This window comes from Halobacillus seohaensis, assembly GCF_042663045.1.
Classification (GTDB): Bacteria; Bacillota; Bacilli; order Bacillales; family Halobacillaceae; genus Halobacillus_A; species Halobacillus_A seohaensis.
This window is the reverse complement of record NZ_JBHSZV010000014.1, coordinates 115,344-216,276: the sequence shown is the minus strand read 5'-3', so window position 1 is coordinate 216,276 and position 100,933 is coordinate 115,344. Positions and strand designations below refer to the sequence as shown.

The following is a 100,933-nucleotide window of genomic DNA, read 5'->3' as shown; positions in this document are numbered from 1 at the left end:
GAACTGACTGATCGGTAATATTCGATGGCTCTCCATCTTTCCAAAGATCTAGTTTTTCATAGAGTTTTCGTAAAAGATTCTCATACTCTTTTAGTTCACTATCATTAGCTTCCGGAGCTAGGAATCTATAGAATGTGGTTAGTTTGGATAAGTGCTGTGTAAACGACGTGTACTCGTCTTCAGCCGTTTGATAGACTTGCAAGGGATTAATGACTCCATCGGATCCATCTAGGGCAATTTGTTTTCCACCTAAGGCCTCCGTCAACTCCGCAAACTCTCCTGTTACATCAAACGTTCGCACTTTGTAGCCTTTAATCGCGTTATCTAGCATAATTTTCTTGAGTGTCGTGGATTTCCCTGCGCCCATGGCACCGACCATCACTCCATTAAAGCTTTTTCGCTGCTGATCACGGTGAAACAAATCAAAAACAACATTTCCTCCTGTCAGCGTGGTGCCATAAAAGGTGCCATAGGGATCGTTTAAACTCGTAAAATGGAATGGAAAACCACCGGCTAATCCTAAAGCCGGAATCGGTTGTCCCTCCCGTTTGTTACGATAGGTAGATTGGTCACCATAACTAGATAGAAGCGCTTGCCATTCATACTCCTGTTCATTTAAGAAAATGGATCCTCGAAAGTTTTCATCTTCCAAGGTCGATAAGACTTCTTTCACTTTATCTTCTAATTCAGCTTTCGTTTGAGCGCTAACGTAATGCCGGAGATGCACACGCTTAATGATTTCTCCTTCCTCAGATACTTGGTTATAAAGTTCTCTCAAATCATCGTAATTGTTTTGGGCCTCGATAATCCCAGCGTTATCTTTTTCATTGATGATACGAGAGCTTTGTTCGGCCATGCCTTTGTTTAAGCCATCGCGTACTTTGTACCGATCATCTGATACGATATCCATCGTCGTAATCACATTCTCCATGTTGAAAATGGGTTCTAACCAAAAGTCCGATACGTTCTTCGGAAAAGAATACACATGGACGCATGCTTCATAACCGTCTCCTTTTCGAATGAAGGACTCTTGAAAGTTTAACCCTCCTTGTGGTTGTACATGAGCTAGTAAATACGGATTGTATCCCCTTGCCTTCGTTTTCTCTTCATCTGTTTTTGGTTTTAAAAATGAAAACAACTCCCCTACCCCCTCTTTTCCAATTTAGAATTCTGATTGTGAAGCTTGTACAGCAAATCCAATTTCTTTTCATCGGTTAATTCAATCATGGGTGCAACTCGCCCTAGATATCTTCGACAATTATTGCGGTATTCCGATAACTGTTTAAGACTTGCAGCATAAATATATAAATAAAACTCTCGGTTCGTTCGATGGGTTTCTAAAAATTCCAATTCATGACGTTTTTTTAGTAAAAATTGTTCATATAAAGGGGCTGTATTCTGAGAAATCTTATAATTAACGGCGTCCAATTGCTTTTGCATATCCACCGGGAAATTCATCGAAACGATTTTGATATCATGAGCGTACGATTGAAAGAATTTAGCCATCATCATGATGTCGTATTCTGTTTCCCGGGTAGAAGGTGAATAAATGTCTTTGCTTTGCAGCTGCAACACATCCAAGTACCCCTTATTTTCTTGAAGTTCGAATGAACCATCAGCCGTCATGTCACGAATAGAAAGGATATCTGCCACAGAAGCTTTGGCCATCATCCGTTTTTTCTTACGAGGCTTCGACCCTTTGTGTTTTCTTTTTCGTCTTGTAGATGATTGTTCCTCAAAAAGAGCTTGTTGTGCTTCATGAGCTTCAGAAAACACAGGCCCACTACCTTGGTTTAAAGTCATTTTTAGACGCCCCTTTCTTTTTTTTCCTCCGTGTCCATTGCGCAATAAGTAATCCGGTTCCGAGAGACAGCTAACATCAATGCTTTGGCCATACGCAGTTTCGGATTGGTTTTTGGACGGATCAACCAGGACACCATCAACACAACCCAAAAGATGGCGTAATACCATACCAAAGAGGGATGAACGACATAACGGAAGGTAAAACCAACACCTCCCAGAATTAATACAACAAGTAGGTCTGTAAGGTAAAACAGACGATTGATCTTAAGTTCACTTCCAATTTCAGAAGGGACTTTATAGTGCAAGGTCATCTCTCCTTTCCCAAAACAAAAACGCGAACAAAGTTAAGACCTTCGTTCGCGTTGCTTCCTTTTGCTATTACGGTTTTCAGTAGTATTGCGTGATAAATCGTAGGTCCGTTTGGCACCTTGAACCTTAGGGTTTTGACCCAGAGGATTCTTCGTCCGATCTTTCAGGTATTGCCCGATGGTTCGCTGTTCCGCGCGGTGCTGGTTCGGCATTTGCTCCTGCCCTTCATTTTTAGGAGGTTGGCTATCTCCTTTCAAAGACTGCATCGGGCTCGGCTCTTGCCTTTGTTGTTTCTTTCCTTGATTCATGTCGCTTTTAGTAGGGCTAGGCGATTGTTTGTTTTGTTCTGATCCCTTTGACTTCCCTTTACCTCCAGCCATGCCGGCAACAGCACCAGCAGCACCTGCTCCCGTATTCACCACCGCACTTGTCCCTCCACTAGCTATAGCACCAGCAGCTTTCTTCGCAGGTGGTCCCAGCGTTTTAGAAGCTAGGTAACCTCCCATTGCTACATGCCAAGCATTTTTCAGTCCGGCATCAATACCAAAGAGTTTCTGGACAATGTTCGGTCCATCAATCACAGCTAAACTCCCAGCAATAAGAGCAACTAAATAACCGATACCCTCTAAATTCTCGCCTATGAATGTGGTGTAATACATATACACGCGTAAACTTAGGAAAATCATAATGAGCGAAGCAAATATACTACCGATGTTTTTAATAATCATTTTTAAACGTTGTCCGGTAGATATATCTGCATAAGCCATAATGAGCGCCACAATATGATTAAAGCCCAGTTCAAAACAAAGTTTGGCTATCTTAATGGAGATTAGGACCATTGTAAAAGCCATAACGCCAAGCGTTACGATAGCCGTAAACCAATCAATATGCCAGCGATAATAATTTTCCGGTAAGAAATCAAACATTCCACTTTTGCCTATTTCTACTAATCCTTCCTCTCCATTTGATTCTAACCCTACTTTGTTCATAATAATTCTTTTACCTTGTTCCGATAATTGATCACCGTTTGCTTTCTCAAACTCTCTTGTGATGGTTTCATTAATTGAGATCTTATCAATGTTGGTAGGGGCGACGTGGTGTTGTTCTTCCACACCTGGGGTTTCCCAGTTGTGATCATCATAAATAGCGATATCCGTGATATAGTCCATCATCACTCGGTCGGACGTCGTAAAGGATCCGGTGTCGACCTGAGCCACATCTACTGCATCCCCCGTGAACTCATTGACTTGTCCCATTCCAAAAGTCAAAAGAGAAATAGTCATAATAGAAATGAAAAGGTTCATGGGAATTTCCGCGCGGTTCTTCTCTTTATTAAAGATCAATCGAAATCCAATCATGGCTAATGAAAAAGCTAGCAATACATAGAGTGCCGGTTGAATCGTATCGAGGAAACTTTGGACTGGTTCACTCATAAAGAAATCCGTTAACGTCAACACGTTGTTTACCAAACCCTCTAAGCTATCAACAATCATTTTCAAGAATAATAGAATGCCCCACCCCATAATACGTAAGCCCGATATAAATATGTTGTTAGTTGTCAGTAGATCGGAAAACTGCAATAGTTTTTCTAAAAGCTCTTCATCTGACATGTTCCCCCTCCTTTACATTGAATAACCTACGCAAAGGCCTCTCCTGCTTCCTCTGAATTCATCATCTCTTGTTCCTCTCTTAATCTATCGATCTGTTTACGAATATGGTCATACACTTGTCGACTAATCTCCTGCCCCTCTCCGAGAAGTTGAAGAGTGTACAGAAAAGACTCCAGAAGCTCCTTATTCATTTCTTCCTCACTATGCTCTAGAAGAGGAGCAATTTGCTGCTGAATCATATCAAGGGTACTCCGATCAAAAAATTGCCCCACTTTCTGTTGTTTCCATGTTTCCTTATCAAAGACTGGATTTTTGATAGGCCGTTCCTCCGATGGAAGAGTTTGAGAATCCAGCTTGTTTTCCTTCTTATTTATTGGTTGAGAAACATCTTGAAAGTCCATAACTAGATCTTTTGGATCAATATGGCGATGTGGCGTGTCAATTTCCTCTTCGGTGATAGATCGACTGGTGTCAAAGTCATGATTCAGATACGTATGAGCATATTTCATACTGTGTTTTCCAGTGTTGTAGATGGGAAATGCTCGGATTTTTCGTCCCTTCTTGTCACGACGCATCAATACACGCCGAACCACAGAATCACCTTCCTCCAATTCCTGGAGTTCATTAGCTGTTAGGAGATCCCGCCCCTCTGTGCTCTCCGTCTTGGATTTATCCAGCGAAAAGGTGGAACCCGATCGCGTTTGAGTATTTAACGTTTGTTTGCCTAGCTTAGAAGAAAAATAAGAGGCCGAATCATAATCGGCACTTAATATATAAATTTCATTACCACAGTTTCCACGGATGGTCGCTTGACCGTCTTCCCCATACAAATCTTTCAACTGAGCGTAAGATTGAACGACCAGGTGAAAACGAATGTTTCTTCCGAGACAGACCGTGATTTTATTATCCATATCAGCAATTCCTGGCATGTTCCCGAACTCATCCAACATAAAGACCACTTCACGCAAACATTTCTGCCCTTTGGCAATCGATGCGTTCTTCGATAACACGTAGTACAGCTGACTAACAAAGATCGACGGGATTGCGTGCGTCGAAGTATCATAATCCGGGGTAACCATAAAAAGGGCAATGGGTTTGGTAAAGTAACAAACCCTTTCCACAGTAAGATCACTTAAAAAGTCTGGGGAAGTAGAAAAGTGAAAGTGAATCTCTCCGGATTCTTCATGGACTTCCTTCACTTGAATAAATAATTGACTCCTTTGTTTTTTTTCATGGTATTTCCTTTGGTCTTTCGTTTGTTTCCGGCTTTGTTTCGCAGATAAAGGCTCTTGATCTTGTACAATAGTTAGGGTGTCTCCCTCTTTCAACTTTGAGGAGAAGTTAATGGTCCAGGTGCCACTCTCCCCAGATTGATTCGTTTCCGTAATACCATCAGGAAACGTGACAAATACTTTCGAAAATGGAGTCCCTCGACCTTTGATGGATTGTCCAAAGCCGACTTTTTTCAAATCTAGTGAATTTTTCGCTGTCATCTTGGCTGTTTCACTCATTGTAAATTTCGTTAACCCATTCATGGCCGTCGTAAAAATACTAGATCGTGTATTTCCTTTCGAAAAGTTGCTCGTCGCATACTGCTCTTTGGCGACATGTGATTGAGGCAACTCCTGAAAATACTCATCCAAAGCATTGCACTCTTGTCCCTTTTCATCCACTTCGTTTTTCGTTCCTAGTTCAGACAACATATTGGCGACAGTGTACATGGTGATTTTTTCTTCTGTTCCTTCTGTGATGCTTTTTTCCGTAATCGCAAGAATCATGGCGTTCACGAGAGATTTGGCCGAATCATCCCACATCGGCTCTTTCGCTTGTGGATTGTGATAGAGCATATGGGTAATCGTTTCACACAATGTTTGGGCCGTGGAAAAATCGCCATCTTGATAAGATTGTTTGACAAGCTCTAGTAAATTAAAGCTCATGCTTTGCATTGGATTCATTAAATTGAGAACTTCAACTTCATACCCTCGATTTTCAAGGGTTTCGCGACTGGAAGCGAATAACTCCCCTTTGGGATCATTAATGACTAAAGAAGGCTGCTCCTCAGCACGAGAATAAGCATCGATGGTGGGAATCACATAGGTTTGACCTTTCCCACTTCGCGTTGTACCGATAATCAAATTATTCACGGGCGAAGGATCAATATAAGCTTTATCTCCCTTACGAGCTAATACAGGACCACCCTGACCTTGGTAAGTAAATTTCCGATCAGGGATGGCTTTGTATTGTTGTTGAATTTCCTTGCGTGTTGCGAAACGCTGCGAACCTTTTTCATCCGTTCCAATTTGTTTGTAGTTACTTTGTAGTTTATAGACCATGTGAGCGACACCCAGTAGACCGATAAGAACGACGATGCTATAAAACCACGGATACTCTTTCAATTTAAGATCTGTAAAATAAGATCCTTGAATAACAAAAGGTTCACTAAACTCAGGGAATGTTTGAACCGTATCCCACATAGCAAAAACAACATTCAACATAAATGTGGCTATTAACATCGTCGCCATAAAAAAACAGATGCTTAATGGTATAAGCACCTGCTTTTTAGCGATGATCGTTTTCAAAATGGATCAACTCCCTTAAAAGTCATTTTGTTCTTTCTCTAAGGATTCTTTCTTCTCCTCTAATGAATTGATTTTATTCTGGTCCTTATCGTCTGACTTTTTCTCGGTTTCTATTTGATTATTAAGCTTGGTCAGTCGTAATTCCAGTTCTTCATATTGGTTAATTTCATCATTTAACTCATCACTTTTGGCTTCGCTAGCCATTTTTTTCGCTTCCTCTGTTTGATTGAGCTTTAAATAGGCCCATCCTTTTTCTTTATAGCGTTCTTGCGTCATGGGTACATCTTCCACGTGTAACGCTTTTTCATAATCTTCTTTGTGATACGCCAGTTCAAACGCACCAGATGGACTCGGGTAGGTTTCTTGAAATTTCTCCAGTTCATCGATTCCATGCATTTGCATCACCTGACTAGCTAAGAAGGACACCCCTTCCTTCCCTGATTGATTGACAGCTTCTTCATAGTTTTTTTTCGACACGAGAAAATAAATCAGTGCTCCTTGCTCTGATTCGCTACGTGTTTCTTTTACTTTTAAAGTATCAATCGCTTCACTCATCTCCCCAGTCATAGCCATTTCATATCTATGTTTTATAGTTGTCGCTTCGTTCAGTTCCTGACTTTTCTTTTTCAATGCTTGCGATTGGTTACTCATTATCATAGCTAAAGCAATAGACGTAATGATAGCCACTACACCCAAGCTAACCAGAGAAACCGTGATTATCTTTCCCTGCTTGCTAAACGGCTTCCACCAGTAGAAGCTTTCTGTATCCTCTCTCGATAATTCTGTCAGGTCTATCTGATAAGACGTGGGTGTATGGGACGTTAGTTTTTGTAGGAGAATATCGCGTTCCGTCTCTTGTTGTTGATCTTTCATGGGGATCTGTATAAGCTTCTGACATATATGATCATAGATGTTGGTGGTTTCTTCTGACCCTACAAAATACGTTCCGTTATACAGTTTATCGCCTGTTTCGTTAGAAACCATAAAGTCTAGAGCAACCGTCTCAGTGTTTTTCTTCTTCCATTTCGCGTCCAGATCGGCGGTTTTTTCTACGGCTTCATGAAAAGAGTAAGGACGAAAACTAGTAATTTCTCCATCTACTTTTGAAGTGAATAACACTCTCATTCCTACATCGCTCCTTTAAAAGATCACCTGATTGTCAATGTATTCGGCAATGGCTGTGGCACCCATCAAAACTACAAGACCAACTGCACCACCTATAAACCAAACAATAGAACTTTGACGCCCCCGAACGCCTCCCCATATAAGGTGGTAGGCCCCGATACCAAAGGCAATAGCTGCTGAAATAATACCAAGTAGCTGCATCGCGGTCAGGATAGAAGCTCCTGTTGATTGTAAGTTACTAATCGCAGACAATAAGGCATAATCCGTAAAATTCTTCATCATAAATACGCTCCTTTTAGTAATTGTTGTTACCTTCCTGATTATTCAATCCCTTGTAATGCATGAGAGATTTCATGACAACGTCTTGATTTTCTTGAATGTATTCCTGATGTTTTTCGTGTAGCCAATTATTGTAAGAAAGGTCTTGAATGGTTAAAAGTGTTTGAACAAGATCTTTCGATTGTTTGAGTTCGCGGTTCGTAGATCCCACCTTCTCACCTCCTTCTAAGAAAACTAAACCATAAAAAAAGAAGCGATCTATATAGATCACTTCTTTTACGGTGCTGTCTCATCAATGAATTCTTGGAGTGCTTTTTCCTTTTCATTCTCGGAAGAATGGTCAACACCTCTTAAGGAAACATATTCTGTTAAGGTTCCATGTTTATAAACTCCTAAGGTTTCAAATTGGATATCCTTTAGACCCAAATCCTTTAACTTTAAATCGTTCTCTAGCATTTTAGTTGATTGAGAATTAATTTCTTTCACATTAATAGATTCAATGTTTTCTTCAACAAACTTAATATTGGACTTTCGTTCGGCATCATCTTCGGTGCTGTTAACCAATACGTACGCTGAATCGTTATTCCCAATATATTTTTTCATTTCGTCTGGTGATAAAGACTCGACTTGACCTGTGGCTCCCTGAGTTCCGCAACCTACAAGAATAAAGGCCATAACTAGTCCAGCCAAACCACCAATCCAATGTCTTTTCATCAGACGATTCCCCTCTCAAGTGATTTGTATAACGATTCTAACACCTACTCAAATATAAATCCACATCTTGGAAAGGAAACCTTTTTCTATATAAGATTGTGTTTGGCTAGATACAATCAACCCTATGCAGACCCATTATATTAATCATAGTGTTCTGCAATGCACAACGTTTCTAGCATATACGAAGAACTTTATGTATCTAGGTTTTACTATTAAAAGTTTCATCGGCAATACCCTCACTTCAAATAGAAGAACCATTATTGATACAACGCTTACCCGGTCACTAGATGCGTTTCACGTAACACGCACCGAACGCTCATCGACAGCTAGGAAAGTTCTGTGACCTTTCTTTTCCTAACATAGATATGTAGTTTTCAATGTTCAATAAGTGCTATTTAAGCACGTATTAAAATCGTTATACTTACTTGACGGGTATCAGCTCACTCTTAGGGTTTTTCCGTTTAGCAATGGTTCTAAATCGATAATCCTTTACAGTTCGAATTCGATAATAGATACTGGCAAGTTTTTTAGTAGTTCCATGGCGATCTACCGCCCAAATACCGTGCACATCATATCTTTTTCCTTCAAAGGTTTTTACATTGTCAGCTTGTGAAGAAATATCATAATAAGCAAAGTGCTTTTTATTTGATTTCCCCATATTACTCCCCCCTAGTTTCATGGATCTCCAACCACTCTAAGCTTTAATTGGTCTAATAAAATATCTATAGCTGAGCATTTACCTTCCCGAATAGAAGCCATATCCTCTTCAGAAAGTCTATACCGATGATCAATAGAATCAAGAATATTCTCTCTCGATCTTTTTAGCTTGATCGATAACTCAATGGTTCGAGCTGTATCTTCAATGCTAGGCTGTTTATTTATATTATGCTTTTCTTGCTCTTCACGGTTTTTAAACCATTCCGGCACCACTTCCTGTTTGGAGGGTCCTTTAGAGAATGTACCATTGTTATGGTTTTTATTTTCATATTCAACTTTCTCCGCCTCTGCTTGTTCTATCGTTCGAATTCCTTTGTTTATCCAGGATTTAAGAATACTCTTCACGTATCCCCACGTTGGTTTATTACGATCTAAGGAACGTTTCATAGCTTCCATGATTAATGGATCCCCAAGGTCCTCACTCCATATCACTATTTCTTCTGAGATTTGAGGACGTATAATGCCAAAGTTGTTTTTAAAGAATTGAATGGCGTCCCTATTCATCGGTCCAGAAGTAGTTGTAGTAATAAATTCTTTTACATTCTTAACTTCTTTAAGTTCTTGTTCATTCTTGTATGTGTCTTTTTGCTGTCCTTCCGATGGTAAAGTGGTGTTATTTTGTTGTTTCTCTGTTGTCTCTTTGTTGTCGTATTCTTCCTCATTAGATTGATAGGTTCCCCAATTATCAATGGTTATAACACTATATTTGTTGGTGGGGTGGATGGTAATCACACCATCTTCCTGTAAGATTTTCAGATAATCTCGGATCGTCGATTCATTCATGTTTAGCTCCGTAGCAGCTTTCTTTCTCCCAAATATAAATTCACCTGGTTCCAGCTGAACCTTTTGTCTTCCCACTCTAACTTCCGCTTGTTTATGACTTGATTTTGTTAAGCAGTAAATAAATATCTTTAGCATCTTCTCATTATCAAAAATTTCACTATGAAGGATCTTTCGATGAAGTTTTACCCAACCTTGCATATATACCCCTTCCTTCCACTTTTAGCAAATAACTATCCTCTTGCTCTATCTAGTCACATAGAGTGGCTAATTAAAGGATAGCAACCGATAGTTGTAGTTCAATTCATTAAAAGATAGAGACTCTCGCCCTTGCCTTTCTTCTGACTATATGGCTAGTTAGCATGCCTATAAATGTTACATAAAATCTGTTTCTATCCGTTTGATTTATACCTTCATCAACAGCCTGATCAAATGCTTCGTGTGGTTTCATTGTTCATCCCTCCTATAATGCGGCGATTGCATGATATAAGAACCAATAAGCTCCACCAGCTGACATAACGATCTTTACTTTCTGCCAATCAATCTTCACGTAGCCACTCCACTTTTGCTGCTACAATTCCTTTTTGATTTAAACGTGCTACCAAGTGACTCAACTGATTATTGTTTTGTTTGCGCTCTTGCAACCACTCAAGCTCATTAGATATTTGGATCATGTTGAATGCGGTTTGCTTACAGGCCTCCATATCCCCTTGAGTGAATTCTGCCTGAAGCTTATTCGCTAAATTCCAAAAGCGCCGTGTTTCCTGGGCGGCTTGTTCAATGTCCTGTTTTAAATAGTTATCAAGATTATTCATTTTTTTAATCGCCTCGCTTTCAGTGATATGAGCCATTCTTTAAATAACTTTTTCATTGAGAAATCATATTCCTTACATAACGCTGCTACCAAGTTAATCTGAGAAACTGATGAGTCCAGGATTTCTTTAATGACCTGCTTCACTTCTTCTCTTTCCAGGTCCGAATTTGCCTGTATCGGCTTATGCCATTTCACGTGGTCCAAGTTTTCCAATGCTTCTTGTGTCTCTTGTTCGGCGAAGTACCTCATATGAATGGGATCGTGCTGGATATGGTCGCCATCAAGATAAGGCATGTGCACATATCCAGTTGATTCTTCCCATGTATGAAAATAAAACTCTGGATCATCAAGCGATTCTGAGAAAGCCTTCCTCATTTCGGGTTGATACTTTCTATCTTTTGTTTCTACTTTCGATATCGTTTCTCTGCAATAGTTGGTGTCAAAGGACAGTTCTAGTTGTGTAGTGTCTTGTCTGTTTCTGGCTTTGACCAATTCATTTTCGATGGTCAATTTGGATTAACTCCCTTCGTCACTTTTGATGTCTAGTAATGTGAATGAGTGTATGGATATACTGGCTGTACAGTTAAACGATTGATAGTTTCTTAGGGTCCGCATGTTTCTTGACCCAATCGGTATGGCTGTAGATCCAATCCATTAACAATGTGGTCGGTACTCTTGGATGACCAAACTCTCGGTTTACCGGGAAGTCTTCACGATGGAATAATTCAGCGCATTTCGTTTCACCTATTTGCATGAGCTCCATGAATTGCTTGCGTGTGAGCAGCGGTGGCAGCTGATCTTTGAGTGCATGGCGTTCGATAGCTTTGTCTACGGCATCGTTTACCATCTGTTGGAATAGTTCTTGATCAAATTGAGCTTGGAGCATTAGATCACCCCCCGAATGACTTGTTGTTGATTAGTGCTTTCAATTTCCATTCGCAAGCTCGTATCTGGTTGCCAAAGTTCAATAAATCGAATACCTTCTGCAAACTGCTTTTTGGGTAGTTCACTATAGCGCGGGATTGTGAAATGGTTTTTAAAGTCCCTCCAGAAAGCTGAGAACACTTGCCGGCTCATTTCACTGTAAGCAGGAGCCTTTCTACCACCAATCACTTCCATGATCTTTTTGCTTGCTCTCTTTTTGATTTTGTATTCCTGAGACCCATCAATTCTCATGGTTTCTTCTAAGAAAGTTATTCGTTCATCATGCTGTTCGATTTTTTCGTTATGTTCGATTGATAATTTCATTGAAGCCATTAATTGTTCTTTATCACTTAATACTTTAGGTTGTTGAGCTTCGTAAGAACCTGTTTTTCGTATGGAAGGGAGAACTTCTGATGTCACCCATTTCCTAAAACATTTGGATTCAGGTTTTCGACTATCGAGAATTACATCATAGAGCCCATCTTCATTTATGAAGGTTGCTTGTTGAGTTCTACCTAATGAATCTTGGATGGGGTAATTTGAAATGACGTCATCCTCTAACCTTGTTTTTACTTGCCTTGGATTTCCAAGGTTTAGAATTTCGCATACATCTTTCAACAAGAAGAATAGTTCATTATCTTGTTCGATCACCCTGAGTTGGTGACCATTGAACATTTCAGTTAATTGATTCATGAATTGCCTCCTGTTACCATTATAGAAATTGAGCAATTTCCAATTTAATCTCTTTCTGAGTATTTCTAGCTTTGTCTTCATTGTTCAATTGGTAATAAAAGGAAATTTAACTTCGCTGAGGTTTGCGCAGATATTTTTTGATTTTTGAATTGGAAATTTTGGTGCAACCCCTTGTCAAGACTTTTTTATAAATCGGGAATTAAGTCTTCGTAAGGTACTTGGAAAAACTCTTCTAATCTTATTGATAATTCGAACCCTGGTTTATTACGACCGTTCTCTATACTAGAAATGTACGATAGAGAGACTCCAAGCTCTGCGGCTAATTCGCCTTGGGTAAGTTGACGTTTCTTTCTCTCAGAGATAAGACGCCCTCTTTTCGTCCCTTTAATGTGGCTATATTCCTGGCTTGGGTTTTTCTTTTTTGTTGTCACCTAGATCACCTCCTTAGATCAGTTCTTGTGTATCCAGTAAGTCGAGTAAATCCTGAACTGCATCTTCTTTGGTGTAGTTATCATCTTCTTGGAGGTTCCACACAATCGTTAAGACTTCAGTAGTGATAGTCGAACGATCGAGCAGTTCATTGATGTTCATCATCCGACCTCCTTTTTATTATTTGAATGCGTTGCTTGGCCTCGTGATAAAGGTGAAGCTATTTATACTGAATAATTTTCACTAAAAGGTAGTAATCCGAATAATTCGGAACTTTAAGTTCACTAATTTTTAAGTTGGTTCCCATACAGTAGTCCAACTTTCTAAAACCATTTTTTTCGGCCGTTTCTTTTTCCTCCACGAAAGCGACTTGGTCGAAACTTTCAAGGTTGATAGAAAATTGCATTCTTAGATCATTTCCTTAGGAAATAGCTCTTTTTCTTTAAGCGAAGATTTAATAGCGTCGTACACCACCTGATATTTTTTAAGGTCAAATTCGCTTGAATGAACATTTAAAGTAACGGTCAATTGACTCCTTTCGCTATCAACGGTGTATTTTTCAAAACCAACTATTAAATCGTTTTCTTTGTCCAATCAGACTACCTCCTGTTTATTTATTTCTGTTTTAGCAACGACGTTTCTAAAAAAACTCGAGATTCTACACTTTAATATCTTTGCAAGTAATGGCAGATGCTCTGCGTCGAACTTATAGTCTCCGTCTTCGTATTTCTTATAGGTAGAAGCATTTTTGAAGCCGTTACCATTGTTTAAGGTCCGCATTCTATCAGCCATATCTTGCAAGTTAATACCTAAATCATTCCGTCTGTTCCTGATGAACTCTAGATTTAATGTTTTCATTCCTTCCCTCCTCGTTGCTATTTTAGCAACCCTGTAACCACATAATACATTGCTGTATTAGAAATGTCAACAACTTTTAATTTCTTTTTTAGAAATAACGGTTTTTTCCATTTTAGAAACATGTTATCCTCAAATTGCATGTATAGAAAAGGGTGATTTTTTGACTATAAACAAAAGGATAGTCTATCTTAGAGAGAAAAAAGAATGGAGCCAAAGAGAGCTTGCTCGTAGGATTTCTCTAAACACAAGTGTGATGAACAGAATTGAATCTGGTGATCGGCCTATCAAAGATCACGAACTTGCCAAACTTTCGGAAGTCCTTGATGTATCTTCTGACTACTTACTAGGTAGATCAAATAGCCCCGATCTATCAGAAAATGAAGAATTCGAAGCTTTCAAAAATAACCCTGATTTACAACGCTGGTTCTATGAACTTCCTAAAAGCGATGAAGAAGACCTTGAGCAGCTAAGGGAAATGTGGGAAATTATAAAGAAGAGAAGGAAATCCTCCGATAAAAATGGCGGAAAAAATTTTAAAAGAAAATGAATTATATTATAATGGAATTTAAAATAAAGTCCTTGTCGGGGCTTTTCTTTTCACTAATAAACCGAACATACGTTCCTATTAGGAGGGGTTACATGTATTATTACACAACAAATGTAGAGGATTTTGTAAGAGATATATATTATGGATTAGAAATTGATCATCCTGATCAGCTCATTATTGAGGAAATTGCGAGAAAACTTGATATTTATGTTGTTTATTGGGACAAGGATAGTCAGGTGATAAATTGGGATAATGAAGCCAACATATTTCTTAATAGAGACTTATCCACACGGTCTACATGGCAACAGTTTGCACATGAGCTCTGTCATCCTAAACGCCATGCCGGCAATCAGTCCGTAATGCCACTCGAATTTATTCACTATCAGGAATGGGATGCACATTCTTTCTCCCTTCACTTTTGCATTCCAACATTTATGTTGCTAAAAATGGAACTCCCCTTCAATCGAAGGCATGCTGTTAAACAGGTCGCTGATACATTCAATGTGACAATTCCGTTCGCTTCACAACGTCTTTATAAATACGAAAATCAATGGATAGGCTCATTGAACCATAATATGTACCACGGGTTGTAGTTGATTTGAATTAAGGTAGTTATGAGGAGGTATGTGTGCTATGCGCTGTGAAAAGATTAAATTAAAGTCGGGTCAAATCAGATGGGAGTGTGTTGCTGACGGACCGCGTGACCCTGTAACTGGAAAACGCAATCAAATAACCAGGAGAGCTATAAAACAAAAAGAAGCCAAGAATAAAGTATTAGCTGCCATACTCGACTTAGAGGAAAATGGTTTTGACAATAAAAAAACAAAAAATATAACGTTCGATGAGGCTACTTCTAGATGGTATGAAATGTACCAAGTACTAGGTCACAAAGACAGTACCTTATTAAGGCGCCGGAAGGATGTCCTTGTTCTAAACAGGCATTTAGCAAAACACCCAGTTGCAAAAGTAACTCATTACATGTATCAAAAAGTCATCAATACTCTATTTGCTGACTATTCCAGAAATACAGTTAAAGGCATCCATGGTACAGCTAATCAGATATTTAAGTATGCTAAAAAAAATAAATGGGTTAAAGAAAATCCTGCTACAGGTGCGGAGATCCCAAAAGAGCAAAAAACAGTGGTTGAAATAAAAAAGAACAATATAGAAGAAAAGTTTCTAGATCACGAAGAGTTAGAAGAATTTTTAAATGCAGTAGTCAAACATGGCAAACTTTATGATAAAGAACGGTTTTACACATTGGCGTTCTCCGGTATTCGACCTGGTGAGTTATGTGCTCTGCAAAAGTCAGATCTGCTTTTTGATAAAGAGGTCATAGACATAACAAAAACGCTCTACAACGAAAAAAACAATATGAGGGATTACGTATTAACACCACCCAAAACATATGGATCAGTAAGAGAAGTTCCTATGGAAAAGGTAGTTCTGGACATGCTGCGAAATGTTGTACTAGAGAATGATAAAAGAAAAATGAAGTTGCGCAATTCGAGTATTAATTACTGGAACACGATGGATGAGTATCACGATGAGGATTTCGTATTTGCCCGCAAAAATGGATACCCCTATACGACCATTGCGTTAAACACCAGGATGAATCAATTACTAAAATATACAAACATTACAAAACGTGCGACTCCTCACATTTTCAGACACACACACGTTAGTATGCTGGCAGAAGCTAAAGTAGAGCTTCCCACAATCATGAAAAGGGTCGGGCACGATGACTCAGCAACCACCATGAAAATTTACACGCACGTAACGAATAAAATGAAAAAAGATGCTCCTGTACAAATTTCTAATTTGTACGGGAACATCCTTGAAAGAATACAGTTTTAAAAAATAATGTGAGGGTTTTGTGAGGTTTTCTTAAATCAGGGTGCTGATTCACCCTGAAAACCCCCATATATCAATGGTTTCAAAAAAACTCGAAAGTATTATAGATATCCTTTTTCTTTTAACGAAATAAACTTTCGATCTCCTATCACTAGATGATCTAGCACTTCGATCCCAATGATCTTCCCACATTCATTCAACCTTTTCGTAACTTGAATGTCTTCTTGAGAGGGTGTGGGGTCTCCAGAGGGGTGATTATGAGCACAAATGATAGAAGCAGCTGAACGCTTAACAGCTTCTTTAAATACCTCTCTAGGGTGTACTATCGAGGCATTTAAACTGCCAATAAATATTGTTTGTCTATGAAGCACCTGGTTTTTCGTATTAAGAAACAAACAAATAAAATGTTCCTGTTTCAAATCCCTCATTTCTTCCATTACAAAATCCGCCCCATCCTCAGGACTACGGATGACATACCTTTCTACTGGCTTCATTTGTTGAATTCTTTTACCAAATTCGATAGCAGACAATAATAGAACGGCTTTAGCCGAACCGATCCCCCTAATGGCTATTAGCTCCTCGATCGTAGCGTCTTTCAAAAGCATAATCCCTTCAAAGTGGATAAGCACTCTTTGAGCCAGATCGGTTACTGACTCCTGTCTTGTCCCACTTCCTAGCAAAATCGCTAACAGTTCTTGGTTAGATAACTGAGAAGCACCAAGTTTAAGTAATCGCTCTCGAGGTCGATCCTCTTTTGGTACATCACGAATCATAATGCTTGTAGATGACATTCAGTCGCTTCCTTTCCTTTTAATTCCCCAAGTATGAGGTATTTATAGTCTATAGAATAATATTGATTCTATAGACTCAGTATCTTTGGAATACTAAAGGAAGAAGCTATGGAAATATTCTATTATTAGGCTATAATATTTCTATTATTGGCTATCTACCTAACTCCCTTCTTGAAAAATTATGTTATTTCTTCATTGATTCTAAGGCCTGAGCGAAAGCTAACCAACTTAAACCATTTTCTGTTTCACTTACCCAGTCTTTAAGAGCTTGACTAAATCCCTCATCATTCCCTTCTATTTCAGACCATGATTGTAGCATTTGATCTCTTTCTTCCATAGGAACAGTGTGGAGAGTGTGTTTCTCCAAATGATTGATTACACTTTTCACAATAGAAGATTGAGATTCTATGACAGCTATTTTCCCACTTTCAACTTCCCACGTTTTTAAGTATGTTGGAACTTCCATTTCTGACAATTCATCAACCAACACATTCACTGTTGATTCCTTATCCTCACTTCCAGATAACAAATAGTACTGTTCATTTTGTAGCCAAATAATAGATGGCAATGACTGCTCTGAAAGCTTGTCCTTCCATTCATTAGCTGTTTCTTCATTCGTATAAACACCACTCTGGACAACTTTTGCTTCTAAACTCGGAAGATCAATAGATATCTTTGAAGCTTCCGTCGTTTGAATCTGATCCCCTGACACCGATTGCGTTGGAGCAGCCTCCTCTGTTACTGAAACGAACAATTTCAATAAAACAAATCCAAGGGCTAAGCTTACGAATAATGCCGTCATAATAGATAAACTTACATATTTAAATGACGATTGCGAAAGTTTTTTACGTATAGTAGGGATTTTGTTGAATTTAGAGTAGGACGTTTGTTCATGAGTCTTTTGTAGCTTGTTTAATTGAGTGGCAGCTTGTTGCTCTTTTGCCTTAACGATCTCTTCCTGGCTATCATTTTTATTATATGAGATTTTAATTTTATTTTTTTCATCCATCTGTTATCACTCCCTCACTATTTTCTTCAATCTAACACAAGCATTATAAAAATGACGTTGGATTTTGTCATGACGTTTTCGACAATATAAAAAAACGAAAGACTATCCTAGGATTAGTCTTTCGTCTCAAATGGGTTATTTTTATTTGATTTCCTTTGGTAATTATATGTTGATTGTTCATCTTTTAAACTAGATAGTTCTGGATAATAAAATACAGAAAACTCTATAAAATAATTATGGATATTCTCTCCATAGCCTTCTACTTGTTCATCATCAAAGATTATAGAATTAACACCCACGAGTCGCTCATGATTAGATAATTGATCGAGGAATAGTAAAAAATCATCAAAACTTTTCGAAAACAGCTCTACTTCAAAATTAAGGGTTTGCACTCCTTCTGGCAAGGTCCCTATTGAACGAATTACTTCTTCATTATTGTTTTCTGCTTCTCCGTAATTTTCAGGAGATGCGGATCGGATGTTATTTATCACACTTTGAGAAACACTTTCAGCCCTCTCAAGCGCAGTCAATACTTGATCTGTGGATTTCGTCACAGGTAGCTCAGTAATCAACGTCCGGAGGGAGGGCGAAGGGTCCTCTTCTTGATTTTGCATTGAATAGAGTACTTCTTTCTCTGTCACTAATGTCTGCTGAAGTGTAGCTATTTCCTGTTGTGAGTCACCTATAAATATCGTGTGAAATAAAAAACAAAGGCCTACTAAAGATGAGATGGAAATAATACTCATCCCTATATATAAATTCCGCTGTTTAATCATCCTTATCACCCTCCTCTTCCGGAGAATACTGACGATTAACAACAACTGAAAATGAAGCTAAATAACGTGGTCGAAATTCAAATTGATTTAACCCTTCTTCTGGAGATTCTGTGAACACATCGCGCAGCTCAACGTCTTCAATAAACTCCTCCGCAAGAAGAGCATCTGTATAGGTAGCTGTTTTTTGTAACGAATCAAAGCGCACCTCAATTTCAATCGTTTGATTCACTTGATAACTATAGTTCTCTATGTAACCTCTCTCAGGTAATAGCACTATCATTCTCTCAAGAATAGGAATCGTAGGAAACAAGGTATCTTCAACTGAATTTCTCGCTTCTCGAAGTTCCTTCACTTTACCTTCTGATTCTGTAATATGATTACCTTCAGTAACAGCTTGTTCTTCTCTTATTTCTTTAATTTGTTCTTGAGTCAATTTCTGCTCACTACTTATTTGACGGGATTCAAACCAAAAGAAAAACAACAGAATGAGAGCAATAAGTAAAGTCACTCCCACGATTAACCATGGAGTTAGATTTCGCTTTTCTTTTTCTTCAATTAAATTAATGTCTACGATCATAGCAAACACTCCATAATTCAATACGAACCTTTAAAGGATAATCCAACAACATCGGCAAAACGATTAGGCAAAGAATCTATTTCTAATTGATCAAGCTCGACAGTTTCCACAAGAAGTGAAAATCTAGAATTCATCGTTTCAAATAATTCGCTCCTGTAAGTCCAATCACCGGTTAGTAGTACTTTTGAAATTTCCGCCTTCCCTTCTTTAACTGAGAACTTATAAAAATTCATAATGCGAGACATTTCTTCTAATTGATCGGAGACATACCCTTGTATAGTTGAATGAGTCCCACGCCACTCTAACCACCTTTCGGAATCATTACTAGTAACCTTCCATGATTGATGATCTAAATTTGATTTCATCTGACGAGAAAATTGCGGAATTCCCTTATTAAACACGGTCAGGACAATTCCGTCTATATTCCACTCAACAATCAAAATATGCTCCTCATCAGGTACTTTTTTATAGGATTCATACAAACGATAAACAGAAAAAGACGTTAATTCCGCCACTTCAGGCTTAAGCTTTACTTCGTTAAAACTATCTTTCAACTGGTTTAATCGTTCTTCTGGATAAGCGACAAATAACACGTTCTTTTCTCCATTATATTCGCCCAAATTCGCATGGTCAAAAACAGGATTTTCATACGGGAGGTGAATGCTCTCTCCTAACTGCGAGTATAAATAGCCTTTCACCTCATCCCATTCAACTTGTTCAGGTACCTTTTGATGACGAATGATGACAGACGAATCAGGCACAGCAAAGTACAAAATTTTCGTTTTTAAACGATGATGGTTTAAAATATCTTCAATTTGCATCTCAAACCGACGGCTATCTTGGATTACCCCTTCAACAATCAAATCTCGAGGCAGAATACTTTCTCCAAATGCTACAATACTGTTTTTGTCAAAAGGTTTAGAAATCACATAACGTATTGCATGATTTTTTACCACCATATGTAATCTGTGTTTACTAGATTTTAACTTAAACATTACTTCACCTCCGAGGCTAAAAGAAACTGGTGACATACCACTTAATTAAAACTGGTCCATAATAGAGAGACAGGATTCCTCCCGTCACGATAAAAGGACCAAAAGGAATTGGCTTTTTCCTTGTAATGATCCCTAAACCTAGTAGCGTAATGCTAACAACCGCACCTATTAAGCTAGCGAGGAAAAATGTAACGAGTAATAACTTTGTACCCAAGGCTAAGCCGATAACTGCAAAAAGCTTCATATCGCCACCACCCATACCTCCACGGCTGACGATAATGATTAATGCCGTCCCTATTAATCCAACCATGGCACCGACTACCGAGCCCCACCATGGTTCTAGCGGAACGATCACTCTATAAATGATGAAAATCACCGTAAAAAAAATCAAAACTTTATTAGGAATAATCATATAGCGCAAGTCACTGACGACAATTATATGGAACATGGATAACAATAGTAAAGCAAGGATGAGGTGGAGATCGAATCCAAACCTCCAGTAGCTAAAAGCAAATGCGAGCCCACTGAGAATTTCCATTGAAGGGTAAATCGAAGAGATTCTTTGATGGCAATGACGGCATAGGCCTTTTTGAATAAAAAAAGACAGCACGGGGATTAATTCATACCAACTTAATGTGTGATGGCAATTGGGGCAATAGGATCGTTCTTGTTTAAATAGTTCGCCGTTAGGTACACGCAAGCCGACGACATTGTAAAAAGATCCAAGTGTGACACCTAATAGGTAAAAATAAAGGGTGAGTAGTGTAGTCATTTTTCGCTCCTTATTAATTACTGAAGAGCCCCCTTTAAGGAGGGGGCTCTTCAGTAATTCACTTCACATTACTTTAATTTCCAACTTTTCCTCGGTTTAAATCTTCACTTTTAATAAAATCAGGATTATTACTATTACCACTTGATCCAATATCATAGTTATCATTTCCAGCATCTAAATAAACGCTGTAAGACATACTTCCAGAATCTGCTTTAGTTACTTCCACTCCACCTGATTCATACGAATTACCGTCTGGATCTTTTAAATCTGAAGACAAATATCCGTCACCTATTAAACTATAAGTTTCATTACCGTCATCCTTAAGATCAATAGTTACAGAAGCATTGTCTCCCGTTGGAATGTTTTCTGATGTCACTAACAACCTAGAGGCCTCAATCATTTGCTCCGCATTCGCAACCGTCGCATCCTTTTTCGAGTTCTCAATCACGTTCCCTATCGATGGTACAGCAATCGCTGCAATAATTCCGAGAATTACAATAACCGCCAAAAGCTCAACTAACGTAAAACCTTTTTGATTCTTTAGACTTTTCTTCCATGTGATGAACATACCTTTTCCCCTTTACTAAATAAAAATTCCAGACAACCGTAATGATTATCCGGTCGGTTGCACTACTTGCTCCCAGTTCTCTAAGTGCCCAATTACAGAGTACTGTTCATCACATCCGATATAAGACTAATAAACTACTTCTATATTACTAAGATACCACATTATTTATTATAATAAACACCTCATTTTGTGTCGAATTATTGAATTTGTTCAAAAACAGAAAACATTGGAATTGCAATTGCTGCAACAATCCCGCCAACGACAATAGCTAACATGACAATCATCAACGGTTCAATTAACATCTTGATACGATCTGTACTATGATCAATTTCTTGTTCATAAAAATCTGCTGCTTTACTCAACATATGATCTAATGCCCCTGTCTTTTCTCCCACAATAATCATTTGAGTGACAAGACTCGGAAAGGCCCAATGATGAAGTAATGGATTGGCCATAGATTCGCCTTTTTCAAGGGAATCCCTCGCCCGTTTTAAGCCTTCTTCAATTACTTTGTTCTCTACTATACGCTCAGTAATTTGCACGGATTGTAGAACCGGTACAGAGCTATTAAACAATGAACTTAAAGTTCGTGTCATTCTAGAGAGAGCGGCTTTCTGAACAAGCTTACCGAAAAGAGGGAGTTTCATCTTGCCATAATCCACATAGTAGGCAAAGGTAGGATTTTGCATCCCTACTCGAAATCCTAGCCATATGGGGAGAGGAATGATAAAAAACAGCCACCAGAAGCTTCCAAAAAAATCTCCTACATTTAATATAAAACTCGTAATTGGTGGAATATCACTGCCTAACGTTGTGAACATATTCGCAAATCTTGGCACAACAAAACTTAGCATAAATATTACGATTAAGAGAGCAATAACTCCAACCACCATCGGATAGGATAGAGCGGAAAGTATTTTCTGTTTTAGCTCATGCTGTTTTTCATAATAACTAGCCATACGATGAAGAATTTCATCCAGATTTCCTCCGGCTTCCCCCGCTCTTACCATATTGATAAAAAGAACAGGGAATATTTTCCGGTGCTTCTCGGCTGCATCTGAATACGCATGACCCGCTTCTAATTCCTCAGCAATATCGTTAAGTGCTTTTTTTAAGGGACGGCTGTTTGTTTGTTCTAGTAAGATATACGTAGCTTCTAACAAGGAAACTCCTGCTTCAATTAATGTTTCAAATTGGCGGAGATACAATACAAAATCTTTGCTTTTCACTTTATTACTAAGATGAATTTCCTTATATAAAAGTCCCTCAAGTTCAGTAATTCGGGCTACAAACACTCCCGAGTCCCTTAAATCCTGAATTGCTTGCTGTCGGCTATCAGCTTTCACACGACCTTGCTTTTGAGCTCCTTTACGATTTCGTCCTTCGTATTTAAAATAAGCCATCTAACCTCACTCCTGAACAAAGGGGATTACTGAGTCTTTTGCGATCTCACCCGTCTCTAGTAAATGACGGAGAGACATATCCATGGTATGCATACCCTCTGCTTTGGAGGTTTGCATAACATTTTGTATTTGATGAATTTTTTCATTGCGGATTAAATTTTTGACAGCCGGAGTATTCATTAAGATTTCCGTCGCAGCTACTCTTCCTTGCCGATCCTTCGTTTGAAAAAGACGCTGTGAAATAATTGATTGCAATACTGTCGCTAACTGAATGCGAACTTGTGGCTGCTGCTCAGGTGGGAATACATCAATGATACGATCCATCGTAGCCGCTGCTCCCGTTGTATGTAAGGTTCCAAGTACAAGATGACCTGTTTCTGCTGCAGTAATTGCTGTTGATATCGTTTCAAGGTCCCGCATTTCGCCCACTAGAATAACGTCCGGATCTTGTCGCAAGCAGGATCGCAAACCGCTCGCAAAGTTTTGAGTGTCAAAACCAATCTCTCGCTGGTCGATAATACAGTGATGATGAGTATGCAAATATTCGATAGGGTCCTCTAAAGTAATAATATGTCGGCGCATATTATGATTCATATAATCAATCATCGCTGCTAATGTCGTGCTTTTTCCGCTTCCTGTAGGTCCGGTAACAAGAACCAACCCTTGAGAAACGCCCGCTATCTTCTTTAGGATGTCAGGCATCGATATTTCTCCAAGAGACGGAACTTCTTTGGGAACTATTCGGATCGCCAAAGAAATACATCCCCTCTGATGATAAGCATTAATACGAAATCTTGACAGACCTTGAATACCATACGAAAAATCAAGTTCTCCTTTTTCTTTAAATTGCTCCCATAGTTCATCTGATAATATCGCCTGGGCCATTTCCTCAATGTCCTTAGGGGTAAGTACATCTTTACCATATTGTTTGAGTTCTCCGTGTAGCCGAAAGACTGGAGGTACACCTACAGTTAAATGGATATCAGAAGCTTCTAGCTTATAAGCCCCCTTAAGTAATTGTTCAAAACGTTCTACCATCCGTATTCCCCCTACTAAGTTAGTGCTACTCTCATCACTTCATCCATTGTAGTAAGACCTTTCTTAACCTTGAGCAATCCATCATCAATTAAAAAAATCATTCCGTTTTTCCATGCATAGTCTTTAATTTGAGCTATTGATTGATAACTCATCATCATTTGTCGAATATCGTCATCAACGACAAGGATCTCATGGATAGCCATCCTGCCTTGGTATCCTGTATGCTGACAGTTCGAACATCCTTCACCTTTATAAATTTCCTCAATCGTTAAGCCACGTTTCTCAAATTGTTCGAGTTCCATGTCAGTAGGTTCATATACTTTTTTGCAATTTTGACAAATTTTTCGTACGAGGCGTTGAGCTACGATTCCTGATAAAGAGGAAACAACTAAATATGGCTCTACATCCATGTCAAACAACCGCGGAATGGTAGCAATCGCACTATTAGTATGGAGTGTTGATAAGACAAGATGACCAGTTAAAGATGCACGAACAGCTATTTCAGCCGTTTCAGAATCACGAATTTCTCCTACCATGACGATGTCCGGATCCTGACGCAAGACGGATCGTAATCCTTTTGAAAAAGAAAGACCTACTGCACTCTTCACTTGAACTTGATTAATTCCTTCAATTTGATATTCAACAGGATCCTCGATCGTTATAATGTTTTGCTTATCTGTATTCAAGTAGTTAAGAGAAGCATATAAAGTGGAAGACTTTCCTGAACCTGTTGGTCCTGTCATTAAAATAAGTCCGGAAGGCTGTTCGATCATTTTTAAATATCTTTTGTAATTTATTTTATTAAATCCCAGTTCTGATAGTTTGTTTAAAACGCTTCCTAAATCTAATACTCGTATGACGATCTTCTCTCCAAACACAGTGGGTAAGGTTGATATTCTTAAGTCTACAGGCACAGAATTGACATTCGTTTTGATTCTTCCATCTTGAGGAAGCCGACTTTCAGTTATATTTAGATTAGCCATAATCTTCACACGAGCAATCAGTGAGTTTTGGATTGATTTAGTGAGTGTTTTTTCAGTCCGCAGCAGTCCGTCAACTCGATAACGGATCAACACTTTTGTTTCCTGGGGATCAATATGGATATCACTGGCCTTCAACTGAACACCCACCTCCATGATTTGATCAACGAGACGGATTGCTGGTGATTCTTCATCATTATCCTCTATGTTTTCTTCCACATCACGCATATTATAGTATTTATTAATGTTCTGTAAGATTTCATCCTTTGTCGCAATAACTGGAGCTATTTGAAGCCCTGTAGAAATCTGCAAATCATCGATCGTATAATAATCCATTGGATCGTTCATGGCAATCGTCAATTGATTATGATCTTTTTTTAAAGGCATAACGATATTGCGCATGGCAAATTCTTTTTCCACTAGGTTAAGCAACGTTGTATCAACCGGATAGCGGTATAAAGAAACATGTGGAATCCCAAGTTGGAATTCTAATACTTCAATTAACTGTTGCTCTGAAATTAAGCCCCTCTCTAACAAAGCATCACCTAATTTTTGCTTTTCTTTCTTTACTTGCATAGTTTCCTTAATTTCTTGTTCTGATATTAATTTTTCCTCTTTTAAAATGTCTCCAAGTCTTTTTCTATCCAAACCGTTTCCCCCCATTTGTTACTTACGGTCAACTACTTCTCCTTCATCTTCCCAAATATAATTCTCTCCTTCTCCCTCGGTTTCTAAGTCATCCGTATTTGTATTTCCTTCGTCATCTGAAGATCGAGATTGTTCATCTTTCTCGTTATCCTGAGTGACTCCTTCAGTATCTTGTGTCTTCTTATCAATACTTCTCACTATTTTCCGATCTGTAGGTGGGTAATAATCCTCTATGAGTTCCATTATGTTACCTTCTCGATTTTCACGAATCAAAGTTACAGCAAGACCATCACTTCCCAATTGTTTAACCTCTACCTCTTCACCAACTAAGAGAGGTGAATAATGAACAATTGTTCTTGGTTCTACTCGCTGCCCATAGTCCGCGCAACTTCTAACTTCAGAATCTAATGGGTATCCTCGAATTTCTACTTCTAATTCACTACTATGAATTGAAAAAACAACTTCATAGGTCGTTTGGTTAGGGTTGCGTGCTATAAAATCACGATCTTTCCGTGAATCAACACTCGCTTCTCTCCCTAATTCAGCAAAGGCAGGGAGCGTTTGACTAATATGACGTTCTTCAATTTCAAAATTTGTGTCTAAGAGACTACTATAAATAACAGTTGCTATCCTATGTAAATTTGACTCGTCTACAGGTAGTGCTACAGAATCCATTGTATCTAAAACCGATATTCTTTCTCCTGCATTTATAGTAATCTTACCTACTTCTTTGGTGTATTTAGTAAACCACTCAACATCTTTGACCTCAACTGAATCTGTAGAAATCGATTCATATAAATCCTCAACTCCAGAAGGAACAAAAGAATAAATCGAATAACGTAAAGATTGATCAGGAAGTCTAGCAGCATCTGCTTCAATTTTAGTTATGAATTTATCCAATTGTACTTGTTCAGCTAAATTTGAAGGTAATTGCTCCTTAAGATCCTCAAAATATATTGAATTCAGATCGATTACAATCGGTATATTGTCTCCCTCGACAATACCGTTTAGAGACTCTTCAATTGATATAGTAACAAACTCCTCTTGGAAACTTAACGTTTTACCAGGAAGTTTCACCTCTACTGGATATTCCTTTTTCCATTGATCAAATCGGTTTCGCAACTTTTTCCCGGCCTCTTCCCGATTCAATTGAGCTATATCTACTCCCGCCACTTTTGTTCCTTCATCAAACCTATTTTGTTCTCCAGAAACTATGTTCCAGCCCATAGGCCCTATGTATGTTATAGTCAACATAAAAGTGACCATACCCGTTAAAACCATTAAGCTTTTCCATTGAATCAAACGTCATCTCTCCTATCTTGAGACATGGAATCTACTTCGACTTCTGATATCTCATAATCTTCTATATGAACACCACGATCTTTGTTTTCCTCGTTCTCATTCTTTGATTCCTTTGACTTTCCCTCTTCTTCCTCAGCTAATATGTACTCTAGACGACCTTCTAAATTATTTTGTGCCGGTTCACTTGACTTTTGATGGTGCTTATCTTCTGAAGAGGCGACTCGTGAAGCTAACCATGCTTCATCTTCCAACTCATCTTCCAACTTCTTCTCTATTTGTGGAAAGGAAGACTCGATAGATTTTTCATCTTCTGTTTTGTCCACCTTCAGTTCCACTTGCTCCCTTTGACCTTCGGCTGGCAATTCAGCCTCTTCTGTTGCTGCTTGTTCTAAAGGAAGCTGCGGATATTCCTTGTTTTTTTCAACAACTTTCGATTGGATAAGAATATATGAAAGTAAAATAAGACCTATGGTGACTACAATTGTCACCCATAAAGGGAACGTCATATTTGAGAAAATAACGAAAATCGTAATACTTACAGCTGTAAAAAACAGCAGTAGGGTACTTTTTCTTGACAATCCAAAATCTTTTAAGTAAATAAATAAAAGCACTATAAGGATTGAAACAAAGAAAAAAACATACTCCATGAGACCACCTCCTTATCGCTGTCTACGATTCTATACAGCGAAGTTCATGATTGTTGTAAACCATAAGGTCCGTTCCTTGAATTTTGTTCGCTTTCTGTTCTTGTATATATAGATTTCCATGAATAATGAGTTTTGCTTTGTTATTTAAATGTAAACCTCCATCCCTAACAATCAAATCTCCAAATACTTCTAACTCTTCCCCATTCTTCACTTGTAAACCGTGTTCAAAAACCGCATTTCCACTTATTGTAGTGTTTACATTATTAGTCGTTTTTGCTATCCCTGAACTAAACAATGTATCCCCTTGATAAGAAGATCGCAAACCGGCATCCTCTGATCTGTCAAAACTATCAAAGTTTAAATGTTCTAGAAAAGTATAATAATTCACAACCCTATTCTCTATATGTATATTATTTTTTTCACAGGCTACTCTCTCTACTGGTGAACCTGATGTATTAATCGTTAGAGTTCCCTGGATTACTTCCTCCACGTCACCAGACACCCCAACACTTTCATAGCTAATGTTGTTCGCATCACTTTTGCTATCGAGAATACGCACGGTATATTCTGTATGTGAAACAGCATCATCCATGACAATAGTTCGTTCATTATTCCAATGCTCTTGAATATTTTCTTTTAACGGTTGATCATTTGTTTCCCTGTTTAATTTTTTAACGCTCGCTTCAAAGTACTCCTGACCCATGATCGCCAAATTTTCCGCCTGCACATACTGTTGTGATTTATTAACCTGTTGATTAGTAGAAGTTAACTGAAAACCCAGAGCCGTAAAGAGAACACCCATAACAATAATGGTTAAAAGCACAAGGCCGAGTGCAGCTCCACTCTCATTTTTGAGTTGTTTCATGAGGTGGCCTCCTCTCGTACATAATGATAAGTTTCCGTGACAAGAGATAATTCACCACTAGTTAGACTCCGATATACTTCTACGTTAATCCGAACGACCAACCCTTTTTCTTCAACGCTTTGACATAGGTTCACTTCTAGGTCATAGGTTTGATTTTGTGAAGATGTGTAATATAATCGATTTGAGTTATCTGTATCAAAATGACCATTTATAGAGGCCAAAGAACTAATATCCACGGATTGTTGAGTTTCCGACTGTGAACAAGAAGCAGTCCACTGATTCAAAATCTCTTCTGAAGTACTTACATAATACCCGACCTCTTCTGCAATATTGGTAGCATCCAGTTCCGTTTCAACACGATTGGAAGAGGCTGCATAATTTAAAAAAACAGCTAAGAAAACCGTTGTTACTAATCCTAGTAACGTAATGGCTGCTAGCACTTCAATTAAAGTAAATCCTTTATCCTTAAACATATCATCACCACTACTTCTTACTAGTTAGGAGAAAAATTGTGCGACGTTATCGTCTGCTAAACGAAAAGGGAATCACACTGGTCGAGCTACTTGCTGCACTTGCTTTGTTAGGAATGATTACAGCAATTGCTGGTAGCCTGTTTTCGCAAACAATGAATTCATCATCGACTGTCGAAGACCAAATCAACTTAAAACAGAAAACGAATCAAATACTTTCTCATTTAAGGGAACAGACAAAACAAGAGCCTGTAGAAATTTGTTATAAAAATGATCAGGTTATTTATGTGAATGGTGAAAATCTACTAGGCTCTGAACACGTATTTATTAGTCAATTATACATTGAAAACGGGCAAAATTCATTATCTAAGTCGTCTGAATGTTTAACTACGACAACCAAAAGTCCTATAAACATTGATATAACAGTCGACACGAAAGGACAAAATTCTTCGGATTATCAAACATCTACTATTATTATTCCCAGACCTAAAAGTGATCTTGTACTAGATGAGAATCAACAACAAGATTTTTTTAGTGATAGTAAAGAATTTAAAAATTTAGACCCTATTCACCATCAACCTTATCAAAAAGGTATCCCATCACAAATTAAGTGTAGTTTTGATGAAAACACTAAAATTTCTGAAGAACGGGTCCATGCTCCTACATGGGGAACTGAATGCGCCCAAACTACATTTTCCTTAAGTGTGTGGTATCCCTATAATTTAACATTGAATAGCGGAGGCTCGCCCGTGGAGCTTAGCGTCCAGAAAAATTTGTATGTTGATAAAAAAACTACTTTAATTGGCGATGCAACAATAGAAGTACGTGGAGATGCTTTATTTGAAAACACAGTTACTCTAAAGGGTAATTCTACTATGTCTGCGAACAATCTATATTTTAAAAACGGTGGAGTTATCCAGGAAAATACTTCTTTACAATCTAAAGGGAGTATGCGAATTGATGAAACCTTAACTCTAATGGGGGATGCCGAAATTTCAGCCGATGGAAATTTATTCATTGATGGACCTATTGAAATGCACAATGACACTTATATCTCTTCTAAAAAGGATATAATTATTAGTAACAATGTTGGTCTTTCGTGGAGCACTGGAACAATTTGTGCAGAAGGAGAGATTATAGGCCAAGGATATGTAGAAAGTAATATAAACCTACTGTCTAATCAAGGGGTTGGAGGGTGTTCTTCCCCATAAAAACAAGCGGCTGAATGAACGATTCATTCAGCCGCTTGTTTTAACTTTTCATAACTTGCCACTCGATCACGTCCTTGTCGTTTTGCGCCAATATACATCGCACGATCAGCCTGCCGAGTAAGTTCTAATAAATCTTCGCAATGTTCGGGGTAGGAAGCCACACCAAAACTAGCGGTTACGTCTATGTTCTGCGGCTGATTATCACTTAAGATATGTTCATAGCTCACATATGATTTATGATTAACTGACTGTCTTATTTCCTCTGCTATAGTTACTGCTTCTTGACTAGAATAGCCTGGTAGTATGACAGCAAATTCTTCTCCGCCATATCGAGCGACAACACCACGTTCTGCTATTACAGCTTCTAATCGTCTGGCTAACTGACAAAGAATTTCATTTCCCGCTTTATGGCCAAAGTAATCATTCACCGATTTAAAGTGATCTATATCTAATAAGATTTGTGATACTGGTTGATTCCCTTTGTTATTTCGCCAGTCATCAGCAATGGATTGTAAATAATCTTCAAAATAACGATAATTATACAATGAGGTTAATGGGCAGCGTTCATTCTCTATTTTCGTTTTTTCGTAATATTTAGCATTATCAATAGCTACTGCTAAATAATTACTCAAAATATTTAATATCATATATTGATACTTATAAAATGCTTTGTGTCTCGTTGCATAGATCGTAATAACTCCAACGATTTTACTTTGTCGTGTAACCGGTAGGGACAAAACGCTTTCGACATTCTCAGGTGTATCGGGGTTAATTAAATGCTTCCACTTTTTCTTGCTATTGTAATGTTTTCCTTTACCAGTCTTCCATGTATCCCCACTAATACTCTGGTCTTCAATTAAATCGATCTCGGGAAGTTCAGTTTGATAAACACGATCATAAAAACGTATTAACTTCATGGAATGATTAGAAGTCACATCAAATATATACATATAATCTATAGGTAATAACTTTGTTACTCTATTAACAAACACATCTAATACATCTTGGACTCCTAAGCTACCCGTAAGCTCATGTCCAATATCACCTGTTTTCTGTAAGTAGCGGTTTACCTGGCTTGTCTTATAGAATTGCCTCAGAGTAATTGAAATCAACACGAATGGAATTCCAATTAAGTAAATAGCAGAAGATCCTATCTTAGTATAAACAAAGTAGAGTATAAACCCGATCGGGGCAATGCATAAGGTCGTAAGTAATTCCCAAATCATACCCTGATCAATCATTTTTTTACGTTTTCGTCCATAGAGGTATTGACTTAAAAACTGAAGAAAGATTTGGTTCACCACTATTTGACCGATTACATAGGCAAATACCGGAATAACGTCGCTCCCAGAGTTGAGTGCTTGACTTCCGTGTTCTCCCCCAAGCGCATTATAAAGAGAAGCAGTTAAAATCGATATAACGAGAAACATCACCATATTAAGCGGAACACGAAAAAAGTCAGCCTTACCAATTCTAAGCTTTACCATTAAGAAAATAATAGCTACTTGAAAAACGATAATCTCTACAAGTAATCCAAAATACAAAAAAGCAGCAAAACTAACTCCATTTGTTAAAAATACAGGATAATTTCCCATTAACAATGGAAATAGTGCAACAATTGAGGCTAGTATAATAAAACTAGTGATATCTATTTGATAATCCCTAAGAGAAAGCGATGTATGATTGTAAACTATACAAATCGCTAACGGCCAAATGGCTAGCCAAACACCATAAATGGCCAACTTTTTTCGCCTTGAAATCAACAGATCTCCACCCCCTCTTAAGAATTATAACTGGAATATTCAAACAATTATAATAATAGCACAGCCCTTCTTTTTATTCAAAAAATTTCCTAATATCAGAAATAAAGTAAAGGGAACCAGAAATAACCAATACATCTTCCTCTGTCATTTTTTTTGATATTTCTAGTAAGGCTTGTTTATAATCACTTTCGTAATAGCTCGGTTGAATCATGGATAACCCGTATAAATCTTTGGCCAGCAAAGCTTTTGGGAAAGTGAACTGTGTAAACCATGCCTCTTTTACGAGAGGTTGTAAGGTATGAAGCATTTTTGTAACAGGTTTCCCTTCAACAGCTGCATATAATAGATATATAGACTTGCCAGGAAAATACCGTTTAATAGTATCAAGTAACGCTAGAGTTCCCTCTTCATTATGGGCGCCATCCAAAATGACACGAGGCCGGGACTGAACAGTTTCAAATCTGGCTGGCCAAGTGGTCTTCTCTATCGCTTCTGAATAAAAACTTTTTTGAATCAAAAAGCCAGACCTTCGCAAGTGTTCAATTGTAGCTATGGCTAAAGATGCGTTAGCTACTTGGTGTGTACCTTTCATTTGTGACAAGAGACGAGGAGAGCAATAATTTCCCATTTGGAACTCAAACTCTTCTCCTTTTTCAGAGGTCCTTAGGTAAGTGGTTGAAAAGTCAAAGTCTGCCCTGTAAAGTGGAGCATTTTTTCGTTTGGCCTCTTCCTCAATAACGTCCATCGCTTCCTTTTGTTTAACACATGTAAATATCGGCGTATCCTTTTTTATAATGCCAGCCTTCTCAGAAGCTATATCTTCGTATGTATCTCCGAGCATTGCCATATGATCTTTTCCTATATTTGTTATTACTGATGCCAATGGTTGAATGACATTAGTGGAGTCATAACGCCCGCCAATCCCAGTCTCAAAAATAGCAAAATCTACATTCTTATTTGAGAAGTGAATGATAGACATAACTGTAATGACCTCAAATTCTGTGGGCTCCCCCCATTCAGTTTTTGCGAGTTTCTCAGCAAGAGGTTTTACGATTCCAACAAGATCTGCTAACTCATAGTCAGAGATTGCTTCCCCGTTAATGCTCATTCTTTCATTAAAACGAATAATATAAGGTGACGTAAATGTTCCTACAGAATAACCTTGAGTTTGTAGTAAACTTCTTAAAAAAGAAACTGTTGAACCTTTTCCATTGGTTCCAGCAATGTGTATGGAATTAAGTTTAGTTTCTGGATTGGATAGCCTGTCCATCATCCATTCCATTCTCTTTAAACCAGGCTTGATTTTAAATTTTTCTCTTGAGTGAATCCACTTTATAGCATCCTCATAATTCATAAGTTCGTCCCTCGCTTCATAAATAGTTAACCCATTATAAAATAGGAGAGTATTCATAAGAATACCCTCCTATTATTTATGCTTTTAATTCCTTCATTCTCGCTTCTACTTTTGCACGCTTATCCAAGTAATCATTTTCTTTTTTTCGTTCTTCTTCAACAACATGCTCTGGGGCTTTGCTAACAAATCCTTCATTGGATAGTTTCTTCTGAACCCGATTGACTTCATTATCCCACTTTTCCCGTTCTTTTTCCAGACGCTTAATTTCATCATCAATATTAATTAAACCGGAAAGAGGCAAGTAAAGTTCTGCCCCTGTAACTACTGCAGACATGGCTTTTTCTGGAACTTGAAGTTCCGTTGCTATCGATAGCTCACTTGGATTACAGAAGCGCTCAAGATAACTACGATTTTTTTCAAGTTCCGCAACTACTTGATCATCTTTTCCTTGTACCATCAATTGAATTTCTTTTGACATCGGCGTATCAACTTCGGCTCGGATGTTTCTGACAGAACGTATAATAGATACTAAACGTTCCATTTCTGCAACGGCTTGTTCATTATGAAATTCCTTCCTAACTTCAGGCCAGGATGCTTGAGTAATGGACTCACCCTCATGAGGTAGGTGCTGCCAAATTTCCTCTGTAATAAATGGCATAAACGGGTGAAGCATGCGCATAATTTGATCCAAAGTATAAGCTAAGATGGAACGTGTCGTATGAATTCTTTGTTCATCTTCCCCATATAAAGGAAGCTTAGCCATTTCAATATACCAATCACAAAACTCATCCCAAATGAAGTTGTAAAGGTGACGACCCGCTTCTCCAAATTCGTAACGGTCAATATTCTTGGTAACCTGCTCAACCGTTTGATTTAAGCGTGTTAAGATCCAATCGTCAGCGACTGACTTCTCACCAGTTAAGTCGATCTCTTCATATTTTAAATCTCCCATGTTCATTAAGGCAAAGCGTGATGCATTCCAAATTTTGTTAGCAAAGTTCCAAGTTGATTCTACCTTTTCCCATTGAAAACGTAAATCTTGCCCTGGGGCAGAACCTGTAGAAAGAAAATAACGTAAGGAGTCTGCTCCATACTTCTCTATCACATCCATAGGGTCTACTCCATTGCCTAAAGATTTACTCATTTTACGTCCTTCTGCGTCCCTAACAAGACCATGAATAAGAACATCTTCAAACGGTCGACGATCTGTAAATTCGATCGACTGAAAAATCATTCGACTGACCCAGAAAAAGATAATGTCATACCCTGTTACAAGTACATTTGTAGGGAAATAACGATTAAAGTCTTCATTGTTTTTGTCAGGCCATCCCATAGTTGAAAAAGGCCATAGTGCGGATGAGAACCATGTGTCTAGCACATCTTCATCCTGTTCCCAATTTTCAATATCTGTTGGTGCCTCTTTTCCAACATGAATATCTCCCGTTTCTTTATGGTACCAAGCAGGAATACGATGTCCCCACCAAAGCTGACGGGAAATACACCAATCCCTGATATTTTCCATCCAATTCAAATAGGTTTTCTCAAAACGATCGGGAACGAAGCTCACCTTATCATTACCAGCTTGAAGCTTAATAGCTTCTTGGGCAAGGGGCTCCATATTTACGAACCACTGAGTTGATAAATATGGTTCAACAATCTTCCCGCTTCGTTCGGAGTGACCGACAGAGTGCATATGCTCTTCAATGTCAAATAATACTTCAATTTCTTGAAGATCCTTCACTAACTGCTTGCGGCACTCAAAACGATCCATATTTTGGTAAGTTCCTGCATTCTCATTCATAGAACCATCTTCATTCATAACAAGTACACGTTCTAAGTTATGACGATTTCCAATTTCAAAATCATTAGGGTCATGTGCCGGTGTAATCTTAACAGCTCCTGATCCGAATTCCATATCCACGTAGTCGTCAGCTACGATTTCAATTTCTCTGCCGATGATTGGTAAAATAGCTTTTTTGCCTATCAAGTGCTTGTAACGATCATCTTCAGGATGTACAGCAATGGCCGTATCCCCTAACATCGTTTCCGGACGCGTTGTTGCAATTTCAATAGATCCTTCATCACCCTTCAATGGATAACGCATATGGTAGAAGGCTCCTTGAACATCTTTATACTCTACTTCAATATCAGATAGGGCTGTTTTTGTAGAAGGGTCCCAGTTAATTATATATTCACCACGATAAACTAAGTTCTTTTCATAAAGTTTAACGAATACTTCTTTAACAGCTTCTGATAAACCACTGTCCAACGTAAATCTTTCCCTGGAATAGTCTAAACCAAGACCGAGTTTTTCCCATTGAGTACGAATAAACTGTGCATATTCTTCTTTCCAATCCCAAGATTTTTCTAAAAATGCTTCACGACCCAAGTCATACCGTGAAGTACCTTGTTCTTTTAACTTAGCTTCCACTTTAGCTTGCGTGGCAATACCTGCATGATCCATCCCTGGTAACCACAATACATCATACCCTTGCATTCGCTTGACACGAGTTAAGATATCTTGAAGTGTCGTATCCCAAGCATGTCCCAAGTGCAGCTTACCTGTTACATTTGGCGGGGGAATAACTATGGTATAAGGCTCTTTATTTTTATCCCCTGTGGCTTCAAAGAACTTTCCATCCACCCAGTATTTGTATCGATCTTTTTCAATAGCCAACGGATCATATTTTGTTGGCATTGATACATCCTTTTGTTCCATTCTAATTCCTCCTGATTTATTAAAATAAAAAATCCCTTCCATCCAATAAAGGACGAAAGAGATTACTTTTCCGTGGTACCACCTTAATTTACAGAGAAAACCCTGTACACTTCATGATAAATAACGACTTTTAACCGGCTTCTTCTACTCTTTTCAAAGAAGCTGCATCCTGAGCGACCTTCCATGCCTCATATTCCTAGAAAACTCTCAGCTAATGTTTTCTTCTCTGAAGGAATGATTCATGTACTCTTCCCATTCATAGCATTTCACATATAGTATTGAATAATCATATTGTATATAGAATGCCCTTGTAAAGTCAACTGTTTTGAAAATTTGTATGGAAGTGAGGGATCAAAGATGAGTAGAATATACCGCTATCGCTTGCCCCCGTGGTGCCGACATCTATTGTATGTCATCGAACAAGCTAGCTTACCTATAGCTATTTATCAACTGTTTCGTACATTAATCTTTCCAACGACGATCGATATTTTTTTACTTGGAATTTGTATTGGTGTCCATTTAGCTTTCCGCTATAAATGGGTTTAATTCGGAATGTATACGATTTGACCTGGGGTTACCTCTGCTTCAACATGATTTACCTTTTCTAAATGTTTAACTGGGACTTCGTAACGTTCCGCAATCATTTCAATAGTTTCATCCTCTTGCACAATGTACATTTTCATTTGGGTATAGGTCTCATCTCTATTTGGAAATAGGTGCTGAAATATTTGTTTGAACCCATTCACTGATGGTGAAGATTCATTTTCTGTTTCTTCCTCTACATCTAATGATGAATTGCTATTCTCCCATCTATTAAGAGTAACTTCCTGTGGACTTTGCTCATACTGGTCAGGCTGGAAAAACTCAGATAAAGACTGTGAATTGTTTTTCCGGCTACTCTCTTCAAAATCTAACTCAAGTTCCTCTCTTACAGGTTCTTCATCTTTTTTTAGTTCAATTTCATTTTCCAGTTCCATTTCAACAGGTTCCGCTACCTCTCTAGCCTCTAGTTCTTGAGCAGGAGAAGGTTCTTCGTCTTTATATTGTACAGGTCCAATCGTTATTACACCATCATCCTCTTCTACGGGTTCAACTGCTCGTTCTTGTGAAATACCATTCATATTCAGCTGAGCATGCAAGCTTAATTGAGTAGGTTCAGGTAACTCATAATCAAAGGTTTCTATATTAATGACAACTTCTTCTAAATTAGCCACTCTTTCCTTAGACACTGTGATCTCAACAGGAAACAAATGAGTAAATGATGAAATCCCTTCCTCTTCCCGATCAACAACTTCGATTACTCGACCTGCAGGAACCGAGTCTGAATTCCTATAAGGTTCAATTTCTTTATTTGGCAAATACTCGCCCGAAAGTTCGACAGTACCATGTAATCTAACTTCTTCCCCTAAATCAGATATTGCTACTTTTGGCTCGAGTGAAATTCCAATTAATTCACTCACTCCCTGTCCTTCCTTAAACCATAGAGATTCATCGAGATAAAACGTAAATTCCTGATTATTTTGCATAACTATGTCCCCTCCCAAATTAATCAACAAAGTCACCTACTTTCAATCTATGCAATAGTTTGATTGATATACATGGGAAGGGTGAGAAAAAGAGACAATCTATAGAATTAAGTTGTTCAGTTCTTTATAGCTTCCAGAGAATCCAATTTCGGGTGTTTATTCAATTCAACATTTTTGTCGTGTTAACCAATGGTTCTGGCGTATTTACAGTAACATGAACAATAAGGTGAAAAGTTGTAACGGTTTCGATTATGGCAAGGGGGAAGTAGAGAACGACGATCCTCCTCGAAAAGCGTACCGTCGTTCTGATTTCTTTTCTCTGTTTCAAATAATGAAACCATCATTCGGTACTAATTGTTCTTCACTGCAAATGATTCGGCAACTAATTCACATAAAAAAAGTAGTTCAGTTAAGGGGTACAAATGCATTTTGTACTCCAAAACTGAACTACTCCGTATAGAATCCTGACTCTAACTCTTTTATAATGTTTGAAATACCGTTTCCACGGCCTGAATTGTATCTTCAATATCTTCGTCTGTGTGAGCACTAGACAAGAAGATCCCTTCAAATTGAGAAGGAGGAAGGAATACACCTTGCTCAATCATTCCTCTGTAATACCTAGAAAACATTTCTAAATCAGACTGATTAGCCGTTTCAAAATTTACTACTGGTTCATTTGTAAAGAATACACCTACCATTGATCCAGCACGATTAACTGTTAGAGGTACATTGTATTTTTCAGCGGCCGCCTTATAACCTTCAATTAAACGATCAACTTTCTTGCTGATTTTTTGGTAAGCAGCTTGATCCATAGCCTTTAGCGTCTCATAACCGGCTGTCATGGCTAATGGATTACCAGACAAAGTTCCTGCTTGATAAATATCTCCTACCGGTGCAACGCGCTCCATAATTTCACGTTTGCCTCCATAAGCTCCTACAGGTAGACCTCCGCCAATAACTTTACCGAGACAAGTCATGTCTGGCGTTACGCCAAAGTGTCCTTGCGCACTATTGTATCCCACTCGAAAGCCGGTCATCACTTCATCAAAAATAAGAACGGTTTCGTTCTCTTCTGTGATTTTCCGGAGATCTTGAAGAAAACCTTCTTCTGGAGGAACAACCCCCATATTTCCAGAAACAGGTTCAATAATAACTGCAGCTAGGTCATCTCCATATTCATCGAAAACATATTTGACACTTTCTATATCGTTATAAGGTACCGTAATTGTATTTTCAGCAATTGACTCTGGTACACCTGGTGAGTCAGGAAGTCCAAGAGTTGCTACACCTGAGCCAGCTTTAATGAGAAGAGAATCTCCATGTCCATGATAATTACCTTCAAATTTTAAAATTTTATTTCGACCCGTATATCCTCGGGCCACACGTAAAGCACTCATCGTTGCTTCCGTACCAGAATTCACCATTCGAAGCATCTCAATTGAAGGTACACGGTCAATTACAAGATTCGCTAACTCATTCTCAATTAGGGTAGGGGTGCCAAAGCTTGTCCCTAATTCAGCGGTTTTCTTTAAAGACTCCACAACGCGCTCATCCGCATGTCCTAGGATAAGCGGCCCCCAACTTAATACATAATCAAGATAGTCATTTCCGTCAATATCATAAATCTTTGAACCTTTTCCTCTTTCCATAAAAATTGGATCCATATGGACAGAATTAAAAGCACGAACAGGAGAGTTAACGCCTCCTGGCATTAAGTTAACCGCTTCTTTATAAGCATCTACAGACCGATCAAATTTTTTCATTGTGACCCTACATCCTTTCACATTATCATTTATTGGTTCAAATATCTTGCTGCATCTTTAGCAAAATAAGTAATGATTAAATCAGCTCCGGCACGTTTCATTGAAGTGAGCTTCTCCATAACGATTTCCTCTTCATTAACCCATCCATTTGCAGCCGCTGCCTTAATCATGGAATATTCACCGCTAACGTTATAAGCAACAAGTGGTAAATTAAATCGATCTTTAACTTCTCTCATAATATCGAGATAAGCCAAAGCGGGTTTCACGATCAGAAAGTCCGCTCCCTCTTCAACATCTGATTCTGCTTCACGAATCGCCTCTAATCGGTTTGCTGGATCCATTTGATATCCACGTCGATCACCAAATTGCGGTGAACTATGAGCAGCATCACGGAAGGGGCCATAAAAAGCTGAAGCATATTTGACAGCATAAGACATAACAGGAATCTGACTATAACCTGCTTCATCTAGACCTTGGCGAATAGCCGTTACAAATCCGTCCATCATGTTGGAAGGAGCGATCACATCAGCGCCAGCTTTCACCTGACTGACAGCGGTTTTCGTAATCAGTTCTAAAGATTCATCATTTACAATGTCCCCGTCACGAATAACACCACAATGCCCATGATCTGTATATTGACACAAGCAAGTATCAGCAACAACCGTTAAATTAGGGTGTGCTCCTTTAATGTGCTGGATAGCTCGTTGTACTATACCTTCTTCATGATAAGCTTGACTGCCTACAGCATCTTTCTCATTAGGAACTCCAAAGACGATCACAGATCGGACCCCTAGTTGTTCTAGTTCATTCATTTCTTCAGATAAGTTATCAAGTGAGACATGATGTACTCCGGGCATAGAAGCAACTGCTTTTTTCACTTGCTCTCCTTCTACAACAAATATCGGATAAATTAAATCATCCGTTTGTAAATGGGTTTCTCGTACTAATGCACGCATAGATTCCGTTCTTCTTAGCCGACGATGTCTTTTAAATTGTAAGTCACTCATATAATATCTATCCTTCCTAACTAAAGTGGTCAATTAATTGATCCGACATGGATTCAATAGTGAAATCATCAGGGTAATAAACGAATTGAAACCCTAATGACTTTGCTTCCTCAGCTGTCGTAGATCCTATGCAAAAACAAGGTTTTCTTAAAGCTTCTACTTTCCGTTCTCCAACTACACTCAAAAAAGCATGGATCGTTGATGGACTGGTAAAAGTAAGAGCATCTAGTGTATTTAAATGATTAAGTATTGTTTCTGACTCTTTAATTAGTAGAGTATCATAGACTGTAATTGATTCAAAAAAAACACTTTTGTTTTCAAATGCATTCAATAACATATCTCTTGATAAATTACCTCTCACGTATAGTATGTTGCCAGGATTCCTGTGATTTGTAAAGAACTCATCTGCCATAGTAACCGCTTGAAAGCTAGAAGGAATAAAATTAGCCTTTACACCATAGTTTTTTAGCACATCTTCTGTTTTCGAACCCACAACTGCCCATTGACAAGAAGTTGGCGCTACCAATCCTAGCAAGTCCAGCCATTCGAAAAAAAACTTCACGCCATTAGAGCTTGTTATGAAAACCCAGCTAAAATCGTGAAGTCTAGAGAAAATACGCTCATTTTCTATTGAGTTATTCAATTGAAAATCAATAAGGGGCTCATGGATCGTTGTAGCCCCAGCCTTGTTCAGTTGTGCAATAAAAGAGTCTGATTGAGAAGATGCTCTTGTAATTAAGACTTTCTTACCAATTAAAGGCTTCATTACTGGTCGAACTCCTCTTTAGCCTTTTCAACTATTTCTACAGCTCCCCTTGCTTTCAATCGATCAGCAGCCTCTTTACCAACCGCAACGGGATCGTTCCCTTTCACAACTTCATGTAAGATTTCAGAACCATCTGGTTTACCAACTAGCGCATTGAGAGTAATTTCATCCCCCTCAAGGTAGGCATAACCACCAATAGGTACTTGGCAACCTCCATTCAAATCAGAAAGAAATTTACGTTCAGCCTTTACGGTAGTTTCAGTATACTCATGATTAATCTGTTTTAAGAATTCGATAAGTTCTTTATCGCTTTCACGGCATTGAATAGCAAGTGCTCCTTGACCAACAGCAGAGACGCACACATCCGATTCTAAATACTCTGTTACGAGGTTATCGTCCCAACCCATTCGTTTCAAACCGGCTGCTGCTAAAATAATCGCATCAAAGTCTTCTTCTTTTAATTTTTTCAAGCGTGTATCTATATTTCCACGGATCCACTTAATTTCTAAATCTGGGCGGTAGGCTTTAATTTGAGAACCACGTCGAAGACTGCTCGTTCCAACAACGGCACCTGTTTTCAGATCACTCAAAGCTATATTCCCATTAGAAATAAAGGCATCACGGTGATCTTCACGAAGAGGAATTGAAGCTACAGTTAACCCTTGAGCAACAGCACCTGGTATGTCCTTCATACTGTGGACAGCCATATCAATTTCCTTATCATACATCGCTTGTTCAATTTCTTTTATAAACAAGCCTTTTCCTCCAACTTTCGAAAGAGTTACATCTAAAATGCGATCTCCCTTCGTGGAGATCCGTTTAATTTCAAATTCATAAGAAGGATCAATTTTCTTTAATTGTTCGATCACCCACTCTGTTTGTGTGATCGCCAAGTTACTTTTACGTGATCCAATAACTAATTTACGCACCTTAAATCCTCCTCAATTAAAAATGAAAGTTTGATAATGAACCGAATAAAAAGAAATTAACTAACAAAAATAAAAAAGCCGCACTATTAAAGATCGAAATTGCTCGTCCCTGGTAACTTTTCACCACTCGTAAAAACAGGTAGATTCCGTAAACGATAAGGACTAGGATAGACCCCAATGTTTTTGAATCATACCAATAGAAGGTGTCCTCAGAAACATACCCCCACGTTACACCTAAAACTAGTGCTATCAGGAGTAAAGGCATTCCAAGGATAACGGAAATATATGAAAAGTGATCAAGTTTCGTTAGATCTCCAAGGCGAAATAATTTCGCGTTCCATTTTTTTTGTTTTAGTAATCGATATTGAAACAAGTACATAACCGAAAAAATAAATGAAAAGGTAAAAAAACCATATGAAATAAGAGCAAGCGTAATATGCACAACAAGCATTTCATGAACCAGTGCTACCCCTTTATCATCCAGAATGCTTTGTGCTCTCGTTGAAATATGAATCAACATAACCATGAATCCAAGTAAATTAGTAAAAAATACTAGAAAATCAACTCTAAATAAACGGTTAATAATTAACGAAAACGTGACGAGAATCCACGCATAAAAATAGAGACCATCATAAACATTCATGATTGGAAAATTTTCTTTGACCAATACTTGTGCTAATAAAAAAAAAGTCTGTAATCCCCAAACCAAACTAAGTAACCAGAAGGCAAACTGATTAGCCTTCCGGTTATTTTGAATAAAATCAACAAAGTATCCAGTTAAGCTCAGACCATATAGCAACAAGATCAATTCATAAATCCATTTGAGCTCAAACATAGCTGACTCCATCCTTATGATTTCACGATCTTATTAAGTGTGGGAATAGAGAAATTTTCTTCTGAATTAGCTTTTAGTGATTTTTTGTTTTTTTTCTCTTGTTCTTGTACTTCTTTTTCAACTTCTTCTTCAATCCCGAAGATTTGCGTGAATAAACGTAATCTTTCCTCAGCTTCAGGTTTCGCACCTAGCTCTTTAGCTTGCAGAATAGGATCCTTAAGAATTTGATTAATAATACTCTTCGTATGCTTGCGTAAAACCTTTTTCTCACGTTCAGTTAATTCTGGCATTTTACGTTCAATGCTTTCCATCGTTTCAGCTTGGATCCCCATAGCTTTGGAACGCAAAGCTGAGATAACCGGAACTACACCGATCGTTTGTAACCATTCCTTGAATTCTACAATTTCAGCTTCTATTAACAGTTCGATCTCTTCTGCTGCTTGCTTTCTGACAGCTAAATTCGCATCCACTATACCTTGCAAATCATCTATATCATACAAAAAGATGCTATCTAAGTCTTGCATGTTCGGATCTAAATCTCTAGGAACAGCAATATCTACAAAGAATAGAGGTTTACCTTTTCTGCTTTTGTGGATAGGTTCCATTTGATCTCTAGTAATGACGTATCCAGATGCCCCCGTTGAACTAATCACAATATCTGCATCTGACAATACCTCATTAAGATTATCCATGGTTTTAGCTTGTCCATTAAATTGCTCTGCCACTACTCGGGCTTTGGAAAGTGTACGGTTAATGACAGTTACTTTTTTCACACCAGAGCCATGTAAGTTTTTAGCGGCAAGCTCTCCCATCTTTCCAGCACCAATAATCACAATATGTTTATGAACTAAATCACCAAATATTTTACGAGCCAATTCAACAGCTGCATAGCTAACAGACACAGCGTTTTCACCAATACCAGTATCTTTGTGTGCTTTTTTAGCCATCGTTACAGCCTGCTTAAATAGCTGATTAAATATTGTTCCCGTCGTTTTAGCTTCTTGAGCCTTCAGAAAAACCTGTTTAATTTGACCCAAAATTTGAGTTTCACCAAGCACCATGGAATCGAGACCAGACGTCACACGGAATAAATGTTCCATTGCCCCATCAGCTTCATAAATCGATAGGAATGGAGAGAAATCTTCTTTCTCAACTTGGAACCAATCCGCTAAAAATTGTTTAATATAATAACGTCCAGTATGAAGCTGATCAACCACCGCATAAATTTCCGTACGATTGCAAGTAGAAATGATTACATTCTCAAGAACACTTTTTTGGGCATTCAGTTTTTGCATAGCCTCTGTAAGATTATCCTCTGAGAATGTAAGCTTTTCCCGAATTTCCACAGGGGCTGTTTTATAATTTAGGCCTATTGTTAAAATATGCATTTCATCTACCCCCATATCAACGTTCCTATCTAATCACATATGATACCATTATAACATGAACTAATTAAAATCTTCCCTGAAAATATGAACAGATTTTGAAATCCTTATGGTAGGATATATTTATAGTTTAAATGGCGATTTCTTTCAAATTATAATAAATCTAATTTAAAACCTGAGTGTAATATATCAAATCATATCCCATTGCGCAAGAAATCAATTTTATTTTGCTATGTATTACTGGAGGAATCTTTTATGAAAAAACAAAATTCACTTTCAGGCTATTTATTAATCGGCTTAGGTCTATACTTCCTTCTTCGTCAATTAAATATACCTTTTTTGAGTCAATATTACTCATGGCCCACTATTCTTTTTATAATAGGATTTGCATTCTTATTACATAGTTACATGGCGAGAGATCATGCTAACATCCTCCCAGGAGCTGTTTTACTCGGTCTGGGCATCCACTTTCATGGACTTAGTCAATATGAGCATTGGATCGATCATTGGTCAATATACCCTATTATTGTAGGACTTAGTTTTTTGTTGAGATACTTCAAGACAAAGTCAGGACTCATCCCCGCTCTCACATTATTAGGAATATCTGCATTTGCATTTTTCCAGTCATCAAACACGGGTTGGTTTAGTTTTATTTATCAAATGATTAGTTGGACCGAGCAATTTTGGCCTTTGGTTCTTATAGTAGTGGGCCTCTTTATATTAAAAAAGCGTTCATAATTAACGTTTAAGACGAAAAAAACAAATCACAGCCATCAATGACCTTCATGGCTGTGCTAAAACTAAAGAATCGAACTTAAAAATCTTTGAGTTCGCTCTTCTTTCGGGTTATCAAAAACTTCTTTCGGGTGCCCAGTTTCTACTATTTTGCCATCATGCATGTAAACAACACGATCAGCAACCTCTTTAGCAAATCCCATTTCATGCGTAACAACCACCATAGTCATGCCTTCATATGCCAAATCTTTCATCGTTTGCAAAACTTCTCCTACGAGTTCCGGATCCAATGCAGATGTTGGTTCATCAAATAACATAATTTCTGGTTTCATCGCTAACGCTCGCGCAATAGCAACTCGTTGCTTTTGCCCTCCTGATAAACGGGACGGAAAATCATTTTCCTTATCAGCAAGACCTACTTTTTCCAATAAATCTTTTCCTTCTTTAATCGCTGACGCCTTAGCCATTTTCTTCACTTGTATAGGAGCTTCTGTGACATTTTCTAAGACCGTCTTATGTGGGAATAGATTAAAATGTTGAAATACCATCCCTACTTTTTGTCGGACTTGGTTTAGATTGTCCCTCTTTGGATTGACATTTTCACCACGAATAATAATTTCTCCACTGTTTTTCAGTTCAAGAAAGTTTAGACAACGAAGCATCGTGCTTTTACCTGAACCACTAGCTCCGATAAGTACGACCACTTCACTTTCTTTCACATTAAAATCTATATCTTTTAAAACATGCAAATCACCAAAGAATTTATTCAATTTATTTACTGTTATCATTTCATTACGTTCAGCCAAAATCATGATCCTCCTTCACTTATCACGAACAACCATTTTCTTCTCAACCAAGCTAACCACAAAAGATAATAGGAACACAAGTATTAAATACAGCACTTCTAAGCAAACCTGACAATTAGTCAAATGTGTTTCCCTTTTTTTCAGTGAGTACATAACACAATAAAAAAACCACCCCCAAAAAACTGGTAAGCAGTTCCGCTTCGGTGAAGAAACATACGAATTAACAGACTAATTAGTAGACCAAATCGCAACCCAGATAACATAACGAAAACAACTATAGTCAATTATCATGCTATTTACATTCTCTGTAGTGTAGCGCTGATCTTGCGCTACATGAATGACTAACGGGGTAGGATTGTTGAAGACTCGATTCCGAGATATTGTGTGGAGAAAGGTGGAAACATCGCTCAAACACCCATGGTAGAGTCTTTTTCCAGTAGTCTCCCTTTATGATCTGGAATGGTGGTTTCCCAATCATGGGAATGGGGTCTTGGAAATGGTGAGGAGCCTCCTGCGGGAAAGAATAGACTGGCGAGACCCCGCGAGCTTTAGCTCAAGGAGGCTTGCCGTCTTCCCCGCGGAAAGCGAGCCATTTCCAAGACCCCATTTTTCAGTACTTTAGTTTAACAAGACATTATAAAACAGAACGCTTGGATATTAAAATCCAAGCGTTTTTTCTTGCTATTTATGGTGCTAAACATACTGTGTTTTAAGTTTTTCTCCACGGTATCGGAACTACTTAAAAAAATTAGAGTGGCCTTATGAAACCTCTAAATATTCCAACATTTTTTTCCAAGCAAGTTCTTTCCCTTCCCCTGTTTCAGAAGAAAAAGGTATTAATTGATCTTTATCATCCAGTTCAAGAGTAGAGGCAATAAGTTCTAATTGCTTATTACGCTGCCCCTTTTTAATTTTGTCGAGTTTTGTAGCAATTACCATAACTGGCAACTCAAAATATTTCAGGTAGTTATACATCATGCAATCATCTTCGGTTGGTTTGTGCCGAACATCTATAACAAGTGCTGTTGCTTTAAGTTGCTCTCGTTCAGAAAAATATTCCTCCATCATACGTCCCCATTTTGCTCGTTCTTTTTTAGAGACTTTCGCATAGCCATATCCAGGAACGTCCACAAAGTGAAATTTTTCATTGATTATATAAAAGTTTAACGTTTGAGTTTTGCCTGGATTAGATGAGGTGCGTGCTAAGTTTTTCCTCTGGATCATTTTATTAATAAAAGAGGATTTACCTACATTTGAACGACCTGCTAATGCAATCTCTGGAATATATTCTTTTGGATATTGCGTTTTACTTGCCGCACTAATAACAATATCTGCTTCGTTAACTTTCATTTTGATCCTCCACTAATGCTTGATCTAACACTTCATCCAAATGTTTTACAGGAACAAAGGTCAATCCATTCCTTACACTTTCCGGAATATCATCTAGATCTTTTTCGTTTTCAGCTGGGATGATAATGGTCGTTAACCCAGCACGGTGAGCACTTAATGACTTCTCTTTCAGTCCGCCAATAGGTAAGACTCTGCCCCGTAAAGTAATTTCCCCAGTCATACCCACTTCTTTTTTCACAGCTCTTCCTGTTAAAGCAGAAACTAAAGCCGTGGCCATCGTAATACCAGCTGATGGACCATCCTTAGGTGTAGCTCCTTCAGGAACATGAATGTGGATATCATTTTTTTCTACAAAGTCTCGATCAATTTTCAAATCATTAGCACGAGAACGAATATAACTAAATGCTGCCTGCGCGGATTCTTTCATGACATCACCCAATTTACCCGTAAGCGTTAAATTACCTTTGCCCGGATAGATTGACACCTCGATAGAAAGCGTATCTCCGCCCGCTGCTGTATATGCAAGTCCAGTAGCTGCTCCAACTTGATCTTCAAGCTCAGCTTGACCATAACGAAACTTAGGACGCCCTATAAGCTCCTCTAATTGATTTTCTGTTACGACTACTCGCTTCTTATCGCCAGAGACAATAATTTTGGCAGCCTTTCTACAAACATTGGCTAACTGGCGTTCTAAGTTACGCACTCCAGCTTCTCGAGTATACATTCGTATTAATTTAATAATAGCTTCGTCTTTAAACTGTACTTTACTTTTAGTTAAGCCATTCTCTTTAATTTGCTTTGATAATAAGTGTTCTTTAGCAATATGAAGTTTCTCAACTTCTGTATATCCTGCAATCGATATTACTTCCATACGATCAAGTAATGGTGCAGGAATGGAAGCAACTGTATTAGCCGTCGAAACGAACATTACATTAGAAAGATCATAGTGTTCTTCAATGAAGTGATCGCTAAATGTACTATTTTGCTCTGGATCTAGTACCTCAAGCATTGCTGAAGAAGGATCGCCACGGAAATCACTAGCCATTTTGTCAATTTCATCAAGTAGGAATACTGGATTCACTGTTTCTGCCCGCTTCATACCTTGAATAATTCGACCAGGCATAGCACCAATATACGTTCTTCTATGACCACGAATCTCTGCTTCGTCACGAACACCTCCAAGGGAAACTCGGACGAACTTACGATTTATCGCGCGAGCAATAGATTTTGCTAATGACGTTTTCCCTACTCCAGGAGGTCCTACTAAACATAATATTGGACCTTTTATTGATTGAGTAAGTTGTTGAACAGCTAAATATTCGAGAACACGCTCTTTTACTTTTTCTAACCCGTAATGATCCTCATCCAAAATAACCTCTGCATGATTTACATCAAGGTTGTCCTCTGTTTTATTGGACCATGGCAGAGAGACTAACCATTCAATGTAATTGCGAATGACAGAACTCTCAGCGGAACTTTGAGGGATTTTTTCGTACCGCCCCAATTCCTTTTCTGCAATTTTTTCAACGCGTTCAGGCATGTTAGATTCTTGAATCTTCTCTCGGAGCTCCATTACATCGCCGGATTTCCCATCCTTGTCTCCAAGTTCACCCTGAATAGCTTTCATTTGCTCACGCAAGTAATATTCTTTTTGCGTTTTTTCCATTGATTTTTTTACTCGTTGACCAATTTTTTGTTCTATCTGTAAAACGTCTCTCTCATTTCCGATAAGCTCAATTAAATGTTTCAAGCGTTCTTTTACATTTGATGTTTCTAGAACAGATTGCTTTTCTTTAATTTTAACTGGTAAATGTGAAGCCACATTATCTGCTAAGTAACTTGGTTCATCTATATCTGACACTGTATTGTACGTTTCTTTACTTACTTTCTTAGATACTTTTACATACTGCTCAAATTGACTAAGCAACGTACGCATTAACGCTTCTTCTTCATTCTTATCGTCGTGAATATCTTCTAATTTTGTTACATCTGCTTCATAATACTTTTCACTATCACGTATATGGTCCACTGTTGCTCGATAAAGCCCTTCAACGAGTACACGGTTAGTTCCATTTGGAAGCTTAACCATTTGCTTAACTCGAGCTACCGTACCAACATCATACATATCCTCTGCAGATGGGTCATCAATGTTTACCTCTTTTTGTGAAACAAGAAAAACTTGATTATCGTCTATCATTGCTTGTTCTAAAGCATTTACAGATTTATCTCTACCTACATCAAGGTGGAGTACCATCGAAGGATACACCAAGAGTCCTCTAAGCGGAAGGAGGGGGATTTGTGTAATATAATTTTCTGACAATATTTGCACCTCCAAAATGCGAATCGTATGTTAATCATATAGAAATCTAAGTCGAAAGTAAAACATAAGGAATAGGTCTAAAGACTATGTCTTTTGCCGTATCAATCATAGGATATTTCTATTATAAACACTCAACCGTAGATTCATGCCTTTTAAATAAAGTTTATGTACAGCAGAAGCCGCGCTACAAGCAATAGCGCGGCTTTCATCATAGAAAATCATAAGGATTGAAAAATCAATCTACTTCCCCACTAGGGTAGCTTTCCCTAAGGTATAAGGCACATTTCCTTTTCCTTAAGCACTCTCTTTAGGCGTTTCCTTACCCTCATCTTCAACAGTACCATCTGTAAGAATTAGTTTCGGATAACTGTTTTCTTCAACTACTGTTTCCTTCGTGATTACACATTTTTCAATATCATCACGAGATGGTAATTCGTACATTACGTCAAGCATTGTACCTTCAATAATAGAACGAAGTCCACGTGCACCGGTCTTACGTTCTATAGCTAAACGAGCAATTTCACGTAACGCATCTTCTTCAAAGTCCAATTCAACATGATCAATTTGGAATAGTTTTTGGTACTGTTTTACAAGAGCGTTCTTAGGTGCTGTAAGGATTTCTACTAATGCTTCTTCATCCAACTGCTCAAGACTGCCAATTACCGGCAAACGACCAATGAATTCAGGAATTAATCCATAGCTAAGCAGGTCTTCTGGAAGAACTTTAGTAAGAAGCTCACTCTTCTCAGCGTCTAAATCAACTTGACCAGAACCAAAGCCGATAACTTTTTTACCTAAACGGCGCTTAATTATTTGGTCGATCCCATCAAACGCACCTCCAACGATAAACAATACGTTTGTTGTATCAATTTGGATAAATTCTTGATGAGGATGTTTTCTGCCGCCTTGAGGAGGTACACTTGCTTGAGTACCTTCAAGAATCTTAAGTAGCGCTTGTTGCACACCTTCACCAGAAACGTCACGTGTAATCGAAGGATTTTCTGACTTACGAGCCACTTTATCAATCTCATCGATATAAATAATTCCTTTTTCCGCTTTTTCTACATCGTAATCGGCTGCTTGAATAAGTTTAAGAAGGATATTCTCTACATCTTCACCAACATAACCAGCTTCTGTTAAAGACGTAGCATCAGCTATAGCAAAAGGAACGTTTAATATACGAGCTAAAGTTTGAGCTAGAAGAGTTTTACCGCTACCTGTCGGCCCAAGCATTAAGATATTACTTTTTGCAAGTTCAACATCATCATTTTTAACCCCAGCGTTAATACGCTTATAATGATTGTAAACTGCTACCGATAAGTTCTTTTTCGCTTGATCTTGACCTATTACATAGTCATTCAATATATGACGGATTTCTTGTGGCTTTGGTACTTCTTTAAATTCTACTTCTTCTTCATTACCCAGCTCTTCTTCAACGATTTCGGTGCATAATTCAATACACTCATCACATATATAAACACCAGGTCCAGCTACTAATTTACGAACTTGTTCTTGACTTTTCCCACAAAAAGAACATTTAAGCTGTCCCTTTTCTTCATTAAATTTAAACATTGAATTCACCCCTTTATAAAATGACGCAATAGTTGCGATTACGTACTCAACCGTGGCAATCGTTCATCGCTTTCTTTTGCCCATCATACCAGATTTACTAAAAACAAAAAAGCAATACCTATATAGAGGTGTGCAAACACTATTACATCAACCTCATTATGTATACATATCACTAAGAAGTCAAACAAAAGGTACACCAATAGTATATGTAAAACCAAAGGAATTTCATTCATCTAATTATTACTGATTACCTTCTAAAGAATGAAAAATATAGGAGAAGACAAGGGGCAACAACTGTCCCTTGTCTTCAATATTTATTATTCAGCTTCGCTGTTTTCTGCTAATACATCAATGGCTTTACGAACTTTAAGATCGTCTTTAACCATATCTGTGTTACCACCAAGCATTTGTGTTAGCTGGGCAACATCTGTTTGATACATAGATGCCATATTTTCAAGTTCTGCATTAACATCTTCTTCGTTAGCTTCAACACTTTCTGCTTCAGCAATTGCTTCAAGTGTAAGATTTGTTTTCACGCGCTTGCCTGCGTCTTCTTGCATTTGCTCGCGTAAAGCATTTTCATCTTGACCAGTAAACTGGAAGTACATATCTTTCGTCATACCTTGCATTTGAAGGCGTTGTTCAAATTCACTTACCATGCGGTCAAGTTCTGTATCAACCATAGATTGTGGAATTTCAACTTCAGCATTTTCAGAAGCTTTTTGAACAAGTGTATCACGCTTAGAATTCTCAGCATCTGTTTTCTTCTGTTCTTCTAAACGATCACGAGTTTTCTTCTTAAGTTCATCAATAGATTCAACTTCTTCATCTACATCTTTAGCAAACTCATCATCCAGTTCTGGAAGCTCTTTTGCTTTAATTTCATGAATTTTCACCTGGAAGGTTGCTTTTTTACCAGCAAGGTCTTCAGCATGGTATTCTTCAGGGAAGGTTACTTCAACATCTGCTTCTTCGCCTGTTTTCTTACCAACTAGTTGCTCTTCGAAACCAGGAATGAATGAACCTGATCCGATTTCAAGAGAATAGTTATCCGCTTGGCCACCTTCGAATGCTTCACCATCTACGAAACCTTCAAAGTCCATTACAACAGTATCGCCGTCCTCAATAGCACCTTCTTCTTTAACTACTAGTTCAGCTTGTTTCTCTTGTTGCTCTTTTAATTCGTTCTCTACATCTTCATCAGTAACTTCTGTGCCTTGTTCTTCATAAGTTAGGCCTTTGTATTCGCCTAGTTTCACTTCAGGTTTCACTGTTACTTCAGCGGTAAATACAAGAGGTTCACCTTTTTCGATTTGCTGTACATCTACTTCAGGACGATCTACTGGCTCAATGCCAGATTCTTCAACTGCATCAGAATACGCTTTTGGAAGAACAATATCAATTGCATCCTGGTAAAGTGACTCTACACCGAAACGTTGTTCAAAAAGTTTACGAGGTACTTTTCCTTTACGGAATCCAGGCACTTGAACTTCTTTAGATACTTTTTTAAAAGCCTCATCTAAGGCTTTGTTAAAGTCTTCAGCAGGCACCTCAACGGTAAGTTTCCCTTGATTACCTTCTAATTTTTCCCAATTTGCTGACATAAAAATTCCCTCCAACATCTATAATTTCCTTTTCGTCTGATGACGATCATTATCTGATTCTATGATTCTATCTACACACGAATCTCATTTGCAACCACTACATTATAACATATTAAATTTTGCTTTCAACAATTGTAATAAGTCGAATAGAAACACTACATTTATTAACCACCAACAAGTACAATATAGTGCTGTTCACAAAGTTCAATTTCTTCTTTATACTTTGCAACTTTATCATCATGGTTTACAACTCTTGATGGTATTTGTAAATATTCATGCCCCAACTGCTTCAACGCTTCAACAACAGCATCTATTTCCAACTCAGTTGGATGAAGTGGGTAGCGGACAAAACAATAGTGTTGTAATAAATCCTGGATCAATTCAAACATTGTAGGGTTATTTTGTTCGATCGAACCAAGTCGCATTTGGATTTGTTGAATAATATAATCAGATTGAAATGAGTTTAATTGAGACGGTACAATTTCTAATTCATTCCCAAATTTACGGACTTTCACTATTTCTGAATAACCTTCATCTCTAAACCATTGAACAATTGCAGTCTTAATCATAGGGTGTATTCTTTCATCTAAAAGCCATTTTTCAAATGAAGTAACGTCCCGAGGAAGCGGCTGCTTTTTTAATTGATTTATCGTCATCCATTGTCTATGTAAATCATTATGTTCTACTGCTTGTATAAGATCAGCCGTTAGCTTATCACTTTCTTCCTTATGTACATCTTGCAAAAGTTTCCTGGTTACTTCATACATTTGCCATAACTGAGTACGACTTTGGTGAGGAATATCCTCTGTTTCAAACACTTCATCTAATAAATCAATCAATTCCTGATAGCGATTATCTTGAAAAAGAATCGTAATATAAATATGTAAATATTGATAATAATGATCTTCTTCTACTTTCATTTGTTCCTGACATAATTCCTCAGCTTGTCTGTACTGCCCTACCTCAATCCAACTCATTAGTAAAGCCGTAACAACTTCATTGGTCGCTACACGATGTTGAATTAGTGGAACAAAACTCTCTACAGCATCCTGATATCTTTTCTCTTTCACCGCTTGAAAACCAGTATGCTCTAATGCCGATTTCCATTTTGGGAACAAAACGATATCCCCGTTATGTTTTTCCATAAGACACCCTTCCTATTAATTGTTCATATCATTCATCTAGTCTAACCATATTCCCCCCTTTTAAAACAGGAATTTCGGTAAATGAATAGAAAAATTTGATAGACACCCTTAAATAACGCTGACTATTCGAATCGTATAAACATCTCCCCTTAATAAATATATAGAAGAGGCGTCCATCAAGGCGCCTCTTTTTGTGTGGGTTTATTAAAGAAGGTAATTACTTCATGCAGAAAGACAATTGGATAAATATGTAGGTAATATGTAGATGACACACTATTTATTATAGCATAGCGTCTATAGATTCACACGTACTTCTAATGAAAAGCTTGACACACCTTTTTATTAGTATAGATCCTGATTTCATATTGTTGGATAATATCGTTCATATCTAGGGTTATTGTAAAAGGTGGTCTAGGCCCTGTTTTAGGCAAATTATATTTACAGAGATCTCCTCTTACAGTACTTCTACTTTTTTTTGCAAAAGAGGGTGCAGACGTGGCTATTTCTTATTTAGATGAGCACGAGTACGCAGAGCGAATAAAAGGGATATTGAGGAAATTGGCCAAATTTGCTTATATGTCAGATGATTTAAGGGATAAACAACAATATATTCATACCATAGAAGAAACGATTCAATATTTCGAGAAGCTTGATGTCCTATGTAATCACGTAGGAGAATCCAATTTCAACAACTAAGCTTACCTAATATTTCTGATGAACAGTTCGATAGCATATTCAAAGTCAATATCTACTCCCATTTCTATAATCCGCGAGTTTCCCTCCCTATTACATAAGCTACACTTTCTACTAAGGGAGCAAACGTCGGATACACATTGGGTCCTTGTAACCCTTCATGTCAATGGAGGAGAAACAACTTCTTCGTAGATTAATTAAATAAAGAGAGCCTCTCCCGAACATTCAAGGGGTGAACTTCCCTTTTTATACCTTTGTTACCTTTATTTAAGAATATGTAAGAATTCTAGAGGAAGTAAACAACATAGTCGCTAAGGCAACACTAATAATCGTTAAAAGTGATAGTAAATGTGTTTGTGCTGTAAAAAGATAACCTCCAACAAAAATCACAATCATATCAATGAATAAAATCACAATACCTACATTAATTTTAAATAAGGTCGAGATCATTTGCGCCAGTAAATCCGTCCCTCCTGTACTCGTTTGGTGGCGCAGCATATAGCCTATTCCACTCCCTACTAACCCCCCACCTATTATCGAACTGATTACTGGATCTAGTTGCAAATGAAAAGAATTTATATCTCTAAATAGATCAATAAATAAAGATGATACAAGCAAACCATGTAGACTGTTGTAAAAATAGCTACGGAATTTAAACCAGGCGAGCGTAAATATGGGAGCACTAATACATATTATCGTCAATCCTACTTTCACATCCCATAAATAATTGGCTATCAGACCAAGCCCAATAACGCCTCCATCCAATACTCTGTCAGGGAGCAAAAACAAATTGATACCTACAGAAAGGAGCAAGCTCCCTAAAAATATAGCTAACGCTTTTTTGTAAAGGGTATTCATCCCTCTCCCCCTTATATGGGACAAACTTAGATTAGTATATGTTTTTGCTTACTTAAAAAGAAGTGTAGTGTTGTATCCTGCCTTTCGTTGCGACATTTGACTAGCCCAAGGATTGATTAAACATTAATCGGCAAAATAGGGAATAAAAGAAAAGGGAGACCCTCTATTGAAGTCTCCCCACATATGTTATAAAAGATCGCCACTATTTTCCTGAGCTTCTTGCACTTGTTGACGTGTATCATGGAGCTGTTCAAATGCTTGTTGAAATTGCGTGTTCTCAGTTGCATCAGTGCCTTCTTGATTCTGTAGACTTTGCAATTCACTCTCTACCTGTTGTAACTTCTGTAATGCTTGTTGTAGTAATTGGGTATCTGAACCTTGTGCCTGGAGAACAGTCTGTTGAGCCTCTTGTATTTGATGACTTGCCTGTTGTAACTGCTGATGTAGGTTCTGTTGTGCCATTAGGTACCCCTCCATTTAAATTTTGATCGGTGAATATCTGTATATTATTCCTTAAGAATCGTTGTTTTATGTAAGAATACCATCATATTCATAGGGCTGTGTTTAATGTTGTTGTTGATTAATATCCGAGTGGAGAGGCCGATAATAATCAAACCAGTATCTGTAATAAATATTATGAATAGAATCATGATTCCGTCGTTAGAAACAAAGAAAGGGGCTCAAGGAGACTCGCCCGTTCCCGTCGCGGAAAGAAACATTTCCCTGCCCACTTAACTTCTGATTTTTCGACGGGACCCCGTTTAACCATTGATTAAAAAGTGCTGAACTTCTAGGTAAATCAAGAGGTTCAGCACTTTTATAGTTAGTAACTTAATAGTAAATAGAATCTCGTCCACAGCCCTGTATTAAATCAACACTTTCTAGTCTGATTTAATACTATTCTTGTAAGCCGGTTACAGAAACACTTTGTTTTTTATTTGGTTCATTAAGTGAATGGATTGTTGCTGTTCCATTTTGTTGATCTACATGTTCAATATAGATACCCTCTCCATTATAAGATACGTTGGCCATCATTTGCGAAGAAGCAATCTCCTGTGCTCTTTGTGCGTTCATTTTAGCCACCTCCTTTGGAATTACAACAATTATAATATTTGATTCAAATGACTTAGATATACTCGTTCTACTATAAAAAGCTTCCAAGTTCATTTTCACCTTTATAATCTGCAATCAATTTTAAAATTGATTCCCATATCACAATGGAAGAAGTATTATTTAGCATACTCCACCCCTTCAGTTCACTCATTGTTGTCTTCCACAGTTTCTGTCTCGTCTTCTTCATCTAATTCGACATCGTCAAGGTCAAGCCACGACAACATTTCACTCACTACCGTATTAATCTTTCCATCTACTACGTGATCTCCGAATTTTATCTTTGCTTTTTCAATGTTTTCACGGACATCTTCTCCAAAACGAATCAGTGGTATTTCATCCTCAAGATCATTAAAAAGCTCAATCATAACATTATTGCCTTCTTGAATATTGTCTATGGCAGCACTGTATTTATTGTGGTCCTGTTCGTTTGCTTTCATATTGATCACCCTTCCTATCTTACCCTGTTCCGCGAAAAATATAGACACTTTAACGTTTAACTAACGGGTTCGGTTCTCGAGTACAAAATATAAGATAGCACCAAATAGCAGTCCAATGAACAGGAAAAATTGACTGCTAATTTTTATTGATATAAAGGGATTTGGAATTCACTTCCTTTTAGTAAGATGACACAACTTATTGTCATCAATTGAATTCTTGTGTTAAAACGAGTGATAATATCATCTTTAAAGTTCAGGTTTTACGAACGATTCCGAGATCATGGGGGTCGTTACCATATAGTAGTTCTATTCTGTAAAAACCTTCTAATTATGGAGGACTCAGCTAGCGATTAGTGAGACTTCCCACGCTTCTGTACGATAAGTTGATTCTTTATTAGTTAGAGTCCCAGACAGGATTCAAACCTGCGACCCACAGCTTAGAAGGCTGTTGGAGTAGGTATGGTAGATACTATATTCATTAGATTAAACCCTATGGATTCAACCTTCTTAAGGATTAAATATGTTCTCATCCAATAAAAATGGGGCACTAATAATAAAATCCTGCCCCATTCCTTTTTTCTGCAATTGTCGAGTTTCCCCATTAAAATTTAAAATCAGACGCTACTCTAATTTGTACTCCACCAAGATGTGGTACTCCTTCAACCAAGCAATAATCCAGTCACGATAAGGATCTAACTTTCTAGATTTTCGCTGGTTCCAAAAGCTTTGTAGCCCCTTCAAATATCATCTGGTAAAATGCTTCGGGATATACATAATCATCCACCTTCCAAAAAAAGTTATTGGAGACTTTTGGTCATTATTAAATCCATTTGTTCTTCATCACCCATTAAAAAAGAGTGATTTCCAGTTTGAACAAATCCCAATTTCTTATAAAAAGCAATAGCATTTTCATTTTTTTCCCATACGCCTAGCCAAATCTTCTTTTTATTCAGTTCCATAGCAATATCCATAGCTTTATTTAGCAGATATTTACCAAGTCCATTCTTTTGAAATTTGTTTATTACATAAATCCTCTCGATTTCAAGAGAGTCATCACCCATTTCTTCAGACTGAGCACCATCGGTATTAACCTTTAAATATCCAGCGACTTCATGATTAAAATAAACAAAATAGAACTGCGATGAAATGTTGGATAATTCTTTTTCAACTTGATTTAAATTAAATGATTCTTCCAGATAGGCATTCATATTTTCTGATGAATTCTCAGCCTCAAATGTTTCCTTGAATGTTTCATAACTAATTTCTTGAAGCTTGTGTAAATCTTCCAAAGTACACATCTTTATATTTATAGTCATTTTTATATGTCGTTCCTCTCTATAATCAATAACTCCTCTTTTTTCCTTTTTTAACAAATTCCCAGTCTTTTTCTATATTTTTTCTGACTCTTTGAAGAAGATTAAAAGTAGTTTCCACTTCTCTTTCGGAAAATCCTTCTAATGCAACGATATTGGAATAATCATTCTCTCTTTTTATGAAAGGATAAACATTATTCCCTTTCTCTGTTGGAAAAAGTTTTTTAATTTTTTTGTTATGTTCATCTACTTTCTTCTCAATAAAGCCATTCATTTCAAGTTTTTTTATAGACCGAGCTGCTGTTGTTCGATCTACTTTTATCATCTCAGCTACCTTTTCTTGAATGATTCCTGGGTTTTCACAAATTCGCACAAGGTACAAATACTGCCCTCTCGTGAGGTCATATTCTTTGAATTCTATATTACTTATTGAATCTAAAGCCCTTGCTATCATTCCAATTTCACGAAGTATTTCCTTCATAATGAGCTCCTTAGTTTATATTATCGTTGCAAATGCAACAATAAATAGTATATATTTAATTTAATCTAATTTTATTGTATTTGCAACAAAAAATATCGATAGAGAGATCGAGAAGAGTGAAAATTATCTTATGTATTAGGAATTTTACTATTAACCTTAGGTATTACTTTCACTATACAATCAGACCTTTAGATTTCACCTTTTGATACACTTTTGGTAGGTCTAGCTATAATATAGGGTTTACAGTCTAGAAACGAACCGAATTTATCTCTCTGGTCTCTTTGTTATTTATTCATATTTAATCGCCCTTTTGTTTAGTAAGAACTATTTATATGTTCAACTTAAAAATCTTGTCCAACAATAACTTTCCAGTCGCTTTCTTGTTTTTAAATGGGAAATGTAAGTTCATTTTAGTTCCCACCTAAAACCCAACAGTAGCCTCATTTTGGAAGGTGTTTTATTCAGTCTCAAATTATTAGGTTTTAGGGATTCTTTAATTTCAATCAATAAAACGACTGTTTTTTGCAATAATAAAAGGGAAGGGAGTGAAAATCATGGCTCAAGGAAACAAAAAGCTCTCAAATAAAAACGCACAGCAACATGCAAGGAAAGAAGAGAAACAACCAAGAAAACGCCAGCCATAAAGAATTGATCAAGAACCAATGTTAAAAATGGATGGGAAGTTCCTCAGGCTGTCGAGAAAGTCTCGACAGCCTGCAAGTTTTTTATTCACTTTATAATATCGGATGTGTTATGTCACCCTTTAAAAAGGTGATTTCATGAAACCTTTTGACCATTGGATTCAGCCAATAAACTTCCTATTCCTGTTCGCTTACTTCGTGCTATTGAAATGGATTAAGATCCCCTTCTGATTCGCACCCATGATTCAAATACGCACTTGATTATTCGCCACCGTTTTGCAATAAGAATCAACCCAAAATACTTTAACCCATACTCGAAATTGGAGTTATTAGTAGAATATTTCACCTAACTCTTCATCGTATAATCAATGCTGACAAATCACCTTTAAATACTTTTCTTCTTTATCATTGTAAGTAGATAATAATCCAGTAATGGTTCCAGCTTCTTGTTTATCTCTTTCTTATCAAGAACTTCAGCAATGGTATGTAACTCATCACCAGGATATTCTGGTTTTATAAATTTAATATTATTCATTCCTGTTCCGGCGGTGACATCATCACCATAGATATCTAATTCAACCCAAAGTTTAAATGAAATGCCTATCGTTGTATTCCAGAAACAATGATTCCATTAAATCTCCCCTGCTTTGCTTTCTCCTCATCCAAATGCATATTTTGAGGGTCAAATTCTCCCGCTCATAATATCCTCTTTTGTTATTTTGAAAGACTTAGTTTCAAACACCAGTGCAATTGTAAATTCATCAAGTTGAAATAATAGTCAATTCATAATTTTTGTGAATAATTTTTCCCATAATCATTAGGTAGGTTAAAAAGTTATCTCCGTCTTTTTCCCTGCTCCACACCAAACGTATTAATTTCCCAGCATCCGGCTCCATCTAATTTAGAGGAGAGTACTCCTTATTTTTAATTATTTATAGACTACTCTTTCTATAGTTACTGTCCTATACTAGTATATACAAATCTAAAAATATAAGAGGTGATCAGTTTGAATAACAAAAAAGATGCCTTAGATAATGGTCCTTTCTTTCATGGTACTAAAGCAGAACTAAAAATTGGAGATCTATTAGAACCACAACATTTATCAAATTATCAAGACAAAAAATCTAACTATATATATTTCACTGCAACATTAGATGCTGCTAAATGGGGTGCTGAATTAGCAACTTCTAAATCAAAAGAAAGAATTTACATTGTAGAACCATTAGGTGAATTTGAAAATGATCCGAACTTAACTGACAAAAAATTCCCTGGAAACCCATCACGTTCTTATAGGTCTAAATCGCCTTTGAAAATAATAGCTGAATTAAGTTCATGGGAAAGACATTCCCATGAAGAAATAAATCATATGCTTACATTTTTAAAAAAGTTACGTGAACAAGGAAAAGCTGTAATATACGATTAATCTTTAACATCTAAAAATCATGACTTAAAAGAACCAAAAATCAATTTGCTTTTACAATTGGTTTTCGTTTCGGCGCAGGAACTCACCAAAATAGGCAAAAGTTAACCTTGAGCGTTACCCACACCCGCCCATTTTTTCAAAATCTGTACAAATAAAAGAGGCAATGAGGTTAACCCTTTTGTTCCGGATTTGCCACTTATATCTCACAATTTAATCGTGAAGTTACAAATCTCACACAACATAGCTCTTAGCGTACGATTTCCGCGTTGTGCTGTCTGGACCCCAAAGTAGAAAAAGAATAATATAGAATCAATAAGAAGGCGTGTATATAGCGTCTTCTTTTTTAAAATTCCTAAATTTACCCCCAACCCTTCACTATTATCTCGAAACTGATCTACCATATATTTCTTACCAATATTCATTTGCAGGAACATTTGTTGGCCAGAGTTTCAAAGGGACGAACCATCAGAGGGTTTGTTATGGAAGTGCTTTTTGTACCTACAAGCTTCTGTATCGTTTGGTTTGCTGTATTTGGAGGGGTAGCCTGCACTAGGAACTCTAAGGAATTAACACTGGTTTAACTGAACTGGCGAGGAGGAAGCTATGTTTTGAATGTTTTCTTCGCTTCCGTTCGGCACCGTGATTTTTAGTTCCGGGTAATGGAGAATCAAACTCCTTTTAAATAAAAGGTAAAAACGTTTTAAGAGGGGCTGTATAACAGATTTAAAATAGAAAAGGCTGACTTTCATAACAGAAAATCAGCTTTTTCTACTTATATTTAGGAATCAACATCATATCCTTGTTCTTCAATAGCTTCTTTCATGGCACCCACATGTACTTTGGATTCATCAAAAGTAACATCCACATTACCATCTTCTAAATTCACTTTAGCTGCTGACACGCCATCGATCTTGTTCAATGCCCCTTCAACTGACATTTTGCAATGGCCGCATGTCATGCCTTCTACATTCAAAGTTTTCTCCATGGCCTTTTCACCTCCTTAAAATAGTTCATTTTATAATTTCGCTCGTTTTAAGCGAAGTGAGTTAGAAACAACACTTACCGAACTTAATGCCATTGCTGCACCAGCAACCCATGGTGCAAGTAATCCCACTGCCGCAACCGGTATTCCTGCTGTATTGTAACCGAAAGCCCAGAAGAGGTTTTGGCGAATATTTTTAATAGTAGCATGGCTGATTTTGATTGCTTTTGGAATAAGCAATAACTCACCACCAAGAATCGTAACATCAGCAGCTTCAATTGCTACTTCGGTTCCGGTACCAATGGCAATTCCAATATCGGCGATTGCTAATGCTGGAGCATCATTCACACCATCTCCCACCATTGCAACTTTTTTACCTTTATCCTGAATTTCTTTAACTTTACCTGCTTTTTCTTCAGGTAAAACTTGAGCGATTACTTGGTCGATGCCCACCTGTTTTGCAATGGCTTGTGCAGTTCGCTCGTTATCACCTGTTAACATGATAACTTCTAAACCTTCTTCTTTTAACTCTCTTATTGCTTGTGGTGCTGTTTCTTTAATCGTATCTGCAACGGCAACAATTCCACGATACTGTCCCTCAATCGCAATTAACATCGCTGTTTTTCCTTCAATCTCGTAATCGATCAATTCTTGTTCTGCCCCACCAATATCGACTTGGTGATTTTGCAAGAGTTTACGGTTACCAACAAGAATATGACTGCTAGAAACTTTCACTTCGATACCATTTCCGGGTATAGCAACGAAATCGTCTACTTCGACTAAATCAATATTTTTTTCGGTTGCATAGCCAACAATAGCTTCTGCAAGCGGATGCTCAGAACCTTTCTCCGCACTCGCAAGTAACTGTAATGTTTCCTCATCACCAGTGAAGTTTGTGACTTCGGGTTTTCCTTTTGTGATAGTGCCCGTTTTATCTAACACAATTGCATTTAATTCATGTGTGCGCTCGAGATGCTCTCCACCCTTAAATAAGATTCCATTCTCTGCAGCCTTTCCTGTTCCAACCATAATGGAAGTTGGTGTTGCAAGTCCTAAAGCACAAGGACATGCGATAACCAGGACAGCAATTGCTGCAACTAAAGCAGGTTCAAATTGACCAGGTTGGATAAAGACGATCCATATAGTAAAGGTTAGAATTGCAATGACTACAACAATTGGTACAAAGTAGCCAGATATGACATCTGCTAGTCGTTGGATTGGTGCCTTTGAACCTTGGGCATCCTCCACTACTTTTACAATCGAGGCAAGGGCAGTATCTTTTCCTACTTTTGTCGCTTCCACTTCAATCGAGCCATTTTTATTAATCGTTGATCCGATGACAGTTGCGTCTACTTCCTTTTCAATTGGAATGGATTCACCAGTAATCATCGATTCATCGACAGATGTTCTTCCTTTTACCACCATACCATCGACGGGTATTTTTTCACCTGGTTTTACAACTAAGCGATCACCAACTGCAACTTCTTCAACTGGGATCATGATTTCCTCGCCATTTTTTATGACGCGTGCTTCTTTAGCCTGTAAATTGAGTAAGGAAGACAAAGCATTCGTTGTTTGACTTTTTGCTCTTGCTTCCAAGTACTTACCAAATAAAATCAAGGTGATTAAAACTGCACTCGTTTCAAAGTATAAATGTGGCATATATTCTGGATTGCCAATGGACTTAAATGTTTCGTATAAACTATAGAAATAGGCGGCACTTGTACCTAATGCTACAAGTACATCCATGTTCGCTCCACCATTACGGAGGTTCTTATATGCACCAACATAAAATTGCCAACCGATAATAAATTGAACGGGTGTTGCTAAAGTAAATTGGAACCAGGGATTTATAAATATATCCGGTATCGTCATATTAAATAAATGAACAAACATAGTTACTAAAAGCGGTGCAGCTAACACGGCAGAAATAGTTAATTTTGTCTTCATATTCTTAATTTCTTTTTCTTTATGCGTGTGCTTTTCTGCTGCTTTAGCTTTTGGCTTTGCATCATAACCGAGATTTTTAATTTTCTCAATTATTGCTTTAGTGTTCACCAATCCAGGATTATATTCTATAGATGCGGATTCAGTGGTTAAGTTTACAGACGCAAACTTAACCCCCTCCTGCTTATTCAATACTTTTTCAATCCGGGTCGAGCAAGCAGCACAAGTCATTCCCAAAACATCTAATTCCTTTTTTTCCATTAAAACACCGTATCCAGTATTTTCTATTTTTTTCGTAATATCCTCAATGGAAGCCTTCTCTGAATCGTAGTCTACGGTTGCCTTTTCTGTTGTTAAATTGACTTGAGCGTCGACTCCATCCATTTTATTTAACACTTTTTCAACACGAGTGGAACAAGCAGCACAGGTCATTCCTGTTATACCAAGTGTTGCATGATTTGTTTCTCCCATAATGTTCCCTCCTTACTTGGAAAACTGCTTCATAACATTCATTAATTCCTCAATGGTTTCTTTACCATCCCCTTGCCTGATAGCATCACTAACACAATGATTGAGATGGCGTTCAGTGACAGAGAAACCTACATTTTTTAAAGCGGATTGTGTTGCGCTAAGTTGTACTAAAATATCCATACAATACCGATCATCTTCCACCATTTTCTGTATTCCGCGAACTTGACCCTCTATGCGTTTCAAACGGTTAATGACTTTTTGCTTTTCATCTTGTGTTCTTGGTTTACTTGGGTGATCATGTAAGAATTCATCCATATTAATCACTTCCTTTTTCTTTATATTTTACTATACCCACGCAGGGTATTATAGTCAACCGAAAACTACAGGGTACTATTCGATTCTATTTGAGAGGACTTGAGCAAAACTATATTATGTTCAATGATTTAAGAACAAATATTCGTTATTTGTTTCACGAAAATTTCTCAACTCATCCCCTTTCTCCAGTTCTGAAAAATAATAAATAAAAAACCGCTCATAATTAACGTTATGAGCGGGAGTGAAAATTTACTGTTCTTTTACAAAAATATGTTCAAGAGATTCTATTAAATTTTCCCGGTAAAGGTATTCGTCTCGATTCTCCTCGTACTGACTTTGTAAAAAAAGATTTTCTTAACTTGCCACAAACTTTAAAGTGACTCCCTCGCATTGGATACTTTTTAAGTCATACAAGTATAGGTGATTTATTTATATAATTATCCCGTTACATCAAAATGAATTCTACAAAAAATTTAATGGGTAGGACAATACATAAAAAATCCAACACCAGTTCAGTCCCAAAATGGGTTATGGGACTGAAACAACCTTATATATGGTTTAGATAAAAGAAACGCTGAATCCCTTGATATACAAGAGATTCAGCGTTTTGTTAGTTAGTGTCCCAGGCAGGATTCGAACCTGCGACCCACAGCTTAGAAGGCTGTTGCTCTATCCTGCTGAGCTACTGGGACAAATAATATGTAAAGTATAATAATGGAGCGGGTGAAGGGAATCGAACCCTCATCATCAGCTTGGAAGGCTGAGGTTTTACCACTAAACTACACCCGCACTGTAAACATTTATTCATTATGATTTTTTATTGCCATGTTTTTTTCGGACAAGGATTATTATATAAAGATATTGGCATTTTGTCAATATCTTTTGTAGCAAAGAATTAAATTAATTCTTTGCTACAAGTGAGACTTCCATCTTCAATTCAGGAAGTGGTTTACCGTTGACATGATAAAATTGCAACTGTACGTTTCCAAGTGTTTCCCATTCGATAATCGCATAGGTCGGTTCATCCCGGTCTCTAGGTTGTCGGGCACTTCCCGGGTTCATGAACAGCTTATCCTTCATTTTTTCCGCTCCAGCCATGTGAGAGTGACCAAAGCAGGCGATTTGCGCTCCTACTTCGTCTGCCCGATAGGATAACGGCATAAGTGTTGATTTCACTTGATGAAGGTGACCGTGAACGACGAGAAAAGTAAGATCACCTACAGTGACTACCTGCTCATTTTCCATTTCGGCTTCAAAATCGCAGTTTCCTTTAGCATAGTGAAATCCCTGAAGTTCTTCCGAATGGTAGCTTAGTTCAGAGTCTCCACAATGAATCATGGCATCGACTTCATCTTGGTGTCGTTGTTTAATTTCAATAACTTTCTCTGTTAGTCCATGTGTGTCACTTATAATTAACACCTTTGACATGAGATCACCTCGTTATGAAAAATCTTGTATCCATTGTTCTATCTTTAGAATAGCATGATTACGATGACTGATCGAATTTTTCTCAACAGAAGTATGTTCAGCCATTGTACGATCTGAATGTTGCGGGATGAAAATTGGATCGTAACCAAACCCTTCTTCTCCACTTGGTTGTTCTGATATTGTTCCTTCGCATGTTCCTCTTTTCACAAAAGTAGCGTGACCTGGACGGGCTACAGCAATCGCACAAACGAAACGTGCTGTACGTTTTCCAGTAGAGACCTCTTTTAGTTCACGAAGAACTTTCTCAAGGTTTTTCTGATCATTCTTTTCTTCCCCCGCATATCGTGCTGAATAAATTCCAGGAGCCCCTTGTAATGCATCGATTTCTAAACCCGAATCATCAGCAACTACAGGAACTTGAAACTTCTTTGACACCGCTTCTGCCTTTATTGTTGCGTTATCTTCAAATGTTTCTCCATCTTCAACGATATTTTCTACGGGCTCATCAAAATCTAAAAGCGACTTAACCTGAATTCCATATTTAGAAAGCATCTCACGAAATTCTTCTACTTTTCCTGCATTTTTAGTGGCGACTACTAATTGCTTCATGAATTTACTCTCCTGCAACACTTGAGGATTGTTTACTTTCGATAACTGCTGCCCATTTGCCAATTGCCTCTTTTTGTAAGGTGGTCAATTCATCTACTCCTTGTTGAGCAAGGGAAAGCATCGTTTGAAGCTGATTCATGGAAAACGTTGCTTCTTCACCAGTACCTTGCAATTCTACAAATTCACCTTGTCCTGTCATAACCACGTTCATATCTACATGTGCTTTACTATCTTCTTCATAGCATAAATCAAGAATTTCTTTTCCATTATCTAACACACCGACTGAGATGGCTGTTAAAAAATCATTAACAGGAAGCTGTTTAATTTTACCTTTTTCAACTAGTTTCCCAAAAGCAATAACAACTGCCACAAAAGCTCCTGTAATTGAAGCTGTTCTCGTTCCTCCATCAGCCTGGATCACGTCACAATCAACCCATAGTGTTCGTTCTCCAATTTTATCTAAATCAACAACTGCTCGTAGCGCGCGACCGATTAGCCTCTGTATTTCCATGGTTCTTCCAGAAACTTTCCCTTTAGATGACTCTCTAATATTTCGCTGTTCGGTTGCTCGAGGAAGCATAGCATATTCTGCTGTAATCCAGCCTTTCCCTTGCCCTCGTAAAAATGGAGGAACACGATCCTCGACACTTGCATTGCAAATTACTTTTGTATCTCCAAAGCTTATTAAAACAGATCCCTCTGGATGTTTTACATAGTCTGTCTCAATGGTAATATTTCTTAATTCATTGACCTCACGTTGATCACTTCTCATCGTTAAAGTCCTCCTTTTCATACAACCTATATCCTTGCTTATCTTAACATAAGTATCTCTTCGTTTACAGAATCAAAAATAGAGCCACTCCTATAATAGAGTGGCTCTATTCAATAAAAATTATAAGCTTTTAGCATTTTGCACATCGGTTTGTGTAACGGGTTCACTTAATAATTCTCCTGCTTCATTCATTACTTGTTCGACTCCATCTACCTTAATATCAACAGATTCTACGTCCGGTAAATTAGTCAAACTCATAACTAAGCTTGCCAATGCTTCATCCGAGAGAGCTTTCGTTTCTTCTCCCGTCAGAAGAGCCTCATTAAATGTTACGGTGAGAACTCCATCATTCAGTTCAGTATTGCTAACTTCGGCACCATCATTAAAAGGCTGAAGTAAAGATGTTCCTAAGTCTGGACCATTCAAAAGGGTTTGTACAACAGATGTGTATAGATCTTCCTGATCTGTTACGCGAGTGGTTACTGGAACTTGGTAAACTTCTTGTCCGTCTTGTTGTGAAGGATAATAAACGGTCACTGGTTCACTATTTACTAAGTCATTAACAGCACTTTCTTGAAGATTAATCCCGTTTGAGCGGGAAACCCCTCCAGTTATAGGAGTCCCGCTAACAGGCATTGTATCTTGCTCATAACCGTTAATCCATAGCTTAATGCTCTTTACACTTTCAAATTGTGTCAGCGTATACGTCATCGCTTGCAGTATAGCCTCTTCATCCTCTGCTTGATATTCCTCAAATTCCTTTGACACATCTACAATGGCTGTACCATCCTCTTTCAGATTTACTCCCTGGATTTGTGTTCCTGCCGGTAAGACTGCTCCAAAGCCTGATGGCAACAATTCAGTCACTGGACCATCCTTCACCAAGTATTCTAGTGCTTGTGACGCTACTTCTTTAGAGGCAGGAAGTTCAATAGTTTGTGGAACAACCATCCCATTAGAATCGAGTAAATATAACTCTCTCTGTACACTTCCTGTTGTTTCTCCTTCTTCCTCTTCCCCTTCCTCTCCTTCTATATCTTCCCCATCACTTTCAGTTTCTTCACTAATCGTATCTGTACTTGTTGCTTCTTCCTCTTCAGGAGGAGCATCCATTTCCTCCATGGATTGCTCACCTTCAAAGAGACAGCCAGTGAGTAACCCCATACTTAGAAGCGCAACAATAGATAAGGGCTTAATTCCGCATGTCTTCATGCCTTTCCCTCCCATGATAGTTTGTACTACCATATATACGAGCTTAATCAGAGTTTAGAATAGAATTTTTCAAGAACATAAAAAAGCTCCACAATTATTTTGCAGAGCTTTTCATAGGATCAAGACTGACCCACTCTAAGACTTGAATAGGTTCTTCAAACCATTGATTGGCGATGTGTCGAAATTTTTCTATATTTCCCGTGGTAAAAAACTCATGAACAGGAGCTATGTTTCCTTGTTCTAGAGATTTATGGTATGCCAAGATCAAACTTGCTTCTCGAGCAGTTTCTTCACCCGAACTAATAACTTGGATATGTGGGCCCATTTCAGCTTGTACGAGATCCTTAATGATCGGATAATGGGTACACCCAAGAATAAGTGTATCCATATTACTTTTATTCTTCAACGGTTGTAAAGTTTGAGCAACAACCGCTTCAGCTTCTTCTCCCTTAAATACCCCATCCTCAATCATCGGTACAAATCTCGGACATGCTAGTCCATCAACCTGTATCTTATGGTCAACCCCTTTTAATGTGTTTGGATAAGCTTTACTATTAATCGTTCCTTCTGTGCCTATTACACCAATTTGTTTATTTTGACTATTTTTAATTGCCGCTCTCGCTCCTGGTTCAATCACCCCAATAACAGGAATTAATAAGGCTGACTGTAATTCACTTAATGTATAAGCGGTAGCCGTATTACAAGCTACTATTAACAATTTTATATTTTTCCCTAACAGATAATGGACCATTTGCCACGTATATCGTTTAACTTGCTCTTTTGAACGAGGCCCATAAGGACATCTTTCGGTATCACCCAAATAAATAAGCTTCTCCTTTGGAAGCTGCCTCATTAACTCACGTGAAACTGTCAGACCACCAACTCCTGAATCAATTACTCCTATAGGCTGTTGCAATATTATCCCTCTCTCTGCTTCTTCTCGGATGTATCAAGCATGTTTTCATGTAAAAGACTTAATAATTTGTTTAAACTTTCGACTTCATTTCTGGGAATATCATTGAGTACTGCTTTTAAATAGTCCTGTCTCTTTTCAATTACTTCATATATAATTTCTTCCCCTTTATCTAATACATGAATCCGAACAACACGTTTGTCGTTTGGATCACGAACTCGTTCCACCAAATTATTTTTTTCCATTCGATCCACGAGATCTGTTGTCGTACTACAAGCTAAATGAATATGGTCTGACAGTTCGCCTATCGTTAAGTCTCCTTTATCAAGTAGCCATTGCAAAGCAACGAATTGTGGCGCAGTTATAGGGTATTGATTCAGAATTTCTCTTCCCTTTTGTTTAATTATACCGGATATGTACCTTAATTCCTTCTCAACATCGGCAATTATAGCTGGTGGATGTGTGTAAACCACATGCAACACTCCTAATGAAATGATCTATTGTCTATAGTTTATTCTTTTATAATTAAAATTCAAGATAAAACGTAATTTTAAAACCCTCTCAGGTATGGAAATATATCGTTCATCCAGTACCTGAAGGGCCTTCCTTAACCGATAAGTCTTAATTGCCTGAGCCTACAGTTTCAATTCACCCATACGTAGTAACTCTACAACAGCCTGAGACCTACCTTTAACTCCAAGTTTTTGCATGGTGTTAGAAATATGATTTCTAACCGTTTTTTCAGAAATAAAAAGTTCCTTGGCTATATCTTTCGTCGTCTTATCTTGAACTAAAAGCTCGAAAACTTCGCGCTCTCGTTTTGTAAGAATTTGTGCTGGCCTATAGCCCTCCTCCTTCACAAGCGTACCCCTCCTTGTTATCTAGAGCTTTATTGGAGGGAATTATTTAGTCATAATATCGTATGAATGAAGGGATGGCCCTGTGCGGTCGATTATGTTTTAGAAACGAGCCCTAATTCTTGAGCCTTAAATAATGCTTCCGTACGTGATTTAACAGTTAACTTATTAAATATTCCGGTCAACGTATACTCTACACTACGTTGAGACATGTGAAGGGTTTGAGCAATTTCACGATTGGTCAAACCGGAAGAGACTTCTTTTAAAATAGATTGCTCCTTTTCATTTAAAGAAAAGTCTATATCCTTATTCTGTACACTATGACTAACACTAGCCTCTGAACGCCTTAATTGCTTGAATAAGTGTAAAGGTATAACAACTTCATCTCTTAGAGCACAGCGAATCACATTAATCAATTGTTCACTTGAAGCTGTTTTACTGACAAATCCGTTAATGTTTGCCTCGACCAGCATATTAAAGTGAGTATTCAAGTCAAACCCAGTATAAATGAGAATGATTAAATCCGGATAACTCTTTCGTAGTTCTTTAGCTAAGTCAACTCCGCTCATTCCTGGCATATATAAATCGAGTAAAACAATGTCATATATATGATTGCTGAGCATAGTTTCTGTTTGCTCAATTTGATCAATTACGTCTACTTGCATATCTTCTTCCTGTTCGAGCATAGATTTCGTTCCAGCACCTACAGCTGGATGGTCATCTACAATAAGAACACGGGTCATACCTTAGCCTCCTTACTCATGTTATATGGGAATGTAATAGTCGATTTAAAACCTGCGTCAATTTCTGTTTTAATATTTAGACTTCCATTTAAACCATGAACTCTTTGTTCAATGCCAGATAACCCGATGTGAGAAAATAAGTCTCTTTGAAAAGAATAGTCCATCCCTTGTCCATCATCAGAATATAGCAGTGACACTTGTTTATGATCGTTTGACAAATTAAGTTTTACTGTCTTTGCCTCCGAATGCTTCATCGCATTAGATAGAAATTCCTGCACAATTCTAAAGATCGCCAAAATCCTCTCCTGATCCAATGCCGCATCAAATTCCTTGTGAGAGAAATATACGGTAAAATTTGAGCGAAGCTGGTATTGTTCAATCAAATCTTCTAGGGCATTCACTAAACCTAACTCCTCTATAAAAGCTGGTCTCAACTCGTTACACGTTTCTCGAATTAAATGAATGCTATCTAATATTGATTCCTTGAACATACCTAACTCAGTAGATAACGTCTTCGGTAGATCCTTTCGCTTCCCGATCAAATCATCCATTCTGCGGTAGAGATAGAGTTGTTCTTGTAAAACTGTATCATGAAGATCAATGGATAATTGTTTTCTTTGATTTTCTGCAATAGAGAATAGTAGACGAGATAACCACGCAGGATACTGCTGAGTTTGATCACTTCTTAATGTTCTTAGCTCCTTAAGCAAATCCTCGATTAGGTTCATATTCTCAATTGCAATGTTGGCATTATGAGAGATCGTTTGTAGATAAGTCTTCTCATCTCTGTTAAGTCTAGTGAAATCCTTCTTCCCTTTACACCACAGCATTGTTATCTTTTCTAATGAAAATCCGACAATAACACCAAAACCTTTTTCTGTTTCAATAATCGCTCCAATATCATATCCATGATCCGTAAAATACTCTCCAAAATGCCCTAGTATATCTTCTGGAATAGGATCATAGACACAATAAACATCCTTTTTATTATGTTTTGAGTAAATATATATATCCCGAACATTTAATACATTACTAATCTCATTTCTTAGTACCTTCATTAAATCCACGGCATTTGTTTGATCCTTCATATTTTTTGACATACGGTGCATGCTCTCTTGATAGCTATACCTGGCAGCAAATAAATACTTTTGTAACTTAAAGTCCAAGAATTCTTTTAAAGAAAGAAAAATGATTAGAAGTATGTTGATAATTAGAAACACTTCTACATAGTGAATGAAGGATAATGAATTATCTATGAATACAGCTAATGCTATCGTGATTAGTAAACTAGGTACCGTAGATAATAATGCATAGTACCTCAAACGTCCCATATAAAAGTCAATATCTATCAGCTGTTCGCGTGTGACTAAGTACATAAATGTAATAGGTAAGGCTATGAGAAAGACAGCCGCAAACTCAAGTGGAATCAATTTCACACCAATAGTTAGAGCAGGGAGTAAATATAAGAGAATATAGGGAACAAAGGCTACAGTCATCCCCACGCTCATATATTTAAACATCGTCCCATGTGAATGGTTTCTATAAAGATAAAGCCCTCGATAAATTATAAAAAAGGAAATGATATATAAAGCTAATAATAAAAAACTCGGAACCTGATAAAAAAATGATGGGTACTGAGTCGTAACTAAAAATAAACTTTCTACAATTGTCACAGATACCACTATGATATAAAGTTTTTTAAACCACGTTTTAGAAAACCAGTAAATATCTAATTCAGCAAAGTAATTATACAAATAGTGAATCAAAATAACAGGAGAAAGAAGAAATAGAAAAGTATTTAAAAAGACACTATATAAATCATCTCGTACAGCTCCACTATTACTAACGTATCCCAAACCGATCGCTAAAAAGAATAACATGAGTAGATTAGCAGAAAAACGTTTCTCTACTTTTTGAAAAACAAGATGAGAAATCCATAGAACTGCTGCTAAAAATATAATAGGTGTGATAATAAAAAGCGTCCAATGGGTTGCAGAGGATTTATCGATATTTTCGTATAACCGTACATTTTTATCATCTACTAAAGTAAATGAATTCGCATTTTCTAGATTATTAAACATATGGACGGTGTAGTGCTCATTTGGAGACTTAGAGTTGATTGATGCAACCGTAGCCCCCAAAGGAATTTCGTGCTCATCAGCCCAACTATCTCCATTAATACTTGAGACGACCCACTCCCCGTTTGTCTGTTTAACTTCGATCCCTAAAAATGGCTGTGTTACGGATATAAATGTTATGTAACTTGCAGATATTAATATAAATAGTAAAATTAATAATTCTTTTTTATTCATTATGTCCACCTTCTAACATCTAAGGTCTTTTCTATTATACTACTAGAATATAGTCACACAACCCTTCATCATAAAAAAACCACTGCCTAAGGACAGTGGTTTGGTTTCTCATATTTAGCACTTGATTAAATGCGTTGATCACTACCAAAGAAGCTTTTGAAAGATTCAATGGCCGTATCACGATTCAAGGCTGCGATTGAAGTCGTTAAAGGGATTCCTTTTGGACAAGATTCCACACAGTTTTGTGCATTACCACAGCCCATTAATCCTTCCTCATCCATAATGGTTTGTACGCGTTCACTCTTATTCATTGCACCCGTTGGATGGGAATTAAATAAACGAACTTGAGAAAGTGCAGCTGGACCAATAAAATCTGACTTGCTATTAACGTTAGGGCAAGCTTCCAAACAAACTCCACAAGTCATACATTTTGATAATTCATAGGCCCATTGACGCTTACTCTCAGGCATCTTAGGACCAGGACCGAGGTCGTGTGTACCGTCAATTGGTACCCACGCTTTAACTTTTTTCAATGAATCAAACATCCGACTACGATCCACTGCTAAATCACGGTTCACAGGAAAGGTTGACATAGGAGCTAGTCTAATAGGTTGTTCCAATTGGTCTACGAGAGCCGTACAAGACTGTCTCGGCTTACCGTTAATTACCATGGAACAAGCTCCACATACCTCTTCTAAACATCCCATATCCCAATATACTGGAGTTGTCGCATCCCCATCAGCATTCACTGGGTTACGACGTACCTCCATTAAAGCAGAAATAACATTCATATTATTCCGATAAGGAATCTCGAAGGTTTCCTCATATGAATCAGATTCTGGATCGTCCTGACGCGTGATTATAAACGTAATTGTTTTATCTTCGCTCATAATGATAGACCTCCTTTATTTGCTTTTAGAATAATCGCGCTTACGCGGTTCAATAAGAGATGTATCTACAGAGTCATAACGGAAAACTGGCTTATTATTTTCTTTATCATAGCTTGCAACCGTTGTTTTCAACCAGTCTTCGTCGTTACGATCCGGAAATTCAGGCTTATAATGAGCACCACGGCTTTCATTACGATTGTAGGCACCTTGCGTGATCACACGTGCGAGCTGTAGCATATTCCAAAGTTGACGAGTGAACATAGCTCCCTGATTACTCCAACGTGATGTATCATTAATGTTAATACGCTGATAACGTTCCATTAATTCAACGATCTTTTCATCTGTTTTAAGAAGCTTTTCATTATCTCTTACAACTGTTACATTATCGGTCATCCATTCACCCAATTCTTTATGAATCTGGTAAGCATTCTCATCGCCATCCATACTCATAATCGCCTCGAATTTCTCTTGTTCTTCTTTTAATTTCTTATCAAATAAAGATGAACTCATTTCATCCGAGATCGTTTCAAGGTTTTCAGTATATTCAACTGCATTAGGACCTGCAACCATTCCACCATAAATCGAAGAAAGCAATGAATTTGCTCCCAAACGGTTACCTCCATGCTGTGTATAATCACATTCACCTGCAGCAAAAATTCCAGGAATATTTGTCATTTGATCAAAATCAACCCACATACCGCCCATAGAGTAATGAACAGCTGGGAAGATCTTCATTGGAACTTTTTTAGGATCATCTCCAACGAATTTTTCATAAATTTCTATGATACCACCGAGCTTAACGTCTAATTCCTTAGGATCTTTATGAGAAAGATCTAAGTACACCATGTTTTCACCATTAATTCCTAGCTTTTGATTAACACATACATCGAAAATTTCGCGAGTTGCAATATCACGTGGAACTAAGTTACCGTATGCAGGGTACTTTTCTTCGAGAAAATACCAAGGTTCACCATCTTTATACGTCCAAACTCGTCCACCTTCCCCACGAGCTGACTCACTCATAAGACGAAGTTTGTCATCTCCCGGGATTGCAGTTGGATGTATTTGAATAAATTCCCCATTTGCGTAATTAACCCCTTGTTGATAAAGAGCAGCTGCTGCAGAACCAGTGTTAATAACGGAGTTCGTCGACTTCCCGAAAATAATCCCTGGACCTCCCGTAGCCATAATCACAGCATCACTAGGGAAAGGTTTAATCTCATGGTTGCTCAAATTCTGACCAATCACACCACGGCCTACCCCTTCATCATCAACAATAGCTGAAAGGAATTCCCAGTTTTCATATTTAGTAACAAGTCCATTCACTTCATGACGGCGAACTTGCTCATCCAAAGCATATAACAACTGTTGACCTGTAGTTGCCCCTGCAAATGCTGTTCTATGATGCTGAGTTCCGCCAAAACGACGGAAGTCAAGTAGACCCTCAGGAGTACGATTAAACATAACACCCATGCGATCTAACAAGTGAATGATCCCAGGTGCAGCGTCACACATTGCTTTGACGGGAGGCTGGTTTGCTAAGAAATCTCCTCCATAAACTGTATCATCAAAGTGTTCCCATGGTGAGTCTCCCTCACCTTTTGTGTTAACTGCTCCATTGATACCACCTTGGGCGCATACAGAGTGAGAACGTTTAACAGGCACTACAGATAACAAGTCGACATGGATGCCTTTTTCTGCTGCCTTAATTGTTGCCATGAGGCCAGCTAGACCCCCGCCAACAATAACTATATTTCGATTACTCATGATAAATGTTCACTCCCTTGACTTTCTAATTCGAGTTTCATTGTTAAAACTTTTTATACTCCGTAAGCAAACTGAATTAATGTACGAACACCTACGTAGGAAATAGCAACAAAAACAATAATGCTAACATATGTCATAACTAACTGAGAACGTGGAGAAACGGTAATTCCCCAGCTAACAAAGAAGGACCAAAGACCATTCGAGAAGTGGAATGTGGTTGAAACAACCCCTACTATGTAGAACCAGAAAAAGAATGGGTCAGTAAGGATACCTTCCATCAATTGATAATTTAAATCAGCCCAACCAAATCCTATAGCGATACGAGTTTCCCATACGTGCCACGCTATGAATATGAGGGTTATAATACCCGTGAATCGTTGCAGCATAAACATCCAGTTTCTGAAGTAACCAAAGTTCTTCAAATTACTTTTAGCTGTGAATGCAATGTAAACTCCATAAATCGAATGAAACAACAGTGGTAAGAAAATAATAAATATTTCCAGGACATATCGATAAGGTAAGCTCTCCATAAAGTGTGCTGCCGAATTAAACGCCTCTGGACCACGAGTTGCAAAAAAGTTCACAGTTAAGTGCTGGATTAAGAACAATCCAATTGGTACTACTCCCAAAAGTGAATGTAATCTTCGGTTAACGTATCCGCGTGTTCCTGCCATGTTTACCCCCCTCAAAATGATAACAATATAAGTTTTGTGCATTTTTCAGACAGTTAAGCGCTTTAAAAATTGCTTAAACAAGATGGGAAATCCCCATATTTCCCTAAACAAAACTGCAAAATGTACAATTTGTGACACGTATATTGTACTTCTATCCTAGAGTAGCGTCAAGAAAACCTACCCATTATTTACGGAAAAATCAAATTCGCCTAATTAAGTAAAATCGATGAATTACTGTTGCTAGTTTTGCCAATTCAAGCGATAATAATTGTGTAGAAAGGAATGAGCGTTATGAAAGAAACAGCTAAGTTGTCAACAGAAAATATCTCATCGCTAGTAGCTACAGGAGCTGGTTTTGACCTATTGCGCTACTACACCTTGCCTGATTTTCTAGGTAAGGATTCGCCCTATCTGCTTTACTTTATGGGTAAGAATATTGCCCGTGAAACAACGGCAACTACATTTGAGGATTTATATGAATTTTTTCAATATATGGGCTGGGGAGCCTTGCAGCTCATAAAGGAAAAAAGAAAGGAAATGATTTTTCATCTTCAAGGACACATCGTTGAAAAACGTTTAAACCAAAAAATATACAAGGTTGACTTTAGACTAGAATGTGGTTTTTTAGCTGAAACTTTACAATCCATTACGGGAGATACATATGAGTGTATAGAAGAAATCAGTTCAAAGGAACATATCGTTGTAATAACAGCTACAAAAGAATAGAGAAGAGCCAGCTGCTATTCTTCAGCTGGCTCTTCTTCTTCATTTAACACTTCAAGAATGTTTTGTGCAACCGGTGCTGGAACACCTAATTTCGTCATATCTTCTAGTGTTGCTTCTTTAATTTCTTTTACAGACTTAAAATGTCGCAGTAATAGTCGTCTTCGCTTTTGGCCGACCCCAGGAATCTGGTCAAGCTCCGATTGAATCGCTCCTTTTCCTCGAAGTTGCCTGTGAAATGAAATAGCAAAGCGGTGAACTTCATCCTGAATTCGCTGCACTAAATAAAACTCTTGCGAATTTCGATCTAAATTAACAAAGGTTGGGGGATCCCCATATAATAATTCACTTGTTTTATGCTTATCGTCTTTAGCAAGTCCGCAAATTGGAATATCTAATCCTAGTTCATTTTCTAATATATCTAATGCTGCAGTCATTTGACCTTTCCCACCGTCTACTACTATTAAATCGGGTAAAGGTAACTCTTCTTTTAAGACCCTAGTATACCTTCTTCTGATCACTTCACGCATCGTTTCATAATCATCTGGACCTTTTACATCTTTAACTTTATATTTACGATATTCTTTTTTATTTGGCTTACCATCAATAAATGCAACCATGGCCGAAACTGGATCTGTCCCCTGGATATTCGAATTATCAAAAGCTTCAATTCTATGTGGGGTTTCAATATTTAATGCATCGCCAAGTGTTTCTGCAGCTTTAATTGTTCGCTCTTCATCTCGTTCAATGAGTGCGAACTTTTCTTCTAAAGCAATCTCAGCATTTTTCATTGATAATTGAACAAGTTCTTTCTTTCGCCCACGCATCGGGATCATAACCTTTGCATCTACAACCCCTTCTAACACATCAGTATTTGTACCTACAGGAACCAGTATTTCCTTTGGATAAGGGTGATTCTGGTGTAAGTAGAATCGTCCAATATAACTTAGAAACGTCTCTTCAGGATCATCAAAGAATGGGAAAAGAGCGACATCTCGTTCGATTAACTTGCCTTGGCGCACGAAAAAAACTTGTACACACATCCATCCTTTGTTAAAAGAATAGCCAAAAACATCACGGTTAACTTGATCATTCATAGACATTTTTTGCTGTTCCATAACCGATTCAATATGTTCGATTTGATCCCTAAATTCTTTAGCACGTTCAAAATCCAAGCTTTCTGAAGCTTCCTGCATTTTTCTTTTTAAATCGCTTTTAATTTCTTTGTGTCCTCCCCCTAGGAAGGATGTAATATTTTGTACAATTTCTTGATTTGTTTCTTGAGATACAGGGAATTCACAAGGTCCTAAACATTGATGCATATGATAATACAAACATACACGATCAGGCATTGTATTACATTTTCTTAATGGATAAAGACGATCCAACAGCTTCTTCGTCTCCCTAGCCGCAATCACATTAGGAAACGGTCCGAAATATTTACCTTTATCCTTTTTCACCTTACGAGTTACGATAAGCTTAGGATGTCTTTCAGCGGTTACTTTAAGGTATGGATATGTTTTATCATCTTTTAACATCACATTGTATTTGGGATCGTGTTTCTTAATTAAATTCATTTCTAAAATTAATGCTTCGATTTCAGAAGTCGTAACAATATATTCGAAGTCCATAATTTCTTGCACAAGGCGTTGAGTTTTCCCATCATGAGCTCCCGTAAAATAGGAGCGAACCCTATTTTTCAGCACTTTGGCTTTTCCTACATAAATAATAGAATTCTGTTTATCTTTCATTAAATAACAGCCCGGTTGATCCGGTAATACAGCTAATTTTTCTTTTATATTGTTATTCATTGTTCCTCACTCCACCCTCATTGAGGTTCTTATAAGAAAGGTAACACATCTAAGAATCGTTATACAGCAAAAAGCCACGTTGCTGAGCAACGTGGCCGTGTAACTTACAAATCATTAAGAGTGCTTAGTAATCAATTCAGCTAGTGCTTCTTTTGGTTGGAAGCCGATAACTTGGTCCACAACTTTCCCATCTTTGAAAAGAAGTAGTGTTGGAATACTCATAACTCCAAACTTACTCGCTGTTTCTTGGTTTTCGTCAACATCAAGTTTAACAATCTTAACTTGATCACTCATTTCTTCATCAAGTTCCTCGAGAACTGGAGCTATCATTTTACAAGGTCCACACCATGGAGCCCAAAAATCTGCAAGTACTAGACCTTCATTAGTTTCTTCTGAAAAGTTTTGATCAGTTCCTTTAACAAGTGCCATCTTAAAATTCCTCCTCGTTCATTTAGTCTGTAATGAGTATATCACTTTCTATTTTAAGTGACTAACAATTTGTTTGATTGAATTATGGAAGCATTCGTCAGACACAACAAGGATAAACAAGACGGCAAAGGGAAAGAGTTTTTTCCTTATTGCTTAGGACTCGAGTGTCGACTATATCCTGCCTCCCACCGCAAATAAACGCCTCTAAAAACTAACCTTCATCACTCACAACAACCATTACCAACATATATTTCATTTGGTATTTTTCAATTTTAGCTTAATATGAGAATTTTTTAAAATACACTGCTTGTTTTGTGTATTTTAAAAAAATAAAAGGTTAAAGCATATAGCTTTAACCTTCACCCTTACAAAATTCTATGCATTTACTTTCATTTGTTTTATCTCTTCTATTAATTTCGGTACAACATCGAACAAATCTCCAACAATTCCATAATCAGCAACATTAAAGATATTTGCTTCAGGATCTTTGTTAATAGCAACGATTACTTTAGAATTAGACATGCCAGCTAAGTGTTGAATAGCCCCCGATATTCCACAGGCAATGTATAAGTCCGGTGTAACTACTTTACCTGTTTGCCCGATTTGTAAGGAATAGTCACAATAGCCCGCATCACACGCCCCACGGGATGCCCCAACAGTACCACCTAATACTTCAGACAATTGTTCTAGTGGTTCAAAGCCTTCCTCACTTTTCACACCACGTCCTCCAGCTACAATAACTTTAGCTTCAGAAAGATCTACTCCATCCGAGGACTTGCGAATCACATCTCTAATGACAGTACGAATATTTCGAATATCAACGCTCTTCTGAGTAACTTCGCCCATACGAGAGTCATCACGAGTACCTACTGGAATGTTATTCGGTCGGATGGTTACAAAAACCAATCCTTCAATGATTTCTTTTTTCTCGAAAGCTTTACCAGAATAAATCGGTCTTGTAAATACAACACTACCTCCATCTTCTGTAACTTCTGTAACATCTGAAATCAGTCCAGACTCTAGACGGCTGGCCAACTTAGGGGTTAAATCTTTTCCTATTGATGTATGCCCCATTACGATTCCTTCAGGAGATTCATCATTAATTACAGCCTGGATTGCTTGACCATAGCCATCAGATGTATACGTTTTCAAATCTTCGTTTGCGACAGTGATCACACGATCAGCGCCATAGTAAATCATTTCTTGACCCATTTCTTCCAAGTTATCTGTGCCACAGATGACTCCAACTACTTCTCCTCCATCACTAATAATACTAGCCGTTGCAATAGCTTCAAATGTAACATTTCTAAGGGATCCTTCACGAGCTTCCCCGATTACTAATACTTTCTTACTCATAGTAAGTCTCCTTTCCTTATCGGTCTTTATAGTACTTTGGCTTCTGTTTTTAGTAAGGATACTAATTCTTTTACTTGCTCGGCAGTTTCACCTTCAAGGACTTTTCCTGTCTGTTTTTCAGGTGGAAGAAAAATTTCTGTTGTTCTTGTTTTGGGTTCTACGTCATCTTCATCCAAGTCCAGGTCATCTAGCTCAAGTTCTTCTAATGGCTTTTTCTTTGCCTTCATAATCCCTGGTAATGATGGATAACGAGGTTCATTCAAACCTTGTTGACAAGTAACAATTAACGGAAGTGATGTATCCACTTTCTCCACATCACCCTCAACGTCACGCTCAATATGAACGTCATTACCTTCTACCTCAATATTCGTAATCGTTGTAATACACGGAATGTCTAAACGTTCGGCTAAGCGAGGACCAACTTGGCCACTTGCCTCATCTATAGCTACGTTACCACCAAGAATAATGTCAACTTCACGACCTTCAAAGAAAGCTTCTAAGATCTTAACGGTTGTGAACTGGTCTCCCTCTTCTAGGTCATCTTCCGTATTGATTAACACTGCTTTATCCGCACCCATAGCAAGCGCAGTACGTAATTGTTTTTCTGCATCTTCTTCACCAATCGTCACAACTGTTACTTCTCCACCATGAGCCTCACGTAAATTAATAGCCTCTTCAACTGCATATTCATCGTAAGGGTTAATAATAAATTCTGCTCCATCTTCTTCAATTTTCCCGTTGCTAATGGTTATTTTTTCCTCTGTATCAAATGTTCTTTTCAGCAATACATAAATGTTCATTTAAGAACCCTCCTAAACTATTGATCTTTAAATTCTGGCTTTCTTTTTTCTATAAAAGCTTGCACACCTTCGCGCGCATCTTGATTACCAAATACACTACCGAAAGCCTCTGCTTCCTTTTTTATTCCATCTTGAAATTGAGTAGTGTGGGCGTAAGGGATAAGATTCATTACATGATGAATAGTGGGTCCACTCTTTGATGCAATTAATTGAGCTAATTTTTCTGTTTCCTCATTTAATTGCTCATTAGGGAAACCTTTGTTAGCTAAGCCAAAAGTAACGGCTTCTTCCCCAGTTATCGGAATACCCGTTAATATCATCTCATAAGCCTTTGCTGTTCCTACGTACCTTGGAAGTCTTTGAGTTCCAGCAAATCCGGGAATAATACCTAAATTTAATTCAGGTAGACCTAGCTTGGCATCGTTTGCTACATAACGAATATGGCAAGACATAGCCAATTCTAATCCCCCTCCCAGAGCAGCTCCATGAATCGCTGCAATCACTGGAATGTGGAAATTTTCAATGCGATTAAAAAGACTCTGCCCCTCACTAGCTAAATTTTCAGAGTCCGAAGTCTTCTGAAAGGATGTAAACTCTTTAATGTCCGCTCCTGCGGAAAAGAATTTCCCCTCTCCCTTCAACAAAATTGCTTTGATATTAGCATCATTTTCAATTAAATCAAGTTCATCCGATAAGTCTCTTAAAATATAACTAGATAGTGCATTTGCTGGTGGACTTTGAATAGTAATCATTGCTACGTGACCATTCGTCTGAACATGTAAAGTAGACAATACTCTTCTCTCCTTTATGAACGAGGTTGAGCCAGACCATATACCATTAAGCTATGGACATCCCTTGCCTGTTCTTCTAAGTTATATCGCTGTTCCTTCATTACCCAATTCGTGACAGCTTCATCCATCATTCCAAAAATCAACTGACGTACGAGTCTACGATTTAAGTGATCCCGGAACAATTTTTCACGAATTCCTTCATCCACGATATTATCAATGACTGCTAAGTAACCTTTGAGTACGTTATTAATTTTATAACGTAGTTCTTTATTGGATTGACGAAGTTCGAGTTGTGTTACAATGGCTAAATGATGATCTGCAGCCAACTGCTGAAAATGTGTTTCCACAAGGGTGAATAATTTCTCTTCAGCTGACTGCTTAGATGTAGTTTCATGTTCAATTCTCTCTATGAACTGGCCCATTTTGTCCTGAAATAAGGAAACTAAGATGTCTTCTTTATTTTTGAAATATAAATAAATGGTGCCATCCGCCACTCCTGCTTTTTTAGCAATTTTAGATACTTGCGAGGAGTGATATCCATTTTCAGCAATAACTACTACCGCTGCATCGATGATTTGTTTATATTTAGGCTTATCTTTATTCATAGAATCTCCTGCCTTTTTGCGAAAATGAATGAATGATCATTCACTTATTATATTACAACCCAAATATAACTCTGTCAACAAAAAAACTATGAGTTTTGCAAAGGCTTTTGATCTTCTAGCTTCTTTTTCTCTTCTTCCACTAAAGTACGTCTTAGAATTTTACCTACTGCGGTTTTCGGTAGTTCCTCACGAAATTCATAAATTCTCGGCACTTTAAAGGCGGCTATATTTTTACGACAGAATTCATTCAATTCCTCTTCTGTTACTGAACTGTTCTGCTTCTTGACTATAAAAGCTTTTACCGTCTCACCTCTATATGGATCTGGAATTCCAATAATTACTGCTTCTTGAACGGCTTCATGTTCGTAAAGAATTTCTTCAACTTCTCGAGGATAGATATTGTAACCGCCCGCAATAATCATATCTTTTTTACGATCCACAATATAAAAGTAGCCATTATCATTCACATAACCCATATCACCTGTACGAAACCACCCATCTTCACTTAGGACTTGGTCGGTTTCTTCTTGTCGGTTCCAATATCCTTTCATGACTTGAGGACCTTTAACAGATATTTCTCCAATATCCCCATGATCCGCTTCTTCCTCTGAATCTAATTTTAAAATTTTTGCATCCGTATCAGGCCACGGAACTCCAATACTTCCACTGACTCGATTACTCCATATAAAGTTTGAGTGAGTAACAGGGGACGTTTCTGTAAGGCCATATCCTTCAACTAACTTTCCTCCTGTCACTTTTTCAAATTGTTCTTGAACTTCAATCGGAAGTGGTGCTGAACCACTAATACAAGCTTCAATTGAAGATAAATCATACTTCTTCAGATCAGGATGATTTAGTAAGGCGATATAAATCGTCGGTGCTCCTGGGAACAGTGTTGGTTTCTGCTTTGATATTACTTTCAAAACATCTTCTGGTTCAAACTTAGGCATCAAAATCATCTTATTCCCCATCATTACAGAGAAATTCATGACCACCGTCATCCCATAAACGTGAAAAAACGGTAAAATTGCCAACATTGTTCCTTTAGCTTTTTGAGATTTATATAACCATTTCACGGACATTTGCGTATTAGCTACTAGATTAAAGTGGGTAAGCATAACACCTTTAGGAAAGCCTGTAGTACCCCCTGTATACTGTAAAAGTGCTAAATCTTCTTTTGGATCAATATCAATCGGAGCTACTTGGCCACTGCTTTCATCAAGCATGTTTTTCCAAATATGTGTATCTGTAGACTGCTCAGGTTTGACAAGCATTTGGTATTGACGCCTTTGAATAAATGGATAAATTTTGTTCTTAGGGAACGGTAGATAATCTTTAATTCCCGTCACAAAGACATGTTCAACGGACGTGTTGGCCTTTACATTAGCCACCTTTGGATAAAGCACATCTAAACATAATATCATCTTCGCCTCAGAGTCTTTCAGCTGATACTCAAGCTCTCTTTCCATATATAACGGGTTAGTTTGCACAACTACACCACCTGCCATTAGTACTCCATAATAAGCAATTACTGATTGTGGACAGTTGGGCAGCATAATTGAGACTCGATCCCCCTTTTCAAGCCCCAATTTTTGTAAATAACTAGCAAATCCCTTTGTATCTTCATACACTTCGTTATAAGTTAATTCTTTCCCCATAAAATAAAGCGCTTTCTTTTTTCCGTAATTTTTAGCACTTTCCTCTAAAAAATGGTGCAAAGGTTTTTCATCGTACGCTATGCTAGTAGGTATCTCTGGTGGGTAGTGCTTATGCCAAGATCGTGTTTCCATAGTCATCTCAAAACTCCTCCCACTGTGTAATACTTTCATTATAACGATATATCCAAGAAATTTGAAATATTTTTTAAAAAATTGAAAATATTGAGGAGTTATTTATTCTATATGCACTTAAAAAAGCTCTCCCATTTAGGGAAAGCTTTTACATTAAAAACATATATATAACACCCACTACAATAAAAAGGGCAGCTACACCCATTAAGATTTTTGCTAATGTTTCCACCTTCAGCCTCCTTATATTATGTTGGCACCAATAACGAAAGATAATCCTACAGAAATAGTAAGTGAAATAAAACCAACGGCTTTATTATCTGCTGCAATTTCCTCATCAATCTTAAAGGAAGGCGTGAGGAACTCAAAAATGAAATAACCAAACAGTAATAATACAAAACCATATAAACCCCAGCCCATTGTTTGAATCAATGTATCATTATGCTCAATAGAATAACGGAATATATTAGCTATTCCAAATATTTTCCCGCTTGTCGCCATAGCCACAGCCAGATTTCCTGCTTTAATTTCATCCCAATTATTGTAGGAGGTTACGACTTCAAATACAGTCATAAAGACAACTAAACATAACACAACAACACTATAATTGGCGGCTGTCTCTACATAAGTATTCTCCCAAAAGCCAATCATTTCAAGCCCTCCCTAAGGTCATTACTTTAACTCTAACACGGTTACGCCACTGCCACCTTCATTCATTCCTCCAAATCGGTAGTTGGCAATGGAACGATGGTTTTTGGCATAATTTTGTACGGCTGTTCTTAGGGCGCCTGTTCCTTTTCCGTGAATGATTGAAACTGTGGGATAACCAGCTAGCACAGCATCATCTACATACTTTTCTAACAGACTTAGTGCTTCTTCATATCTTTCACCACGCAAATCCAATTCTGTTTTAACATGATGACTTTTACCTTTAACGGTTGCGATCGGTTTTTCTTTATAAGGTTGTTTAGATTTTATAAATTCAAGGTCTTTTGTTTTTGCTTTCACTTTCATTACACCTACTTGAACCTGATACTCCTGGCTACTTGTTTTTTCTAATATGATGCCTTGCTGATTTAATGTTAGAAGTTTCACTTCATCTCCAGGTTCCAGTTCTTTCTGTTTTGTTTTTACTTGGCTTTTTTGAGGAGCACTTTTTTTACTTGATAAATTCGGTTGAGCTTCATCAAGCTTTTTGCGAGCTTCAATCCACTCATGTTCCTTTATTTCAGCTTGATTTTTCATATTACGGATTTCATTAACAATTTTCTCAGCTTCTTCTCTTGCTTTTTCAACGGCCTTTTGCGCTTTGTCTTCGGCTTTTTGATAAAGTTTCTCTCGTTTTTCTTCAAACTGCTGCCATTTATCCTGTAAGTCTCTATGAAGCTGCTCGGCTTCCTGTCGCTTTAGTTCTGCCTCTTCGTAGTCTTTCTCTGCTTCACGAGTTGAGGATTCTAAGGAAGCGATCATATTTTCAACACTTTGTGAATCCGCCCCAACATGCTGTTTCGCCGTATCAATAATTTTTTCTTCAAGACCGAGTTTTCTTGATATTTCAAATGCATTGCTTCGGCCTGGTATTCCGATCAAGAGCCTGTATGTCGGTTTTAATGTATCTATATCAAACTCTACAGATGCATTCGTCACTCCTGTTCGGTTATACCCGTATGCTTTTAATTCTGGATAGTGAGTTGTAGCAATTACCCGAGCATCCCGACTAACAACCTCATCAAGGATGGACATAGCTAGAGCTGCCCCTTCTTGAGGATCTGTACCCGCACCTAATTCATCAAAAAGGACGAGAGTACGCTCGTTTACATGTTTTAAAATGTCTACAATATTCGTCATATGGGATGAGAAAGTAGACAAACTTTGTTCGATGGATTGCTCATCCCCGATATCGGCATATACTTGTTCAAATACAGCCAACTCACAACCATCCATAGCCGGTACTTGAAGCCCAGATTGTGCCATAAGTGTAAATAAGCCGAGCAATTTAAGAATGACCGTTTTACCACCTGTGTTTGGTCCAGTTATTACAATTGATGTAAAGTCTTCACCAATTTTGACATCATTCGGTACTACATCCTTTGGGTCAATAAAAGGATGACGTGCTTGTCTTAAATTGACACGCCCTTCTTCGTTCATAGTAGGCATAGCTGCTTTCATTTGACTGCCAAGCTTTGCCCGGGCAAACATGAAATCAACGTGAGATAGAATCTCTACGTTTTGATATAAAGCGCTTTGTTCTTCAGCTATTTCTTGGGATAGTTCTGCCAAGATTCTTTCGACTTCATGCTTTTCTTCTACACGGGCTTGTTGCAGTTGATTATTCACCTCTACAACGGACTGTGGTTCAATAAATAAAGTAGCTCCTGAAGCTGATTGATCATGAACAATACCACCTATTGAACCACGGTATTCTTGCTTAACAGGCAGTACATAGCGATCATTTCTAATCGTGACTATCGAGTCTGAAAGCATTTTGGATTTTGACTTTGTAAAAGAATCCAATCGATCACGCACTCTGCTTTCTGATGTACGGATTCGTGAACGGATCGTACGTAGTTTCTCTGAAGCCCCGTCCATTACGGCACCGTGATCGTCAATTCGACTTTTTATTTTTCTTTCCAATTCCTGCAAGGGGAGGACATCGTGTATTAGTTCACGTAAAATCAGTAATTCTGGTTCTTCCATATCCTCAATAAAACGTTTAAGCTGTTTTCCACCATAAATAGTACTAGCGATATCTAAACACTCAAGGGAACTTAGAATTCCACCGATCATCGTCCGTTTAATACTCGGTTTAATATCAAAAATTCCGCCCAAAGGGATATGGCCTTTAAGACGAAGGACTTGAGCTGCTTCATCTGTTTCATTTTGCCAACGGACTACTTCACTTAATTGAGTAGAAGGCTTCAAAGCGAGTGCTTTCTCTTTCCCTAAGGAAGAAGCCGTCTGATCGATCAGTTGATCAATAATTTTATTATATTCTAAAACATCAAGGATTCGTTGATTCATTATGCTAACCCCTTTTATCTAACTTAATCCGAGTCTCTTCATCAGTTGTTCTTTTGTCATCGTATTTATAACGGAATCTTTTTGTAACCAACCTTTTCGAGCCGTCCCTACTCCTATTTTCATATCATCGAGCATGGGATAACTATGGGCATCAGTATTAATAGCAATCTCCACACCTTCCTCTTGTGCAACACGAAGCCACTGGGCACTTAAATCTAAACGGTTAGGATTCGCGTTCAATTCGAGAATCGTTCCCGTTTCCTTCGCCTTGTGGATCAGTTGTTCCACATTTATTTTGTATCCAGCTCTGCGACCAATTAAGCGGCCTGTAGGATGAGCAATCATATCTACATGAGGATTCTCTAAAGCATGATTGATTCTTTTCATAATGATTTCTTCTGATTGACTGAAACTTGAATGAATGGATCCAATTACGTAATCCATTTCTTTAAGAAAATCATCATTGAAATCCAATGAACCATCAGGTAAAATATCCATTTCAATTCCGCAAAATATATGAAAATCACTTATTTCCTCATTAATCTTTTCAATTTCTTCTCTTTGCATACGTAGACGCTTCTCATCTAGTCCATTAGCCACTCGTAAATACTTGGAATGATCAGTAATTGCAATATACTCATAGCCCTTTTCTTTGCTTCTAAGGGCCATTTCTCTGATCGACTGTGCACCATCACTCCATGTAGAGTGCATATGCAAATCCCCACGAATGTCTTTAGATTCAATTAAGCCAATACTTTCTTTGAATGCTTCAACTTCTCCTGAATTTTCACGCACCTCGGGAGGTATATAATGTAAACCAAAATGGTGGAAAAACGCTTCCTCGGTTTCAAATGTCTTTACTTCTCCAGTGTCTATGTCTTCAATTCCATATTCACTAATTTTCTCATTTCTCTCTTTGGCCAGCTGTCTCATCGCTACATTATGATCTTTAGAACCAGTAAAGTGATGCAAAGTCGTAATAAATTCCTCTGGTTCTACAATTCTAAAGTCAATACCTATATCATAACCTTCTTGCACAATGATCGATACCTTTGTCTCACCAGAAGCTACCACTTCCTTTATATCAGGGTAACTTAAAAGTTCATCTCTAGTTGCCGCAGCTTCCTCAGAAGCAATAATAAAGTCGAGGTCTTTTATCGTTTCCTTCATTCGTCTTACACTCCCTGCTTGGGAATGTCGTTTAACGGAAGGAAGTCCTTGTAAGAATTCTTCTATTTTACTAGCTAAAGGAAGCATTCTTGATATTGGCAGTCGCTCAGGTCTCGATCCTGCCTCCTGTAAGGATTTCAACATTTTTTCGGATGACTTTTTCCCAAAACCCTCTAACGATTCCACCTTACCCGTCTCGATAGCGGTTTTCATAGACTCAGCATCCGTGACCCCTAGTTGCTGATAAAGCTTGGCGAGTTTTTTCCCTCCAAGTCCTGGTAGGTCAAGCAAGGGAACAAGGCCAGCAGGTACTTCTGCTTGCAGTTGCTGCAAAGTTTCTGAATGACTATTCTGCACATATTCATCTATAACTGCGGCTGTACCTTTTCCAATCCCTTTCATCTTAGTGAAATCATCAATTTCACTAAGTGAGTGGTCATCCCGCTCTAGAGCCTGGGCAGCTTTTCTATACGCTGAAATTTTAAAAGGATTTTCTCCTTTTAACTCTAGGTAAATACCTATTTTTTCCAACAACTGAACAACTTGTTTTTTATTAACTGTCATAAGCATATCACCCTTTCGAATTCTTCCTACTTCTACTCTTAAACACTTCAGTGAACTGAAAATCCTAGATATTCTCATCGCAACCAGATACAGTATAAAGAAATTTCTAAACTATAAGAAAAGGCCGCTATGATTATAGCGGCCTTCCCCTAAAATTCCGTTATATCAAACTTGCCACTTGTTCAATCCACAGATTTTTTAATTGAGCTGAAAGCACAGGCGTATGTTCGATTATAAACTGAGCTAAAAATGATCCATCGATTGCACTTTGTATAGCTTCAAGAGGAACAAGCGCTACTATATATAGTAGTACAAATAAAATAACATAGCGTTCGACAAATCCTAAAATACCTCCAAGTAAACCATTAATTGTACTTAATACCGGTAAATCAGAGACAAAATCAAGCATAGAAGCCACAATTTGCAATATGATTTTCACACCAAAGAAAATAATAGCAAAAGCAATAGCATTATAAAAAGCAGTTTCTAAGGGTAAGTTTTCTAAGAAAATCGCCCAAGAAGCATCTTCGGGCAAATCAGGGTAAGGAATCCATAACAATAATTTAGGAGCTAAATCATCATAATATAGCACACCTACAACAAAAGCGACAATAAACCCTATTAAATGAAACAACTGCAATATAAATCCACGTTTAAAACCTGTAAATATACCTAAAAGTAAAATGAAAAGTATCAGTAAATCAATCATATTAGTTGTCTTCCTCTTTCTCTATCTTCTCAATATAATTTATTAGTTCTGTACATTCTTCTTTGAGTTTTATGTACTCATTCATCGTATTCACAGCTGTTAATACAGCCAATTTTGATACATCCAATGTAGGGTTAGCTTCATAAATTTCTTTCATTTTTTGATCTACAAGATTAGATACCATGCGGATATGGTGTGGCTCCTCTTGACCGATGATGGTATAAGATCGATTATTAATCTCAACAGTGATGCGCTTGGGTTCTTTATCTGATTGGGACACATCCATACCCCCTTGATTCTCATATCCTACGCTTTATAGTAACATGAAGATAAACGATTAGGAAACCAATAAGGTCGATTTCCTTCCTTGTACTGTTTAAGACTGTTATTTGCTATAATAATTCAAGAACTATCTTTAGAAAGGATTAAATTATGCCACAAGTTGTACTTACATTACCTAAGCATCACCTAGACGAATTAAAGAAATATTATCGTCCTTCATTAAAATCAAACACACCCAACCATGCTTCTTTCGCTGCTAAAACTGTTAATTGTACCATAACAGCGTATCCTTCTGGAAAAGTACTATTCCAAGGAAAGGATCCTGAAGCCGAATCGGATAAATGGGAAAAAGGGAATAAGAGTAAGAAAAAAGATACTCCTTCTTCTAATAAGAAGGAGAAACATTCTTTCCACCCACCCGACGCTCTGTTTGCCAGTTCACATATTGGATCTGACGAAGCAGGAACGGGTGATTTCTTTGGTCCTATTACTGTTGCAGCTGCTTATGTAAGAGATCACCAGATCGGCCATTTGAAAGCAATTGGTGTTAAAGATTCTAAACATCTATCAGATGATCAAATCACACATCTAGCCAAACAAATTGTCGATATGAATATTCCTTACAGTTTATTGCGTTTAAATAATAAGAAATACAATCAATGGCAAGAAAAAGGCTGGACACAAGGTAAAATGAAAACCATGCTTCATCACAAAGCATTAGAAACATTGCTTGAGAAAATCAAACCTGAGCAACCTGAAGGAATTCTAATTGATCAATTTTCTCAACCAAATGTCTATCAAAACCATTTGAAGTCAGAAGGTAAGAACTTACAAAGTCATGTCTACTTTATGACAAAGGCAGAAAGCTACTCAATTGCTGTAGCCGTTGGTTCCATTTTAGCGAGATCCAGCTTTGTTAAAGCCATGAACCAAATTGAGATGGATACAGGGTTACCTATACCAAAAGGTGCATCTGCAAAGGTCGACAAAGCTGCGGCTAAAATAATCGAGATCTACGGTGAAGAGAAACTTCGTGAACTTGCCAAAGTACACTTTGCTAATAAAGAAAAAGCTAAAAAACTTCTTTAAAAAGCTCCTCGTTGGATTAAAAAAAGCGGATCCGGGTCCTACAGCTAAGCAGTTCCGTTTCCGTGGAGAAACATACGAAATAGCATACGAATAAGCAGACCAAATCTCATATGATTTGGTCTCTTATTTTTCCCTTATATATCAATGGTTGAATTATCATACAAAATCGCAATCCAAATAAAATAATGACATTTGCGAAGACTCAGGTTGTACGGCTGTACCTTCATCGGTAGGAGGTAAGGAACATCCACGAATCTTAGAAGTCGGCACGTAGCCATTGATATAACAACATGTTCATCATAAGCGCTTGGGTTTCGTTACCGTATAAGGGATAGAGGTGGCTTTGAAACAACTCGCTTTCCTGCGGGGGAACGGGCGAGCTTCCTCGGGCTGTGCCCTGCGGGATCTCGCCTAGCTCCTTCTCCCGCGGGAGTCTCGTCGTTTCAAAGCCACCCCATTTGACATGTAAGTGAACGAACCCCCGACTTAGGAGAATGCGTCTTATCTATGCTATAGAATAAAGCCTCACCCAACACGATGCTCACGAGATGATGTTTCCGTTCTCCTCACGAAAGGCAAGAAGGTTCGGGAAATCGCAAGACTCCTGTGGGATGAAGATGATCGGTGAGATCCCGCCTGAGGAAGCTCACCACATGCCCACGGAAAGCGAGTGATTTCCCGGACCTTCAAACACCATCCTTTGTAACGGAAACCACCGGAATGTCTCGAAGCTGAGCCTTTCATAATCTACGGCTTTAGTTTAACAAGAAAATACAAACAAGAACGCTTGGGCATTAAAGATCCAAGCGCTTTTGTTTGTTATTTGTACTGCTATTTATGGCGCTAAACATAGTGTGTTATTTTAGATATTCTCCACGGTATCGGAACTACTCATCCTACAGCCCGCTTCCTTTTATTATTATCCTCTTAATTCTGCATCATGAGTGTCTTTAACAGACTGCAATATTTTTTCATGAGCCTCTTCCACTTCTTTATCCTTTAACGTTCGTTCGGGATCTAGATAAAGCAAGTTAAATGCTAATGATTTTTTACCAGACTGCAAATGCTCCCCTTGATACACATCAAAAACAAGAACTTGCTTTATTAAAGGAGATCCTGCTTCACGAATCGTCTTTTCAATATTACCAGAAGGAACGGTTTCGTCCACTACTAGAGCAATGTCCCGACTAATACTTGGAACTTTTGGTACCGTTTGGAACGCTTCTTCTTTACGATACAAATCAAATAGTTTCTCCGCATTTAAATCAAATACATACGTTTCCTTCAATCCCAACTCTTTTTGTAATTTTGGATGAATTTGACCGATAAAGCCAATCATATGCCCCTCAGAAAAAACCTCAGCAGTTCGACCAGGATGCATTCCATCAACCTTTGCTTTTTCAAAAGTTAAAGTGACATCCAGTTGATCCGCTAATCCCTCGATAATCCCTTTTACAATAAAGAAGTCTACTTTTTTCTTTTCTTGTTGCCAAGGATGTGAGACCCATTCTCCAGTTATTGCGCCAGAAGCTCTTAACATCTCAAGAGGTTGTTTTGTGACCTGTTCTTCTTCGCTAATAAAAACAGTTCCTAATTCATAATAACCTAAGTTATTTTGCTTACGTGCTACGTTATAAGCTAACGACTGAAGCAGTTCAGGAAGCATACTTAAACGAAGATGACTATGATCCTCACTCATTGGCATCGCGAGCTTCACCGGTGCTTTTGCTTGCTTGTTCACTTCTCTACTCACTAACAAATTTGCTTGTTTTTCACTAGTTAAAGAGTAGGTAATCGTCTCGTCAAGTCCACTCCCTTCAAAGAAAGCTTTGACTCGGCGTTTCAAATGTTGTTCACGAGATAATCCCCCCGCTTGAGATGCACCACTTGGCAATGTGAACGGTAAATTATCATAACCATATATACGCGCGACTTCCTCAAGCATATCTTCAAATCTCTCCACATCTCCACGACGTGTCGGAATCGAAACCTTGAAGTCTTCTCCAGTTTGATTAAAGTCAAATTGTAACCGATTTAAAATATCAGCTATTTCATTATCAGTTATCTCGGTTCCTAATCGATCATTAATTTCTTTTGTATTCACTTGTATAGTTTTTTCAGAACGATCGAGTTGATCAAAACTTGGCACACCTTGCAAAACCGTTGCATCAGCATATTTCTTCAGCAGTTCGCAAGCGCGTGCGCCCGCTCGTTCTACACGATTTGGGTCTACTCCCTTTTCAAATCGAGTACTTGCCTCACTCCGCAACCCGTGATCCTTAGCAGATTGTCTTACGTTAGCTGGATTAAAATAGGCTGCTTCAAGTAAAATCGTAGTCGTATCTTCTTGAACTTCCGATTTTGCCCCACCCATAACTCCGGCAATAGCATGTGCTTCTTCTCCATTTGTAATTACCAAATGGTTAGATGTTAGAGACCTTTCTTGATCATCAAGGGTAACGATCGTTTCTCCGTCACGAGCAAAACGAGTGACTACTTTTTTTGTACCAAAACGATTGTAATCAAAAGCGTGAAGTGGCTGTCCATATTCTAACAGCACATAGTTCGTAATATCCACAACGTTATTAATAGGACGTATACCTGTTGCTGTTAAGCGATTTTGAATCCACAAAGGAGAATTCCCAACTTTAACGTCACTAAGAATGAACGCTCCGTAATATGGGTTTGCCTGTGGATCAGCAACTTCAACACCTATATATGTTTCAGCCTTTTCTGAACTGGTGTGTAAATCTTCAGATGCTAGTTCGTACTCACGGCCGAGAGCAGCTGCTACTTCATAAGCAACACCTACCATACTTAAGCAATCTGCACGGTTTGGTGTTAATCCTAATTCAATGATGATGTCGTCCAGATTTAATAATGATGCGGCATTTTGGCCAACCTGAACGTCTTCAGGAAACACATAAATTCCATCTTGAAATTCTTTAGGTACATCTTTTTCATTTACGCCCAGCTCTTGGAGAGAACAAACCATTCCATTAGATACTTCCCCGCGAAGCTTTGTTTTTTTAATTTTAAAATCCCCCGGTAAAACAGCGCCAGGGGTAGCCACTGCTACTTTTTGACCTGCTGATATGTTAGATGCACCGCAAACAATTTGTAACGTCGCTTCACCTACATCGATTTGACAAAGAGATAGCTTGTCTGCGTTTGGATGTTGTTCACATGAATTTACGTGACCAACAACCACACCAGTTATATTCTCAGCGACTGGCTCAACGCTTTCTACTTCAATTCCAGTCTTAGTAATAATTTCCGCCAAGTCTTCAGACTTATAATCACGTACGTTTATATATTCATTCAACCAATTTAATGATACTAACATGATTGTTCCTCCTTACGCCTTATGGTATTGTTTTAAGAATCTTTGATCATTGATATAGAAGTTACGAATATCATCTATACCATATTTCAACATAGCAATTCGTTCTGGTCCCATGCCAAAGGCAAAACCAGAATATTCTTTTGGATCGTATCCAGCCATTTCCAGAACGTTCGGGTGAACCATACCAGCGCCTAGAATTTCGATCCAGCCCGTTCCTTTACAAACAGAGCAACCTTGGCCATCACACATTTTACAAGAAATATCCATTTCCACTGACGGTTCAGTAAACGGGAAAAAACTTGGACGCAGACGGATATCACGTTCTGCACCAAACATTTGCTTGGCAAAGGCATTAAGAACTCCTTTTAAATCACTCATTCGCACATTTTTGTCGACAAGTAAACCTTCGATCTGTGTAAACTGGTGAGAGTGCGTCGCATCATCTGTATCACGACGATACACTTTACCAGGACAAATCATTTTTACCGGTTCAGACCCATTTTTTAATCCCATTGTTCTTGCCTGAACAGGGGACGTATGGGTTCTAAGTAGTAACTCTTCGGTTACGTAAAAGGAATCCTGCATATCTCGAGCTGGGTGACCTTTTGGTAAGTTTAATGCTTCAAAATTATAGTAATCTGTTTCCACTTCAGGGCCTTCTTTGATTTCAAAACCCATGCCAATAAAAAGATCTTCAATTTCCTCTACAATACTTGTTAATAGGTGAGGACCACCAACTTGTACAGGCCGCCCTGGCAATGTCACATCTAAACTTTCTACTTCCAATTGTTCTTCTAAGGCTTCATCTTCAAGACGGTTTTGTTTCTCTTCAATCCCTTTGGCAATTTCCTCTCGTACGTCATTGGCAAGTTGTCCAATAACCGGTCGTTCTTCATTTGATAATTTTCCCATCCCTCGCAAAACTTCGGTGATCGGCCCTTTTTTCCCTAAGTATTTAACTCGTACATCTTTTAGTTGCTGAATTCCATCCGCTTGTTTTACTTTTTTTAATGCTTCTTCCTTCAATTCTTGCAAACGTTCCTTCATACCATTTCCTCCTTAAATTAAAATAAAAAAAGCCTCCTCCCCATAAAAAGGGACGAGACTTGTGTAATCGCTTCGCGGTACCACCCTTGTTGACACACCTATGTGCCCACTTAGATCATTAAATAACGGACCGAAATCCGGAACGCCGAGGCGTCAGCTCCAGAGTGAAATTTCAATCACTGCCACGATAGAAATGCTTTCAGTCTCAGGCATTTCCTTCCTTAAATCGCTGTTGCAATCATTTACTGTGCTCTTTCTACGCTTTTCCCTATATTACTGTTGATAATTATAGAGAAAGTCAGGATGTAATGCAAGTCTATCCTTTGAAATGATACATTAGAATTGCTGCTGCAATGGCAACATTCAATGATTCAGCTTGACCGTATATAGGGATATAAACATTTTCATCTGCATGAGGTAGCAATTCTTTGCGAATCCCTTGCCCTTCGTTTCCAACGATAAGACCTACTTTGCCTTGTGGAGTAAACTGCTTGTAGGGCTTTGCTCCTTCAAGGGTAGCTGCATAAATTAGAATACCAGCGTTTTTCATTTTCGCAGCATAATCTTCTAATTCACCCTGGATAATCGGGACATGGAATAATGAACCTTGGGTCGATCGAATCACTTTTTCATTAAAAGCATCTACAGATCCTTTTCCAATAATCACTTGATCAAATCCAGCGGCGTCCGCCGTACGAATTAATGTTCCAAGATTGCCTGGGTCTTGAACGGCATCAATAAGTAGTGTATATGGAGAGGCTTCATAAGAAGAATCTTTCTTCTGTACAATAGCTGCAACGCCTTGTGGTGTTTGTGTTTCAGCTATTTCTTCAAAGACTTGTCTACTTACATAATGAACTGGTAAATTTTCAGAAATAGTAAATGAGGCACTTTCTCGAATAATTACTTCTTTTACTAACCATTCACTACGTAGCGCTTCTTCGACTAAATGCTCGCCTTCCACTAAAAATTCGGCAAGCTTATCTCTATACTTACGCTTTTGTAATTTTTTCCACTCTTTCACTTTACTATTCGTAACAGATGTAATCATTTTAAACCTCTTTTATTGTATTTTTCTATCCATCATACATAGCTCTTGAACATTTGGTCAAACTAAATGAAAAGAGATGGAGGTAAAGAACAATGAACTTAAATTTAAGACAGGCTATTCTTTCTAATGTAACCGGACATAACGCTGACCAATTACAAGCTACCATTGACGATGCTCTCCAGCAAGGGGAAGAGAAAATGTTACCCGGGCTTGGTGTTTTTTTCGAAAAACTTTGGCAAGAATCAAATGAGCAAGACCGTCAGGAAATCCTATCCACGTTAGAAAAAAGCTTAGCTGAGTAAACTTATACAAAAAGCATCCCTGAGGGGATGCTTTTTGTATTTTAATTAAATACTGGTTTTGGATCATCGATTTCATGATGCTGGGAAAAATTACAACGATTATACAATCAATCTTTCTTCATTATAAGTAATTGTAAGGTTTCTTCCATCGACTAAGATTTTTGCAGCATATTCGATTTCAACTATTTTTAGTCAATCAATAGTTCAGCGTGACGACCACCAGAAAACGAGTCGTTCCTTGTTCCTAACGTTTAACATAGCCTAATTAAAGGTAATTTCTTTTACTTTTTTATCATCTAAGCCTTTAACCACTTCAACAATTAGGTTTACAGCATTTTCAAAATCATCACGATGAAGCATTGCAGCATGTGAATGAATGTAACGAGTAGCTACAGTGATCGATAGCGATGGTACACCGTTATGGCTTAAGTGAATTGAGCCTGAATCGGTTCCACCACCAGCCATTGTAGCAAACTGATAAGGAATAGAGTTTTCATCAGCCGTTTCAACTACAAAGTCACGTACTCCTTTATGTGAAACCATCGAAGCATCATAAAGGATAATTTGTGGACCTTCTCCCATTTTAGATGATGCGTCACGATCTGATACACCTGGAGTATCCCCAGCAATACCTACATCAACACCAAATGCAATATCAGGATTAATTAAATTTGCAGAGGTACGAGCACCACGTAACCCAACCTCTTCTTGAACAGTTCCAACACCATACACAATATTTGGATGTTTTTCACCTTTGAGACGCTTCAATACTTCGATAGCAATCGCACAACCAATTCGATTATCCCACGCTTTCGCTAGCATCATTTTTTCATTCTTCATCTGAGTGAACTCGAAATAAGGAACGATGGAGTCTCCTGGAGTAACACCAAACTCTTTGGCTTCTTCTTCGCTGGAAGCTCCAATATCAATAAACATATCCTTAATATCTACTGCTTTTTTGCGCTGATCTGCAGGTAAAATATGTGGAGGTTTTGATCCAATAATACCTGTTAAGTCACCATTGCGAGTCATAATCGTCACGCGCTGAGCCAACATAACTTGGCTCCACCATCCACCCACTGGTTGAAAATAAATATAACCATTGTCATCAATACGAGTAACCATAAAGCCGACTTCGTCTAAGTGGCCTGCCACCATAACTCTAGGACCTTTCTTATTACCTGTTTTCTTTGCAACAAGACTTCCAAGATTATCGGTATAAACTTCATCAGCAAATGGTGAAATATAACGACTCATTACTTCTCTTGGTTCTCGCTCATTACCTGGAATTCCTTTAGCATCTGTTAGATCTTTTAACATTTGTAGTGTTTCATCTTTTCTAGCCATATGTAACTTGTCCTCCTTTTAATCTCTATTTTTATTATATAGTTTTTCCTGTAAATTAACAAAACTTACGGGTGACTCCCTATTAATAGCCCTGATCCTGTCTTTGAAAATTAACATTATTTTTCTTTTGATAAGCCTCTTGCAATTCCTCTTCACTAATACCAAGGGATTTTCCTAATTTAATATACGAGTGAAATAACTTATCATAAGCGGAGTTGCTTTTGTTTTGTTTAAAATCTTCAATAGATGTAAATACATCAAGAAAGGCCTCTGTTTGATCTAACCGATCATTAATCGGGACACTATTATAATAGAAGTTTAAATCAAGTCCTAAGGATAAGATAAAGTGCAAACCATCTACGTACTCTTCTAAAATAACGGATTTTGGACTCGCTGCTTTCGTGCTCCAAAACTTAAAACAACGGGTTTCATTTGCAAGTTCGCCTATTTCTACTAATAATGCTAAAATCTTTTCATCTGTGACCGACGCATTTTTCAAGCCTTGAGTTTCCATGATATGTTTGTCCAATTGTTCCTGTCTTTGATAGAAATTCTGCCAATTCATAAAACCACTCCTCAAAATTTATCTTTATTAAATGTATCATTTTTTGAAACAAAAGGGCATTCAGAAACGTATATGAAGTATTAATCGATAAGCAGGGAGACGATCTCAATGATTATTATCCTATTATTACGTACCCTTTTATTAGTAGCCGTCGCTTTTCTAATTTATACGGCCTATAAATTTTATATAAATCCTCAAAGAAAATTAGATATAGCTCATGATAAAAAGGAATTTTATTTTTATGATGATCCAGAAAATACAAAGCAGAACTTTTTCATTACTTATAAAGGACTTATGTTTGAAGGGGAAAAATACTTAGGAGCAACTGAAGACGCATTCGAAGTATTAACAATTAATATATCCACACAACAGCCTGAAAATCTCAAAGGGTTCGAAAGAAATGATCTTTATTTTATAGAAGAGCAAGTATTGATGAGCTATCCCTATGCAAAAATCGAATGGAAATATCCCATCAGCCGATTAAATATCCGCTCTATAAATGATGAGGATGAAAATGGGCTGTACTAAGTTGAGTGGTTCCGTCACGTTGGAAAAACATACGAAATAACACATTTTCAAACTTTACACTCATAAAAAACGCTTTGATTTAAATTAACGGGTTCAGTTTTCGAGTACAAAACATGAAATAACATACGAATGAAGAGACCAAATCGCATATGATTTGGTCTCTTATTATTCCTTGTTATATCAACGATTATCGGTATTTACCATATAAATTAGCATACAAAATCACACCACAAATAACATAGTGACAATAGCTATAGTCAACGTGCTAAATATTAGGCTAATTATGGTGCAATTTGTAATGTTGATTTTGGTAAAACAAAAGGAATATTGAAACGAAACAATAATGTTGAAGACTTGAATTCGATATGTTCGTTTGAATTTTGGGGCTGCGGGAAACGGCTCGCTTTCCATGGGACGGGCGCTGAGCCTCCTCGGACTTCGTCCTGTGGGGTCTCAGCTGTCCCGTACATCCCATAGGAGTCTCACCGTTTCCCTCCGCCCCTTTACCATATAAGTGTCTCGATACCACTTCAAGAAAAGTCAGCCATTCCTAAGTTTGCATGCAAATCTTGATAGCGATCGGTCCTATTAAAATCCTTGATATAGAGAGGTTCATTGCAATAGAACACGGATAGTGGAAGATAGTCCTTCTGGGAAAGGGGTTCGTTTCTCACACATCGAATGGTGGGGCTTGGGAATCTCCCTGTTTCCTAGCCACCCGCCACCCATCCTTTGCTTTTAATGAACGGCCCTACTGCCATGAGTCGTCTTCTGTGTTCGCTACACCGTATGGAACAAGTGTGCCAGTTGCAAACTCTCTTCTATGAAGAGCCTAAAATTTAAAGGACCAGTTACTGAGGTTTCCGTTTGCCTCACAATGGCAAGGAGGTCCGGGAAATCGCGAGACTCAACTTTTAAAAGCGGAGGCGCCTTGGTCAGCGGCGTATGGACTGAGCTGTCGGAGATAAGGGAAACACGAAGAACATCGTGATTCGATGTTGACTTATCGTACAGAAGCGAGGGAAGTCTCACTAGTCGCTAGGCGCTGGAGCTGGATAACGCCCGATAGGATTGATGAACTAGATTTAGCCTT

The 100,933-nt window shown here is 37.9% G+C and carries 100 protein-coding genes, 2 tRNA genes, 3 pseudogenes, 1 riboswitch and 1 other annotated feature; of the genes and pseudogenes, 13 read left to right on the top strand and 92 right to left on the bottom strand.

Annotation, left to right across the window (positions count from 1 at the left end):
* The 21 genes from ACFQIC_RS07380 to ACFQIC_RS07280 form a co-directional block, all read right to left on the bottom strand.
* A partial coding sequence (locus tag ACFQIC_RS07380) for a VirB4 family type IV secretion system protein (protein WP_390217014.1) occupies positions 1–1,138 on the bottom strand: 1,138 nt, incomplete at its 3' end.
* A 5-nt stretch (positions 1,139–1,143) separates the two neighbouring features.
* Positions 1,144–1,803 (bottom strand): hypothetical protein, encoded by a 660-nt coding sequence (locus ACFQIC_RS07375; RefSeq protein WP_204707135.1) that lies wholly within the window; start codon positions 1,801–1,803, stop codon positions 1,144–1,146.
* 2 nt (positions 1,804–1,805) lie between these two features.
* Positions 1,806–2,108, bottom strand: a complete 303-nt coding sequence (locus ACFQIC_RS07370) for a DUF5592 family protein (RefSeq protein ID WP_204707137.1) — start codon at positions 2,106–2,108, stop codon at positions 1,806–1,808.
* Between the two features lie 39 nt (positions 2,109–2,147).
* Positions 2,148–3,722 (bottom strand): pLS20_p028 family conjugation system transmembrane protein, encoded by a 1,575-nt coding sequence (locus ACFQIC_RS07365; RefSeq protein WP_204707139.1) that lies wholly within the window; start codon positions 3,720–3,722, stop codon positions 2,148–2,150.
* 26 nt (positions 3,723–3,748) lie between these two features.
* Positions 3,749–6,301, bottom strand: a complete 2,553-nt coding sequence (locus ACFQIC_RS07360; RefSeq protein WP_204707142.1) for a VirD4-like conjugal transfer protein, CD1115 family — start codon at positions 6,299–6,301, stop codon at positions 3,749–3,751.
* A 15-nt stretch (positions 6,302–6,316) separates the two neighbouring features.
* On the bottom strand, positions 6,317–7,426 hold the full coding sequence (locus ACFQIC_RS07355; protein ID WP_204707144.1) for a hypothetical protein: 1,110 nt from the start codon (positions 7,424–7,426) through the stop codon (positions 6,317–6,319).
* A 15-nt stretch (positions 7,427–7,441) separates the two neighbouring features.
* Positions 7,442–7,705 (bottom strand): hypothetical protein, encoded by a 264-nt coding sequence (locus ACFQIC_RS07350; protein WP_204707593.1) that lies wholly within the window; start codon positions 7,703–7,705, stop codon positions 7,442–7,444.
* 16 nt (positions 7,706–7,721) lie between these two features.
* Entirely contained in the window at positions 7,722–7,916 is a 195-nt protein-coding gene (locus ACFQIC_RS07345) for a hypothetical protein (protein ID WP_204707147.1), read from the bottom strand.
* A 65-nt stretch (positions 7,917–7,981) separates the two neighbouring features.
* Positions 7,982–8,419: a hypothetical protein gene (locus ACFQIC_RS07340; protein ID WP_204707149.1), complete on the bottom strand. Its 438-nt coding sequence runs from the start codon at positions 8,417–8,419 to the stop codon at positions 7,982–7,984.
* A gap of 421 nt (positions 8,420–8,840) precedes the next feature.
* Entirely contained in the window at positions 8,841–9,077 is a 237-nt protein-coding gene (locus ACFQIC_RS07335; protein WP_204707151.1) for a hypothetical protein, read from the bottom strand.
* Between the two features lie 17 nt (positions 9,078–9,094).
* The gene (locus tag ACFQIC_RS07330; protein WP_204707153.1) at positions 9,095–10,117 is read right to left on the bottom strand and encodes a DnaD domain-containing protein; all 1,023 of its coding nucleotides are present in this window, start codon (positions 10,115–10,117) and stop codon (positions 9,095–9,097) included.
* Between the two features lie 106 nt (positions 10,118–10,223).
* A complete protein-coding gene (locus ACFQIC_RS07325; RefSeq protein ID WP_204707156.1) occupies positions 10,224–10,367 on the bottom strand; it encodes a hypothetical protein in 144 nt (47 codons plus the stop codon).
* A gap of 88 nt (positions 10,368–10,455) precedes the next feature.
* Positions 10,456–10,731, bottom strand: coding sequence for a hypothetical protein (locus tag ACFQIC_RS07320; protein WP_204707158.1), 276 nt, complete (start codon positions 10,729–10,731; stop codon positions 10,456–10,458).
* A complete protein-coding gene (locus ACFQIC_RS07315; protein ID WP_204707160.1) occupies positions 10,728–11,240 on the bottom strand; it encodes an XRE family transcriptional regulator in 513 nt (170 codons plus the stop codon). Before ACFQIC_RS07315 ends, ACFQIC_RS07320 begins: the two co-directional genes overlap by 4 nt.
* A gap of 73 nt (positions 11,241–11,313) precedes the next feature.
* The gene (locus tag ACFQIC_RS07310; protein ID WP_204707162.1) at positions 11,314–11,616 is read right to left on the bottom strand and encodes a DNA-binding protein; all 303 of its coding nucleotides are present in this window, start codon (positions 11,614–11,616) and stop codon (positions 11,314–11,316) included.
* Positions 11,616–12,347 (bottom strand): ORF6C domain-containing protein, encoded by a 732-nt coding sequence (locus ACFQIC_RS07305; RefSeq protein ID WP_390217013.1) that lies wholly within the window; start codon positions 12,345–12,347, stop codon positions 11,616–11,618. The genes ACFQIC_RS07310 and ACFQIC_RS07305 overlap by 1 nt, the downstream gene beginning before the upstream one ends.
* Before the next feature lie 185 nt (positions 12,348–12,532).
* A complete protein-coding gene (locus ACFQIC_RS07300) occupies positions 12,533–12,778 on the bottom strand; it encodes a helix-turn-helix transcriptional regulator (RefSeq protein ID WP_390217012.1) in 246 nt (81 codons plus the stop codon).
* Positions 12,779–12,791: 13 nt separating this feature from the next.
* Positions 12,792–12,941 (bottom strand): hypothetical protein, encoded by a 150-nt coding sequence (locus ACFQIC_RS07295; protein ID WP_390217011.1) that lies wholly within the window; start codon positions 12,939–12,941, stop codon positions 12,792–12,794.
* A 55-nt stretch (positions 12,942–12,996) separates the two neighbouring features.
* Positions 12,997–13,182: a hypothetical protein gene (locus ACFQIC_RS07290; protein WP_204707166.1), complete on the bottom strand. Its 186-nt coding sequence runs from the start codon at positions 13,180–13,182 to the stop codon at positions 12,997–12,999.
* Between the two features lie 2 nt (positions 13,183–13,184).
* The gene (locus ACFQIC_RS07285) at positions 13,185–13,370 is read right to left on the bottom strand and encodes a hypothetical protein (protein WP_204707168.1); all 186 of its coding nucleotides are present in this window, start codon (positions 13,368–13,370) and stop codon (positions 13,185–13,187) included.
* A complete protein-coding gene (locus tag ACFQIC_RS07280; RefSeq protein WP_204707170.1) occupies positions 13,371–13,634 on the bottom strand; it encodes a helix-turn-helix domain-containing protein in 264 nt (87 codons plus the stop codon).
* Positions 13,635–13,794: 160 nt separating this feature from the next.
* On the opposite strand from ACFQIC_RS07280, the gene ACFQIC_RS07275 reads away from it, so the two are divergent.
* From ACFQIC_RS07275 to ACFQIC_RS07265, 3 genes are all read left to right on the top strand, one after another.
* Positions 13,795–14,181 carry a helix-turn-helix domain-containing protein gene (locus tag ACFQIC_RS07275; RefSeq protein ID WP_204707172.1) on the top strand — a complete coding sequence of 129 codons (387 nt, stop codon included), beginning with the start codon at positions 13,795–13,797 and terminating at the stop codon, positions 14,179–14,181.
* Between the two features lie 92 nt (positions 14,182–14,273).
* Positions 14,274–14,774, top strand: a complete 501-nt coding sequence (locus ACFQIC_RS07270) for an ImmA/IrrE family metallo-endopeptidase (RefSeq protein WP_204707175.1) — start codon at positions 14,274–14,276, stop codon at positions 14,772–14,774.
* Between the two features lie 40 nt (positions 14,775–14,814).
* A complete protein-coding gene (locus tag ACFQIC_RS07265) occupies positions 14,815–16,038 on the top strand; it encodes a tyrosine-type recombinase/integrase (protein ID WP_204707177.1) in 1,224 nt (407 codons plus the stop codon).
* Positions 16,039–16,136: 98 nt separating this feature from the next.
* Here ACFQIC_RS07265 and radC read toward each other — a convergent pair whose 3' ends face one another.
* The 14 genes from radC to ACFQIC_RS07195 all read right to left on the bottom strand — a co-directional run bounded on the left by radC (position 16,137) and on the right by ACFQIC_RS07195 (position 28,879).
* On the bottom strand, positions 16,137–16,826 hold the full coding sequence (radC, locus tag ACFQIC_RS07260; protein WP_204707179.1) for a RadC family protein: 690 nt from the start codon (positions 16,824–16,826) through the stop codon (positions 16,137–16,139).
* A 184-nt stretch (positions 16,827–17,010) separates the two neighbouring features.
* Positions 17,011–17,835: a hypothetical protein gene (locus tag ACFQIC_RS07255; protein ID WP_204707181.1), complete on the bottom strand. Its 825-nt coding sequence runs from the start codon at positions 17,833–17,835 to the stop codon at positions 17,011–17,013.
* 113 nt (positions 17,836–17,948) lie between these two features.
* A complete protein-coding gene (locus ACFQIC_RS07250; RefSeq protein WP_204707183.1) occupies positions 17,949–18,611 on the bottom strand; it encodes a hypothetical protein in 663 nt (220 codons plus the stop codon).
* Positions 18,604–19,188 (bottom strand): hypothetical protein, encoded by a 585-nt coding sequence (locus ACFQIC_RS07245; protein WP_204707185.1) that lies wholly within the window; start codon positions 19,186–19,188, stop codon positions 18,604–18,606. The genes ACFQIC_RS07250 and ACFQIC_RS07245 overlap by 8 nt, the downstream gene beginning before the upstream one ends.
* A 17-nt stretch (positions 19,189–19,205) precedes the next feature.
* Positions 19,206–20,183: a type IV pilus biogenesis protein PilM gene (gene pilM, locus ACFQIC_RS07240; RefSeq protein ID WP_204707187.1), complete on the bottom strand. Its 978-nt coding sequence runs from the start codon at positions 20,181–20,183 to the stop codon at positions 19,206–19,208.
* A gap of 16 nt (positions 20,184–20,199) precedes the next feature.
* Positions 20,200–20,955 (bottom strand): prepilin peptidase, encoded by a 756-nt coding sequence (locus ACFQIC_RS07235; RefSeq protein WP_204707189.1) that lies wholly within the window; start codon positions 20,953–20,955, stop codon positions 20,200–20,202.
* A gap of 73 nt (positions 20,956–21,028) precedes the next feature.
* Entirely contained in the window at positions 21,029–21,523 is a 495-nt protein-coding gene (locus tag ACFQIC_RS07230) for a type II secretion system protein (protein ID WP_204707191.1), read from the bottom strand.
* A 42-nt stretch (positions 21,524–21,565) separates the two neighbouring features.
* Positions 21,566–21,649: riboswitch (cyclic di-GMP riboswitch) on the bottom strand.
* Positions 21,650–21,720: 71 nt separating this feature from the next.
* Positions 21,721–22,926: a type II secretion system F family protein gene (locus ACFQIC_RS07225; protein WP_204707193.1), complete on the bottom strand. Its 1,206-nt coding sequence runs from the start codon at positions 22,924–22,926 to the stop codon at positions 21,721–21,723.
* A 6-nt stretch (positions 22,927–22,932) separates the two neighbouring features.
* Positions 22,933–23,964: a type IV pilus twitching motility protein PilT gene (locus ACFQIC_RS07220; RefSeq protein WP_204707195.1), complete on the bottom strand. Its 1,032-nt coding sequence runs from the start codon at positions 23,962–23,964 to the stop codon at positions 22,933–22,935.
* Positions 23,965–23,978: 14 nt separating this feature from the next.
* On the bottom strand, positions 23,979–25,607 hold the full coding sequence (locus tag ACFQIC_RS07215) for a GspE/PulE family protein (protein ID WP_204707197.1): 1,629 nt from the start codon (positions 25,605–25,607) through the stop codon (positions 23,979–23,981).
* A gap of 3 nt (positions 25,608–25,610) precedes the next feature.
* Positions 25,611–26,894 (bottom strand): VanW family protein, encoded by a 1,284-nt coding sequence (locus ACFQIC_RS07210; RefSeq protein WP_204707199.1) that lies wholly within the window; start codon positions 26,892–26,894, stop codon positions 25,611–25,613.
* A complete protein-coding gene (locus tag ACFQIC_RS07205) occupies positions 26,891–27,541 on the bottom strand; it encodes a hypothetical protein (RefSeq protein WP_204707201.1) in 651 nt (216 codons plus the stop codon). Before ACFQIC_RS07205 ends, ACFQIC_RS07210 begins: the two co-directional genes overlap by 4 nt.
* Positions 27,542–27,563: 22 nt before the next feature.
* On the bottom strand, positions 27,564–28,406 hold the full coding sequence (locus tag ACFQIC_RS07200) for a hypothetical protein (RefSeq protein WP_204707203.1): 843 nt from the start codon (positions 28,404–28,406) through the stop codon (positions 27,564–27,566).
* Complete coding sequence (locus ACFQIC_RS07195; protein WP_204707205.1) at positions 28,403–28,879, bottom strand: type II secretion system protein; 477 nt, start codon at positions 28,877–28,879, stop codon at positions 28,403–28,405. The genes ACFQIC_RS07200 and ACFQIC_RS07195 overlap by 4 nt, the downstream gene beginning before the upstream one ends.
* A 38-nt stretch (positions 28,880–28,917) precedes the next feature.
* Here ACFQIC_RS07195 and ACFQIC_RS07190 point away from each other — a divergent pair, with 38 nt between their 5' ends.
* A complete protein-coding gene (locus ACFQIC_RS07190) occupies positions 28,918–30,087 on the top strand; it encodes a prepilin-type N-terminal cleavage/methylation domain-containing protein (RefSeq protein WP_204707207.1) in 1,170 nt (389 codons plus the stop codon).
* Between the two features lie 23 nt (positions 30,088–30,110).
* Here ACFQIC_RS07190 and ACFQIC_RS07185 read toward each other — a convergent pair whose 3' ends face one another.
* The 3 genes from ACFQIC_RS07185 to ACFQIC_RS07175 form a co-directional block, all read right to left on the bottom strand.
* A complete protein-coding gene (locus tag ACFQIC_RS07185) occupies positions 30,111–31,850 on the bottom strand; it encodes a sensor domain-containing diguanylate cyclase (protein WP_204707209.1) in 1,740 nt (579 codons plus the stop codon).
* A gap of 73 nt (positions 31,851–31,923) precedes the next feature.
* On the bottom strand, positions 31,924–33,261 hold the full coding sequence (locus ACFQIC_RS07180) for a bifunctional folylpolyglutamate synthase/dihydrofolate synthase (protein ID WP_390217010.1): 1,338 nt from the start codon (positions 33,259–33,261) through the stop codon (positions 31,924–31,926).
* A gap of 19 nt (positions 33,262–33,280) precedes the next feature.
* Complete coding sequence (locus tag ACFQIC_RS07175; protein WP_204707211.1) at positions 33,281–35,923, bottom strand: valine--tRNA ligase; 2,643 nt, start codon at positions 35,921–35,923, stop codon at positions 33,281–33,283.
* A 45-nt stretch (positions 35,924–35,968) separates the two neighbouring features.
* Positions 35,969–36,192, bottom strand: a binding site (T-box leader).
* An 88-nt stretch (positions 36,193–36,280) separates the two neighbouring features.
* On the opposite strand from ACFQIC_RS07175, the gene ACFQIC_RS07170 reads away from it, so the two are divergent.
* A complete protein-coding gene (locus tag ACFQIC_RS07170; RefSeq protein WP_204707213.1) occupies positions 36,281–36,469 on the top strand; it encodes a hypothetical protein in 189 nt (62 codons plus the stop codon).
* Here the strand turns inward: ACFQIC_RS07170 and spoVID are convergent.
* The 7 genes from spoVID to hemA form a co-directional block, all read right to left on the bottom strand.
* Positions 36,466–37,449 carry a stage VI sporulation protein D gene (gene spoVID, locus ACFQIC_RS07165; protein ID WP_204707215.1) on the bottom strand — a complete coding sequence of 328 codons (984 nt, stop codon included), beginning with the start codon at positions 37,447–37,449 and terminating at the stop codon, positions 36,466–36,468. The two genes, ACFQIC_RS07170 and spoVID, sit on opposite strands and share 4 nt — an antisense overlap.
* A gap of 479 nt (positions 37,450–37,928) precedes the next feature.
* A complete protein-coding gene (gene hemL, locus ACFQIC_RS07160; protein WP_204707217.1) occupies positions 37,929–39,212 on the bottom strand; it encodes a glutamate-1-semialdehyde 2,1-aminomutase in 1,284 nt (427 codons plus the stop codon).
* Between the two features lie 29 nt (positions 39,213–39,241).
* A complete protein-coding gene (gene hemB, locus ACFQIC_RS07155; protein ID WP_204707219.1) occupies positions 39,242–40,219 on the bottom strand; it encodes a porphobilinogen synthase in 978 nt (325 codons plus the stop codon).
* Positions 40,220–40,235: 16 nt separating this feature from the next.
* Positions 40,236–40,985 carry a uroporphyrinogen-III synthase gene (locus ACFQIC_RS07150; RefSeq protein WP_204707221.1) on the bottom strand — a complete coding sequence of 250 codons (750 nt, stop codon included), beginning with the start codon at positions 40,983–40,985 and terminating at the stop codon, positions 40,236–40,238.
* Entirely contained in the window at positions 40,985–41,914 is a 930-nt protein-coding gene (hemC, locus tag ACFQIC_RS07145) for a hydroxymethylbilane synthase (RefSeq protein ID WP_204707223.1), read from the bottom strand. The genes ACFQIC_RS07150 and hemC overlap by 1 nt, the downstream gene beginning before the upstream one ends.
* Positions 41,915–41,930: 16 nt before the next feature.
* Complete coding sequence (locus ACFQIC_RS07140; protein ID WP_204707225.1) at positions 41,931–42,749, bottom strand: cytochrome c biogenesis protein; 819 nt, start codon at positions 42,747–42,749, stop codon at positions 41,931–41,933.
* A gap of 14 nt (positions 42,750–42,763) precedes the next feature.
* A complete protein-coding gene (gene hemA, locus ACFQIC_RS07135) occupies positions 42,764–44,137 on the bottom strand; it encodes a glutamyl-tRNA reductase (RefSeq protein ID WP_204707227.1) in 1,374 nt (457 codons plus the stop codon).
* A 252-nt stretch (positions 44,138–44,389) separates the two neighbouring features.
* On the opposite strand from hemA, the gene ACFQIC_RS07130 reads away from it, so the two are divergent.
* A complete protein-coding gene (locus ACFQIC_RS07130; protein WP_204707229.1) occupies positions 44,390–44,872 on the top strand; it encodes a LiaI-LiaF-like domain-containing protein in 483 nt (160 codons plus the stop codon).
* A gap of 62 nt (positions 44,873–44,934) precedes the next feature.
* Here ACFQIC_RS07130 and ACFQIC_RS07125 read toward each other — a convergent pair whose 3' ends face one another.
* The 6 genes from ACFQIC_RS07125 to ACFQIC_RS07100 all read right to left on the bottom strand — a co-directional run bounded on the left by ACFQIC_RS07125 (position 44,935) and on the right by ACFQIC_RS07100 (position 53,666).
* Positions 44,935–45,681, bottom strand: coding sequence for an amino acid ABC transporter ATP-binding protein (locus tag ACFQIC_RS07125; protein WP_390217007.1), 747 nt, complete (start codon positions 45,679–45,681; stop codon positions 44,935–44,937).
* A 753-nt stretch (positions 45,682–46,434) separates the two neighbouring features.
* Positions 46,435–47,025: a ribosome biogenesis GTP-binding protein YihA/YsxC gene (gene yihA / locus ACFQIC_RS07120; RefSeq protein ID WP_204707231.1), complete on the bottom strand. Its 591-nt coding sequence runs from the start codon at positions 47,023–47,025 to the stop codon at positions 46,435–46,437.
* Complete coding sequence (gene lon, locus ACFQIC_RS07115; RefSeq protein WP_390217016.1) at positions 47,015–49,279, bottom strand: endopeptidase La; 2,265 nt, start codon at positions 49,277–49,279, stop codon at positions 47,015–47,017. Before lon ends, yihA begins: the two co-directional genes overlap by 11 nt.
* A 360-nt stretch (positions 49,280–49,639) precedes the next feature.
* A complete protein-coding gene (gene clpX / locus ACFQIC_RS07110; protein ID WP_204707235.1) occupies positions 49,640–50,917 on the bottom strand; it encodes an ATP-dependent protease ATP-binding subunit ClpX in 1,278 nt (425 codons plus the stop codon).
* A gap of 317 nt (positions 50,918–51,234) precedes the next feature.
* Positions 51,235–52,521 carry a trigger factor gene (gene tig / locus ACFQIC_RS07105; protein ID WP_204707237.1) on the bottom strand — a complete coding sequence of 429 codons (1,287 nt, stop codon included), beginning with the start codon at positions 52,519–52,521 and terminating at the stop codon, positions 51,235–51,237.
* 164 nt (positions 52,522–52,685) lie between these two features.
* Positions 52,686–53,666, bottom strand: a complete 981-nt coding sequence (locus ACFQIC_RS07100) for a hypothetical protein (protein WP_204707239.1) — start codon at positions 53,664–53,666, stop codon at positions 52,686–52,688.
* A gap of 474 nt (positions 53,667–54,140) precedes the next feature.
* Here ACFQIC_RS07100 and ACFQIC_RS07095 point away from each other — a divergent pair.
* Positions 54,141–54,451 (top strand): annotated as a pseudogene (locus ACFQIC_RS07095) (SDR family oxidoreductase); the annotation flags it as partial.
* A gap of 175 nt (positions 54,452–54,626) precedes the next feature.
* Here the strand turns inward: ACFQIC_RS07095 and ACFQIC_RS07090 are convergent.
* The 7 genes and pseudogenes from ACFQIC_RS07090 to ACFQIC_RS07060 all read right to left on the bottom strand — a co-directional run bounded on the left by ACFQIC_RS07090 (position 54,627) and on the right by ACFQIC_RS07060 (position 59,953).
* Positions 54,627–55,217, bottom strand: coding sequence for a YitT family protein (locus ACFQIC_RS07090; protein WP_204707241.1), 591 nt, complete (start codon positions 55,215–55,217; stop codon positions 54,627–54,629).
* Positions 55,218–55,403: 186 nt separating this feature from the next.
* A complete protein-coding gene (locus tag ACFQIC_RS07085) occupies positions 55,404–55,679 on the bottom strand; it encodes a hypothetical protein (RefSeq protein WP_204707243.1) in 276 nt (91 codons plus the stop codon).
* A gap of 435 nt (positions 55,680–56,114) precedes the next feature.
* Positions 56,115–56,291: a small acid-soluble spore protein H gene (locus tag ACFQIC_RS07080; RefSeq protein WP_204707245.1), complete on the bottom strand. Its 177-nt coding sequence runs from the start codon at positions 56,289–56,291 to the stop codon at positions 56,115–56,117.
* 182 nt (positions 56,292–56,473) lie between these two features.
* Positions 56,474–56,767 carry a hypothetical protein gene (locus ACFQIC_RS07075; protein ID WP_204707247.1) on the bottom strand — a complete coding sequence of 98 codons (294 nt, stop codon included), beginning with the start codon at positions 56,765–56,767 and terminating at the stop codon, positions 56,474–56,476.
* 797 nt (positions 56,768–57,564) lie between these two features.
* Entirely contained in the window at positions 57,565–58,083 is a 519-nt protein-coding gene (gene paiA / locus ACFQIC_RS07070) for a spermidine/spermine N(1)-acetyltransferase (RefSeq protein WP_204707603.1), read from the bottom strand.
* Positions 58,084–58,108: 25 nt separating this feature from the next.
* Positions 58,109–58,561 carry a MarR family winged helix-turn-helix transcriptional regulator gene (locus tag ACFQIC_RS07065; RefSeq protein WP_204707249.1) on the bottom strand — a complete coding sequence of 151 codons (453 nt, stop codon included), beginning with the start codon at positions 58,559–58,561 and terminating at the stop codon, positions 58,109–58,111.
* A 995-nt stretch (positions 58,562–59,556) separates the two neighbouring features.
* Positions 59,557–59,953: pseudogene (locus tag ACFQIC_RS07060) on the bottom strand (MaoC/PaaZ C-terminal domain-containing protein).
* 255 nt (positions 59,954–60,208) lie between these two features.
* On the opposite strand from ACFQIC_RS07060, the gene arr reads away from it, so the two are divergent.
* A complete protein-coding gene (gene arr, locus ACFQIC_RS07055; protein WP_204707251.1) occupies positions 60,209–60,625 on the top strand; it encodes an NAD(+)--rifampin ADP-ribosyltransferase in 417 nt (138 codons plus the stop codon).
* Between the two features lie 421 nt (positions 60,626–61,046).
* Positions 61,047–61,170 (top strand): annotated as a pseudogene (locus tag ACFQIC_RS07050) (BCCT family transporter); the annotation flags it as partial.
* 233 nt (positions 61,171–61,403) lie between these two features.
* Here ACFQIC_RS07050 and copZ read toward each other — a convergent pair.
* The 17 genes from copZ to ACFQIC_RS06965 all read right to left on the bottom strand — a co-directional run bounded on the left by copZ (position 61,404) and on the right by ACFQIC_RS06965 (position 76,517).
* The gene (gene copZ / locus ACFQIC_RS07045) at positions 61,404–61,610 is read right to left on the bottom strand and encodes a copper chaperone CopZ (protein ID WP_204707253.1); all 207 of its coding nucleotides are present in this window, start codon (positions 61,608–61,610) and stop codon (positions 61,404–61,406) included.
* Positions 61,611–61,640: 30 nt separating this feature from the next.
* Positions 61,641–64,025, bottom strand: a complete 2,385-nt coding sequence (locus ACFQIC_RS07040; protein ID WP_204707256.1) for a heavy metal translocating P-type ATPase — start codon at positions 64,023–64,025, stop codon at positions 61,641–61,643.
* 12 nt (positions 64,026–64,037) lie between these two features.
* On the bottom strand, positions 64,038–64,340 hold the full coding sequence (locus tag ACFQIC_RS07035; protein WP_204707258.1) for a metal-sensing transcriptional repressor: 303 nt from the start codon (positions 64,338–64,340) through the stop codon (positions 64,038–64,040).
* A 618-nt stretch (positions 64,341–64,958) separates the two neighbouring features.
* Positions 64,959–65,032 (bottom strand) — tRNA-Arg (locus ACFQIC_RS07030).
* Positions 65,033–65,055: 23 nt separating this feature from the next.
* A tRNA-Gly gene (locus ACFQIC_RS07025) sits at positions 65,056–65,129 on the bottom strand.
* A 111-nt stretch (positions 65,130–65,240) separates the two neighbouring features.
* Positions 65,241–65,768 (bottom strand): metallophosphoesterase, encoded by a 528-nt coding sequence (locus ACFQIC_RS07020; protein WP_204707260.1) that lies wholly within the window; start codon positions 65,766–65,768, stop codon positions 65,241–65,243.
* A gap of 12 nt (positions 65,769–65,780) precedes the next feature.
* Positions 65,781–66,377, bottom strand: a complete 597-nt coding sequence (locus ACFQIC_RS07015) for an XTP/dITP diphosphatase (protein WP_204707262.1) — start codon at positions 66,375–66,377, stop codon at positions 65,781–65,783.
* A 4-nt stretch (positions 66,378–66,381) separates the two neighbouring features.
* Positions 66,382–67,149: a ribonuclease PH gene (gene rph / locus ACFQIC_RS07010; protein WP_204707264.1), complete on the bottom strand. Its 768-nt coding sequence runs from the start codon at positions 67,147–67,149 to the stop codon at positions 66,382–66,384.
* A gap of 120 nt (positions 67,150–67,269) precedes the next feature.
* Positions 67,270–68,361: a GerMN domain-containing protein gene (locus ACFQIC_RS07005; RefSeq protein ID WP_204707266.1), complete on the bottom strand. Its 1,092-nt coding sequence runs from the start codon at positions 68,359–68,361 to the stop codon at positions 67,270–67,272.
* A 94-nt stretch (positions 68,362–68,455) separates the two neighbouring features.
* A complete protein-coding gene (gene racE / locus ACFQIC_RS07000) occupies positions 68,456–69,277 on the bottom strand; it encodes a glutamate racemase (RefSeq protein WP_204707268.1) in 822 nt (273 codons plus the stop codon).
* A gap of 2 nt (positions 69,278–69,279) precedes the next feature.
* Entirely contained in the window at positions 69,280–69,747 is a 468-nt protein-coding gene (locus tag ACFQIC_RS06995; RefSeq protein ID WP_204707270.1) for a MarR family winged helix-turn-helix transcriptional regulator, read from the bottom strand.
* 162 nt (positions 69,748–69,909) lie between these two features.
* Positions 69,910–70,134: a helix-turn-helix domain-containing protein gene (locus tag ACFQIC_RS06990; RefSeq protein ID WP_204707272.1), complete on the bottom strand. Its 225-nt coding sequence runs from the start codon at positions 70,132–70,134 to the stop codon at positions 69,910–69,912.
* Positions 70,135–70,226: 92 nt separating this feature from the next.
* Positions 70,227–70,874, bottom strand: a complete 648-nt coding sequence (locus ACFQIC_RS06985; protein ID WP_204707274.1) for a response regulator transcription factor — start codon at positions 70,872–70,874, stop codon at positions 70,227–70,229.
* Positions 70,871–73,186: a sensor histidine kinase gene (locus ACFQIC_RS06980; protein WP_204707276.1), complete on the bottom strand. Its 2,316-nt coding sequence runs from the start codon at positions 73,184–73,186 to the stop codon at positions 70,871–70,873. The genes ACFQIC_RS06985 and ACFQIC_RS06980 overlap by 4 nt, the downstream gene beginning before the upstream one ends.
* 125 nt (positions 73,187–73,311) lie before the next feature.
* Positions 73,312–74,076, bottom strand: a complete 765-nt coding sequence (gene sdhB / locus ACFQIC_RS06975; RefSeq protein WP_204707278.1) for a succinate dehydrogenase iron-sulfur subunit — start codon at positions 74,074–74,076, stop codon at positions 73,312–73,314.
* A 15-nt stretch (positions 74,077–74,091) separates the two neighbouring features.
* On the bottom strand, positions 74,092–75,843 hold the full coding sequence (sdhA, locus tag ACFQIC_RS06970; protein WP_204707280.1) for a succinate dehydrogenase flavoprotein subunit: 1,752 nt from the start codon (positions 75,841–75,843) through the stop codon (positions 74,092–74,094).
* A 53-nt stretch (positions 75,844–75,896) separates the two neighbouring features.
* A complete protein-coding gene (locus ACFQIC_RS06965; protein WP_204707282.1) occupies positions 75,897–76,517 on the bottom strand; it encodes a succinate dehydrogenase cytochrome b558 subunit in 621 nt (206 codons plus the stop codon).
* Positions 76,518–76,808: 291 nt separating this feature from the next.
* Here ACFQIC_RS06965 and ACFQIC_RS06960 point away from each other — a divergent pair, with 291 nt between their 5' ends.
* The gene (locus ACFQIC_RS06960; protein ID WP_390217005.1) at positions 76,809–77,243 is read left to right on the top strand and encodes a YslB family protein; all 435 of its coding nucleotides are present in this window, start codon (positions 76,809–76,811) and stop codon (positions 77,241–77,243) included.
* Positions 77,244–77,257: 14 nt separating this feature from the next.
* Here the strand turns inward: ACFQIC_RS06960 and uvrC are convergent, their stop codons facing one another.
* The 12 genes from uvrC to zapA all read right to left on the bottom strand — a co-directional run bounded on the left by uvrC (position 77,258) and on the right by zapA (position 90,563).
* Entirely contained in the window at positions 77,258–79,051 is a 1,794-nt protein-coding gene (uvrC, locus tag ACFQIC_RS06955) for an excinuclease ABC subunit UvrC (protein WP_204707285.1), read from the bottom strand.
* 114 nt (positions 79,052–79,165) lie between these two features.
* The gene (gene trxA / locus ACFQIC_RS06950) at positions 79,166–79,480 is read right to left on the bottom strand and encodes a thioredoxin (protein ID WP_204707287.1); all 315 of its coding nucleotides are present in this window, start codon (positions 79,478–79,480) and stop codon (positions 79,166–79,168) included.
* 375 nt (positions 79,481–79,855) lie between these two features.
* Positions 79,856–80,836: an electron transfer flavoprotein subunit alpha/FixB family protein gene (locus tag ACFQIC_RS06945; protein WP_204707289.1), complete on the bottom strand. Its 981-nt coding sequence runs from the start codon at positions 80,834–80,836 to the stop codon at positions 79,856–79,858.
* A gap of 26 nt (positions 80,837–80,862) precedes the next feature.
* Positions 80,863–81,636: an electron transfer flavoprotein subunit beta/FixA family protein gene (locus tag ACFQIC_RS06940; RefSeq protein WP_204707291.1), complete on the bottom strand. Its 774-nt coding sequence runs from the start codon at positions 81,634–81,636 to the stop codon at positions 80,863–80,865.
* A gap of 17 nt (positions 81,637–81,653) precedes the next feature.
* Complete coding sequence (locus ACFQIC_RS06935; RefSeq protein ID WP_204707293.1) at positions 81,654–82,427, bottom strand: enoyl-CoA hydratase; 774 nt, start codon at positions 82,425–82,427, stop codon at positions 81,654–81,656.
* A 14-nt stretch (positions 82,428–82,441) separates the two neighbouring features.
* Complete coding sequence (locus tag ACFQIC_RS06930; protein ID WP_204707295.1) at positions 82,442–83,032, bottom strand: TetR/AcrR family transcriptional regulator; 591 nt, start codon at positions 83,030–83,032, stop codon at positions 82,442–82,444.
* A gap of 86 nt (positions 83,033–83,118) precedes the next feature.
* The gene (locus ACFQIC_RS06925; protein ID WP_204707297.1) at positions 83,119–84,828 is read right to left on the bottom strand and encodes a long-chain-fatty-acid--CoA ligase; all 1,710 of its coding nucleotides are present in this window, start codon (positions 84,826–84,828) and stop codon (positions 83,119–83,121) included.
* A gap of 234 nt (positions 84,829–85,062) precedes the next feature.
* Positions 85,063–85,470 (bottom strand): DUF350 domain-containing protein, encoded by a 408-nt coding sequence (locus ACFQIC_RS06920; RefSeq protein ID WP_204707299.1) that lies wholly within the window; start codon positions 85,468–85,470, stop codon positions 85,063–85,065.
* Positions 85,471–85,491: 21 nt separating this feature from the next.
* On the bottom strand, positions 85,492–87,840 hold the full coding sequence (locus tag ACFQIC_RS06915; RefSeq protein ID WP_204707301.1) for an endonuclease MutS2: 2,349 nt from the start codon (positions 87,838–87,840) through the stop codon (positions 85,492–85,494).
* A gap of 18 nt (positions 87,841–87,858) precedes the next feature.
* Entirely contained in the window at positions 87,859–89,574 is a 1,716-nt protein-coding gene (gene polX, locus ACFQIC_RS06910) for a DNA polymerase/3'-5' exonuclease PolX (RefSeq protein ID WP_204707303.1), read from the bottom strand.
* A gap of 160 nt (positions 89,575–89,734) precedes the next feature.
* Entirely contained in the window at positions 89,735–90,283 is a 549-nt protein-coding gene (locus ACFQIC_RS06905; RefSeq protein WP_204707305.1) for a CvpA family protein, read from the bottom strand.
* Position 90,284: 1 nt separating this feature from the next.
* Complete coding sequence (zapA, locus tag ACFQIC_RS06900; RefSeq protein WP_204707307.1) at positions 90,285–90,563, bottom strand: cell division protein ZapA; 279 nt, start codon at positions 90,561–90,563, stop codon at positions 90,285–90,287.
* Between the two features lie 152 nt (positions 90,564–90,715).
* Between zapA and rnhC the strand changes: the two genes are divergently transcribed.
* Positions 90,716–91,654, top strand: a complete 939-nt coding sequence (gene rnhC, locus ACFQIC_RS06895) for a ribonuclease HIII (protein ID WP_204707309.1) — start codon at positions 90,716–90,718, stop codon at positions 91,652–91,654.
* 919 nt (positions 91,655–92,573) lie between these two features.
* Here the strand turns inward: rnhC and pheT are convergent.
* The 3 genes from pheT to ACFQIC_RS06880 form a co-directional block, all read right to left on the bottom strand.
* On the bottom strand, positions 92,574–95,000 hold the full coding sequence (pheT, locus tag ACFQIC_RS06890; protein WP_204707311.1) for a phenylalanine--tRNA ligase subunit beta: 2,427 nt from the start codon (positions 94,998–95,000) through the stop codon (positions 92,574–92,576).
* 12 nt (positions 95,001–95,012) lie between these two features.
* Complete coding sequence (gene pheS, locus ACFQIC_RS06885; RefSeq protein WP_204707313.1) at positions 95,013–96,047, bottom strand: phenylalanine--tRNA ligase subunit alpha; 1,035 nt, start codon at positions 96,045–96,047, stop codon at positions 95,013–95,015.
* 316 nt (positions 96,048–96,363) lie between these two features.
* Positions 96,364–97,098, bottom strand: coding sequence for a TrmH family RNA methyltransferase (locus tag ACFQIC_RS06880; RefSeq protein WP_204707315.1), 735 nt, complete (start codon positions 97,096–97,098; stop codon positions 96,364–96,366).
* A gap of 92 nt (positions 97,099–97,190) precedes the next feature.
* Here ACFQIC_RS06880 and sspI point away from each other — a divergent pair, with 92 nt between their 5' ends.
* Positions 97,191–97,400 (top strand): small acid-soluble spore protein SspI, encoded by a 210-nt coding sequence (gene sspI, locus ACFQIC_RS06875; RefSeq protein WP_204707317.1) that lies wholly within the window; start codon positions 97,191–97,193, stop codon positions 97,398–97,400.
* Between the two features lie 261 nt (positions 97,401–97,661).
* Here sspI and ACFQIC_RS06870 read toward each other — a convergent pair whose 3' ends face one another.
* Together ACFQIC_RS06870 and ACFQIC_RS06865 are read right to left on the bottom strand one after the other, a co-directional pair.
* Positions 97,662–98,747 carry a M42 family metallopeptidase gene (locus ACFQIC_RS06870; RefSeq protein WP_204707320.1) on the bottom strand — a complete coding sequence of 362 codons (1,086 nt, stop codon included), beginning with the start codon at positions 98,745–98,747 and terminating at the stop codon, positions 97,662–97,664.
* A gap of 82 nt (positions 98,748–98,829) precedes the next feature.
* A complete protein-coding gene (locus ACFQIC_RS06865; protein WP_204707322.1) occupies positions 98,830–99,312 on the bottom strand; it encodes a dUTP diphosphatase in 483 nt (160 codons plus the stop codon).
* A gap of 108 nt (positions 99,313–99,420) precedes the next feature.
* Here ACFQIC_RS06865 and ACFQIC_RS06860 point away from each other — a divergent pair, with 108 nt between their 5' ends.
* On the top strand, positions 99,421–99,840 hold the full coding sequence (locus tag ACFQIC_RS06860) for a sigma-w pathway protein ysdB (RefSeq protein WP_390217004.1): 420 nt from the start codon (positions 99,421–99,423) through the stop codon (positions 99,838–99,840).
* Positions 99,841–100,933: the final 1,093 nt, after the last annotated feature.

Bases quoted from the DNA above. Each gene is read 5' to 3' on its own strand.
- ACFQIC_RS07375 (WP_204707135.1), bottom strand. From the start codon at position 1,803: ATGACTTTAAACCAAGGTAGTGGGCCTGTGTTTTCTGAAGCTCATGAA.
- ACFQIC_RS07365 (WP_204707139.1), bottom strand. From the start codon at position 3,722: ATGTCAGATGAAGAGCTTTTAGAAAAACTATTGCAGTTTTCCGATCTA.
- ACFQIC_RS07355 (WP_204707144.1), bottom strand. From the start codon at position 7,426: ATGAGAGTGTTATTCACTTCAAAAGTAGATGGAGAAATTACTAGTTTT.
- ACFQIC_RS07350 (WP_204707593.1), bottom strand. From the start codon at position 7,705: ATGAAGAATTTTACGGATTATGCCTTATTGTCTGCGATTAGTAACTTA.
- ACFQIC_RS07340 (WP_204707149.1), bottom strand. From the start codon at position 8,419: ATGAAAAGACATTGGATTGGTGGTTTGGCTGGACTAGTTATGGCCTTT.
- ACFQIC_RS07335 (WP_204707151.1), bottom strand. From the start codon at position 9,077: ATGGGGAAATCAAATAAAAAGCACTTTGCTTATTATGATATTTCTTCA.
- ACFQIC_RS07330 (WP_204707153.1), bottom strand. From the start codon at position 10,117: ATGCAAGGTTGGGTAAAACTTCATCGAAAGATCCTTCATAGTGAAATT.
- ACFQIC_RS07325 (WP_204707156.1), bottom strand. From the start codon at position 10,367: ATGAAACCACACGAAGCATTTGATCAGGCTGTTGATGAAGGTATAAAT.
- ACFQIC_RS07320 (WP_204707158.1), bottom strand. From the start codon at position 10,731: ATGAATAATCTTGATAACTATTTAAAACAGGACATTGAACAAGCCGCC.
- ACFQIC_RS07310 (WP_204707162.1), bottom strand. From the start codon at position 11,616: ATGCTCCAAGCTCAATTTGATCAAGAACTATTCCAACAGATGGTAAAC.
- ACFQIC_RS07305 (WP_390217013.1), bottom strand. From the start codon at position 12,347: ATGAATCAATTAACTGAAATGTTCAATGGTCACCAACTCAGGGTGATC.
- ACFQIC_RS07295 (WP_390217011.1), bottom strand. From the start codon at position 12,941: ATGATGAACATCAATGAACTGCTCGATCGTTCGACTATCACTACTGAA.
- ACFQIC_RS07290 (WP_204707166.1), bottom strand. From the start codon at position 13,182: ATGCAATTTTCTATCAACCTTGAAAGTTTCGACCAAGTCGCTTTCGTG.
- ACFQIC_RS07280 (WP_204707170.1), bottom strand. From the start codon at position 13,634: ATGAAAACATTAAATCTAGAGTTCATCAGGAACAGACGGAATGATTTA.
- ACFQIC_RS07270 (WP_204707175.1), top strand. From the start codon at position 14,274: ATGTATTATTACACAACAAATGTAGAGGATTTTGTAAGAGATATATAT.
- ACFQIC_RS07265 (WP_204707177.1), top strand. From the start codon at position 14,815: ATGCGCTGTGAAAAGATTAAATTAAAGTCGGGTCAAATCAGATGGGAG.
- radC (WP_204707179.1), bottom strand. From the start codon at position 16,826: ATGTCATCTACAAGCATTATGATTCGTGATGTACCAAAAGAGGATCGA.
- ACFQIC_RS07255 (WP_204707181.1), bottom strand. From the start codon at position 17,835: ATGGATGAAAAAAATAAAATTAAAATCTCATATAATAAAAATGATAGC.
- ACFQIC_RS07250 (WP_204707183.1), bottom strand. From the start codon at position 18,611: ATGATTAAACAGCGGAATTTATATATAGGGATGAGTATTATTTCCATC.
- ACFQIC_RS07245 (WP_204707185.1), bottom strand. From the start codon at position 19,188: ATGATCGTAGACATTAATTTAATTGAAGAAAAAGAAAAGCGAAATCTA.
- pilM (WP_204707187.1), bottom strand. From the start codon at position 20,183: ATGTTTAAGTTAAAATCTAGTAAACACAGATTACATATGGTGGTAAAA.
- ACFQIC_RS07235 (WP_204707189.1), bottom strand. From the start codon at position 20,955: ATGACTACACTACTCACCCTTTATTTTTACCTATTAGGTGTCACACTT.
- ACFQIC_RS07230 (WP_204707191.1), bottom strand. From the start codon at position 21,523: ATGTTCATCACATGGAAGAAAAGTCTAAAGAATCAAAAAGGTTTTACG.
- ACFQIC_RS07225 (WP_204707193.1), bottom strand. From the start codon at position 22,926: ATGGCTTATTTTAAATACGAAGGACGAAATCGTAAAGGAGCTCAAAAG.
- ACFQIC_RS07220 (WP_204707195.1), bottom strand. From the start codon at position 23,964: ATGGTAGAACGTTTTGAACAATTACTTAAGGGGGCTTATAAGCTAGAA.
- ACFQIC_RS07215 (WP_204707197.1), bottom strand. From the start codon at position 25,607: ATGGGGGGAAACGGTTTGGATAGAAAAAGACTTGGAGACATTTTAAAA.
- ACFQIC_RS07205 (WP_204707201.1), bottom strand. From the start codon at position 27,541: ATGGAGTATGTTTTTTTCTTTGTTTCAATCCTTATAGTGCTTTTATTT.
- ACFQIC_RS07200 (WP_204707203.1), bottom strand. From the start codon at position 28,406: ATGAAACAACTCAAAAATGAGAGTGGAGCTGCACTCGGCCTTGTGCTT.
- ACFQIC_RS07195 (WP_204707205.1), bottom strand. From the start codon at position 28,879: ATGTTTAAGGATAAAGGATTTACTTTAATTGAAGTGCTAGCAGCCATT.
- ACFQIC_RS07180 (WP_390217010.1), bottom strand. From the start codon at position 33,261: ATGAATACTCTCCTATTTTATAATGGGTTAACTATTTATGAAGCGAGG.
- ACFQIC_RS07175 (WP_204707211.1), bottom strand. From the start codon at position 35,923: ATGGAACAAAAGGATGTATCAATGCCAACAAAATATGATCCGTTGGCT.
- ACFQIC_RS07170 (WP_204707213.1), top strand. From the start codon at position 36,281: ATGAGTAGAATATACCGCTATCGCTTGCCCCCGTGGTGCCGACATCTA.
- spoVID (WP_204707215.1), bottom strand. From the start codon at position 37,449: ATGCAAAATAATCAGGAATTTACGTTTTATCTCGATGAATCTCTATGG.
- hemL (WP_204707217.1), bottom strand. From the start codon at position 39,212: ATGAAAAAATTTGATCGGTCTGTAGATGCTTATAAAGAAGCGGTTAAC.
- hemB (WP_204707219.1), bottom strand. From the start codon at position 40,219: ATGAGTGACTTACAATTTAAAAGACATCGTCGGCTAAGAAGAACGGAA.
- ACFQIC_RS07150 (WP_204707221.1), bottom strand. From the start codon at position 40,985: ATGAAGCCTTTAATTGGTAAGAAAGTCTTAATTACAAGAGCATCTTCT.
- ACFQIC_RS07140 (WP_204707225.1), bottom strand. From the start codon at position 42,749: ATGTTTGAGCTCAAATGGATTTATGAATTGATCTTGTTGCTATATGGT.
- hemA (WP_204707227.1), bottom strand. From the start codon at position 44,137: ATGCATATTTTAACAATAGGCCTAAATTATAAAACAGCCCCTGTGGAA.
- ACFQIC_RS07130 (WP_204707229.1), top strand. From the start codon at position 44,390: ATGAAAAAACAAAATTCACTTTCAGGCTATTTATTAATCGGCTTAGGT.
- ACFQIC_RS07125 (WP_390217007.1), bottom strand. From the start codon at position 45,681: ATGATTTTGGCTGAACGTAATGAAATGATAACAGTAAATAAATTGAAT.
- yihA (WP_204707231.1), bottom strand. From the start codon at position 47,025: ATGAAAGTTAACGAAGCAGATATTGTTATTAGTGCGGCAAGTAAAACG.
- lon (WP_390217016.1), bottom strand. From the start codon at position 49,279: ATGGTACTCCACCTTGATGTAGGTAGAGATAAATCTGTAAATGCTTTA.
- clpX (WP_204707235.1), bottom strand. From the start codon at position 50,917: ATGTTTAAATTTAATGAAGAAAAGGGACAGCTTAAATGTTCTTTTTGT.
- tig (WP_204707237.1), bottom strand. From the start codon at position 52,521: ATGTCAGCAAATTGGGAAAAATTAGAAGGTAATCAAGGGAAACTTACC.
- ACFQIC_RS07100 (WP_204707239.1), bottom strand. From the start codon at position 53,666: ATGGAAAAACATAACGGGGATATCGTTTTGTTCCCAAAATGGAAATCG.
- ACFQIC_RS07090 (WP_204707241.1), bottom strand. From the start codon at position 55,217: ATGAATACCCTTTACAAAAAAGCGTTAGCTATATTTTTAGGGAGCTTG.
- ACFQIC_RS07085 (WP_204707243.1), bottom strand. From the start codon at position 55,679: ATGGCACAACAGAACCTACATCAGCAGTTACAACAGGCAAGTCATCAA.
- ACFQIC_RS07080 (WP_204707245.1), bottom strand. From the start codon at position 56,291: ATGAACGCACAAAGAGCACAGGAGATTGCTTCTTCGCAAATGATGGCC.
- ACFQIC_RS07075 (WP_204707247.1), bottom strand. From the start codon at position 56,767: ATGAAAGCAAACGAACAGGACCACAATAAATACAGTGCTGCCATAGAC.
- paiA (WP_204707603.1), bottom strand. From the start codon at position 58,083: ATGACTATAAATATAAAGATGTGTACTTTGGAAGATTTACACAAGCTT.
- ACFQIC_RS07065 (WP_204707249.1), bottom strand. From the start codon at position 58,561: ATGAAGGAAATACTTCGTGAAATTGGAATGATAGCAAGGGCTTTAGAT.
- copZ (WP_204707253.1), bottom strand. From the start codon at position 61,610: ATGGAGAAAACTTTGAATGTAGAAGGCATGACATGCGGCCATTGCAAA.
- ACFQIC_RS07040 (WP_204707256.1), bottom strand. From the start codon at position 64,025: ATGGGAGAAACAAATCATGCAACACTTGGTATAACAGGAATGACCTGT.
- ACFQIC_RS07035 (WP_204707258.1), bottom strand. From the start codon at position 64,340: ATGGATGAATTCTTACATGATCACCCAAGTAAACCAAGAACACAAGAT.
- ACFQIC_RS07020 (WP_204707260.1), bottom strand. From the start codon at position 65,768: ATGTCAAAGGTGTTAATTATAAGTGACACACATGGACTAACAGAGAAA.
- ACFQIC_RS07015 (WP_204707262.1), bottom strand. From the start codon at position 66,377: ATGAAGCAATTAGTAGTCGCCACTAAAAATGCAGGAAAAGTAGAAGAA.
- rph (WP_204707264.1), bottom strand. From the start codon at position 67,149: ATGAGAAGTGATCAACGTGAGGTCAATGAATTAAGAAATATTACCATT.
- ACFQIC_RS07005 (WP_204707266.1), bottom strand. From the start codon at position 68,361: ATGAAGACATGCGGAATTAAGCCCTTATCTATTGTTGCGCTTCTAAGT.
- ACFQIC_RS06985 (WP_204707274.1), bottom strand. From the start codon at position 70,874: ATGACCCGTGTTCTTATTGTAGATGACCATCCAGCTGTAGGTGCTGGA.
- ACFQIC_RS06980 (WP_204707276.1), bottom strand. From the start codon at position 73,186: ATGAATAAAAAAGAATTATTAATTTTACTATTTATATTAATATCTGCA.
- sdhB (WP_204707278.1), bottom strand. From the start codon at position 74,076: ATGAGCGAAGATAAAACAATTACGTTTATAATCACGCGTCAGGACGAT.
- sdhA (WP_204707280.1), bottom strand. From the start codon at position 75,843: ATGAGTAATCGAAATATAGTTATTGTTGGCGGGGGTCTAGCTGGCCTC.
- ACFQIC_RS06965 (WP_204707282.1), bottom strand. From the start codon at position 76,517: ATGGCAGGAACACGCGGATACGTTAACCGAAGATTACATTCACTTTTG.
- ACFQIC_RS06960 (WP_390217005.1), top strand. From the start codon at position 76,809: ATGAAAGAAACAGCTAAGTTGTCAACAGAAAATATCTCATCGCTAGTA.
- uvrC (WP_204707285.1), bottom strand. From the start codon at position 79,051: ATGAATAACAATATAAAAGAAAAATTAGCTGTATTACCGGATCAACCG.
- trxA (WP_204707287.1), bottom strand. From the start codon at position 79,480: ATGGCACTTGTTAAAGGAACTGATCAAAACTTTTCAGAAGAAACTAAT.
- ACFQIC_RS06945 (WP_204707289.1), bottom strand. From the start codon at position 80,836: ATGAGTAAGAAAGTATTAGTAATCGGGGAAGCTCGTGAAGGATCCCTT.
- ACFQIC_RS06940 (WP_204707291.1), bottom strand. From the start codon at position 81,636: ATGAACATTTATGTATTGCTGAAAAGAACATTTGATACAGAGGAAAAA.
- ACFQIC_RS06930 (WP_204707295.1), bottom strand. From the start codon at position 83,032: ATGAATAAAGATAAGCCTAAATATAAACAAATCATCGATGCAGCGGTA.
- ACFQIC_RS06925 (WP_204707297.1), bottom strand. From the start codon at position 84,828: ATGACTATGGAAACACGATCTTGGCATAAGCACTACCCACCAGAGATA.
- ACFQIC_RS06920 (WP_204707299.1), bottom strand. From the start codon at position 85,470: ATGATTGGCTTTTGGGAGAATACTTATGTAGAGACAGCCGCCAATTAT.
- ACFQIC_RS06915 (WP_204707301.1), bottom strand. From the start codon at position 87,840: ATGAATCAACGAATCCTTGATGTTTTAGAATATAATAAAATTATTGAT.
- polX (WP_204707303.1), bottom strand. From the start codon at position 89,574: ATGACAGTTAATAAAAAACAAGTTGTTCAGTTGTTGGAAAAAATAGGT.
- ACFQIC_RS06905 (WP_204707305.1), bottom strand. From the start codon at position 90,283: ATGATTGATTTACTGATACTTTTCATTTTACTTTTAGGTATATTTACA.
- rnhC (WP_204707309.1), top strand. From the start codon at position 90,716: ATGCCACAAGTTGTACTTACATTACCTAAGCATCACCTAGACGAATTA.
- pheT (WP_204707311.1), bottom strand. From the start codon at position 95,000: ATGTTAGTATCATTAAATTGGTTGAATGAATATATAAACGTACGTGAT.
- pheS (WP_204707313.1), bottom strand. From the start codon at position 96,047: ATGAAGGAACGTTTGCAAGAATTGAAGGAAGAAGCATTAAAAAAAGTA.
- ACFQIC_RS06880 (WP_204707315.1), bottom strand. From the start codon at position 97,098: ATGATTACATCTGTTACGAATAGTAAAGTGAAAGAGTGGAAAAAATTA.
- sspI (WP_204707317.1), top strand. From the start codon at position 97,191: ATGAACTTAAATTTAAGACAGGCTATTCTTTCTAATGTAACCGGACAT.
- ACFQIC_RS06870 (WP_204707320.1), bottom strand. From the start codon at position 98,747: ATGGCTAGAAAAGATGAAACACTACAAATGTTAAAAGATCTAACAGAT.
- ACFQIC_RS06865 (WP_204707322.1), bottom strand. From the start codon at position 99,312: ATGAATTGGCAGAATTTCTATCAAAGACAGGAACAATTGGACAAACAT.
- ACFQIC_RS06860 (WP_390217004.1), top strand. From the start codon at position 99,421: ATGATTATTATCCTATTATTACGTACCCTTTTATTAGTAGCCGTCGCT.